Consider the following 112,546-nt stretch of genomic DNA (forward strand, 5'->3'; position numbering starts at 1 on the left):
CCGCCACCCAGCCCCATTTCGAAGCCCCGCGCGGCCCCTCGGTCGAACTCATCAAACTGCTGCGCGAGAAGTCGCCCCAGGACATCGCCGAGCTGATGCACCTGTCGGACAAGCTCTCGGCCCTCAACGTGGCCCGCTACGCCGCCTGGTCGTCCAAGAGCACCGACAAGAACGCCCGCCAGGCCGCCTTCGCCTTCGACGGCGACGTCTACGGCGGCTTCGACGCCCGCAGCCTCACGCCCGCCCAGCTCGCCTGGGCGCAGGACCACGTGGGCATCCTCAGCGGCCTGTACGGCCTGCTGCGCCCGCTCGACCGCCTGCAGCCCTACCGGCTCGAAATGGGCACCGCGTTGGCCAACCGCCACGGCAAGGACCTGTACGCCTTCTGGGGCTCGCGCATCGCCGAGCACCTGAACGAGCGCCTGGCGGCCGATCGCACGCCGGTCGTCGTCAACGTCGCCTCGCAGGAGTACTTCAAGTCGGTCGACCAGAAGGTGCTCAAGGCGCGCGTGGTCGAATGCGTGTTCCAGGAGTGGAAGGGCGACAAGTACAAGATCGTGAGCTTCTTCGCCAAGCGCGCCCGCGGCCTGCTGGCGCGCTGGGCCGTGCTGCACCAGGCGGCCACGCCCAAGGCGCTGGAAAAATTCGATCTCGAGGGTTATGGTTTCGACGCCCAGGTATCGACAGCCGAAAGGCTGGTGTTCAGAAGGAAAGTCTGATGTCCCAAGCGATCAGTCCGGAATTGCGCGAATGGCTGGTGGCCCAGCTCGCGGCCGGCCATTCGGTGCCCGCGTTGCGCATGTCGATGCGGGCGGCCGGCTGGCAGGATGCCGCCACCGACCTCGCACTGGCCCAGCTGGAGGGCGGGTTCCCCGATGTCGAGGCGGCCCTGGCGCCGGCCCGCACCGAGATGCCCGGCCCCGACCTGGACGGCGCGCCGCTGTACATCGAGGCCGGCGACCGCCGCGTGCAGGTGCTGCAGACCGTGCGGCACCCGCGCGTCGTGGTGTTCGGCAACCTGCTGTCGGTCGAGGAATGCGAAGGCCTGATCGCCGCCGCGCGCGTGCGGCTGGCCCGCTCGCTCACCGTCGAGACCCGCACCGGCGGCGAGGTGCTCAACGTCGACCGCACCAGCGACGGCATGTTCTTCGAGCGCGGCGAGAACGAGATCGTCGCGCGCCTCGAACAGCGCCTGGCCATGCTGCTGCGCTGGCCGGTCGAATACGGCGAGGGCCTGCAGATCCTGCGCTATGCGCCCGGCGCGCAGTACCGCCCGCACTACGACTACTTCGACCCGCACGAGCCCGGCACGCCCACCATCCTCAAGCGCGGTGGCCAGCGCGTGGCCACGCTCGTGATGTACCTGCAGGAGCCCGAGCAGGGCGGCGCCACCACCTTCCCCGACATCGGGCTCGAAGTGGCCCCGGTGCGCGGCACCGGCGTGTTCTTCAGCTACGACCGGCCCGACCCCGCCACCCGCACGCTGCACGGCGGCGCGCCGGTGCTGGCGGGCGAGAAATGGGTCGCCACCAAGTGGCTGCGCGAACGCGAATTCAAGTAGCAGAAGAAGCAACAAGGAACCGATGAAAGTCACCGCCAACGGCCTGCAGATCGAAGTCGACGACACCGGCGGCGAAGGGCGCCCCGTCATCCTGTTGATCATGGGGCTGGGCATGCAGCTGGTCGCCTGGCCCGACGGCTTCGTGCAGCAACTGGTCGACGCCGGCTTTCGCGTGGTGCGCCACGACAACCGCGACATCGGCCTGAGCCAGGGCTTCGACCACCTGGGCACCGGCAACCTCGTGTGGGAAACCATCCGCCACCGCATCGGCCTGAAGGTGCGCAGCGCCTACACGCTGCAGGACATGGCGCTCGATTCGCTCGGCGTGCTCGACGCGCTGGGCATTGCCCGCGCCCACATCGTCGGCGCCTCGATGGGCGGCATGATCGCGCAGCGCATCGCCGCCACCGCGCCCGAGCGCGCCGCCAGCCTCGTGAGCATCATGAGCTCCAGCGGCGCGCGCGGTCTGCCGGGCCCGCGCCGCGAGGTCGGGGCCATGCTCATGCGGCGCCCGCGCAGCCACGACGAGGCCGCGCTGGTCGCGCACAGCATCAAGCTGCTGCGGCTCATCCAGAGCCCGGCCTACCCGCAGACCGACGAGCAACTGGCCGCGCGCCTCACCTTCAGCATGCGCCGCGCCTACCACCCGGCCGGCCTGATGCGCCAGATGCTCGCCATCGGCGCCGACGACGACCGCCCGCAGGTGCTGGCCCGCATCCAGCGCCCGACGCTGGTGCTGCACGGCGACGCCGACGCGCTCGTGCCCATCGCCTGCGGCCGCGATTCGGCGCAGCGCATTCCAGGTGCGACCTTCATCTCGGTGCCCGGCATGGGCCACGACCTGCCGCCCGAGGTCTGCACGATCCTCGCCAACCACATCGCTCCGTTCGCACACGCGGCGGATGCCGGAACCGCCCCATGAGCCACGACCCGACCAACCCCAACACGAACCCCAACACCCCCGAGCAGTCGCAGCTCGGCCGCGCCTCGGCCTACGCCGACAAGTACGACCCGTCGCTGCTGTTCCCCATCGCACGCACCACGCAGCGCGAAGCCATGGGCATCCAGGCCGGCGCCTTGCCCTTCTTCGGCGCCGACCTCTGGACTGCCTTCGAGCTGAGCTGGCTGAACCCGCGCGGCAAGCCGCAGGTGGCCATCGCGCACTTCACCATTCCCTGCGAAACGCCCAACATCATCGAGAGCAAGTCGTTCAAGCTGTACCTCAACAGCTTCAACAACAGCACCTTCGCCAGCATCGATGCCGTGCGCGAGCACCTGCGCACCGACCTTTCCGAAGCCGCATGGCGCGGCAGCGACCAGTCGGCCGGCATCGGCGTGAAGCTGCTCACGCCCGACCTCTTCGACCGCGAGCCCGTGCACGAGATCGACGGCCTGGACCTCGACCGCCTCGACATCGAATGCACCCACTACCAGCCCGCGCCCGAGCTGCTGAGCAGCGACACGACGCAGGTGCACGTGAACGAAACCCTCACCAGCCGGCTGCTCAAGAGCAACTGCCTCGTCACCGGCCAGCCCGACTGGGGCAGCGTGCAGATCCGCTACAGCGGCCCGCCCATCGACCAGGCCGGCCTGCTGGCGTACATCGTGAGCTTTCGCAACCACAACGAGTTCCACGAACCCTGCGCCGAGCGCATGTTCACGGACATCTGGCGCCAGTGCCAGCCGACCAAGCTCGCGGTGTACGCGCGCTACACGCGGCGCGGCGGGCTGGACATCAACCCGTTCCGCACGAGCTGGCCGCAGGCGCTGCCGGCGAACATTCGTACGGCGCGGCAGTAGAAGAGAGATCTCAGGTCCCGGGGGGCGCGCGCAGCTTGTGAGCTGTGTCCGCTTCGACATCTCCAGAGGTCATCGGCGTGCCGAGTGCACCCGTGATCTCCTGCGGCCATGACACGGTCTGAGCGGTCCACACTACGAAGCGGTTGACGACAAAGAACACAGCGAACAGCGGCAGCACAAGGTGCTGCCACAGCTGTGTCCAAGGGAGCTCCCTCCAGTCGCGTAAGTAGTCGATGCGTCGCTGTTGGAGGGCTTCGATCATGTCGAAACTCTTTCCTTTGACGGGAGGCGCTTCATCCGCGGAAAGTGGGGGCATGTCTGCCTCCATGTACCCGCGGATGTATTCCCACATGGCGCCGGGAAATTCGATTTGCGCCAACACGAACCAGTCCACGATCGTGGGATCCGTGGCACTTTTCCGCACGAGAAAGAGCAGGTGGTAGGTGCGTCGCACGCTGGTGGTGCTACCGCCAAGTTTGGCGTGCAGTTCGCAGTCCACCAGTGACCAATCGGCTGCGCGTGCCTCGATGACCGAAGGGCCGAAGAGAAGGAAGCGTTTTCGTTTTCCTCGGTGGACGTAGTAGACCTTGCGATGAGCGCGATCAAAGTAGATCGGCTCTTCACTGGGGCTGAACATCTCGAAGTAAAAGCCGACGAGAAACAGACTCCAAATAGTCAACAGGTTCAATACGAAGAAAACGTATGCACCGTCGACCAGATTTCGGTACACACCATGGCCGAAAAAATAAGTGGTTGTGAGTGCCCCGAGCAATCCGATCGTCGTAACGTACCCGCCCGCTGCGACCAGCGATCCGCCATTGAGTTCAATCGCATTTCGATAGACTTCGCTCAACCTTCCCAGGTGCCCTGTTTGTCCACTGCCTGGCAAACGCTTGTCGAAGCGATGAAGCAATCCCGAAACGAGACCTTCTTGTCGCGCGTCGTCGGTACTGATGCCGCTGGTGCTGAATCCGATCACTGCAAGCCTCCGCCCCAGCCATCGCCCATCGGATTGCTTGGTAACGGCTGGTAACGTTCGGGGTCGGGGTGTTGCTGTGCCTTGCGCGTTACATCCTCTTGAGCTTCCGCTTCGTATTCGATGGCTATGAACCAAGCCGTTTCAGCGCTGGCCTTCTCGAAACGTTTCATCGCGTCTCTGCCGAAATAACAACGACCGGCCCAACGCTGGTACGAATCGCGTTCGCTGATAACCGCATGAACATAAGTGCCGATGCCGATCAACAAGAGAACTAGGCCTACGCCAGACACGATACTTGTCATCGTGGCGGCCACACCGGCGACGGCAACTTCGGTCGCCACAACACCGGCCAGACGCAAGACGAGGTGTTTTGCGACGGCGCGAGTCATGGCTCCCTTTGCTGCCGCATCGGCTGCCGTGACCACGCTGGTTGCGGAAAGAAGGGAAAAGGAGAGGCCAGAGTTGGCATAGCTGCGCGAGGCTATGACATCTCCCTCCTTTCCTGCTGCTTCGGCTTTCTTTGCCATGAGGTACGCGTTGATGGCTCCTCCGAAGATGCCCGTGAGCGCCGCCGCTGTTCGCAAGACCGCCAGCCGACCACTGATTTCCACCAGGCGTTCCCCGCCTTCCTTCATGATGAGTGTCGCCTTGTGTGCTGCCGCCAACCGCTCGGCGGCGGCCCCCAGAAATCCACCCAGGCTGTCCGCCACTCCCAGTGCCACTTCATTGAGCTTTTCCTGATCGCGCTGACTTCTGTTGAGCTCCGACAGCAGCTGGGGTAGGCTCTGGTACAGGCCTAGAAACTGCACCAGCATGGCTCCCATGGCCAAGCGCCCGTCGACGCTATTGAGGCCCAGATCCTTCTTGATGGCTTGGCGCCGCATGACCTCCATGACTTCTTCTGGTGTCAGCGGTTGATCGACTGGCAGCCGACTCATGCGCATCTGCATCTCTTCGAGATTGCGTGCCGCCATTCCGCTCGTCGGAGCCACGCTCACGCGCTGCCCCGGCACCTGCCCGGCCTTGATCCGGCCCTCCTGCACCGCCAAGGCGGTTTCCACATCGGTGACCACCTGCAGTTCGACGGTGTTGCCATGTGCGACGACGATGGCTGGCTGCCCCTTGGGTTGGTAGCCGTTGAGCACGGCGAGTGCGGTGGGCACATCCACCCGTGTCTTGAGCAGCAGCGTGACCGACGGCGCTGCCATGATCTTGCCGCTGGAGCGCGTCGCTTCCACTGCCAGTTCAAGCTGTTGCTGGGCGGCCGTCAGCCGGGGCAGCAGTGCCAAGTATTTCTTGAGGCTGCCAGATGGTGGTGCCGGTGATCGACCTGCGCCCGACGCCAGCAGCTGTACCACGCCCGCCGCGCTCGCGGCCAGTCCGCCTGCCGAGAGGCTCACGATGACGGGATGCAGCCAGTTCAATCGCTGTCCCAACTCATGGGTCAGGATGCCCTTGAGCAGGTCGTAGGTCTTGTCTCGACCGTCGCCTTCAGCGCGATCCGCCTTGCCGATCAGGATGGCGTGTACCTTGTCGATGACCGATTTCTGGTTGCCGAACATTGCTCGCAGTGCGATGGCGCGCGGCTCGGTAATGTCGGGCTCGAGAATCAGTCCAGTCCAGCGTTTGGTGTGCTGTGCGGTGAACGGCTGTGGAAAATGAGCCAGATCGCCCTCGGAGGCGTAGATCAGTCCCGAAGACACGCGGGCCGTGAGTTTGCCCGCATCGTGTTCGTTGAAGTGGCGCTTGAAGTAGGCGCGCAGCGCTTCTCCATCGAGTGCAGCGAGCCAGTCGGTTTCATAGGGCGCCAGCGTATCGGCGAGCTGTCCGTCGATGTCGGCCCGCTGTGCGGGCCAGGCCCGGTAGCGCTCCATGTTCAGTTCGTCCGAGATCTTGCGCCAGTGCCGCTCGCCCAGCATTCGGCCCCGGCTTTCGATCCGGTCGCCGATTCGTGCTGCTTCCGGGCCGACCGGCTTCATGTGACCTGCCCGGCTGCCGTCGACGGCATAGGCGCCGTTCGCATCAGGCCTCCATTCGTAAGGCACACCGCGACCCTGGAGGCTCTTCCATTCCTTTTCCGACGCGCGGCTGCCCCACTCACGCGACTGGAGCATGCCTGCGACGATGAGCGATTTGCGCAAGCCTTCCAGGGTGGTGTGACAGGCTTCCGAACGTACCCAGTCGTCATTCCGATTCCACTCTTGCTGGTTGGCCCGGTCCTTTGCAAAGCGAATGCCGTTCAGATCGGCCGTCAGACCCACGGGGTCCGGGAGGGCGAGCACGAAGGCCTTGTTTGCGGTAAGCGGATGCCCGGCGGCTTGTCTTTGCATGACGCCCGCCAGATCCCGCGCCTGACCATAGGTCTTGTCGTCGTCGCGGTTGTAGAAGGGTGTGCCCGGCTCGGTTCCACCCTCCGTGACGTTGATTCCTTTCTTGATGCCGCCGTGGTCGATAGAGCGCAGTGCGAAGTCGGCGACATGTTGTTGGATAAGCATGGCGTCTGCCTTGAAGGCGTTTGGCACGCCGCCCAGCGGTGCCAGCGGATCGATCTTCACCATGCCGGCCGCCGAAGGGTCCGCTTGCACGCGTTGGCGAATGGCATCGTCCCACCAGTTCATGCTGAAGCCGATCCACACGGGCCCCGCGCTCTCAGGGCTGTCTACTGGAAGCTGAATGCACAAGGTACGCACGTCGTGCGGGTGCGACGCTTTCTTGCTGCACGCGAACGAGGATTTCTCATCGGACCAGCTGATCTGGGACTCGGGAACCAGCGCGCCGCTGCCGTGCACGCGGAAGACCTGCCATGCCTTGGCCAGTTGCCGTGGCTTTTGGGTGTACCAGGCGTAGACGAAGCCGCCACGGCGCAACATGCGCAGCGCATGGCGGGTTGCCTGGAGCCGAGGCAGCCCGAGTGCCTTGACGCTCGCTTCGTGTGTCAGCAGCCTGTTCGCCTCGGCGGGGGCGAATGTTGCGTCAGTGGCGATGGCGGTCGGACGGACCAGCAGGATCGACAGGCCGGCCTTGTGGTCACAGGTTCTGCAGGGAAGTTCGCTCATGTGGGACTTTGTTGAAGGTTGGGCCAGTGATCGCGGGATTTGCCCGCCCATGCGGTTCGAAACAGATCCATGCCATCGCTCAGGTCCTGGCGAAAAATCGTCACGACATGGATGAGTCGGTCCAGCTCCGGCCAGTGCTCGAACGCCGGCTGAACCAACGTCTCGGCGGCGTAGGCCCCTTGATCGGTTGGATACCGCAATCCGCGTCGTTCGGCGACCTTCAGCTTGTCGAGAACCAGGGGGAGTGCGTTTTCTGGCAGCGGGAACGTGGTGCGAAGCCAGCGTGTTTGGGCTGCATGGACGGCATGGCTCCAGTCCAGAAGACCGGATTGCGCCACCGCAGGTGGGAGCGGCTGAAGGGCAGGCTCGCCCTGTGCGCCTTTCAGCTGTTGGAGACTCAGGTTGTGATCAAGGTAGCTCCAGAGCCGGATGCCCTTCAGGCTGGCAGCCCAGTCCAGAGGGACGCCCTGGCGAAGGAGGTGCAGCACACGCCGGTCCTGCAATCGCGCTTGCATGAAAGCGCCATCGGGAGCGCTGTACTGCATCAAGGTTGAAAGCTGTCGTGCCAGAACGCCACCATCGCGTGCTGCGTCGACCTGGAGCCAACCGCCGATGCGATATGCACCAGCGCCTACCGCGCACGCCTGGAGGTGCTCTTGAATGGCCCACTTGATGCTCGTTGCCAGCCATGGGTCATCTCCGCCGGTCAATCGGACGAGGTAAGGGAAATCAGCCACCGTGAATCGGCGATGGGTATGCGTGTGGAGCGAATGGATTTCGCGGTTCCAAGCCGCTTTGCGAGCGCGGAGAACTCCATTGGGTGGAATGGCAGAAGGAGCCTCTTCGACTTCGATGCCGGGTGGATCGCCTTGGCCCGGATCGATCAAGAGGTAGAGGGCATCGGCGTCGAGCTGGTCGACCAGTCGGGCGCCAAGCCGAGTCACCAAGGAGGGCGGGGCGCTGTCCCATGGCCAGGCAGAAGCAGTCATATGCGGCATTGATCCGGTGAGAGTGGGGTGAGCGCGTCGAGGACGGGCTGAACGCGTTCCAAAAAGTCTGGAGCACGCGGTGCGGTAGGTTTGCAAACAATGGTCAAACAGCGACGGCCCCAGGAAATCAGTGCCGCCAACCGCGAAAAATTCATGTGACGAAGGCGTTGCGTGCAGGTCGTCAGCGTTCCAGGAGTTCGGCCCGGATCCGAAGCCCCTCTTCGGAAATGAGAAACCGACAAGCGTCTCCCTGTGGCATTCTGAAATTCCCCCGCGAACTCGCGGGCGAACGAACATCCGAAGCAGAGGCAAGACACATGGTTGAAGGCAAAGTGATCGTCGTCACCGGCGCGGGCGGCGGCATCGGGCGCGACATTGCGCTCGCGATGGCGCGGCATGGCGCGAAGGTGGTGGTCAACGACATCGGCGCGGGACTCGACGGCGCGGGCGGCAGTGCCGGGCCGGCGCAGCAGGTGGTCGAGGAGATTCGTGCGGCGGGCGGGCAGGCCGTGCCCAACACCGACAGCGTGGCCGATGCCGCGAGCGCGGGGCGCATCGTGGAATGCGCGGTCGACAGCTTCGGGCGCATCGATGCGGTGGTGAACAACGCGGGCATCCTGCGCGACCGGTTCTTCCACAAGATGTCGGTCGACGAGTGGGACGCGGTGATCAAGGTGCACCTGTACGGCGCCTACTTCGTGAGCCGCGCGGCCGCGACGCACTTCAAGGAACAGAACGCGGGCGCGCTGGTGCACATGACCTCCACCTCGGGCCTGATCGGCAACTTCGGCCAGGCCAACTACGCGGCGGCCAAGCTCGGCATCGCGGCGCTGTCGAAGTCCATCGCGCTGGACATGCTGAAGTTCAACGTGCGCTCCAACTGCATTGCGCCCTTCGCCTGGAGCCGCATGATCGGCGCCATTCCCACCGACACCGACGAGCAGCGCGCGCGCGTCGACAAGATCAAGCAGATGACGCCCGCCAAGGTGGCGCCGCTCGCGGTGTACCTGGCGAGCGACGCGGCGGCGGCCGTGAACGGGCAGATCTTTTCGGTGCGCAACAACGAGATCTCGCTCATCAGCCAGCCGCGCCCGGTGCGCTCCATCCACCGCTCCGAGGGCTGGACGCCCGAGAGCATCGCCGAGCACGCCATGCCCGCGATGCGCGCCAGTTTCTTCCCGCTGGACCGCTCGGCCGACGTGTTCAGCTGGGACCCGGTCTGAGACGGTGTGAACGGACCCGCCATGTCCGGATTCATTCACACCTTCTGAGGACAAACCCGCAAGCGGCTGCAGGTGACGCCGTTCGCCGGACAATGCGCGTTCCTCCCGCTTCCTTCCTGCCCGCCCGGTGAACCTGCACTTCGACCTGTTCGACCTGAAACTGTTCGTCTACGTGGCGGACGCGCGCAGCCTCACGCGCGGCGCCGAGAAGGCCTGCATCTCGCTGGCCGCGGCTTCCACGCGCATCAAGCAGATGGAAGAGGCGGTGGGCGGCAAGCTGCTGCACCGCAGTGCGCAGGGCGTGAGCCTCACGGCGGCGGGGCAGGCGGTGCTGTACCACGCCAAGCGCGTGATGCAGCAGATGGAGCACCTGCGCTGCGACATGCAGGACTTCGGCAAGGGCATCAAGGGCCATGTGCGCGTGTTCGCCAACACCACCTCGATCACCGAGTACCTGCCGCAAAAACTCGCGGGCTTTCTCACGCAGCACCCGGCCGTGCAGGTCGACCTGCGCGAGTACCTGAGCGAAGAGATCGTGCGTGCCGTGGCCGACGGCGAGGCCGACATCGGCATCCTCGCGGGCGATGTGCACACCGGCGAGTTCGATGCGCGCCCGTTCGGGCGCAACCAGCTCGTGCTGGTGGTGCCGCCCACGCACCCGCTGGCGGGCGCGTCGTCGGTGGCCTTTGCCGACACACTCGATGAACAACACGTGGGCCTGCACCACGGCAGCGCGATCCACCGCTTCCTGCAGCGCCGCGCCGAACTCGCGGGGCGTGGCTTCAACCCACGCATCCAGGTGAGCAGCTTCGAGGCCATCTGCCTGATGATCGAAGCCGGCGTGGGCGTCGGCGTGCTGCCCTCGTCGTCGGCGCACCGGCTGTCGATGGCCATGCGCATCTCGACCGTGGCGCTCAGCGACGCCTGGGCCGAGCGCGAGCTCAAGCTCATCGCGCGCAACCGCGAGCAGCTGCCGGCTTCCGCGCGCGAGCTGTTCGACCACCTCACCCTGGCCTGAGGCGCGACGGGCCATGTCCGCCGACCTGAAATCGCTGCGCTTGTTCGTGGCCGTGTCCGACCACGGCAGCATCAGCGAAGGCGCCAAGCGCTGCCACATCGCGCTGGCGGCCGCGAGCAAGCGCATCTCCGACCTCGAAGCCCGCGCCCGGCTGCCGCTGCTGGTGCGCCATGCGCGCGGCGTCACGCTCACCTCGGCCGGCCATGGGCTGCTGCTGCATGCGCGCGCCGTGCTGTCGGCCATGGACCGGCTCGGCGCCGAGCTCGACGATTTCCAGAACGGCGTGGCGGGCGTGGTCAGCATCACGGCCAACGCCTCGACCATCGCGCAGTTTTTGCCGGCGCAGATCGGCTCGTTCCTGCGCCTGCACCCGGTGCTCAAGATCGACCTGCAGGAGCGCGCCAGCACCGAGGTGGTGAAGGCCGTGCAGGCTGGCCTGGCCGACATCGGCGTGATCGAGGGCCAGACGCCCGCCGACGGCCTCGAATGCCTGCCCTACCGCACCGACGAGCTGGCCGTGGTGGTCGCGCGCGACCACCCGTTGGCGCGCCGCAAGCGCATCGATGTGCAGGAGGTGCTGCGCCACGACCATATCGTGGTGCGCGAAGGCACGGCGCTGCACCGCGTGCTGCTGGCCGCCGCGCTCGAGGCCCAGGTGCCGCTCAAGGTGCGCATGCAGGTGGGCAGCTTCGACATGGTCTGCCGCATGGTGGAGCAGGGCGTGGGCATCGGCGTGCTGCCCTATGCGGCCATCCTGCCGCAGCTGCAGATTCTCAAGCTGCGCTGCCTCAAGCTCGACGCGCCCTGGGCGCTGCGCCGCCACCTGCTGTGCGTGCGCCGCCAGCAGGAGCTCACGGCCGCCGCGCGCTCGGTGCTCGAACACCTCGGCCGCCCCGACTGATCCGAGGGCGTGGGGCGGCGAGCCTTCGCGTCGCGCGAAGGCTCGAACTCGCCAAAAACGAATTGTTCTCCTGCGGCCCTCGCGCAAAGATGCGGGCACACCAAAGGAGACACCCTTGAAGATCATCCGCGTCAGCGCCACGCCGCTGAACATCCCCGTGACCATCGACGTGGTCGGCCTGAACAAGCAGACCTCGCTGTCGCTGTGCCTCACCGAGATCGAGACCGACACCGGCCTCGTCGGCCACGGCATGACGGCCATCACCGAAGAAGAAATCATCGCCGCCGCCGTGCGCGAAGTGGCCGGCCCCGCGCTGATCGGCGAAGACCCGATGGCCACCGAGCGGCTGTGGGAGAAGCTCTACTGGCTGCTCTCGCCGCGCGGCCAGACCGGCTACGCGAGCCACACCATCGCCGCGCTCGACATCGCGCTGTGGGACCTGAAGGGCAAGGCATTGGGCCAGCCGCTGTGGCGCCTGTTCGGCGGCGCGCGCGCCAAGGTGCCGGTGTACGCCACCTTCGGCTTCGGCTTCTTCGAGCGCGACCAGCTCGCCGCCGCCGCCAAGCTGTGGGTGTCGCAGGGCTTCCAGCGCCTGAAGATGACCGTGGGCAACCACGCGCTCGCGCGCCGCGACGAGCCGCGTCCGCTCGACGAGGTCATTGCCGAAGACGTGCGCCGCGTGGCCGCCGTGCGCGAGGCGGTGGGCCCCGACGTCAAGCTGTACGTCGACGCCAACTGCGGCCTCGACCTGTTCCACGCCACCGAACTCGCGCACCGCATCGAGCCCTACGGCATCAGCTTCTTCGAGGAGCCGCTCACGCAGAACGACGTGCGCCAGATGGCCCAGCTGCGCGCGCGCACGCGCATTCCGCTGGCCTGCGGGCAGAACGAGGGCCTGGCCTTCCGCTTTCGCGACCTGCTGGTGAACCAGGCGGCCGACGTGCTGCAGCCCAACGTGACCATCTCGGGCGGCTATTCGCAGTGCCTGAAGATCGCGGGCATGGCCGCCGCCTTCAACGTGCCCATCGACAACGGCGGCGCCTGGCCCTTCCACAACATGCACCTGCATGCGGGCGTGTCCAACGGCGGGCTGGTCGAGTACCACTACGTCGCGGTGCAGATGCTCAAGCAGATCTTCGACGGCCTGCCCGTGCCCGACCAGGGCTGGCTCACGCTGCCCGAGGCACCGGGGCTGGGCTTCACGCCCAACGCCGAGCGCGTGCGCGATCTCGCAAAGCTGCCGACCTCGCACGGGAAAGGCAAGGCCTGAGCGCCACCCGACGACACTTCCGACCACGACCAGGCCGCGCAGACGGCCGGCGCATCCCGACCACCACGGAGACAAGATGAACGACAGAAGAACAGACGCCATGCGGCCATCGCGCCGGCATGCCCAGCAGGCCGCCCTGGCCCTGGCCGGCCTGCTGGCCGCCGCACCCGCCGCGTGGGCGCAGAAGTTTCCCGACAAGCCCATCCGCATCGTCGTCGGCTACTCGGCCGGCGGCGGTGTCGACGCGGTGGCGCGCATGCTCAGCGCGCGCCTGCCCGCGGTGCTGGGCCAGCAGGTGCTGGTCGAGAACCGCACCGGCGCCACCGGCCTCATCGCGGCCGACCTCGTCGCCAAGGCGCCGCCCGACGGCTACACGCTGATGATGGGCGACAGCGCCTTGCTCATCGCCAAGCTGCTGCAGCCGAAGATCGCGATCGATCCGCTGACCAGCTTCAAGCCCGTGGCCGGTGCCTTCGTGTCGCCGCTGATGATCGTCGCGGGCAACGACTTTCCCGCGAAGACGCCCGCCGAACTCGTCAAGGAACTCAAGGCGTACCCGGGCCGTTACTCCTACGCGTCGTCGGGTGTCGGCACCGTGCAGCACCTGGGCTTCGAGATGCTCAAGCAATCTACTGGCGCGTTCGTGGTGCATGTGCCCTACCGGGGCGCGGCGCAGATCGTGCCCGACGTGGTCGGCGGCCAGGTGCCGCTGGGCGTGGTGAGTGCCACCGCCGCCATGGCGCAGTCGAAGGCCGGCAAGCTGCGCGCGCTGGCGCTGCTGAACAACGCCAAGCTCGAAGGTGCCGAAGGCGTGGCACCGCTGGCCGAGGCGCTGCCGGGCTTCGACGTGGCGCCGCGTATCTTCCTCCTGGCACCGGCGGGCACGCCCAACGACGTGGTCGACAAGCTCTCGGCCGCCGTGAAGACCGTGCTCGACATGCCCGAGACGGGCACGGCCGCCGCTGCGCAAGGCACGTTGCGCGCCTATGCCACGCCGGCCCAGCTGGGCAAGGACATGGCGGAGGAAACGACGCGATGGAAACGCATCATCACGGACCAGCGCATCGTGGCGGAGGGGAACTGAGGTGACGCAACCCCATCTCGGCCTCATCGTTCCGCCCGCAGCCGGCGCCGTGCCGGTCGACGGCCCGCTGCTCTACGGCGACCGCATCCGCTTCAGCGCCAAGGGCCTGGGCCTCGGCGAAATCTCCACGCGCGGCTACACCGAAGTGATCGATTCGGTCATCGGCAAGGCGCTGGAACTCAAGGCGGAAGGCGCCAGCGCCGTCTCCCTCATGGGCACCTCGCTGAGCTTCTTTCGCGGCGTCGCCTTCACCCGCCAGCTGAAGCGCGAGATGGCGCAGGCCACGGGCCTGCCCTGCACGACGATGAGCGACGCCATCCTTGCGGGCCTGCGTCACCTGAAGGTGCGGCGCGTGGCCGTCGCCACCGCCTACATCGACGAGGTCAACACGCAGCTGCGCACCTACCTCGAACAGAGCGACTTCGAACCGCTGGCGCTCGAAGGCCTGGCCATCTCCGACGTGCAGGCCGTCGGCCAGGTGTCGACCGAGGTGCTGGTCGACCTGTGCCTCAAGGTATTCGAAGACCAGCCCGGTGCCGACGGCCTCCTGATCTCGTGCGGCGGCCTCGTCACGCTCGATGCCGTGCGCGAGGTCGAGGCGCGCCTGCAGGTGCCCGTGGTGTCCAGCTCGCCCGCGGGCTTCTGGGACCTCGTGCGCACCGCCGGGCTCGATGCGCGCTCGCCGGGGCAGGGCCGGCTGTTCGGCTGAACGGCCTCAGCCGAGCCAGCGCCCCACGCGGGCCGTGTCGGCCAGCTGCCAGACGCGCTCGCACAGCGCCTTCGCTTCGTCGGCCGTCGCGCCTTCGCCGTAGTGCGCCAGGCGCTGCATCTTGTCCTCGATCTCGGCGCGGCTCAGGCTGTTGCCGGGGTCGCCCTTGGGCTCGTCGACGCGGCCGGCCAGCGTGCGGCCATCGGCCGTGTGCACGCTGACCTTGCCGATCCAGCGCGCGGGGTAGGCGGTGTCGACCTCGTCGTCCAGCGCCATCGTCACCTTTTCGCGGAAGGCTGAGACCTCGGGCGAGAGAAAGTCGCGGTCGAACTCGCCCAGGCCCGCGCGGCCGTGCACCGCGATGAGGCCCAGCACCGTGCCCATCGAGAACTTGCCCTGGTGCACCGTGGCCGGCACCGTCACGCGGCCCAGCACGTCGATGGCGCCCTGGTGCACGTGGGTCGTGACCTGGGACACGTCGGCCGGTTGGAGCTTGTTCTGTTCCATCACCTGCAGCAGCGCGTCGGCGGCCGGGTGCGTGTGGCGGCAGGAGGCGTGGTACTTGAACGAGGTCTCGGCCAGCGTCCAGCGCGTGCCCAGGCCGTCGGTGAGCTTGGCCGGATCGGCGTCGCTCGACATGCCCACGCCCAGACCCTGCGCACCTTCGAGAATTTTTGCCGCGCCCGTGAAGCCGTCCTGCGCAAGGTAGGCCGACATCAACCCGCTGGCCGCCGCGTGCGCGCAGTGCAGCTGCTTCGAGTCGGCCGCGTCGCGCAGGAACTCCCACACACCGGCCGACTGCGTGCCGGCGGAGCCGAAGGCATGCAGCATCTGCTGCGGCGACAGGTCGAGCAGCCGGCCCACCGCCGCGGCCGCCGCGAGCGTGCCCGCCGTCGCCGTGGTGTGGAAGGTGCGGTAGTGCGACCGGCCCAGGAACTCGCCGACGCGGATGCCCACCTCGTAGCCCGCGACCACGGCCGTCAGCAGCTGCGCGCCGCTGGCACCGAGGCTCTGTGCCACTGCGAGTGCGGGTGCGATGACCACGGCGGCGGGGTGGAACACCGAGCCGTTGTGCACGTCGTCCTGCTCCACGTAGTGCGAGGCCGCCGCGTTGACCATCGCCGCGAACAGCGGGGAGCTGGTGCGCCGCGAGGTGAGGATCTCGCTCGGGCCTTCAGCGGGGCCCATCATCTGCGCGAAGCGCTCGATGCTGCGTATCGGCCTCGCGGTGCGGGCCGCGAGCACCGAGCCGAGCCAGTCGAGGATCAGGTCCTCGGTGCGGCGCAGCACGGGCGCGGGAATGTCGGCGAACTTCAGCTCGGCCGCGAAGGTCGCGAGCACCTTGCTGGGGTGGTCGATGGCGTTCATGTGCAGTCCTTCAGAACGAGCGTGGCAGGCCGAGCATGTGTTCGGCGACATAGCTCAGGATGAGATTCGTCGAGATCGGCGCCACCTGGTACAGCCGCGTCTCGCGGAACTTGCGCTCGATGTCGTATTCGCACGCAAAGCCGAAGCCGCCGTGGAACTGCAGGCAGGCATTGGCCGCCTCCCAGCTGGCCTTGGCCGCGAGGTACTTCGCCATGTTGGCCTGCGCGCCGCAAGGCTGGCGCGCGTCGAACAGGCGGCAGGCCTCGTAGCGCATCAGGTTCGCGGCCTCGGTCTCGATGAAGGCTTCGGCAATCGGAAACTGCACGCCCTGGTTCTGGCCGATGGGGCGGCCGAACACCACGCGGTCCTTCGTGTAGGCCGTCACCTTGTCGATGAACCAGTAGCCGTCGCCGATGCACTCGGCTGCGATCAGCGTGCGCTCGGCGTTCAGGCCGTCGAGGATGTACTTGAAGCCCTGGCCTTCCTCGCCGATGAGGTTCTCGGCCGGGATCTCGAGGTTCTCGAAGAACAGCTCGTTGGTCTCGTGGTTCACCATGTTGAGGATGGGGCGCACCGTCATGCCCTTGCCGATGGCTTCGCGCAGGTCGACGATGAAGATCGACATGCCTTCCGACTTCTTCTTCACATCGGCCAGCGGCGTGGTGCGCGCCAGCAGGATCATCAGGTCCGAATGCTGGATGCGCGAGATCCACACCTTCTGCCCGTTGATGACATAGCGGTCGCCCTTCTTCACGGCGGTGGTCTTGATCTTCGTGGTGTCGGTGCCGGTGGTCGGCTCGGTCACGCCCATCGACTGCAGGCGCAGCTCGCCGCTGGCGATCTTGGGCAGGTACTGGCGCTTTTGCGCCTCGCTGCCGTGGCGCAGCAGCGTGCCCATGTTGTACATCTGGCCGTGGCAGGCGCCCGAGTTGCCGCCGCAGCGGTTGATCTCTTCCATGATCACCGAGGCTTCGGTCAGGCCCAGGCCCGAGCCGCCGTACTCCTGCGGGATCAGCGCGGCCATCCAGCCGGCCTTCGTGAGTGCGTCGACGAACTCGGCGGGGTAGCCGCGCGCCTCGTCGACCTTGCGGAAGTACTCGTTGGGAAACTGCGCGCACAGGTCGCGCACGGCGTCGCGAATGTCGGGGAAACGGTTGTCGGTAGCGATCATCATGTGCTTCAGTCCTGGCGGGGGCCGCCCGCTTCTTTTTCGACGCGTTGCCAGATCTCGATGGCCATCGGGTCGTCGATCTCCTCGAGGATGTGGCCCACGAGGCCGATGGCGCGCGCCATCACGCCGAAGCCGCGGATGATCTTCCACGGAAAGCCGAACTCGGCCGCAATCGCGCCGATGGCGCCGGTGGCATTGATCGGCAGCGATTTGCCCGACACGCGCTCAGCCTCTTCCTGCACCGCCTGCATCAGCGCAACGTAGTGCGAAGAGAGTCCGTTCTCGGCAGCGATCTGGAACAGGCGCGGCGTGCGCGGATCGATCGGCTTGTGCAGCGGATGACCCAGCCCCGGCACGATGATCTTGCGCGCGCGGTGGTCGGCCACGATGTCCTTCGCCATGTCGGCCAGCGGACGCGCGGGCTTCTCGCCGAAGGGGATGGCCTCGTACAGCATCTTCGCGGCGCCTTCCGTGCTGCCCACGAACACAGTGCCCAGCCCGCACAGGCCGGCGGCCACGGCGGCCTGCAGGGCTTCGGGCGCGCCGGCGTAGGTGAGCCGCGCGGCCAGCGCGCTGGGCGTCACGCCGTGCTCCACCAGCGTGACGACGATGGCGTTGAAGGTCACGGACTCCTGCGACGTCGGGATGCGGCCCGTCAGCTCCAGGAAGGCCATGTCGCCCAGGTTCAGGTGGCCGAGGATTTCCGAGGGCAGGTCGCGCCCGCGCACGGTGATCTTGTCGGGCGTGCTGTGGCCGAGGTCGGTGTGCAGGGATTTCTTGATCTTTGTCATGGCTGCAAATCTATCCCCGCGCGCGCGATCGGCCACTCAGTGATTGCCAAACCCTCCCTTCCGCAATCGCGAATGCCCGCCGGCGAGGTCTTCGGGCACGCTGCGACTCGTCATTGCAACGGAAAAGAAAAGGCAGACAGCGCGATGGATTCCGACTCACTCCTGGCCGTGCGCGAAGCGGCGCTCGACTACTTCACCCGCAGCGGCGCCACCGCGCGACGCCGCGCCCGCACCGAGCAGCCGCAGGCCGACGAGGCCAATGGCTGGGGCGAGATCGCCGCGCTCGGCTGGCCCGGCATGCTGGCGCCCGAAGCGGCCGGCGGCCTCGCGATGGGGCTCGACGGCGCCGCGGAAATCCTGCGCGCGGCCGGCGAACACGCGGCGCCTGAGCCGCTGCTGGCGGTGGCGGGCCTGAGCGCGCTGCTGCTGGCGCGGCTCGACACGCCCGCGGCGCGTGCCCTGCTGGCCGAGCTCGTGGCAGGCCGCAGCCTGCCCGCGCTGGCCTGGCAGGAAAGCGCGGGCGACCTCAGCGCCGTGCCGCTGGCCTGCGGCTGCGAGGCGCGGTCCGGTCAGGGGGGCGGCGTGCTGCTGCAAGGCGACAAGCTCATGGTGCTGCCCGGTGCCGCCGCCAGCGGCTGGCTGGTGTCGGCGCGCGGCGAGGACGACGCCGTGCTGCTGTGGGTGCCGCGCGGCACAGCCGGCGTGAGCGAGACGCTCATGCCGCTGGTCGATGGCAGCCAGGCAGCCAACCTTCGCTTCGAAGAGGTCGTGCTGCCGGCCGACGCCGTGCTGGCCATCGGGCCCGCTGCGCAGGAGGCGCTGCGCCAGGCGCTCGCCGCCGGGCAGATCCTGCAGGCGGCCGAGCTGCTGGGCGCAGGGCAGGCGATGCTGGCGCAGACGCTGGCCTACCTGCGCACCCGCTCGCAGTTCGGCAAGGCCATCGGCAGCTTCCAGGCGCTGCAGCACCGCAGCGTCGACATGTTCATCCACCTCGAAGTGGCGCAGGCCACGCTGAACGAAGTGCTGGCGCTGGCAAGCGACGGCACCTTGCCTTCTGACCGGCTCGAAGCCGAGGCCAGCCGCGTCAACGCGCGTTGCACGGCTGCCGCGCTGCAGGCGTCGCGCGCGGCGGTGCAGCTGCACGGGGCCATCGGCTACACGCAGGAGTGCGACCTGAGCCTGTTCTACAAGCGCGTGCTGTGCCTGTCGGCATGGCTGGGCAATGCCACGGCGCACCAGCGCCGCCATGCTGCGCTGACCGGCGAGGCGGAAGCTGCGGCAGTTGGCACCGCGGCTTGGAATGGCGAGTTCCTGGCGCGCACCACCGACTGGTCCACGGTGCCCGAGCCCGAGTTCCGCCGCATGGTGCGCGGCTTTCTGCAGCAGCGGTATCCGGCGCAGTTGCGCTACCTGTCGCACCGTGCGCGCTGGAGCGAGATGCGCGACTGGTACCTCACGCTCTCGGCGCAAGGCTGGATCGCACCGGCCTGGCCGCAGTCGCACGGCGGCATGGGCCTGCCGGCGGACAAGCTCATCGCGTGGATCGAGGAGCTGGAGCAGCACGGCGTGGCGCGCGCGCCCGACCAGGGCATCGTGATGATCGGCCCGCTGCTCATCCAGCACGGCACGCCCGAACAGCAGCAGCGCTTTCTGCCGCGCATCCTGAGCGGCGAGCACGTGTGGTGCCAGGGCTATTCGGAGCCCAATGCCGGCTCCGACCTGGCCGGCCTGCGCACCGAGGCGGTGGCGGGGCACGATGCGCAGGGCGATCACTTCGTCGTCAACGGCCAGAAGATCTGGACCACGCTCGCGCAGGACGCCAACCACATCTTCATGCTCGTGCGCACCGACAAGGGCGCGCGAAAGCAGGAGGGCATCAGCTTCCTGCTGTGCGACCTGCGCACGCCGGGCGTCACGGTGCGGCCGATCCACACGCTGGCGGGCGAGCCCGAGTTCTGCGAGGTGTTCTTCGACAACGTGCGCGTGCCGGCCGACCAGCTCGTGGGCCGGCTGCACGGCGGCTGGACGATTGCGAAGGCGCTGCTGGGCTTCGAGCGCATCTTCCTGGGCAGCCCCAAGCAGTCGCAGTACGCGCTGGGCCAGCTGGCGCGGCTCGGGCAGGCGCGGCGCCTGTTCGCCGACCCGGTGTTCGCACAACGCTTCGCGGCGCTGCGACTCGACGTGCTCGACCTGTCGGCCGCGTACACGGGCTTTGCCGACATCGTGCGTGCGGGCAAGCCGCTGCCCGCGTCGGTGTCGCTGCTGAAGATCTGGGCCAGCGAGACCTACCACCGCATCGGCGCACTGCTGGTCGAGGCCGGCGAAGAGCAGGGCGCGGTCGCGGGCGACCAGGTGCTCGACGGCCAGAGCTTCAACGTGCTCTCGCCGCTCATCGGCTCCACCGCCGCCATGATCTACGGCGGCACGAACGAGATCCAGCGCAACATCCTCGCGCGGCAAGTTTTGGACTTGCCGGCCTGAGCAATGTGAGCCGCCAAAGACATACACAACTGGAGACAACGCTCATGCAATTCCTCGACCTCTTTTCGCGCCGCCAACTCATGGCCGCGCTGGCGGGCGGCGCGGCGCTGGCCGCACTGCCGCACCGCGCCTTCGCGCAGCAGCCGCTGCCGCCGCTCATCAAGCTGGTGGTCGGCTATTCGGCTGGCGGGCCGGTGGACGGCGCTGCGCGCCTGCTCGCGCCCGCGCTGGGCCAGGAGCTGGGCACGCAGGTGATCGTCGACAACCGGCCCGGCGCCGCCGGCTCGCTCGGCGGCAACGCCGTGGCCAAGGCGCCGCCCGATGGCGCGATGCTGTTCTTCGGCGCGAGCCCGACCATCACCATCAACCCGAACGTGCAGCGCAGCATGCCCTTCGACCCGATGAAGGACCTCACGCCGCTGGCGCCACTCGTCGACTACACCAACGTGCTGGTGGTCAACAACGACCTGCCGGTGCGCAACGTGGGCGAGCTGCTGGCCTATGCCAAGGCCAAGCCCGGCAAGCTGTTCTACGGCTCGGCGGGCGTGGGCGCGTCCAACCACCTGAGCGGCGCGCTGCTCGAGAAGATGAGCGGCGTGCAGCTCACGCACGTGCCCTACAAGGGCAGCGCCCCGGCGCTGGCCGACGTGATGGCCGGTACCGTGCCGATGATGTTCGACATCATCGCCACCTCGCGGCCCTTCATCCAGTCGGGCAAGCTGCGCGCGCTGGCCGTCACCTCGCGCCAGCGCAACCGCATGCTGCCCGACGTGCCGACCATGATCGAGTCGGGCGTGCCCGGCTACGACGTGGGCGGCTGGTTCGGCCTGTACGGCCCGGCGCGCATGGACCCGGCGCTGGTGGCGCGCGTGAACGCCGCGGCGCAGAAGATGCTGGCGCGCGAAGACATCGCGCACCGCCTGCGCGAGCAGGGCTACGAGGTCTGGACGGGCGCGCCGGAGGTGCTGGCGACCAAGGGCGTGTCGGACCGCAAGCTGTGGGCCAGCGCCTCCAAGGGCATCGAGGCGGAATAGCCGATGCAGCCCCGCATTCATCACCTGCTCGAAGACTGCGCCGCCCGCACGCCGGACGCGGTGTTCCTCCACGAACCCGATGGCACCACCACCTATGGCGCGCTGCAGGCCATGGTCGAGACCGCCGCGAACGACCTGCTCGCCGCCGGCGTGCGGCCGACCGACCGCGTGCTGCTGGTGGCCGAGAACTGCGCCGCCCACATCGCGCTGCTGCTGGCCTGCAGCCGCGTGGGCGCATGGTCATGCGGCATCAACGCGCGCATGTCGCCGGGCGAGATCGCGGCGATTGCCGAGCGCGCCGACGCGCGGCTGTGCTGCTTCACCACCGAGGCGTCCGACGCGGCGCGCACGCATGCGCAGCGCGCATCGGCCGTGCCGGCCACGCTGCCCGGCGTGATGTTCACCGCCGCGCGCGCCGACGCCCGCCCCGAGCCCGACCCGGCACTGGCCGATGCCGCCGCGATCATCTTCACCTCGGGCACCTCGGGCACGCCCAAGGGCGTGATGGTGTCGCACCGCGGGCTGCTGCACTTCGGCCGCGTGTCGGCGGAGGTGCGTGCGCTCGACACGCGCGACCGCGTCTACGCCTTCCTGCCCATGACCCACATCTTCGGCATCGGCACCGTGCTGATGGCCGCGCTCACGGGCGGGGCCGCGCTGGTGCTGCGCGGCAGCTTCTCGCCGGCCGACATGCTCGAGGCGCTGGCGCACGGGCAGGTGTCGAACCTGCTCGGGCCGCCGACCATGTACGCGCGGTTGCTGGCGCACATCGAGGCGCAGCAGCTGGCGCCGCGCTTTCCGCAACTGCGCTATGTGTACACCGGCTCCGCGCCGCTCGACCCGGCGCTCAAGCAGCGCGTGGAGCGGCTGTTCGGCCAGCCGCTGCACTACGGCTATGGCCTGTCGGAGTACGCGGGCTCGGTGTTCCTCACGCGCACCGAGGCGCCACGCGCCGACATCTCGGCAGGTTATGTGGTCGAGGGCGGCGAGGGGCGCATCGTGACGCCCGAGGGCACCGAAGCCGCCATCGGCGACACCGGCGAGATCTGGCTGCGCGGCCCGGGCCTGATGCTGGGCTACTTCCGCGACGCGGCCGCCACCGCGCAGGTGATGCGCCCGGGCGGCTGGTACGCCACCGGCGACCTCGGCCGCTTCGACGCCGACGGTGCGCTGTTCGTGGTGGGGCGGCTCAAGGAAATGATCATCCGCTCGGGCTTCAACGTGTACCCGGCCGAGGTCGAGGCGGTGATCGGCCGTTTCGCGGGCGTGCACCTGTGCGCCGTGGTCGGCGTGCCCGAGGCCGACGGCAACGAGCAGATCGTCGCCTTCGTCGAGCTGAACCCTGGGGCGGCGCTCGACGAGGCGGCGCTGCGCGCGCACCTGGCCGAGCACCTGTCGCCCTACAAGCGGCCGGCGCGCATCGAGGTGATCGACGCGATGCCGACCACCGCCAACGGCAAGCTGCTCAAGCGGGAACTGCAATCGAGGGCCCGGCTGCCCTGAGATCCTGAGGAAGGTCGCCGATGACGCTGCGGCGGCCCTTCTGCGTGTCCATGTACTCGCGCATGCGGGCGATGCGGCCCTCGCGCAATTCGAGGATGAAGCAGTAGTCGTTGTCATAGGGCCGGCCGCTGGCGAGCGTCGCCTGCAGGCGCATCTCCAGCACCACGGTGTCGCCTTCGCAGAGCAGGTGGGTGAAGTCCACCGACACGTCGGCCACGAACAGCTTCGGAAATTCCTCGACGAGAAAGCGAACGATCGTCTGCGGCCCGATCATGTGGTCGGTGAAGCCCAGGGCCACGCCGGTGGCGTTGTCCTTGGGCGCCAGCCATTCGGCGTCGTCGGTGAAGGCGGCGCGCACGCGCTGCGGGTCGCGGCTGGCGAAGGCCTTCCAGGCGTCGACGACGGCGCGCTTGTTCTGCTCGGGGGTCATGGGGTGCGGCGGATGAAGTGAAGGAGCGGCGACGATAGGTGCGCCGCGTTGCGTCGGCCCGCTGCTTCCGGACATCTGCAACGCGCTCTCGGACTTATCCTGCAAGGAGCCGCGCTGCTGTCCGCCAGCCGATGCGCCGTGCAGGCCGCATCGTGGGGGCCTTCAACAAGGAATCCACGCCATGGCCGATGACCTGAGCAAGCGCGGACCGCAGGATGCGGCCCGCATCAATGTCAACGAACTCCACGAGGTTCGCTACTGGACCCAGACGCTGGGCGTGACCGAGGCGCAGCTGCGCTCGGCCGTCGCGGCCGCCGGGGTCGAGGTGAAGGACGTGCGCACCTACCTCGGCAAACCCTGAGCGCGCGCTGCAGGTGCGGCCCGGCGGGCAGGGCGCGCGTAGGCAGGCTCCTACAGCCGCGGCGCGGAGCGGGGCCGATACTCGTGGCCTTGTTCCCGCCTTCAGGAATCCTGCCTTGACCGTGCTCCCTGCCGCCTCTCGTCCCACGGGCCGCGCGCCCTTGCGGGCCGCTGCGCCGCGATGAAGTCGTCTCCCAGCGCCCGCAGCTGGATTGCGGCCGGCGTGCGCCATGAGCTGCTCACGCGCGCCCTGCCGGCGCTGCGGCACGACATGACGGCGCCCGTCTCGGTGATCCGCATGGCGGTGCTGATGCTCAAGCGCCAGGTGGCGGCCGACCCCGTCGACCCCGCGGCCTGCGAGGAGCGGGTGAACCTCATCGACAGCCAGGTGTCCGAGCTGGTGGCCGCGATCCGCTCGCTGCGCGACTGGGAACTGGCCACCACCGACGACGGCATCACGCGCAGCGCACTGGTGGCGCAGTGCATGACGCTGATGCGCTCGGCCTTCGACCTGCACGGCGTGGCGCTCGAGGTCGACGAGGCGCTCGCCACCCCGCAGGACGACGAGCCGCGCTGGCCCAATGCCGCCGCGCTGCGCTACCTGTTCCTGGGCGCGCTGGGCTACCTGCACGACGGCGTGGACGAGGCCGGCACCATCCGCATCGAGCCCGACGGTACCGACGCGCTGCGCCTGCACGCCCGGGTGCGCGAGGCCGGCGGCGCGAACGCGGTGCTCGACGCCCACCGTGCACCGCGCGCGCTGGCCATCGACACCGTGGCGCTGCAGAACCTGGCCGAAGACCTCGGCTACGCCGTGCTGCTCGACGCCGACACCGTGCGCTTCGCCCTCGCCGCGGGCTGAGGCGTCCGCAGGAAGGCGAGCAATCGCCGCTCCGCTGCGACCAGGCCGCGCGCCGGGCCGGCCGTGGCGGCACGGGCCGCGATCTTCTCCAGCAAGGTGCCCGTCGCCGCCGTGTCGTCCTCGCGCGCCAGCGCCTCGCCCAGCGCCAGCACGGCCGGGTGCACGTAGGCCTTCTTGCAGACCGCCGGCGTGTTGCCGAGCTGCCGCGCCACGGCCGCGAGGATGTCCCTGGCGCCGGGCCGGCGCTCGCCCTCCCAGGCACAGGCCCGCCGCGTGAGTTCCAGCGCCTGCACCGTGCCGTGCCAGGTGCGGAAGTCCTTGGCGGTGAAGCGCTCGCCTTCGCCTTCGCCTGTGTCGGTGGCGTCGGCGATGTAGTCGTTCACGTCGTTGGACGACACGCCGCGCACTTCGCCCGCTTCGTCCGTGTACTGGAACAGCGCCTGCCCCGGCAGCTGCTGGCACTGGCGCACCACGCGGGCCACGCGCGGGTCGTCGATGCGGGCCTCGTGCGTCACGCCGCTCTTGCCGCGAAAGCGCAGCCGCAGCGCCGAGCCCTGCACCGCCGCGTGGCGGTTGCGCAGCGTGGTGAGGCCGAACGAGCCGTTGCTGCTGGCGTAGGCCTCGTTGCCCACGCGCAGCAGCGTGGTGTCGAGCAAGCGCACCAGCGTGGCGATCACCTGTGCGCGACCGGGTGTGCGGGTGCCGGCGCGCAGGTCGCGCGCCACGCGGGCGCGCAAACGGGGCAGGGCGCGCCCGAAGGCCGCGAGGCGCTCGAACTTGGTGCCGTCCTGCAGCGTGCGCCAGTCGGGGTGGTAGCGGTACTGCGTGCGGCCGCGCGCGTCCAGCCCCGTGGCCTGCAGGTGGCCTTGCGGCAGCGGGCAGATCCACACCTCGGTGTAGGCCGGCGGAATGGCCAGGCTGCGGATGCGCGCGAGCGCGTCGGCGTCGCGCAGCCAGCGGCCGTGCGCGTCGCGGTAGCGAAAGCCGTCGCCCCACTTCAGCCGGCGGATGCCCGGCATGCCGGGGTTCACGTAGACCAGCCCGCCGGCCAGCGCTGAGGTGGCAGCCGGTGCGGGCCGGCATGGGGTTTGCATCGAAGGCATGACATCGCGCTTGTGCCAGCATCGACAATCGTGCGGTGTAGGACGCCGCACGCTGTTGCCGAGGCGCGCTTTCCTTTCCTTCCTTCTCTTCGGATTCCACCCATGTCCTTCCTGAACTCCCGTCGCTTCTCCCTGGGCAGCCGCGGCCTGGCGCTGTGCGGCGCCGTGCTGCTCGCCACGGCCTGTGCCTCCACCTCGCCCACGGCCGACACGCGCGCTGCTGCCGCCGCCCCCACCGGCGCCCCCGTCAAGGTGAAGGTGTTCGTGGCCGCCATGTTCGAGATCGGCCAGAACACCGGCGACCGCGCCGGCGAGTTCCAGCACTGGTACGAGCGCTACTGGAAGGGCGCGACGCCCGTGGCCGTGCCCGGCGCGCTGCAGCCCGTGTACTGCAACGCCGACGGCGTGTGCGGCGCGGTGCTGGGCATGGGCAAGGTCAACTCGTCGTCGTCGATGCAGGCCATCCTGCTGAACCCGAAGTTCGACTTCTCGCAGGCCTACTACGTGATCTCCGGCGTGGCCGGCACGCCGCCCCAGCGCGGCACCATCGGCGAGGTGAGCTGGGCCACCTGGCTGGTCGACTACGACCTCGGCCACCGCTGGGCGCCCGAAGAGAACAAGCCCGGCGAACCCACCTTCATGCCGCGCAAGGGCTACGAGGAGTACCGCCGCTTCAAGCTCAACCCCGACCTTGTCGGCTGGGCCATGAAGCTGTCGGCCGACACGCCGCTCAAGGACGCGGAATCGGCGCGCAAGTACCGCCTGCGCTACCCCGACGCCGCCGCGCGCCGCGCCCCCTTCGTGGGCACCGGCACGCACATGACGGGCGACACCTTCTTCCACGGCCCCGGCATGTCGAAGCAGGCGCAGTACATCGCCAAGCTCTACGGCGCCGACGACTACGTGATCACCGAAATGGAAGCCGCCGCCATCACCCTTGTGATCAAGCGCACCCACGGCACCGACCGCGTGATGAGCCTGCGCGGCGCGGTCAACTTCGACCAGGGCCACCCGAAGGAAAGCACGCTGCAGCACCTGGACCCGGCACCGGGCGAGACGGCGGGCGGCTTTGCCGAGACGGTGGAGAACATCGCGCTGGTGGGCACGCGCGTGGTCGACCACATCGTGAAGAACTGGCCTGCGTGGTCGGCGGGCGTGCCCAAGCCCTGAAGATCGTCAGGGCTGCAGCACGGGCTGCAGGTGCCACGTCACGTTGAAGTCGAAGGGCGTCCAGCGGCTCACCGTGACGCCGGCCTGGCGCAGGCCGCGGCCGGTCCAGGTGTTGCAGGTCTCGAACAGGTGGTAGCTGCCCTGGGCTTCGTAGAAGGCATCGTCGCTCGCGTAGTGCGCGCCCGCGATCGGCGTCGCACGGCCTGAAGGCAGCGTGGCGCGCACATGGGCCACGAGCTGCGCGTACTGCGGCTGCGAGAGCGGCAGCTTGTAGGCCCCGCGCCGCAACTGCGCGCGCTGCAGGTAGGTCACGTGCAGCAGCGAGCGATTGCCACCCGACAGCGCCCCGAAGGCGCGCGCGGCCGTCAGGTCGCCCCAGGTCGGCGTGTGCAGGTAGAACTCGCGGTCGCCCCAGCCGATGGCGACGAACTCGGCATCGGGCGGCGGTGCCTTGAAGTCGGACAGTGGAAAGAGCTGCAACCAGTCGATGGTGGCCGAGCGGACCGGAAACACCAGGTCGGTGTGCACGCCGTTGCTCAGCACCCAGGCCTCGACGGTCGCAGGCGCGGCCGGCGGTTTCGCGTTGGCCGGCAGGAAGACCAGCGCGCAGGCCACGGCCACGTACAACGTTATCGCGAGCAGCAGCCCCAGCAGTGTGAATGCAATGCGCAGCAGCCAGCGTCGGATCATCGGGCGGTCGGTCAGAAGAGCGAGGCCGTGGTCGCCACCGGCGCCGCGCTGCGGGCGTTGCCAGCAGGCGCCAGCGCCTCGGGGCTGCCGGCCTTGGCCAGCGCGCCCACGCGCACGCCCAAGAGGCGCAGCGGCCGCTCCAGCGGCACGCGCTTGAGGCACTGGCCGCCGACCTGGCGGATGGTCTTGCCATCGTCGGTGAAGCGGTCGATGGTCTGGTCGCGCGTGGCGATCTTGAAGTCGTCGTAGCGCAGCTTGATGCCGATGGTCTTGCCCACGTAGCCCTTGCGCTGCAGGTCTTCGGCCAGCTTCTCGCACAGGTGCGTGAAGATCGCGCCCAGCTCGGCGCGGTCGCGCACGGCGTGCAGGTCGCGCTCGAAGGTGGTCTCGCGGCTCATCGACACGGGCTCGCTCTCGGTCACCACGGGGCGGTTGTCGCGGCCCCAGGCCACCTCGTGCATCCACGCGCCGGTGGCCTTGCCGAAGGTGTCGATGAGCCAGCCGCGCTCGCGCGCCGCCAGCTGGCCCACGGTCTCGATGCCGAAGCGCTTGAGCTTCTCGTCGGCCTTCGGCCCGATGCCGTTCACCTTGCGGCAGGGCAGGGGCCAGATGCGGCTTTCGAGGTCGTGCTCGTAGACCACCGAGATGCCGTTGGGCTTCTCGAACTCGCTGGCCATCTTGGCGATGAGCTTGTTGGGCGCCACGCCGATCGAGCACGTGAGGCCCGTGGCGTCGAAGATCGATTTCTGGATCAGCCGCGCCAGCGAGCGCCCGCCGTCGCGCTGGCCGCCGGGCACGTCGGTGAAGTCGATGTACACCTCGTCCACGCCGCGGTCTTCCATGAGCGGTGCAATGTCCAGGATCACCTGCTTGAAGGTGCGCGAGAAGCGCCGGTACTCGTCGAAATCGACCGGCAGAATCAGCGCCTGCGGGCACAGCTTGGCGGCCTTCATGAGCCCCATGGCCGAGCCGATGCCGAACTGCCGCGCGGGGTAGGTGGCGGTGGTGATCACGCCGCGCCCCGTGTAGTCCTTCAGGCGCGGAAAGGCCTCGATCGGAATGTCGGCCAGCGTGGCGCCCTCGGGCAGTTCGCGGATCGCCTCGTCGACGCGGCGCCGGCCGCCGCCGATGACCACCGGCAGTCCCTTGAGCTGCGGGTAGCGCAGCAACTCGACGGACGCGTAGAACGCGTCCATGTCGAGGTGGGCAATGCGGCGGATCGGAGGGGCCGGGGGCGGCGCGGGCTGGAAACTCACGGTGACAATTGTCTCGCTCTCCGGGCATGTTCGCCCGCCCCGGTGTCGCGTGCAAGAATGCGGCGGAATTTCAATCCCCACGCAGGTGGCGAACGGAAAGGAATGCACGATGGGTGACGACGAGGTGGAAGGCGGCCTGTCGGTCGCGCTGACGCCGGTGCAGATGGCGGCGGTGCTCGGCGGCGAAGACGTGCCCGAGTCGGCCAGCCTCAGCAACCGGCTCTGGGGCACGGCGGCGCTGATCGGCGGCGTGATCGAACTGGTCGGCGCCGGCGTGCTGTGCGTCGCGCCCGAGCCCACCATGGCCAGCAAGGTCGGCTGTGTGGTGTTGGGCGCGCACGGCAGCGACGTCACCGCCACGGCCGCGCGCCAGATCTGGACCGGCCAGACGCAGCGCACTGCCACCGCACTCACGGCCGATGCCACCGCGCAGGCGCTGGGCGCCTCGCCCGAAACCGGCACGCAGGTGGGGCTCGCTGTCGACGTGGCGGTGCCGCTCTTCGTGGCCGGCGGGCTGGCCGCATCGCGCGTCATCGCGGTGCGCGCGAGCCGCTTCAAGCTCGAGCCCGTGCGGCTCATCGAGCACGAGGGCATTGCGGGTTCGAAGGCCGGCGGCCACACCATCCGCGAGCACGTGGGCAAGTCGGCGCAAGAGCTGCTCGACCGCTTCGCGAAGAAGCCCAGCCTGCAGCGCTCGTCGTCGTTCTTCGACCTGGCCACCGCCGAGTCGGCCATCAGCCAGACCGTGCGCGCCAATGCACGGGCCATTCGCGCGTGGTCGCGCTCCGCGGCGGTGGGCTCCAAGCCCGTGGCCTTCGAGCACGACATCGGCACCGTGGTCGGCATCGGCGTGCAGCGCGGCAGCACCGCCGTGAGCCAGCTCACCAAGGTGCGCGTGACGCTGAACATGCGCACGTACAACGGCAAGCCGTTCTACATCCTCACCGCCCATCCGTTCTGATTTTTCCTCACGACCCCACGATGCGATTCGAACTGATCGACCACCTCACCAAGGTCTATTTCGGCCAGGACGCCGACATCCTCTTCGGCGAAACCGGCGCCGAGATCATGGCCTCGTACCGCGAGTCGAGCACCGAGGCCGAACTGGCCGCGCTGCGCGCCGAGATCGCCGACTACCTCGGTTCGCACGACGACCTCGAAGCGGCGTTTGCACGCGACTTCTCGCGCGACTACATCCCTGAAGATTTCGGCACGCCGGCGAAACAGTTTCTCGACAGCGTGCTGGCGGCGGTGCAGTAGCGGGTCGTCAGCGCGATTCGACCGTCACCAGCAGCGGCGAGTCGAACATCGCCACGGGCGAAATCACCGGCTCGTCCATGGGCACGGCGTCGCCGTAGCGCTCGCGCATCTTGGCGCGCACGGCCGGGTCGGCGAGGTTGAAGCTGCGGATCTTCTGCAGCTCGCCGATGCGCACGCCCAGTGCGCGGTCGTAGAGCTTCCACACCAGTTCCGAGCAGTAGATGCGCGAATCCGACCATTCGAAGGTCAGGTCGTACGGGCGGCCCGCGAAGTCCGAGCTGCGCGCATGCAGGCGCGCCACGGCGCCGGGCGTGAGCCGCGTGTCGGCATCGCGCAGCCGCTTCACCACGTAGCGCCCGCCGTTGCCGCGCGCCGTCCACTGCGCCAGCGGCGTGTAGCGCACCGTCGAGACCGCCTCGAACACGTAGGGTTTGCCCTCCCGCAGCAGCACGATGCCCATGTGGCTGTAGCGCGAACCCGTGGCGCGCTGCACGGCCAGGCTTTGCGCCGAGCGCGAGGTGTGGAAGATGATGTCGCCGTCCTTCAGTGCGGTGGCCGCATGGCCTGCGCCGGCTGTCAGGAGGGTGAAAAGGGCAGACAACGACGCGGAAAGGGCTTTCGACATGCAGGGCATTTTGCGGGATGCCGCTTGCGCCCCGCGGCATGCCGGTGCCATGATCCGCGCCATATGCAAACCGTCGCCTCCATCCTCTGGCGCAGGCTCGATGCACCGGGCCACGATGCCTGCCGCCTCGAACGCAACGCCTCGGCCTGGCAGCTCGACGGCGCGGCGGTGTTCCGCACCGAGGGCGGACGCATCGCCCAGCTGCACTACCGCGTGCGCTGCGACCTGCTCTGGCACACGCAATGGGGCACCGTGCGCGGCTGGCTCGGCGAGTCGGCCATCGACCTGTCGATCACGCGCGACGCGCGCGGCCACTGGAAGCTCAACGACGAAGCCGTGTCCGACATGTCGCACTGCGTCGACCTCGACCTGGGCTTCACCCCCGCCACCAACCTGCTGCAACTGCGCCGCCTGAACCTCGCCCCCGGCGAAAGCGCCGACGCGCCGGCGGCCTGGGTCGACATCGAAGACGGCGGGCTCAGCGAGCTGATGCAGCGCTATGAGCGGCGCAGCGACAGCACGTATGCGTACGAGGCCAAGCGCTTCGATTACGCGGAGGTGCTGGGCGTCACGGCGGATGGGTTCGTGAGCGACTATCCGCGGCTGTGGGCCGCACAAGGCTGACCGTCAGTCGAACTGCGCCCGCGCCCCCGCCACCAGCGCGCGGTTGCGCCGCCGATCCGCCGCAATCTCCTGCGCGAAGTCCTCGATGCTCCCGCCGGCCGGCAGGTTGTAGGCCTCGCGCAGGCGCGCGCGCAGCGGGTCGCCTTGCAGCAGCCGGTTGATCTCGCCATTGAGGCGCTGCACCACCGCCGCCGGCGTGCGCGCCGGCGCGAAGATGCCGAAGAGCGAATCGCGGTTCGCCTTCTCGTAGCCCAGTTCCGCGAGCGTGGGCACCGCCGGCAAGGCTTCGATGCGTGCGGGCGCGCCGACCGCCAGCGCCTGCAGCCGGCCGCCCTCGATGTACTGCAGCTGCTGCGCCGCGACGTTGGTCGACAGCACCTCGAACTGGCCGCCGAGCGCATCGTTGAGCTGCGGGCCGCCGCCCTGGTAGGGGATGTGGGTGATGTCGGTGCGGCTTTGCAGGCGCACCTGCGCGAGCACCATGTGGCCGATGGTGGCCACGCCCGAGGTGGCCCAGCGCACCGCGCCGGGCTGGCGGCGCGCCAGCGCGATCAACTCTGCAAAGCCGCGGCCCGCAAAGGCCGGCGTGCCCACGACCAGCACCGGCGTGCGCATCACGCTCGCCACGGGCGCGAAGGCGCGCAGCGGGTCGTAGGGCGCGCGCGCGAGCAATGGGTGCAGGGTGAGCGGGCTGATGGCCGAAAAGGCCAGCGTGTGGCCGTCGGGCGTGGCGCGTGCGAGCGCGTCCATGCCCAGGCTGCCGCCGGCGCCGGCGCGGTGTTCGATGAGCACCGGCACGCCCAGCGACTGCGCCAGCGGCTCGGCCAGCGCGCGCGCCATGCCGTCGCTCACGCCGCCCGGCGGATAGACCACGATCAGGCGCACGGGGCGGCTGGGCCAGGGCGACGAGGCGGCGTGCGACAGATGCGGCAATGCGCACGCAGCCGCGAAGCCGATGCGTTGCAGGAAATGGCGGCGCGGCAGCGGCAGGGTCATGCGGCGGGGTTCCCCTCGGCCAGCCCGCGCAGCAGCGCCGCGAAGTGCCGCGCCGGCAGGTTGTCTTCGTCGGCGCGCGACACCAGCGTGAGCGGCGCGTCGAGCTGGCCGCCATCGGCCAGCCGCGTGTAGGCGATGGCGTGCGCGTGCACGCCGGTCATCGAGGTCGGCACCACCGACAGGCCGACGCCCGCGGCCACGAGGTTCAGGTTGGTCATCATGCGATCGACTTCGGCCACCACGCGCGGGCGCAAGCCCTGCGCGTGGCACAGCGCGAGCAGCTCGGCATAGAGCCCGGGCGCGCCCGGACGGCGCACGAGGATGATGCCTTCTTCGCAGAGTTTCGACAGCGGCAGCGGTTTCGCGGGCTTCTTGCCATTTGCGACAGGCGCGAAGCGGTGATCGCTCGGCATCGCGACCCACACGGGCTCGCGCAGCAGCGTTTCGAACACCAGCCCCTCGGGCCGCGCCACCGGCACGCGCAGCAGGCCGCAGTGCAGCCGGCCCGCGGCCAGCGCCTCGGTGAGTTCGGCGGCGTTGTCTTCGCGCAGCTGCAGCTCCACGCCGGGGTGCGCGCGGCGAAAGGCGCGCAGCGCCTCGGGCATGAAGCGGTGCGCGGCGGCCGAGCTGGTGAAGCCGACCGCCAGCGTGCCGGTCTGGCCCTGGGCCACGCGCGCCATGCGCTGTTTCATGGCCTCCATGTCCTGCAGCATGCGCAGCGCCTCGGCCTGGAACAGCCGGCCGGCGTCGGTGAGCGCCACGCCGCGCGGATGGCGCTTGAACAGCAGCACGCCCAGCTCGCGCTCCAGCGCCTTGATCTGCAGGCTCAGCGGCGGCTGCTGGATGCCCAGCTGCTCGGCGGCGCGCGTCATGTGGCCGGTGCCGGCCACGGCCACGAAGTACCTCAGGGCGCGTATGTCCATATGTTTTTTGTATTGAATAGGCCTTGTTATTTTATTTGACCCTAGGTCACACGGAATCTATCGTCCGGCCGCCCCTTCACAAAGCAGCCCGCCGAGGCTGTATGCCGGAGACAAATCCATGCGCACACCGCGCCCTGCCTCGAAGTTTCGTGTCGTCGTTGCGCTGATCGGCGCGTCGTTGGTCCTGGCCGCCTGTGGTGGCGGCAGCGGGGGAGGAGGAAGCCCTGGCTTCTTCCTGCCGACCGTGCCGCCCGCCAGCGGCGGCACCCCGCCGGCCGAGGAGCCGCCCGGCACAGTACCCCCGCCCGTGCTGCCCGTCGTGGCCTGCGCCGACCTGGCCGGCAAGAGCCTGCCCGCCGCGCTGATCAGCCTGCCCACGCAGGGCGCCACCGTCACCAGCGCCACGCCCGTGGCCGCGGGCGACGCGGGCAACACCCTGGGCGATTACTGCCGCGTGCGCGGCACCATCGCGCCGGTGGACCCGGCCTCGCAGCTCATCCACTTCGCGGTCAACCTGCCCGAAGAGTGGAACCAGAAGACCATCCACTTCGGCGGCGGCGGCTTCGACGGCGTGCTCATCGACGGCACCGAGGTCATCCGTTTCGGCCCCGCCGGCAAGCCCGCGCCGCTGGCGCTGGGCTACGCCACCTACGGCGACGACTCGGGCCACCAGTCGAGCAGCATCACCGACGGCAAGTTCGCGGCCAACGACGAGCAGCTGGCCAACTACGGCGGCCAGTCGCTCAAGAAGACGCGCGACGTGGCGCAGGCGCTGGTGTTCGCGCGCTACGCAGTGAAGCCCAGGCACGCCTACTTCCTCGGCACCTCGACCGGCGGGCGCGACGCGCTGAGCTACATCCAGCGCTGGCCGCAGGACTACGACGGCGTGATCGCCAACGAGCCCGCGCTCAACTACACCGGCACGCGGCTGTCGAACGTGGCGGTGGGCCGCGCGCTGTACAACGACGGCGGCAAGGGCTGGCTCAACCTCACGGAGACGCTGCTGGTGCAGAAGGCCGCGATGCAGGCCTGCGACAAGCTCGACGGCGCGATCGACAACATCGTGAGCAATGTGGAGAGTTGCCGCCAGCTCAACACGCAGATCCTCGCGTCGCTGCGCTGCCCCAACGGCGCCGACACGGCGGACACCTGCCTGTCGGACGCGCAGATCGACACGGTGCACGCCATCGAATCGCCGCTCGAGTTCACGAGTTATTCGCTCGCCAACGGCGTGAAGCGCGCGGGCGGCTACAACCTGCTCGAAGGCGCGCTCGTGGCCGGCCCGTACACCACGCGCGACCTCGGCACGCGCAAGGCGCCGGGAAACCCCGCCACCTCGGCCGACGCCAACATGTACGTCACGGGCGACCAGTGGGTGAAGTTCTTCGTCACGCGCGATGCCGGTTTCAACACGCTCACCTTCGATCCGCAGAACCCCGGCACGTATGCGGCGCGCGTGGCCGAAGTGTCGAAGCTCACCGACGCGACCGACCCGAACCTTGCGCCCTTCTTCGCGCGCGGCGGCAAGCTGATCATGTTGCACGGCCTGGCCGACGAGGTGATCAGCCCCAACTCGACCATCGACTACTACCAGCAGCTCGTCGCCACGCTGGGCCAGGCCGCGGTCACGCAGAACGTGCGCTTCTACACCGTGCCCGGCATGGGCCACGGCACCGGCAGCTTCATTCCCAACTGGGACTCGCTCGCGGCGCTCGAAGGCTGGGTCGAGGCCGGCCTCGCGCCCGCCACGCCCGTGGCGGTGGACGCCGTGGCCGGCAGCTACGGCCGCACGCGCCCGCTGTGCCAGTTTCCGTCGTGGCCCAGGTACCGCGGCAGCGGCAGCCTCGATGCGGCCGTCAACTTCAGCTGCGTGACCGAGGTCGGCGACCCGCTCGCCTGCCCGAACCTGCCGGCGAGCGCGACGCGCTACAAAGGCGGCAACAGCTTCGGCGAGGAACTGCAGGTGCAGATCGACCCGGCCAGCATGGCCTACACCGTGACCATCGACGCGAGCCACGAACCCACGCGGGTCGGCACGCAGCGCACCGGCTCGCTCGTGTCGCAGGGCAGCTGCAGCTACACGAGCGGCGAGAGCGGGGCGGTGTTCAGCTTCGGTGCCGGCGGCGTGCTGCTGGGCGGCGTGAACCCGCCGAGCGGCAGTGGCTTCTCGCCGCTGGTGGCGTTCCAGAACACCTTCCAGAACGTGTCGCCGTCGACGGACTTCCGCTCGGTCTCGCTGATCTTCAATGCGGCCGGCGTGGAACAGCTCGGCGCGGGCACCACAGCGGCGTTCTCGTCGGCAGGGCGGCTGCGCAATGCGGGCACCTTCCAGTTCTGCCGCAGCCCGGCGTCGAACAGCTTCATGACCTACGACCAGACCTGCAAGAACACCGAGAAGGGCTACCTCAGCTACAGCACGGCGCGCGGGGCCTTCGACATGTACACGACCTCGACCTCGTCGAGCGGCACCGCCGAGACCGAGGGCGGCACGCTCACCGGCTCGGTGGTGATCGGGCTGGTCAACGGCGTATCGACACCGCTGTACCTGCGGCGCGTGGCCACCGCCGTGCCGGCGGGCGACACGAGCAGCGGCGCGGCCACCGTCATCCAGCCGGGCCTGCGCCTGCTCGCGGTGCAGCAGACCCTCATGCCCGGCGCGGCCGACGGCAGCTATGCCATGGCCAGCGTGAAGGGCGAGGGCCGCGAGGCCACCGTGGTCGGCACGGCCTTCAACCTCGGCGGCGCGGCCACCACGCTGGGCTACGACACGCCGGTGCTCGGCGTGGTGCAGGCCGGTGCCGGCCGTCCGGGCCATCTCATCTTCAACAGCGGCGTCGTGGCCTTCGTCACCACCGACGGAGCGAACGCGACGCTGGACCTCGGAGTACGCCATTGAAAAAATACCTCTCGCAACTTGCCGCCTTCGCTTGGCTGGGTGCCGCGCCGCTGCTGTCCGCGCACGCGGCACCCGCCACCGCGCCGAAGCCCACGGCCTGCCCGTCGCCCGTGCCGGACACCGCACGCTGCTACACCGGTGAAGACGGCGCGGGGTCGTTCTACTGGATCGCCATTCCGAAAGACTGGCAGCGCGGCGTGCTCGTGATGCACGCGCACGGCGGCCCCGAGACCGGCGCGCCCAAGCTCGCGCGCAGCGAAGAAGACTTGAAGCGCTGGGCCATCACCGTGAAGGCCGGCTATGCCTGGGCCGGCTCCACCTACCGGCGCGGCGGCTACGGCGTGACGATGGCGGCGCAAGACACCGAGCGGCTGCGCCAGATCGTCGTGCGCCACTTCGGCACACCCCAGCGCACGCTGCTGCACGGGCAGAGCTACGGCGCGGGCGTGGCGGCGAAGGCGGCAGAGCTCTATGCGCCCGTGGGCGATGCGAAGTCGCCCTACGACGGCCTGCTGCTCACCAGCGGCGTGCTCGGCGGCGGCAACAGTGCGTACGACTTCCGGCTCGACCTGCGCGTGGTGTACCAGTACGTCTGCCGCAACCATCCGAAGCCCGACGAGCCCCAGTACCCGCTGTGGATGGGTCTGCCGATGGACGCGAAGCTCACGCGCGCGGACCTCGCGGCGCGCGTCAAGGACTGCACCGGCGTCGGCACACCGGCCGCGCAGCGCACGCCCGAGCAGGCGGCGCGGCTGAAGACCATCCTCTCGGTCGTGAAGATCCCCGAACGCTCGCTCGTCGGCCACCTCAACTGGGCGACGTGGCTGTTCCAGGACCTCGTGCAGCAGCGTCTGCAGGGCCGCAATCCCTTCGGCAACATCGGCGTGGTCTACAGCGGCTCGACCGACGACGCGGCGCTCAACGCCGGCGTGCTGCGCTATGCGGCCGACCCGCAGGCCCAGGGCGCGCTCGCGGCCGACAGCCAGCCCACCGGCCGCACCTCGCTGCCCACCGTCGGCCTGCACGCCATCGACGACCCCACGGCCTTCGTCGAACTCGAGAACGCCTACCGGCGCATCCGTGACGCGGCCGGCACCGGCGGGCACCTGGTGCAGAGCTTCAGCGCCGAGCGCGAGCACAGCTACCTCAGCGACTCGGAATACCCCGCGCTCTTCGGCGCGCTGCTCGACTGGATCGACAAGGGCGAGAAGCCCACGCCGCAGAGCCTGGCGCAGCGCTGCGTGACGCTCATGCCGCGCTACGACACCGACGGCAAGAACGGCTGCCACATCCAGCCCGAGTGGCAACCCCCGACGCTCGAAAGCCGCGTGCCTTCGCGCGCGCCCTGATCTTCTTTTTGACCTTGACGGAGACCTCCATGAAAAAACTGTTCGCCCTTGCGGCGGTGGCCCTTGCCGTGTGCGCCCACGCGCAGGACTTTCCCGCGGGCAAGCCCGTGACCATCGTCGTGCCCTTCGCAGCCGGCGGCCCGACCGACCGCGTCGCGCGCGATCTCGCCGAGGCACTGCGCAAGCCGCTGGGCGGCGCCAGCGTCATCATCGACAACGTGCCAGGCGCAGGCAGCTCCATCGGCGCGGCCAAGGTCGCGCGCGCCAACCCCGACGGCTACACGCTGCTGCTCAACCACATCGCAATGGCGACCGTGCCGACGCTGGTGCGCAACGTGCCGTTCAAGGTCGAGACCGACTTCGAGTACCTGGGCATCGTCAACGATGTGCCCATGACGCTCATCGCCAAGCCCAGCCTGCCGGCCACCAACTACAAGGAGCTGACCGCCTGGATCGCCGCCAACAAGGGCAAGATCAACCTGGGCAACGCGGGCATCGGCTCGGCCTCGCACCTGTGCGGCCTGCTCTACCAGAGCGCCACCAAGACCGAGATGACGCCCGTGCCCTACAAGGGCACGGCACCCGCCATCACCGACCTGATCGGCGGCCAGATCGATCTGCTGTGCGACCAGAGCACCAACACCTCGCCGCAGATCGAAGCGAAGAAGGTCAAGGCCTACGCCGTGACCACGCCCAAGCGCCTGACCACGCCGCTCTTGAAAGACCTGCCCACGCTCGACGAGGCCGGCCTGAAGAACTTCCAGGTGACGATCTGGCACGGCCTGTACGCGCCCAAGGGCACGCCCGCGCCGGTACTCAAGAAGATCAGCGATGCGCTGAAGGCGGCATTGAAGGACGCCGACTTCATCAAGCGCGAGGAAGCGCTGGGCGCCGTGGTCGCCACCGACGGCCGCATCGAGCCCGAGGGGCACAAGAAGTTCGTGGCGGCGGAGATTGCGAAGTGGAGTCCGATCATCAAGGCGGCGGGGGTGTACGCGGATTGAGGTTGTTGGCCGCGCGCATCGCGCTCAGAGCCCGTGGATGGCAACGGTGGCCCAGAAGGCGGCCCATACGCCGATCAGCCCCAGCAGCGCCATGACGGTGACGTAGGCAATGAAGTACGTCACGCGTCTTGCGATGCTGGGGGTGGCTGGAACCTGCCACCAGTAGATCAAGCCAGCCCACAAGAGCAGGGCGCAGGTGACGAGGGCTACACCGGTTCCTGTCAATGTCAGGACCTGGCGTCGCGCCAGGCCGGTGAGCAGGACATTGAGGACCGGGATCGAAACGACCCACGTCAGCACGCTCAGCACCAGCCGCAGGCCGGCATTCATCGAATCGCGTCGCGCGGTGCTGCGTGAGTTCTGTGCTGTCATTTTTCTCTCCCTGTTGGACCGTTGTGGCCTCCTCAAAATCTTAGGGAGAGCTGTCTCATGCACATGCAGCAGGTCGCGCTGGAATCAGCAATGACCGTGACGCAAGTGGGTTGCTTGCCGTGGCAATCGCAAACCGATCGTGAACGAGTTAGCCCTACCGCATCGAATGCACCAGGGCGCAGCTCAGAGCCATTACCCTCGTCGATCCTGTTCATCAGAAATCGGCTCCATGAGCTTCAGCATCTACTACGACGCAAGACGAGACAGTCCCCTGACCCGCGAGGAAGCGCAGCGCCTGGACGCGATCGTGGCTGCCTTCGACAAAGTCGACGAAGCCGACCGCCATGCGCATTCAGGTAAGGGCCTCAACTGGGAGACCTTCACGCTCTACGAGGCGTCCGGACTCACCGGGGGAAAGGTACTGGAAGGCGCCACGAAACTCCCCGACAACAAGGCGTTCGCCATGCACAAGGGGGCCAGCCACTGGGTGGCCTGCCTCAACCGGATTCGCCGCGAAGTGCTGCCGGATGCCAGGTGGAGCGTGAGCATCGATGACAGGATGCTGCTCTGGAACGACAAGAGCGGCTGGCACGACGAGGCATCGGACGGGCTGGCGACGCTCTGGCTGGGCTGCCTGTTGAGCGCGCCGTTCCGACGGTTCACGAAGTGAGCGGGTAACCGTCGGGCGTGGCCCTGCCAGACCGCGTCAGAACGTGCCCGGCAACAGGATGTCCGACTTCACATCGTCGATCTGCGTGCGACCGCAGAAGGCCATCGTGATGTCCAGTTCCTTGTGGATGATCTGCAGCGCGCGCGTCACGCCTTCCTGGCCGTAGGCACCCAGGCCGTACAGGAAGCTGCGCCCGATCAGCGTGCCGCGTGCGCCGAGCGCGCGGGCCTTGAGCACGTCCTGGCCGCTGCGCACGCCGCCGTCCATCCACACCTCGATCTGGCTGCCCACGGCGTCGGCGATGGCCGGCAGCGCGGCGATGGAGGAGGGCGCACCATCGAGCTGGCGGCCGCCGTGGTTCGACACGATGAGCGCGTCGGCGCCGCTGGCCACGGCCAGGCGCGCGTCTTCCTCGTCCATGATGCCCTTGAGAATCAGCTTGCCGCCCCAGCGCTTCTTGATCCATTCGACGTCCGCCCAGCTCAGGGCCGGGTCGAACTGCTCGGCGGTCCACGACGACAGCGACGACAGGTCTTTCACGCCCTTGGCGTGGCCGGCGATGTTGCCGAAGGTGCGGCGCTTCGTGCCCAGCATGCCCATGCACCAGCGCGGCTTGGTCGCCAGGTTGATGAGGTTCTTGATCGTGGGCTTGGGCGGCGTCGACAGGCCGTTCTTGATGTCCTTGTGGCGCTGGCCGAGGATCTGCAGGTCGAGCGTGAGCTGCAGCGCCGACACGTTGGCGGCCTTGGCGCGGTCGATCAGGCGTTCGATGAAGTCGCGGTCCTTCATCACGTACAGCTGGAACCAGAAGGGGTGGCGGTCGGTGTTCTCGGCAATGTCTTCCAGCGAGCAGATGCTCATGGTCGAGAGCGTGAACGGAATGCCGAAGGCCTTGGCGGCGCGCGCACCCAGGATTTCGCCGTCGGCGTGCTGCATGCCGGTCAGGCCCGTGGGCGCGATGGCCACGGGCATGGCGACCTCCTGGCCGATCATGGTGGTGCGGGTGGAGCGGCCTTCCATGTTCACGGCCACGCGCTGGCGCAGCTTGATCTTTTGAAAATCGCTCTCGTTGGCGCGGTAGGTGCCCTCGGTCCAGGCACCGGAGTCGGCGTAGTCGTAGAACATCTTCGGCACGCGCCGCTGGGCGATCGCCCGCAGGTCTTCGATGCAGGTGATCTTGGAAAGGTCGGGCACGGGGGAGTCTCCTGGCTGGTGTTATGGGGGGCGCGGCGGGCTGCGGCCTGTGTGGGCCACGGCAGCGCCGGGGGTCGAGTCTGCAGGGGAAACGTGCCGGCGACCTGAAAAAAGCCCACACCCCGGCTGAAAATTATTCAGCCCGGCTCGCGCAGCGCCTGGCGCAGCCATTCGACGAAGGTGGCGCATTCCCAGCGCTCCATGGTGCCGGGACGCCAGCACAGGAAGTAGGCGTTGGGCGAGGGGGCGCTGTGCGGCGACAGGCGCACCAGCCGGCCGTTGTCCAGCCAGGCGCGGCCCAGCCGCAGGTGCATGAGCACCACCCCGAAGTCTTCGGCGGCCGCATCGAGCGCGAGCCCCAGGTCGTTGAACTGATGGCCCACGGCCGGCTCGGGAAGGCCGATGCCGCAGGCCTTGAACCAGATGCGCCACGACTCCAGCGGCGTGCGCAGCATCTGCACGCGCGCCACCTCGGCGTCGGTCGAGAAGTGCTGCTCGAAGGGCCCGTGGCGTTCCAGGTAGGCCGGGCTGCACACCGGCGAGACGTCGTCGGCCAGCAGCTGGCAGAACTCGCGGTCGTGGAACGGGCCGGTGCCGAAGCGCAGCTCGATGTCGGCGTCTTCGGCTGTGAAGTTGCGCACCGGCATGGTCACCTGCAGCATCAGCTCGATGGTCGGGTAGGCGTCGCGGAACTCGGCCAGGCGGGGCAGCAGCATCTGGCGCGAGAAGGTGGGCGTGACGGCCACGCGCAGCCGCCGCACCTGCGACGCGGGCTCGCGCCCCGGCACCTGCTGCAGCGCCGCAATGGCCTCGCGCACGCGCGCCAGGTAGGCCACGCCGTCGGCGCTCAGGCCGAAGTCGTTGCCCGTGAAGAGCTTGAGCTCGAGCTGCGTCTCGAGCTGGCGGATGCGGTGGCTCACCGCGCTGGGCGTCACGCTGAGCTCTTCGGCCGCCAGGTTCACGCTGCGCAGCCGCGCGACGGCCTCGAAGGCCTGCAGGCCCTGGGTCGAGGGGAGTCGCGTCGATGCCATGTGTTTTTTGGGACGGAGTGAGCGATGCGATGTTATCGAAGGGCGACCAGCGCATCGAGCAGCCGCCGCAGGTCGTCGACCGCTTCGTGCGCCAGCGCCGCATCGCCCATCTGCGCCTTGACGATGGCGCCGTCGACGCCGAGCGCGGCTGCTTGTGCAACAGCCATGCGCTGCGGGCCGTCGGGCAGCAGGCCGGCGATCACCTCGACCATCTCGCGCTTGTGCTCGCGCGCGATGTCGGCGGCGCCGGCCACGCTGGCGCCGACTTCCACCACCGAGTTGATGAAGGCACAGCCCCGAAACAGCGGGTCGGCGAACCACTCGGCCATCACGTCGGCCAGCACCGGCAGCGCCTGCCCCTGCGCGATGCGCTGCTGCGCGTCGCGCCGGCCCAGCGCATCGACGAACCAGGCCATCCACACGCCATGCCGATGGTCGAGAAAGGCGCGCACCAGGTCGTCCTTCGAGGGGAAGTGCCGGTAGAAGGTGACCTTGGTGACGCCCGACGCGGCGATCACGCGGTCGATGCCGGTGGCGCGGATGCCGTCGGCATAGAAGAGCTCGTGCGCCGTGAGCAGGATGCGCTCGCGCGCGGGCAGTGCAGAGATGTCCATGCGGCGATTGTAGGCATGTAGACAGGTCTGTCTACTCATGGCACATTGCGGGCCTTCATCACTTCATTTCTTGACTGAAAGACCGCCATGGAATCCCACCCGCCGCTGCCGCCCTTCACCCTCGAATCCGCCCTCCAGAAAGTCCAGGCCGCCGAAGACGCCTGGAACTCGCGCGACCCCGTGCGCGTGAGCCTGGCCTACACGCCCGACACCGAATGGCGCAACCGCGCCGACTTCGTCAACGGCCGCGCGCAGGTGGTGGAGTTCCTGTCGCGCAAGTGGGAGCGCGAGCACGACTACCGCCTGAAGAAGCAGCTGTGGGCCTTCATGGACAACCGCATCGCGGTGCGCTTCGAGTACGAATGGCACGACGCCGCGGGCCAGTGGTTCCGCAGCCATGGCAACGAGAACTGGGAGTTTGCGCAGAACGGCTTGATGCAAAGGCGCTACGCGAGCATCAACGACCAGCCCATTGCGGAGTCGGAGCGCAAGTTCCGCTGGGAGCGCTGAGGCGCAGGGGCCGACAACGGGCATGCCTGTTGCTTGCCCTGTCGCATCCCTTCATACCCAGGAGCCAAGCCGCATGAACCGCAACGACGTCACCGAGAAGATCATCACCGTGAAGGTGTCCAAGGGCATCCAGTGGGCCGACGTGGCCAAGAAGGTCGGCCTGTCGAAAGAGTGGACCACCGCCGCCTGCCTCGGCCAGATGACGCTCGACGACAAGCAGGCCAAGGTCGTCGGCAAGATCTTCGGCCTCACGCCCGAGGAGCAGAAGTGGCTCCAGGTCGTGCCCTACAAGGGCTCGCTGCCCACGCCCGTGCCCACCGACCCGCTGATCTACCGCTGGTACGAGGTGGTGAGCGTGTACGGCACCACCATCAAGGAACTGATCCATGAAGAGTTCGGCGACGGCATCATGAGTGCCATCGACTTCAGCATGGACATCCAGCGCCAGCCCGACCCGAAGGGCGACCGCGTCAACGTGGTGCTGTCGGGCAAGTTCCTGCCGTACAAGAGCTACTGACGTTCGGCGCTCAGTCAGTACACCGGTGCCGCGGGCTTCGGCCGCGGCGTCGGAGCCGGGCGCCAGCCGGGGCCGGCCATGCCGTAGCGCGCGCCCTCGATCGCCCCGGCAATGGCGCGCGCCACGCCCTCGACCGGCGTCGTCAGTCGCCGCCGCGTGCGCATGCGCTCGAAGGCGTAGCTGTCGGCGATGCGCTCGGCCAGCGGGTCGGCGGCCTCGGCCACGTCGGGGCTCACCAGCGAGACTTGCACGCGCCCCGCGTGTTCCCGCCGCAGCCCTTCCGAAATGGCCTGCACCGCGTACTGCGTGCCGTGGTAGACGGCCGAGTCGGGCGTGGCGCCGCCCATGGCCACTGGCGCGACGTTGACGATGTGGCCCCAGCCCTGCTCCTGCATCGTGGGCAGCACAGCCGCCACGCCCAGCAGCATGCCGCGCAGGTTGACGTCGATCATCAGCTCCCACTCCTCGATCTTGCGCTGCCACAGCGGCGACAGCGGCATCACGCCGGCGGCGTTCACCAGCACGTCGATGCGGTCGTGCGTGTCGAGGGCGAACTCGGCAAAGGCCTCCATGTCGGGCCGGTGCGTCACGTCGAGCCGCCGGAAGCTCGCCGAGCCGCCTGTGGCATTGATCTCGGCCGCGAGCGCCGCGAGCCGTTCGGTGCGGCGCGCGCCGAGCACCACATGGGCGCCGCGCCGCGCGAGCCGCCGCGCCGTCGCCTCGCCGATGCCGCTGCTGGCGCCGGTGACGAGAACCACTGTGTCCTGGATTGCACTCATACAAAACTCCTCATGCGGGTCGATGCGCCACGGCGCGAAGGGTGCGCCGGGCATGCAGAGGAGTCTCGGGGCGAAGGGGCCGGAGGCGGTATCCGGATCGAACGAGGTTTTTGCCTGATCCTGCGAAATGCAGAAACAGGCGGGTCGTGCGCGGGGCCGCGTCAGGCGCGCCGGCCCAGCCGGTTCCCCAACGCCAGCAACCCCCATCCCGCCAGCCCGAAGGTCAGCGCGATGCCTGCCGCATAGACGGCCACGCCGCCGTAGCCGCCGACGTGGGCAGGGTTGAGGAAGGGGTAGGGGTACCAGCCCGTGCGGCTGCCGCGCACCAGCGTGTAGACCAGGTAGGCCATCGGGAAGACCAGCGTCCACAGCAGCTGCCGGCCGCCGAGGCGCCTGCGCGGCGGCTGCAGGAGCCAGTCGAGCAGCACGACGCAGGGCATGACGTGGTGCAGCAGCGTGTTGATCCACGGCCGCAGCGCGCCGAGGTCGACGTCGCGCAGTAGCAGCGAGAAGACGATGCCGACCACCACCATGTTCACGGCCGACAGGGCGCGCAGCCTTTCGTCGGGCCCCGTGGACGCCGGCCGCCAGAGGCGGCGCGCCCCCAGCACCAGCACGATGGCCGCGAGCAGGTTCGAGAGGTTGGTGAAGAAGCTGAAGAAGTTGACGACGTTGAAACCCATGCGGACATGGATCGCCAGCTGCCAGCCGATCGCCACCAGGGTCAGCAGGCCGAAGAAGAGGCGCAGGGCGGACCAGGCCATGGGATGCCGGTCCTCAGGGCCTGCAGCTGCCGCCCATGGACACCGAGCCGTCCTTGCATTCGGTGAGGATGGGCTCGCCGCGCGATGCGGGCGCCGAGGTGGCGCTCGGGGGCGGCGAGGCCGCGCCGCCTTCGCGCTGGTAGACGATCTTCCTGGTGCCCAGGTCGCAGCTGCCCACCACCTGTCCGCTCGCCGTGGCGGCGGCATCGACGGTGACGACGCTGAAGTTCGTCACGCCCGAGGCGGCGATCTTGGCCTCGATCTGGGCGCGCAGCGTTTCGCAGTTGGTCGGGCTCGGGTTCTGGGCATGGGCGCTGCCGGCGGCCATGAGCAGGGGCCAGGCGGCGGCAACAGCAAGCCAATGGCGTTTCATGAGGGGCCTGCCTTTCTTTCTTGCGTGCAGTGGGGGCGGGAGAAATCGGAGTCTAGTCGCGCACAAAGACCAACGGCCCGCCGCGTGAGCGACAGGCCGTTGGTGTGGGCACTTCCGGGCCTGGTCAGGCCCGGGAGGCGCAACGCAGCGGAATCAGACCGCCGGTGCCAGCACCGCGTTCAGCGTGGCGCTCGGGCGCATCACGGCTTCGTACTTCTTCGGGTCGGCCAGGTAGTAGCCGCCGATGTCCACGGCCTTGCCCTGCACGGCCGCGAGTTCGTCGACGATCTTCTTCTCGTTGGCGGTGAGCGCTTCGGCCAGCTTCTTGAACTTGGCCTGCAGCTCCTTGTCCTCGGTCTGTGCGGCGAGTTCCTGGGCCCAGTACATGGCCAGGTAGAACTGGCTGCCGCGGTTGTCCAGCTGACCGGTCTTGGGCGACGGGTTCTTGTTGTTGTCCAGCAACTGGCCCGTGGCGGCGTCGAGCGTCTTGGCCAGGATCTTGGCCTGCGCGTTGCCGGTCTTCAGGCCCAGGTCTTCCAGGCTCACGGCCAGCGCGAGGAACTCGCCCAGCGAGTCCCAGCGCAGGTGGTTTTCTTCCACCAGCTGCTGCACGTGCTTGGGGGCCGAGCCGCCCGCGCCGGTCTCGTACATGCCGCCGCCGGCCATGAGCGGCACGATCGACAGCATCTTGGCCGAGGTGCCCAGTTCCATGATGGGGAACAGGTCGGTGAGGTAGTCGCGCAGGATGTTGCCGGTGGCGCTGATGGTGTCCAGGCCGCGCACGACGCGCTCCAGCGTGTAGCGCATGGCGCGCACCTGGCTCATGATCTGGATGTCCAGGCCCGTGGTGTCGTGCTCGTGCAGGTACATCTTGACCTTGGTGATCAGCTGCGCCTCGTGCGGACGGTAGGCGTCGAGCCAGAACACGACCGGCATGCCGGAGTTGCGCGCGCGGTTCACGGCCAGCTTCACCCAGTCGCGGATCGCGGCGTCCTTGACCTGGCACATGCGCCAGATGTCGCCCTTTTCCACGTCTTCGCTCATCAGCACTTCGCCGGTGTCCAGGTCGGTGATGTTGGCCACGCCGTCTTCGGGGATCTCGAAGGTCTTGTCGTGCGAGCCGTACTCTTCGGCCTTCTGGGCCATGAGGCCGACGTTGGGCACGGTGCCCATGGTCTTGGGGTCGAAGGCGCCGTGCCACTTGCAGAAGTTGATGATCTCCTGGTAGATGCGGGCGAAGGTCGATTCGGGCATCACGGCCTTCACGTCCTTCAGGCGGCCATCGGCGCCCCACATCTTGCCGCCGTTGCGGATCATGGCGGGCATCGAGGCGTCCACGATCACGTCGTTGGGCGAGTGGAAGTTGGTGATGCCCTTGGCCGAGTCGACCATGGCCAGCTCGGGGCGGCCTTCGTGGCAGGCGTGCAGGTCGCGCTTGATCTCGTCCTGCGTGCTCTGGGGCAGCGTGGCGATCTTGTTGTACAGGTCGACCATGCCGTTGTTGACGTTGATGCCCAGCTCGTCGAACAGCTTGCCGTGTTTCTCGAAGGCTTCCTTGTAGAAGATCTTCACGCAGTGGCCGAACACGATGGGGTGCGAGACCTTCATCATGGTGGCCTTCACGTGCAGCGAGAACATCACGCCGGTCTTGTGCGCGTCTTCGATTTCCTTTTCATAGAAGGCCAGCAGGGCCTTCTTGCTCATGAACATGGAGTCGATGATTTCGCGGTCGAGCAGGGCGACCTTGGGCTTGAGCACGATGGTCTTGCCGCTCTTGGTGAGCAGTTCCATCTTGACGTTGCGCGCGCGGTCCAGCGTCATGGACTTTTCGCCGTGATAGAAGTCGCCGCCGTGCATGTGCGAGACGTGCGAGCGCGAGGCCTGGCTCCACTCGGCCATGCTGTGCGGGTTCTTGCGGGCGTATTCCTTCACGGCGCGGGGCGCGCGGCGGTCGGAGTTGCCTTCGCGCAGCACGGGGTTCACGGCGCTGCCGGTGCACTTGTTGTAGCGCGTGCGGATGTCCTTGTCCTCGTCCGAGGTCGGGTTCTCCGGGTAGTCGGGGATCTTGTAGCCCTTGCCCTGCAGTTCCTTGATGGCCGACTTGAGCTGCGACACCGAGGCGCTGATGTTGGGCAGCTTGATGATGTTGGCTTCGGGCTTGAGCGTGAGCTTGCCCAGTTCGGCCAGGTTGTCGGGCACCTTCTGGTCGTCGCTCAGGAACTCGGGGAACTCGCCCAGGATGCGAGCGGCCACCGAGATGTCGCTCGTCGTCACGTTGATGCCGGCCGGAGCCGTGAAGGCGCGCACGATGGGCAGGAAGGCGTAGGTCGCCAGCAGGGGCGCCTCGTCGGTGAGGGTGTAGACGATGGTGGGTTGCTTCGTGCTCATGCGCTTGCTTCCGTAGGTTCTGGGTTGTCGAGAGGGCTGAAATTTCATTGGGCGAAATGGACTTTCGCCGGAGCCCCCCATTGTCGCCCGGTCGGGCCGGGGCGCGGCCGGAGAAACCCCGATGACCCCTCTGCCAGGGCTTCCCGCGATGGCTACCATTGCGCCCCATGAAAAAGCTGCCTCTTGCCGGGATCGTCGGTCTTCTCGCGTCGCTGCTGGCCGGCCCGGTGCTCGCTGCGCCCGCAGCGCAGGTCTTCGTGGCCGTCAAGACGCCCGAGGCCGTCGACGCCATGTGGCGCGCCCACCTGTGCGCCTTGCTGCCCCAGCCCTGCGATGCGCAGGCGCTGAAGCTGCACCGCCCGCGTGACGGCGGCGCGCCCGACGACTACCTGCTCACCTCGGAAAAGCCCCTGGCCATGGCGCGCCTGAAGCGCGACGCCGGCGCCGGTGGCTGGCAGCTCGCGCAGCTGCACGATTTCTCGACCTACGTGGCCTCGCAGCAGCGCGACCGCCCCAGCACCGACCCCGAGCTGCACCTGGCCCTCGCGCCGGTGCTCTACCCGCTGGCCGAAGGCCGCTGGGCCGTGGCCGTGACCCAGCACGAATCGGAAAGCTATTCGGGCGGCGGCGCGTCCTATGTGACGGCCGACTTCGTGCCGCTGGACACGCCGCCCGGGCAGCGCGCCAAGGCCGCGCGCGAGGGCGTTCCGTACTGGTGCTCGCGGTCGATCCGCGCCTGCTTCAGCGAGAAGGAATACAAGACCTCGAAGCACTGCCACGACGAAAGCCGCGGCAGCCTGCGCATCGCCTACGACGCGCCGGCGAAGGCCGGCGGTCCCTATGTGTGGCGCTACACCTGGCTGCAGAGCGAATGGCCGGCGCACACGGGGCCGGCCGGCAACAAGCGCACCAGCGTCGACTTCACCGACGACAGCGCCCGGAAACCAACCGCCTGCGACGGCGGGCTGCAGTAGGCAGGCAGCAGACTGCGGATCAGTGCCGCGGCACCGTCACCGCGCCCACGTGCAGCGTGCGTCCCGCGCCCAGCCCCGCCATGACCAGCACCACGCCCAGGCCGACGAACAGCCACGCCGAGGCGCGGAAGCTGCCGGTCCAGCCGTGCAGCAGCCCGGCCAGCAGCGGGCCGAAGGCCGCCACCATGTAGCCCACGCCCTGCGCCATGCCCGACAGGTGCGCGGCAATGTGCGAATCGGGCGAGCGCAGCACGATCATGGTGAGCGCCAGCGCGAAGGTGCCGCCCTGCGAAATGCCCAGCACCACGGCCCAGGTCCACATGCCGCCGGGGGCGTCCAGCGGCGCGAACAGCATGGCCAGCATGGCCGCCACCGTCATCGCCGACAGCACCACCGCCAGCGCGCGCTGGTTGCGCAGCTTCACGGCCAGCGCCGGCACCACGAGGCAGGTCACGACCTGCGTCATGACCGACAGCGACACCACGTAGCCGGCCATTTCGCCGCTGAGCCCGCGCTCGCGCAGGATCGGCGCCAGCCAGCCCATCACGATGTACGCCAGGGCCGACTGCAGCCCCATGAAGAAGGTCACCTGCCAGGCCAGCCGGTCGCGCCACAGGCCGCGCACGGTGAAGCCCGACTCGCTGGCCACCGGCTTGAGCGGCAGCGCCTGCGGTGCCCAGATGAACGTGACCAGCGCGGCCGGCACGGCCCACATGGCGAGCGCCAGCGTCCAGCCGCCGCCCAGCGCGTGCTCCAGCGGCACCGTCAGGCCCGCGGCGCTGGCGGCACCGCCGCACACGGCCATGGTGTACAGGCCCATCATCAGCGCGGCCTGCTTGGCGAAGTCGCGCTTCACCAGGCCCGAGAGCAGCACGTTCGACACCGCGATGCCGCTGCCCGCGATGGCCGAGGCCAGGAACAGCAGCGGGATGTTGCCGGTGCCGCGCAGCACCGTGCCCACGCCGATCAGCACCATGCAGCCCAGCAGCGTGCGCTCGGTGCCGAAGCGGCGCCCGAGCCAGGGCGCCATCGGCGCGAACACGCCCAGGCAGACGATCGGCAGCGTGGTCAGCAGGCTGGCCGCGGTGGCCGACAGGCCGGTGGCGCGGATGATTTCCGGCAGCACCACCGACAGGCTGGCGAACACCGGCCGCAGGTTGAAGGCGATGAGCACCACCGTCAGGCCCAGCAGCAGCCGGCGGCCCCGGCTGGGCGTCGGCGTGGGGCGCGGCGCGGGCAGGCTGTCGACTTCGGCGTCGATCAGCAGTTCTTCGGCGCCCGATGGCGCCGCCTGGGTGCGCGCAGCAACACCCGTGGGCAAGGTCATGGAGTTCATGCGGTGCCCAGTGCGAGCGCGTTGAGCGTCGGCGCCATCAGCTCGCGCACGGCGGCGGCGGCGCGCTCGGGGTCGCGGCTCGCAATGCCTTCGACGATGGCGCGGTGCGCCGCCTCGTCGGGCTCGGGCAGGCTGGCGCTCAGCGTGCTGGCGATGGTTTCCTTGATGTAGCCGGTGATGAAGCGGCAGGTCTCGACCAGCGCCAGGTTGCCCGACACATCGACGATGGCCAGGTGGAAGGCCAGGTCGCGCTCGATGAAGGCCGCGCCGCCGTCGGCCAGGTCGGGCTGGCCGCGCTTGTCGAGCAGGGCGTTCAGCCGGCGCAGGTCTTTCGCGGTGTGGCGCACGGCGGCGAGCCGGGCGGCCTCGACCTCGAGCGCGCGGCGCACCTCGAACTGGTCGCGCAGGCTGGCCAGGCGCAGCTTCTGCAGGCTGGCCGAGGGGTCGAAGCCCGAGCGCACGTACGTGCCCGAACCCTGCCGCACCTCGAGCAGGCCGCGCGAGACCAGCGTCTTCACCGCCTCGCGCACCGTGCCGCGGCTCACGCCCAGCAGCTGCGCCAGCTGGGGCTCGATCGGAATGCGCGAGCCGATGGGCCAGCGGCCCGCCGCAATTTCGGTGCGGATGCTGTTCGCGGCGGCGTCGGCCAGGGAGGTGCGGGGCGGTTGGACGAGCATGGGATCAGGGCGGCTTATTCATTGAATGATTGGATGAATTTAACCACTGTTAAAAAGACGCGGTCGGCGGGAGGGGCATGAGGCGGTGCGGCGGGGTGCCTGGCCGCCCGCTTTCGCCCGCTTTACCAGCTGCCCGAGGCGTCGCCGCCGCTGCTCGAACCGCCGCTGTCCGAGGAGGACGAAGACGACGAGGAAGAGGAGGACGACGACGAACTGCTGCTGCTCCAGCCGCTGTCCCCGTCGTCGTCGCTCGATTCCATGACGCCGGGCGGCAGGAAGCCGATCAGCATCGAGAAGAACGCCGCCAGCGCGATCGGAATCCACGAGGTGTCCGGCACCGGGCCGGGCGAGGTGATGTGGAACACGTAGCCGCAGATGCCCGCCACGATGGCCAGGCGCACGAGGAAGCTGACCACGCTGCGCTGGAAGGTGTTGACCATGCAGCGCACGATGATCACCGCGAACAGCGTCACGCCGCCGATGCACAGCGCCCACAGGAAGCCCCACCAGAAGCGGTCGGCGCCGACCGTCCACGCGACGGCGACCAGCGACGCGATCACGAGCACGAAGCCGCCCATGAAGATGGCGGCCGTGCGCGACATGCCGCAGAGAAAGCCCAGGCTGTAGCCGAAGATCGCCGGCATCGCCAGCACCAGCGCGATGGCCGGATTCAGCAGCGCCGCGCCGGCCGCCAGCGGGCCGGCCCCGAGCAGGCCGAGCACCAGGCGCAGGTCGCGCGGGGCAGGGCGCGCACGCGCCGGTTCGGGCTCGATCGCCGCCAGGGCGTCGGCCCAGGGTTCGGGGCGCGCGCTGCCCTTGCGCTTGCCCTTGCGTTTTTTCTCTTCGGCGCGCCGCGAGGCCGAGGTGCCGCGCGGCGGGTCGCGCTCGATGCCGCGGCCGTGGTAGATGCCCAGGCCCAGGCCCCACAGCACCACGCCCAGCAGGCCCCAACCTTCGGGCGTGACGTGGCCGCCGCGCGTCAGGCTGGTGACCTTCTCGTCGGGTGCGGCGGCGTGGTCCACGACGATCTGCTGCGACTCGGGCGCGACGACGCCCACCTCGCCGTCGAGCAGCCGCGCGAGCGCGCCCACGGCCGCCTGCACGCCGCCGGCGAAGTCGCCCTCGCGAAAGCGCGGCGCCATCTCGCGGTCGATGATGCGGGCCGCCTGGATGTCGGTCACCGTGCCTTCGAGCCCGGTGCCGACCTCGATGCGCATGCGGCGGTCTTTCTGCGCCACGAGCAGCAGGATGCCGTCGTCGGCGTCGCTGCGGCCCAGCCGCCACTTCGCAAACACGCGCGTGGCGTAGCTCTCGATGGTGTCCTCGCCCGTGGTCGGCACGATGAGCACCGCGAGCTGGGCCTGAGTGCGGCCCTGGATGTCGGCGATCTGCGCGCGCAGCGCCTCGGCCTCGCCGGGCGGCAGCGTCTGCGCGAGGTCGACCACGCGCGAGCTCATCGGCGGCACCGGCACGGGCTTGGCCTGCGCGGCGCGCGGGCCGGCCAGGCACAGCACGAGCAGCAGGCCCAGGCACAGCGACAGCCAGCGGGGCATCGACAGCAGCGCGCGCATCGGCGCGTTCATCGGCGCGCGCCCTTCGCCGCCACCACGCCCGCGCCGCGCACCTCCACCCGGCGCTGGTCGACCACCTTGCCGCTGGCGTCCACCAGCTCGATCAGGTGCCGCCCGGGCCACGGCAACCACTGCGCGCTGTTGCCGCGCGCGTGGAACTTGCCGTCGATGCGCCACTGCACGCCGCGCCCTTCGGATTCGAAGCGCACGCGCTGGCGCTGCGGCGGAATGTCGGGGTCGAGCGCGAGGATCGTGCCGTCGGCCGGCGCCGTGATGCGCGCCGAGGCGGCGTCGCTCGCCATGCCGGTGTCGAGCGCGAACAGCGGTTGCTCGGTGCCCTGCAAAAACCATTCGCTGCGTGCCGCTTCGAGCGGGCTGCCGTCGGCGCCCGGGCCGAAGCTCACGCGCGCCTCGACCAGTCCGGCGGGCGGCGCGGGCGCGCGGCTGGGTTCGCGCGCGTGCAGGAAGCGCATCACCTCGGCCCACACGGGCGCGGCGCCGCTGGTGCCGCTCACGTCCCACATCGAGGCGCCGCTGGCGTTGCCGACCCACACGCCGACCGTGTAGCGCTGCGACCAGCCCACGGCCCAGTTGTCGCGCATGTCCTTGCTGGTGCCGGTCTTCACGGCGGTCCAGAAGCGGGTCGAGAGGATGCTGTCCAGGCCGAAGGTACGCGTGCGCGCGTTCGGGTCGGAGAGGATGTCGCTGACGATGAAGGCGGCGCGCGGATCGAGCAGCGGCGCGGCTTCTGCAGGCTTCTGCTTGCCGGCCGGGGCGGGTGGGCGCGGCGTGAGCGTGGTCGCCCCGAAGCGTCCGCCGTTGGCCATCATGCGGTAGGCATTGGCCAGCGACAGCAGCGACACCTCGGCGCTGCCGAGTGCCAGGCTGTAGCCGTAGTAATCGCCGCTCTCGCGCAGCGGCAGGCCGGCGGCGCGCAGCTCGCGCGCGAAGGCCTCGGGCGACACCATCACCAGCGTGCGCACGGCCGGCACGTTGAGCGAGGCGGCCAGCGCGGTGCGCGCCGACACCGGGCCCTTGAAGCGGCGGTCGTAGTTCTGCGGAATGTAGAGGCCGCTCGCGGTGCTGATCTGCGCCGACGAGTCCTCGATCAGAGAGGCCGCCGTGATGCGCTTCTCGGCCAGGGCCTGCGCGTACAGCAGCGGCTTGAGCGTGGAGCCGGGCTGGCGCAGCGCGGTCACGCCGTCGACCTCGGCGGCCTGGCTCAGCGGGCCCGAGGAGCCGACCCAGGCCAGCACCTCGCCGCTCGCGTTGTCGAGCACCACGAGCGCGCCGTCTTCCACGTGGCGGTCGCGCAGCTCGCGCAGGTGGCGCTGTAGGCTGTCGAGCGCGTAGCGCTGCAGCGGCGCGCGCAGCGTGGTGCGCACGCTGGTGGGCGCGGTGGCTTTTGCATCCCCGGCATCACGCAGCTCGCGCAGCACCCGCCGCGCGGCATGCGGCGCGATGCCTTCGTTGGGCTCGAACGCACGCCGCTGCACCACCGCGCTGGTGAACATGTCGAGTGCCTCGCAGTCGGTCTTGGCGCCGGGCTCCATCACGCGCAGCACCTCGCAGGCGCGCTGCGCCACCAGCGCGGGGCGGGCGTTGGGCGCGCGCACCAGCGCGGCGGCCACGGCGGCCTCGCGCGCGTCGAGCCCGCTCGGGGCCTTGCTGAAGAGCGTGCGCGAGAGCGCGTCGATGCCGACGATCTCGCCGCGAAAGGGCACCGTGTTCAGGTAGGCCTCGAGGATCTGGTCCTTGCGCCAGCGGCGCTCCAGCTGCGTGGCGGCCACGGTCTGGCCGATCTTCTGCGTGAAGCTGCGCCCGCCCGCCGCGCGGCGCAGGTCGTCGTCGAGCAGGCCCGCCAGCTGCATGGTGATGGTCGAGGCGCCGCGCGTGCGCGTGTTCCACAGGTTGCCCCAGGCGGCGGCCGAGGCGGCGCGCCAGTCGACGCCGCTGTGTTCGTAGAAGCGCTTGTCCTCGCTCAGCAGCATGGCCGCGCGCAGCGCGGGCGACACGTCGGCCAGCGCGGTCCACTGGCCGCGCCGCACCGTGGGGTCGGTGCGCACGCGCTGCAGCAGCTCGCCCTGGCGGTCGAGCACGGCGGTCTCGGAGGAACGGAAGTCGCGCTTCACCTCCTCGAAGCTGGCCAGCGCCCAGGCCGAGGGGGCGGCGGCTGCCGTCAGCAGGACCACGGCCAGGGTGTGCCGGGCGGTGGAAGAAAACGAGAACGCAAGAGGCATCGCAGCAGACGGGGCCGCGGGGCGGCAGGCAAAGCGGAGACGGCCCATTCTCCGCCATGCCTTGCGGGGCTCGCCCACGGGCGCGTCAGGTGCCGACGTACGCCGCGAGATGCTGTCCTGTGAGCGTGGCGCGCTTGGCGACCAGCTCGGCCGGCGTGCCCTCGAAGACCACGCGCCCGCCGTCGTGGCCGGCGCCGGGGCCCAGGTCGATGATCCAGTCGGCGTGCGCCATCACCGCCTGGTGGTGCTCGATGACGATGACCGACTTGCCCGCATCCACCAGCCGGTCGAGCAGGGCCAGCAGCTGCGCCACGTCGGCCAGGTGCAGGCCGGTGGTCGGCTCGTCGAGCACGTACACGCCGCCTTTCTCGGCCATGTGCGTGGCCAGCTTGAGCCGCTGGCGCTCGCCGCCCGACAGCGTGGTGAGTGGCTGGCCCAGGCTCAGGTAGCCCAGGCCCACGTCGGCCAGCCGTTGCAGGATGGCGTGCGCGGCCGGCGTGCGCGCCGGGCCCTCGCCGAAGAAGGCCGTGGCCTCGGTCACCGGCATCGCGAGCACCTCGCTGATGTCGCGCCCGCCGAAATGGTGTTCGAGCACGGAGGCGTGGAAGCGCTTGCCCTCGCACTCCTCGCAAATGGTGGCCACGCCGGCCATCATCGCCAGGTCGGTGTAGATCACGCCCGCCCCGTTGCAGGTGGGGCAGGCGCCCTCGGAGTTGGCGCTGAACAGCGCCGGCTTCACGCCGTTGGCCTTGGCGAAGGCGTTGCGGATCGGGTCGAGCAGGCCGGTGTAGGTGGCCGGGTTGCTGCGCCGCGAGCCGCGGATGGCCCCCTGGTCGACCGCCACCACGCCCGCGCCGGCGGGAATCGATCCGTGCACCAGCGAGCTCTTGCCCGAGCCCGCCACGCCGGTCACCACCACCAGCACGCCCAGCGGAATGTCGACGTCGACATTGCGCAGGTTGTGCGCTTTGGCGCCGCGGATCGGCAGCGCGCCGGTGGGCTGGCGCAGCTTTTTCTTGAGCGCGGCCCGGTCGTCCAGGTGCCGGCCCGTGAGCGTGCCGCTGGTGCGCAGCGCTGCCACGCTGCCCTCGAAGCAGACCGTGCCGCCCGCTGAGCCCGCGCCGGGGCCGAGGTCGACGACGTGGTCGGCGATGGCGATCGCCTCGGGCTTGTGCTCCACGACCAGCACCGTGTTGCCCTTGTCGCGCAGGCGCAGCAGCAGCTCGTTCATGCGCTGGATGTCGTGCGGGTGCAGGCCGATGGTCGGCTCGTCGAAGACGTAGGTCACGTCGGTGAGCGAGGAGCCCAGGTGGCGGATCATCTTCACGCGCTGCGCCTCGCCGCCCGAGAGCGTGCCGGAGGGGCGGTCAAGACTCAGATACCCGAGGCCGATTTCGACGAACGAATCGAGCGTGTGCGCCAGCTTGGCCAGCAGCGGCGCCACCGAAGGCTCGTTCAGGCCGCCGACCCACGCGGCGAGGTCGCTGATCTGCATCGCGCAGGCCTCGGCGATGTTGAGCTTCTTGATGCGCGACGAACGCGCCGCCTCGCTCAGCCGCGTGCCTTCGCACTCGGGGCAGGTGGTGAAGGTCACGGCGCGTTCCACGAAGGCGCGGATGTGCGGCTGCATCGCCTCGACGTCCTTGGCCAGGAACGACTTCTGCACCTGCGGAATGAGGCCCTGGTAGGTGAGGTTGATGCCGTCGATCTTGATCTTGGTCGGCTCCTTGTGGAGCAGGGCGTCGAGTTCCTTCTTGGTGAACTTGCGGATCGGCTTGTCGGGGTCGAAGAAGCCGCAGCCGTTGAAGATGCGCCCGTACCAGCCTTCCATGCTGAAGCCCGGGATGGTGAGCGCGCCTTCGTTGAGCGACTTGCTGTCGTCGTAGAACGCGCTCAGGTCGAAGTCGGTGACCGCGCCCCGGCCCTCGCAGCGCGGGCACATGCCGCCGGTGCGGCTGAAGGTCTGCTTCACCGTCTTGCTGGCGCCGCGCTCCACGGTGATGGCGCCGGTGGCCTTCACCGAGGGCACGTTGAACGCGAAGGCGCTGGGCGAGCCGATGTGCGGCTTGCCCAGGCGGCTGAAGAGAATGCGCAGCATCGCGTTGGCGTCGGTCGCGGTGCCGACGGTGGAGCGCGGGTCGCCGCCCATGCGCTCCTGGTCCACGATGATCGCGGTGGTGAGGCCGTCGAGCACGTCGACCTCGGGCCGCGCCAGCGTCGGCATGAAGCCCTGCACGAAGGCGCTGTAGGTCTCGTTGATGAGCCGCTGCGACTCGGCCGCGATGGTGCCGAACACCAGCGAACTCTTGCCCGAGCCCGAGACGCCCGTGAACACCGTGAGCCGGCGCTTGGGCAGCTCGACACTGATGTCCTTCAGGTTGTTCACGCGCGCGCCCTGCACGCGGATGAGGTCGTGGTGGTCGGCGGCGTGCCCGCCGTTCGCGTCCTTCGTGCGCGTTGCTTCCTTCTTCGGGGCCTTGCTGCTCATCGGGTCTTTCTCTGGAAGGGACACGGGGCCGCCACGGCGGCGGCGCCCGTGCAGGAGGTCAGGGGGTTGCGGCGCCGGAGGCCGGCATCAGCGCGTCTGCTGGATGCGGATCAGGTTGCCCGCCGGGTCGCGCACCGCGCAGTCGCGCACGCCGTAGGGCTGGTCGGTGGGTTCCTGCACGATCTCGGTGTTGCGGGCCTGCAGGCGCTCGAAGGTGCCTTCCAGGTCGGGCGTGGCCAGCAGCAGCGAGGCGAAGGTGCCCTTGGCCATCATCTCGGCGATGGTGCGGCGCTCGTCGTCGGTGAGCCCGGGCGTGGCGGCCGGCGGGTACAGCACGATGGAGGTGGCAGGCTGGCCGGCGGGGCCGACCGTGATCCAGTGCATGCCGCCATAGGCTACGTCGTTGCGCACCTCGAAGCCGAGGGTGTCGCGGTAGAAGGCGAGCGAGGCCTGCGCGTCGGTGTGCGGGAGAAAGCTCGAATGGATGCTGAGGTTCATGTCGATGGTCCGAAGTGTGTACGGGCCGTCATGCTAGGTGCGACTCGGGGTTTCGCGCTTCTCGATTCCTGATCGGGCGCGTCACTTGTTTGGCGATGCACGCCGGCATGCCCGCCGTCGCCTGCGCCGCCTCGCGCCGGTAGACGCCGGGCGACACGCCCACCAGCTCGGTGAAGCGCGTGGTGAAGGTGCCCAGCGAGGCGCAGCCGACTTCGAAGCAGACCTCGGTCACGCTGAGGTCGCCGCGGCGCAGCAGTGCCATCGCGCGTTCGATGCGCCGCGTCATCAGGTAGGCGTAGGGCGACTCGCCATAGGCCAGGCGGAACTGACGGCTGAGGTGGCCGGCCGACATGTTCGCGTCGCGCGCGAGCGCTTCCACGTCCAGCGGCTGCGCGTGCTCGCGGTCGATGCGGTCGCGCACGCGGCGCAGCCGTGCGAGGTCGGGCAGAGAGGGCTGGGGCTGCGTGGCGGTCATCGGCGGGATCGTGCCACGTCGCTACGGCGTGCTCAAGCGCAGGCAAAGGTTCCACATCCGGTAACGAACTTCACACAAGCGCCTGCATCTGGACACCCGACGCGCACGCAGCGGGGCTTCAATACGGTACGGGCTCGCAGCAGGCGCGCCCGACCGTCCAGCTCACCCAAGGAGAACTCCGCATGACAAAAACACTCGCGCTTCTGCTGGCCGCCTCGGCCATCCTTGCTGGTTGCGTGGTCGCACCCTACGACCGGGGCCCGCCCCCGCGCGGCCATGGCTACGACCGCGACCGCGACGGCGTGCCGAACCGCTACGACCGTGACCGCGACAACGACGGCGTGCCCAATCGCTACGACCGCCGGCCGAACAACCCCTACCGCTACTGACACCGGTACCGAAGCCCCCCAAAGAAAAAGACCGCGAGGCACGCAGCCCCGCGGTCTTTTTTCTTGTGCGTGTGTGGATGTGCTCAGGTGGCGCGGCGCGCCATCAGCGCCCACAGGCCGGCCGCGCTCAGCAGCGAGCCACCAGCGAGGTGGAAGCGCCGCTGCGCGCGCGGCGAGGCGAGCAGCCGGCCGGCCGAGCTGGCGAACACCGCATAGAGCGTGGCGTTGAGCGTGGCCAGCGCCACGAAGGTCAGGGCCAGCACCCACATCTGATGCGACACGTCGGCGCCCGGGCGGATGAACTGCGGCAGGAAGGCCACGAAGAACACGATGCCCTTGGGGTTCAACGCCGTCACCAGGTAGGTGTTGGCGAACAGGCGCCAGCGCGAGGCCGGTGCGGCCGGCGCGGCGGTTTCGGTGGACGAGATGCCGGCGCGCAGCAGCTTGATGCCCAGGTACAGCAGGTACAGGCCGCCGACCCACTTCACCACCGTGAACCAGAACGCAGACGCGGCCAGCAGCGCGCCCAGGCCCAGCAGCGACACCACCAGCGCGGTCGAGTCGCCCAGCGCCACGGCGGCCACCAGCGGCACGTTGGCGCGCCGGCCGTGCGACATCGAATAGCTGATCACCGTGAGGATGGTCGGCCCCGGAATGATCAACAGCAGCGCCGAAGCGGCGACGAAGGCGAGCCAGAGTTCGATGGGCATGGGGATGGATGCTCCTGGTGGTGTGGGAAGGGCGGTGCGCCGTTCAGCGCGGGAACGAAGTCTTTTTCATGCGTCCGAGGTCGAAGCAGGTGCGCCGAAACGCAGCGCAGACCGCGCCTTGGCACGCTCGGCCTCGATGGCCCGGTCACGCGGCTCGGCCGTGGTCACCAGCGACTCGATCAGCCGCGCGGCCGTGGCGGCCACCTCGTCCACGGCGCGCTCGAAGGCCTGCTCGTTGGCGCGCGAGGGCACGCTGAAGCCGCTGAGCTTGCGCACGAACTGCAGGGCGGCGGCGCGGATCTCCTGCTCGGTGGCAGGGGGCTCGAAGTTGTAGAGGGTCTTGATGCTGCGGCACATGGCGAATGCTCCGGTCGGGCGCGGCGCAGGGGCCGCGCGGCCAGTCTAGCGAAATCGCGTTTTCTTGCGCAGCATCCGCCGGGCAAAGGCTACTTCAGGCTCAGGACACCCAGCCCCAACCCGATCACCCCCAGCACGAAGCTCACGAGGCTGATCTGCAGCGGGATGCGGTAGGCGGGATCGGGGTGGTCCCAGTGCGCGCGCAGCACCTCCAGCGCGGTGGCCCGGCGGATTTCCATCGCGCAGCCGTGAAAGCCCTGCATGTTGATGCTGCTCCTGGGAATCTGCAGCGCGAGCCGGGTTTCGTAGTCGATCTCGATGCCGTCTTCGGGGAAGCCCGGGTCGCGGCCGATGCCCCGGATCATGCGGCAGCAGCGCTTGCCGGCGTTCGTCTTCAGCACCACCCAGGCGTTGCGCCCGCCCAGCGGCGCGAGCCGCTGGTTGTGCACGCGGATCAGCGAGAAAGCCTCGTAGTCCGCCGGGTTGGTGAACGAGCGTTGTTGCGTGACGTGGAGTCCTGTGACCATGATTTCCTCCCTCTGTGAATGAACGCCGGTGCGCCTGCCGGACAGCCCGTGCAGGCGTCGGTTTCGACGTTAGTTCAGAAGGCGGGAGGTGCCCATTGGCGTTGCCATGGAGAGAACGATTCAATCGTCAACAATGGTGAAGCAGGCGGGCGATCCGGCCGCGGCGCGCGCCTGCCCGGGCTCAGTCGCCGTCGTAGAAGAACTCTTCGCGCACGATCTTGCCGTCCTTGACGGTGTACAGCGCCATCTCTTCCATCGTGAAGCGCTGGCCCGTGGGCTTCATGGTCACGTCGAAGCGAAAGCCGACGATGAAGCGGTCGTCGTGCGGCCAGGGGCCGGCCACCTGGAACGAATGCACCTCGTGGTTGGCGACCCACCATTCGCCCTTGGCGCGGATGGCCGACAGGCCCACCGACTCGCGCGACATGCCGGGCGGCGCGCTGGCCTCGACGCTGACGGCCTCGGGCGCGTAGAGCGCCTGGGCTTCATCGAATGTCCCTGCTTTGCACAGCGCCACGAGCTTGGCGGCGATTTCCTGGGTGTTCATGCGTTTCTCCAGTGAGTTGGGGGGATGACGGGAGGCGCAGTGTAGGCCCGCGCACCCTGCGTCGTCGACCGATGTTCAACGCGCTGGTTCGTTGAGCGCGCGCAGGCTGTCGACGCCCTCCGGCGAGAGCCACAGCAGCGTGTTCAGGTAGGTCTCGATGCGGTCGACCAGCGCGCTGCGCGGGCCCTCGCGCCATTCGGTGGAACCGTAGAACGCCGCCTGCTCGGCCTCCAGCGCCTCGCGGCTCGCGTAGGCGCGCACGAGGTGGTAGCTCTCTTCCTCGTGGTCCGACTTGCCGTAGCTCACCACGTCCATGCCCTTGCCGCGCAGCATGGGCACCGCGCGTTCATGCATCGCGCGGTGGAAGTCGTCGAGGGTGCCGGGCTTGAGGCGGTAGGTGCGGATTTCGAGGAGGCGGGTCATGAGGCGTCTTTCGCTGCAGCGTGAGCTACGCGTAGAGAAACGTAACCACCGTGAAATACAGAACCAGGAGACATGCCAGGATGCCCTTGGCGTTCTTCGTGACGAAATCAATGTAGCGTGACATGGCCTCGTCGGTGAGCCGAGCCTGCAGCGCATGTTCTGCAGGCAGAACAGCACGCAGCAGATAGCCGCCGAAGAAGATGATGGCCACGAGCACGACCATGAGGAGCAGTGGCAGAAGGAGGACCATGAGGGCTTGAGCGTATTCCGCTGGTTTCCACAGCCGGTCGTCAGAGGTCGACGAAGTCATCGGGCATTGCGGCGTGCGTAGCGACACAGTACCGCACGATGCTCTCGCGCGGAATGTCCCGGGAGAACAGGACTTCTGATTCCAGCTCGAATGTCGGGACCGTCTTCCCCCAGGACACCATGTCAATTCCGCCTCGAGACTTGATCTTGTAGAAAAAACCCGTCCGTTCAATGCATGGTCAAGTGCAATTTCAAAACGTATGGATGTGCTCACGTAGATGCTCGCACCCGTCTCTCGCATTGGAATTCGTCGCGGATATCGACCACTATCCCTCGCGGTGCTTGCTCAAGCAGGCCTTGATACTCGTCTCTTCGCGATTGAACTTCACGACGCCACTGTAGTCCGATGTGTCGAGTTGGAAGCGACCGTCGTCGCGGACATAGGCGACCAGAAACTGCGAAGCGGCGACGACAAGGTCCACGCGGTAGCCGTCGGCGCGTTTCGTCTGCCGAACGTGTGGCAGCAGGATGTTTTCCGAGGGGGAGGCCATCGCATCGTTGACGCAATCCACCATTGCTGCCTGCTCCGACTTTCGATAGCGGCCATCCACGATGGTCCGAAACTTTGACGGAGTCGCGACGGTGTTTACGCTCGTGGTGAACTCCCCGGTCGACACGGTGGTACAGCCAGACAAAAGGGCCACGATGGTGAGGGAGGCGGCAAGTTTCACAGGTTCCTTCGCTTGATTGCTGGACGTTGGTACTTCATGCCAGGAAAAGGGCGTCGAGTACGCATTTCTGACGTTGCTCAGTCTACCCACGTGCCGACGGCGGCAACGAGCACTTTGAGCTTCCGGCGAATTGGATCGTGCGTGGGGCAGGGGCGTGAATCACTGTTGCTCTTGTCGAGACCTCAAGAGCCATTCATTGCGGTAGTCCAGCTGACAATGCTGCCGCGGCTGTTGAGCGGTGCGCGTGTCTGTGGAGCAGCAGATCAGGCTTCCTTCATCGGAACTGCGCTCGGCATCGCTAGGACGGTTGCGTACGGAGTACGCAAGAGCTGATGTTGGGGCGCTTCGGACAGGCATGTCTGTCGGCTTGAGACCGTGAACCCGCTCAGCACGGTGGTGCGCACGCTGTCGTCGCACATGGGGCGCCACATCACGACGATCATTGCGGCCGCGGACCCCGACACCGAGCTGTCGAAGGCCTTTCGCAACCACTTCATCCTGTCGCGCCGCGACGAAGGGCGGGTGCTGTTGCAGCAAGCGGCCGAGGCGGGCGAGATCCGGCCGGATGTCGAAGGCTGATCGGCAGCCTGCTCGTCGGGCTTGGCACGAGCCCCGCGAGCGGCAAGCGCAAGCCCGCAACGCGTGCGTCACGGAACAAGGCGGCCTGAAGCGGTGGGGGTGTCGGTGGGCTGAAGCAGGTCCCACTTGTTGCCGCAAAGATCGAGGAAGACGGCAACCGTACCGTGCGGCTCGTGGCGTGGCGCTTCGAGAAAGCGCACGCCGTGGGATGTCATGTGTTCGTGATCGGACGCGAAGTCCGTGGTGTGCAGGAACAGGAACACGCGTCCGCCGGCCTGCTTGCCGACGCTGGCGCTCTGCTCGTCGGTCACGGCCTTGGCCAGCAGCAGCGCGGTGCCGGCATTGCCGGTGTTGCGTGCTGGCGCAACCACCACCCAGCGCTTGCCCGGACCGCGCGGCGTGTCTTCGACCAACTCGAAGCGCAGCGCCTCAGTGAAGAAGCGGATGGCTTCGTCGTAGTCGTGGACGAGGAGGGTGACGGTGGCGAGTTGGCGGGTCATGGGAGGCGTTTGCGTTGCGCTGTCGTGTGTGCTGGCGCTGTCGTCCGCGATCGCGACGCAGCGCTCCATCAGGGCGGCCTCGCGCACCTCTTCGGTGGTGTTCACCTGGAACACGTTCTTGCCGCAGTCGCTGCAATACCGGACGCCGGGCGTGGCGGTGGCCTCGAGTGCGTCCCAGGGCTTGGGGCACGAGAGCGATCCGTCGTGTTCGCTTCCCGACGGCGCCTGTGGATCGACTGGCGCGCGGCCGATGCGGATCGACTTCTTCATGGGGGCGGCGGGCGGCGGGTGCCGAGGATGTACTGCGCGACCCATTCCGCCTGCTCCGGTGTGTCGGGCATGTCGACGCCCCGGGAGCGGCTCAGCAGGTGGAAGATGTTCTGGCGCGGAACGCCGAGCCCGTGCAGCAGGCTGCCCGCGATGAGGCCCGTGCGGCCGATGCCTGCGCGGCAGTGGATGGCGATCGCCTTTCCGCTCGCCAGTTCGGCGCCCAGTTCGGCAATGAAGGCCGCCGCGTCCTGCTGCGATGCCGGCAGGCCTCGGTCCGGAATCGGGAAATGCCGGAACACGATGCCATGTTCGGCGCACAGCGCAGGCTCTTCCCGGAGTTCAAGTGCCCTGATTTCCTGCGCCTCGAGCAGGGAGACCACGATGTCTAGCGAGGCACGCTGCCAGGACGCCACCTCGGCGCGCAGCTGGTCGCCGCCGCGCGGGCGTGCCATCAGGCCCAGCCGATGCGGCGGTATGTCGCGGACCCAGTGGATGGTGGTCTCGAACATGGTCTGCGGACCTTACAGCCGATCGATCAGCCGCATGGCCCTCAGGTGAAAACGATCGCCGTCTTGTGCGCGATGCTCAGCCGCGCCGATTCGTACAGCAGCAGCCACGACTCGGTCTCCCGGTAGAGGCCTTCATCCTCGCCCATGCTGTCGGCGATCCGGGCCGCTTCCTCGTCCGACAGCTCGCCGTCCGAAAGCGTGATGCCGAGCGCGGGCGCCACCAGCACCAATTCTTCGAGCAGGCGGTACGACGAGCCGAGCATGCCGCCGGGCAGGTCGGTCTCGTCTTCCCCGGCAAAGATCACTTCGTCGAAGTCGACCGGCAGGTAGAAACCTTCCGCGTCGGAGTGGCACAGCAAGTGGCTTTCGAACATGCCGGCCACGTCTTCGAGCGTCTCGTCTTCCGTGGGGTCGGCGTCCTCCGGCAGGGGCGTGGCGATCCAGCCGGGGGTCGTCACGCGGTGCGCGTAGGCGCGGCGCAGGTAGTGGATGAACGAATAGGGCAGGCCGTCCAGCGGCGCGCGGGATTCGAGCGGCGGCAGGCTGCGCGGCTCGACGTGCGGCGGCAGGCCGGCTTCGGCGAGCTTGCGGTTCGCGGCAGCGAAATCTGCCTCGAAGTGTTCGGCGCTCTCGGGATCGTTCTCGATCAGGTCGGCGAGGATGCCGACGCAAATGGCCAGGCCCATGGGGTTCTCCAGGTTGTGGGTTCGTCGCGATGGTGACGAGGCGCGGTGAAGGCGGGATGACGGCCCGCCTTCACCGTGGGGTGCCCCGTTACTTCGCCGCCTCCACCTTCACCCGCGCATTCGGCGTCTCGCCGAACATCTCGGGCGCGTACATCGCTTCCACGCGGCTGGGTGGCAGCGCGAAGTCGCCGACGTTGTTCAGGCGCACGGTGTATTCCATCTTCACCACGCCCTTGGGCAGGTACTCGTAGTAGCTGCGGAAGGCCTCGAAGCTGCGTTCCTCGAACGCCGGCCAGCCGCTGCCCGACTTCTTCTCGCCCTGCGTGGCGATCTGCGAGTCGCGGCCCAGGCCGCTGCCCAGGATGGTGGCGCCGCCCGGGACCGGGTCGGTGATCACGACCCAGGTCATGTCGGTGCTGGCGTTGACCTCGATGCTCACGCGCAGCACGTCGCCGCGCGTGTACTTGCCGGCCACGGCCTGCTCGACCGGCGTGACGGTCTTCTTCAGCGCGTAGCCCGCCGCAAACGGTGCCTTCAGCTGCACGGCGGCCAGCGACTGCAGCGTGAGCCACGGCTTGCCGGTGCCCTGCTGCGTCACCAGCAGCGTGTCGCGCACGGGCGCACCCGTGGGCGATGCGGACCAGGGCAGGAACATCGTGTTGTTGCGCAGGTTGCCCGGCGAGGCGGGCGCGCCGAACATCGTGGTCTGGTTCGGGGCGCCGGTTGCGTCGCTGGCCTTCACGCGCTCCACCTTGCTCCAGTCGACCTGCGCCTTCACCGCGCCCAGCGTGGCGGCGGTGACGCCGGCCACCGGCGTGCTCTCGAACACCTTGCTGAACTTCTCCAGCGCCAGCCCGCCCCACAGGTTGGCGGTGGTGGTGTGCCAGGCGCCGTTCTGCTGGCGGCCGATGAAGCCGTTGGCGAGCTTGCCGATGTCGTCCTTCCAGGCCGGGTCGTCCATCACCGTGAGCAGCAGGCGCGCGGTGTTGACGTCGCCGTTGGTCATGAGCCACCACCAGTAGTCGTCCTGCTCGGTGCTGAAGATGAGCTTGGTGCCCTGGTAGGACAGGCGCGCCTTCAGCACGTTGTTGGCCTCGTCCAGGCGCTGCTGGCGCTGCGGCACGTCGTTCACGCGCTTCAGGATGTTGACCCAGTCGATCACCGCGCTGGTGGGCCACTGGTTCGGCGCGATGGTGATGCTGCCGAGCATGCTGCCCTTGGCCTTGCCGTAGCGCGACAAGGCTTCGAGCGCGGCGAGCTTGCGCACGTCCAGGTCCTTGCGCGGGCTCCAGAACTCGCGCGTGACGCGGCCTTCGACGAACGCGATCAGGCCCGACTCCATCGGTGCGCGCGCGTCGTCGGCGAGCGCGAAGGCCGGGTTGAGCTGCGCCGCTTCGTGCGTGGCCGCGAGCAGGTACGACGTGAGGATGTCGCTGCCGCGGTTGGCTTCGCCGTCGCGCGGCGGGAAGTAGCTGGCCAGGCCGTCGCTGTCCAGGTAGGTGGGCAGCGTGGCCAGCACGCCCTGCCACATCTTCGCGTCGCGCAGGCCGACCGCCTTGCTGGTCTTCTGCTCGAGGCAGCTGAAGGGGTAGTTGGCGAACCAGTCGCGCACGCCCGGCAGGCCTTCGGCCAGCTTGGGTTGCAGCGACATCTTCAGGCCGCCGCGGCCGGGCAGGGCGTCGGCGGGCGGTGCCACGTCGAGCGTGAACGGCCCGTCGACCTGCACCAGCGTGGCCTGCTGCACCGTGAGCGGCACGGCGGGCACGATGCGCTGGCGCACCTTGAGCGCGTCGCGCGCGCCACCGACGGTGTCTTTCGCCTCGATCTCCCACAGGATGGCTTCGGCGCGCGTCTGCGCGAGCTGCGCGGGCGCGGTCACGTTCCAGGCCACCTCGCGCGATTCGCCGGCCGGGATGTCGACGGTCTGCGTCTCGAGCGTGAGCAGCGTGGCGCGCGGCGTGGCTTCCACCTTCATCGGCTTCTGCGTGGTGTTGCGCAAGGTGATCTGCGCGCGGAACTGGTCGTCCTCGCGCACCAGCGGCGGCAGGCCGCTGATGATCTGCAGGTCTTGCGTGGCCTGGATGCTGGCCTGGCCGGTGCCGAACAGGCTGGTGCCCGCATCGGCCACGGCCACGATCTTGAAGGTGGTGAGCGCGTCGTTCAGCGGCACCGTCACCACGGCCTGGCCGTTGGCGTCGAGCACGATCTTCGGGTTCCACACGAGCAGGGTGTCGAGCAGTTCGCGCGTCTGGCCCTTGCCGCCGCCGCCGCCCGCGGGCACGGCCTTGCGCCCGTAGTGGCGCCGACCGACGATTTCCATCTGCGCGGTGGAGGTGCTCACGCCCCAGCTGCGCCGCTGCAGCATCGCGTTGAGCAGGTTCCAGCTGTCGTTGGGCATGAGCTCCAGCAGCGCCTGGTCGACCGCGGCCAGCGCCACTTCGGCGCCGGCGGCCGGCTTGCCGTCGGGCAGCTTGGCGGTGATGGTGACCTGCGCCTTGCTGCGGATCGGGTAGCTGGGCTTGTCGCTGGTGACGGTCACGTCGATCTGGTGCGCGCGCGTGCCGACGCGGATCTCGGCCATGCCCAGGCGGTAGGCGGGCTTGCTCAGGTCGACCATGGCCGTGGGCGCGACGTATTCCTTGCCCTCGTACCAGAAGGCGGTCCACCACTCGCGCGGTGCCTTGAAGCCCCAGGTGAAGAAGCTGTACCACGGCACTTCGCGCAGGCGCCCGCGCAGCGCGAGCACGCTCACGTAGGCGTTCGGGCCCCACTCGGGCTTGACCTGCAGGCTGACCGTCGGGTCCTTGCCGTCCAGCTGCACCACGTGCGTCTCGATGATGCCTTCGCGTTCCACGGCCACCAGCGCGGTGGCAAAGCGGAACGGGCTGCGCACCTGGAACTTGGCGACCTCGCCGGGCTGGTAGCTCTTCTTTTCGGGCAGCACGTCGATGCGGTCGTTGTCCTCGCCGCCGAACCACAGTTCGCCCTGCTTGGTCACGTAGACCGAGCTCACGGCGCTGGCGCTGCGGCCGTCGCTGTCGGTGGCGCTGGCCACCAGCTCGACCTCGCCGGCTTCCTTCAGCTCCGACTCGCACAGCAGCAGGCCGCGCGAATCGCTCTTGCCGGAGCAGACGGTGCCGATGTCCTTCGTTTCGGTCTTGTTGTCGTAGGTGTAGAAGCCGCCCACCATGCGCTTGCGGCTGGTGGTGGTGATGCGGGCCACGGCGCGCACGTTGAGCGTCACGCCGGCCTGGGGCTTGCCCGTGAGGTCGAGCGCGAGCGCCTGGAACTTGAGCTTCTGGCTGGTCGAGACCCAGCCCTCGGTCTTGATGCCGGCGATGACCGACGCGGGCCACAGCGTCTGCGTGCTGCGAATGGTCTGCACCTCGCCGTTCGGGTCGGCATACGTGGCTTCGAGCAGCAGCTCGCGCGCCGCCTTCACCTTGGGCACCTTGTCGATCGTGACCTTGCCGGCGCCGTCCTTGTTCAGCGTGAGCGGCAGCTTGTCGGCGATCACGCGGGTGTCGTTCACGCTGTTGAGGTCTTCCTCGCCGGCGCTCGTGTCGGCGGCGGTGGCGGCTTCGCTGCCGTCGCCGGCGGCGCGCGGCGGGTTGAAGCTGAAGGCGTCGTAGTCGGAAAAGCTCAGGCCCTTGCCGCGCACCATGGCCGACACGCGCACCGGCAGGTTGGCGGCGCCGCCGCCGGCCACGTAGTTGATCTGCACGTCGGTGGGCACGCTCGTGGCGGCCACCAGCGGCTTCTTCTCGGTGGGCGCGATGCGGCCTTCGAGCACCGGCAGGCGGAACTCCTCGACGCGGAAGATGCCGGTCGAGTAGGTGCGGTTGTTGCCTTCGTCGCTGGTGCCGTCGCCGCTGCGCAGCTCGACCTGGTACACGCCGAGCTTGGCGGCCGGCGGAATGGCAAAGCTGTTCTCGGCGCTCAGGCCGCCGGTGGCGGTCTTGCGCCAGGCCAGCGGCTGGGTGAAGCGCTGGCCGCTGCCCATGTGGGTCACGACCAGCGTGTCGGGCCGGTCTGCCGGCAGGCCGAAGCCCTTGCTGGTCTGCGTGCGCAGCAGGCTCTTCATCGACACCGTCTCGCCGGCGCGCAGCAGCGTGCGGTCGAAGATGGTGTGGGCGATGCCGTCGGGGCGCACGTCCAGGCTGGTGGGCACGTTGAAGCGCCAGGGCTCGATGCCGCGCTGCCAGTCGCTCCAGGTGAAGGCGAGGTCTTCCACGCCCTTGTCGTCCTTGGCGCGCGCGCTCACGAACCAGGCGCTGGTCTCGTATTCGTTCGGGCCGTTGCAGCTCGGTGCATCGGGCGACACGCCGTTGAGCATCACGATGCCGCTGGCGTCGGTGGTGCCGGTGGCCACGGCCTTGCCGTCGCAGCTGGACACGCGCACCTCGGCGCCCGCCACCACCTTGCCCTTGTCGAGCGTGGTGACCCAGGCCATGGAGTTCTCGCGGCCCAGCTTGAAGTGCACGGCCAGGTTGGTGACCAGCGCGGTGGTGCGCACGTACATCGTGCGCCCGGCGTTGTAGCGCTCGTCGAGCAGGGCTTCGCCGAGTTTCTGCGAGGCGATCTCCAGCACGTGGAAGCCCGGCGTGAGCGGGATGCCGACCACTTCGAAGGGGCGCGGGTCGCCGCTCTCGGCCTTGGGCATGTCCAGGGCCTTCACGCCCGGCTGGCCGCCGAGCAGCGACACCATGCGCGTCTGCACGTGCGAGCGTTCGTTCTTGTCGATCACCGGGGGCAGGGCGCCCTTCACGTCGCGGCGTGCGGTGTCGCGGCTGACCGTGTAGCTGTCGTAGCGGCGCACCTTGCGGTACCACGCGATGATCTCGGCGTCGGTCTTGGGGTTGAGGTCGCTCACCTTGCCGGGCGTGAGCGCCTGCACCATCAGCTGCGGCTCCACGCGGCGCACCGTGACCGGCATCATGGCCGGGGTGCCGGGCTCGGCCAGGCGCTCGATCACGCCGAAGGGCGAGGCCGCGAACTTGGCCAGCGGCGGCATCGCGCCGGTCGCCACCTTCAGCGGAAAGCTGCCGGGCGTGCCCAGCGGGCGGCCCGAGGCGTCCTGGAAGCCGGAAGGCAGCTCGATGCTGAACTGCGTGCTCTCGGCCAGCGGCGGGCCGAAGCTCGCGCTGTTGACCACGTCGTCGTCGTTCTGCGAGCCGCCGCCGCTCTCGAGCGTGGCCTTGATCGATTTGCCGTCGCCCTTGAGCACGATCTGCGAGGCCACCTTGCGCGTCACCGGCGCATTGAACTGCAGCTGCATCGGGCGCAGCGGCAGGCAGGCGGCCTGCGCGTTCTCGCGCTCGCAGCTGAAGGACACGGCGAAGGGCTCGCGCACCTGGTAGTCGAAACGGCGTTCCACGTTGTTGGCGACGCCCGACGGCGTGGCCACGCCCTTGCCGTAGACGACCTGCACCTTGGCGCCGGGCGTGAGCGTGCGGTTGCACTGCATCGTGATGAAGCGCAGCGGGTCTTTCGCGGCTTCCTTCTCGCGGTGGAAGGCCTTGAGCAGCTCGGTACGCGCCTCGCCCTCGAGCAGCTTGGCCGGAATGCGTTCGCCGACACCGTCGGCCGCGCACCAGACGTTCTGGCGCACGCTGTCGATGGTGGCCGCGCCGTTGAGCTCGAGCACGAACATCTGCTGCTCGTCGATGCGGGCGTAGGTGCCCGGCATGTAGTTGCGCACGAACGGGCCGCCGCTATTGAATTGATAGCGTTCGGGGCCGGTCAGCTCGCCGCCGCCGGCCGGCTTGAAGGTGGGAATGCGGGTGACCGAGCAGCGCACGCCGGGCGGCAGGTCGTTCTCGAAGTCGTAGACCCAGGCCTTGGCGTCGGTCCAGCGGCCGGTGCCCTTGCCGGCCTGCGCGTCCGAGCAGCTCACGGTGAGCGGCGCGGGCGCCTTGGGGTCGCCGAAGTTGACCGCCGCCTGATCGAATTTGGCGACGACCTGGCGCACGCGCGCCACTTCGCCCTGCGGGGTCAGGCTGGTGATCTGAAGTGCAAAGCCCGGGCCCGCCGCGAGCGCGCCGGCGGCCAGTAGCAATGTCGGAATGAAACGGTTCACGGAGTTCTCCACCTTGAGGCAGCGCGCAGCGTAGCCGATTTGCATGGCGCTCCGGGAGTGCCAAGCGTCATAGGCCGTGCGTGTTTGAAGCGCGCGTTCGGTCGACGTACGCCGGTCTTCTTACAATCGCTGACGTCGTGCGTGCGCTGCGCAGACCGCCACCAAGACCTCGCCGCCGACCGAATGAAACGCTACTGGGAAATAGACGCCTTGCGCGGGCTGATGCTCGTGCTGATGACCGTCACCCACCTGCCCACGCGGCTGACCGATCCGCTGGGTCAGCCTTTCGGCTTCGTGTCGGCCGCCGAGGGCTTCGTGTTGCTGTCGGCCTTCGTGGCGGGGCTGGTCTACAGCCGCATCGGCCACGTGCGCGGCGTCGACTCGATGCGCCAGGCTTTCTGGCGGCGCGTGCTCAAGGTCTACCTGTGCCAGGCGGCGATCCTGCTGTTTTTGTTCACCGTGATCGCCGCGCTCGGCGTGCACATCGACCAGCCGGCGGTCAAGAACCTCGTGTCGTACTACCTGGCCGAGCCGCGCGACGGCTTCCTGTTCGGGCTGCTGCTGATCTACGAGCCGCCGCTGCTGGACATCCTGCCGATGTACATCTTCTTCATGCTCATGAGCCCCTGGGTGCTGGCCTTTGCCATGCGCCACGGCTGGACGCTCGTGATGGTGGCCAGCGCCACGGTCTGGGCGATGGCGCAGTTCGGGCTCAGCGAATGGGTCTACGGGCTGGCGGTGCGCTACCTCGGCGTGCCGGTGCCGTTCCACGAGATGGGCGCCTTCAACACCTACGCCTGGCAGTTCCTGTGGTTCGCGGGCCTGTGCCTGGGCGCCAGCCGCAACGCGCCCGAGGCCCGGCCGCTGCGCTTTCCGGCCTGGCTGCTCGTGCTGGCGGCGGGCATCGCGCTGTACGGCTTCTACTGGCGCCACACCGGCATCAACGGCCAGGCGCCGTTCGGCGGCGATGTGGAAATGAACCTGCTGTTCGACAAGTGGCAGCTCGGCCCGCTGCGGATCGTGAACCTGGTGGCGCTGGGCATCCTGGCGGTGCGCTTCGGGCCCTGGCTCATGCGCAAGATCCCGCGCCTGCACTGGCTCGAGGCCATGGGCTCGGCCTCGCTGCCGGTGTTCTGCGCGCACCTCGTGGCGGTGCTGCTGGTGCTGGCCTTCTACGGCGACAACCAGATGGCGCGGCCCTGGTGGGGCGACGGCCTGCTGCTGGCGGCGGTGTTCGCGGGGATGTACTTCGTGGCACGCTTCACGCGCGGCGCGGACGTGCCGCCGCCGGCGGACGATGTGCCTTCGGAGCCTGCGCCGGCGTAGGTGTCTGCAGGGAGCACCGCTCGTTTTTTTGAGAAGAGGGGGAGGGCGATGATCGATTCCGTGCTTTGGAGACGTGCACTGGCGGCCTGCGTGCTGGCGTGGGGTGCGGCGGCGCATTCGGCCTTGCCGCAAGCAGCGCAACAGGACGTGCAACGGCGGCTGGATTGCTACGGTGCCGCCAACCCATCGGCCTGCGAAATCACGCTGGCCGACAGCGGCACCCCGTTCGGACGCGTGCATCGCGGCTCGGCGCTCATGATGGGCGTGGAGGTCGATGCCGCAACCCGCGCCCGCGCGATGGAAGACCTTCGCTCGGCGGCGGCGGAAGGCTATACGCCGGCTTATGAATCTCTCGCGGTCTTTCTCAGGCGCGGTGCCGGTCGAAGCGAGAGCCTGCAATGGCGCTGGCTGGCCGCTGAGCGCGGCCACGCCGCTGCGGCGAAACATCTGGGCGGAAGCATCGACTTCGACGGGACAGACCGCCAATCGGCGGCCGACCGGATGTTCCTGTCATGGGTCCACTGCCACCCGGCCTCCTTCGACAGCGACGGCCCCGTGATGAGCGAATTGAACACGGCACGCAAGGCCTCGCCGGGCGCCGACCTGGCGCAAGTGATTGCCCAGGTCCACGCGAAGCGGCTCAACGAAGCCAAGGCCAAGGCCGAGAACTTCCTGCACGGCTGCGTGCCGGGCGCCTACTACCTGGCCAGCCTGCCGCCCGACGACCAGGCCTGGGTGCGCAAGACGGTGCGCGCGCGCATGGCGCAGACGCTGAAGAACATCAAGGAGGCGGTGCGCAAGTTCCCCGACCTGGAGCTGCTCACGCTCCCCGAATACCAGGACCTGCTGCCGCCGCCCTGATCAGGGCGCGTTGGTCGGCGCAACTGGCGCCGCAGGCGGCATCGGCAGATGCGGCGCCACCACCGACTGCCACAGCCGGTAGCCCTCGTCCGTCAGGTGCAGCCGGTCGCCGCGGAACAGCTCGGGGCGCGGGCGGCCGTCCGCGCCGAGCATCGGCGTGTGGATGTCGATGTACTCGCTGTTGGGCAGCAGGTTCAGGTAGGCCGAGATCACGTGGTTGGTCTCGCGGATCTGTGGCATCAGCTGCTCGCGCGACGGGCTGGGCTTGACCGAGATGAAGCTGATGCGCGCGTCGGGCAGCTCGGCGCGCACCGTGTTGGCAAAGCGCGCGAAGCTGTCCAGCACCTGCAGCGGCGTGCGGCCCTCGGCCAGGTCGTTGTCGCCCGCATAGAGCACCACCTGCCGGGGCTTGTAGCGCACCACGAGGTCGCGCGCGAACAGGGCGCAGTCGGCCAGCGTCGAGCCGCCGAAGCCGCGGTTGACGATGCCGCCCGGCACGCGGGAAAAATCCTGCGACAGGCGCGTCCACATGCGCACGGTGGAGCTGCCCACGAACACCACGCCGCCCGGCGCCGGAAAGCGCTCCTGGTCGGCGCGCGCGAAGGCGGCCAGTTCGTTGTGCCAGCGGGCCTTGGCGGCGAGGTAGGCGGAGGCGGTGTCGGCGGCCGTGGCGCCGTCGGCTTCGTAGGGGAAGGCGGCGGCCGCGGTCTGGGCCTGGGCGGTGAAGGCGGCGGTTGCCAGCAGCAGGGCGGCGGTGGCCGCCAGCGCGGATTTCATCGAAGGCATCGGAAAGAGAACGGAAGCGGAGAAATTCAGGACAGGGTCAGAGCGTTTTTTCGATCAGCGGCCCATGGAACAGCACCGGCCCGGTCGGGCCGCCCGCGCTCGGCACGCCGCCCTTGGGCTCCAGGCTGATCGCCAGCGCCGGCACGCGCACATCGGATTCCGAGGCGGCCAGCCGCAGCGCCGGTGCATTGTCCAGCACGCCGAGCGAGCGCGGCGCGCCGCCGGGCGGCAGGGCCCACAGCTGCAGCGACTTGTCGGCGCCTTCGCGGAAGCTGCCCACGCGCTGCAGCACGAGCTGCTTCTTCTTCGGGTCGAAGGTCACGAGCATGGAGGCCGCGGCCTTGTCGTCGGACAGCACGGCCACGTACTGCACGGCGGGCGCGTTGACCAGCTGCTCGCGCAGGTTCAGGCCCACGCCCACGGCCAGCACGGCCACGAGCGCGCCGGCCGCGGCGGCGCCGCGCCACAGCGCGAGGCTGCGCAGCCAGCCGCCCGTCGATGCAGAGGCAATGGGCGCGGCGTTGTCGCGCTGCCGCTCGAGGGCCTGCTGCGCCTGCTCGGCGTCGATCAGGTTGCGGATGCGGGTCCAGACGGCCGGGTCGGGCGCGACGGGCTGCTGCAGCTCGGTCATGCCGGCCAGCCGGCCCTGCCAGACCAGCGCGGCGGCGCGCACGGGCGCCTGCTCGCGCGCCAGGGTTTCGAAGCGGCGGCGGGCGCCGCCGCGCAGCGTGCCCAGCGCATGGCTGGCGGCCAGCAGTTCGAGCAGTTCGGGGTGGGCAAGGAGGTTCATGGGGCGGGTCTCGTGGTCAGGCGAAGCGGCCCATGCAGGTGCGCAGCTTCTCGAGCCCGCGACGGATCCAGGTCTTCACGGTGCCCAGCGGCAGCTTGAGCTGTTCGGCCAGCTCGCCGTGGCTCATCTCGCGCAGGTAGGCCAGGCTGACCACCTCGCGCTGGCGGCCCTCGAGCTGGCTCAGGCACTGGTGCAGCGCCCAGGCCTGCTCGCTCGCATCGGCCATGTCGGCCGGGTTGGGCGTGTCGGATTCGAAGGTGTCGGCCATCAGCTCGTCGAACTCCTGCGTGAGCTGGGCGCGGTCGGCGGTGCGGCGGCGCAGCAGGTCGAGCGAGCGGCTGCGCACGATGAGCCCCAGCCAGGCCAGCGGCGGGCTCAGCGAGGCGCGGTAGTCGCCGGCCACGCGCCAGACGGTGAGAAAGGACTCCTGCAGCACGTCTTCGGCCCACTCGCGCTGGCGCACCACCCGCATCGCCAGGCCCATGAGGCGGGGCGAGGTGCGGTCGTACAGCTGCCGCAGGGCGGCTTCGTCGCGATGGCCGATCCGGTCGATCAGCGCCATCAGTTCGGCGTCGGGGCTGGGTGCGGTCATCGGCGGATTGTGGGGCATCGGTGCGCATGTCCGAGGTACGGCCCGGCGGGGGCGGCGGATTCAGCGCGGCCCGCCTGAATCCACCGGCCATCGGGCTGCGTACACGGGACAGGGGGCGTCGAGATGCAGAACTCCAGACGGCGGCTCTTTCTCTTTCACCACCGATCAAACAGACACCGAGGAAACGACCATGCACATCCGCACCCTGACCGTCCTGGCTTCCACCACCGCAGCGGCGCTTGGCCTGGCCGCCTGTTCCGGCATGGGCGCCAAGCCCGCGCCGATGTTCTCGCAGGCCAGCCTGCCCGACGCCGTGAAGGTGCCCGCCGGCCACCGCGTGGCCATGGAAACCGTGGGCGCGGGCGACATCACCTACGAATGCCGCGCCAAGGCCAACACGCCGGGCGCGCACGAGTGGGTCTTCGTCGGCCCCGACGCCAAGCTGATGGACCGCGCCGGCAAGCAGGTCGGCAAGTACTACGGCCCGCCCGCCACCTGGGAGAACGCGGACGGCTCGAAGGTCACGGCCACACAGGTGGCGGTGGCGCCGAACGGTACCGGCAACATTCCCCACCAATTGGTGAAGGCCAACCCCGCCACCGGCATGGGCGCCATGCAGGGCGTGAGCTACATCCAGCGCGTCGCCACGCAGGGCGGCGTGGCGCCCGCCGCCACCTGTGGCGCGACGAATCTGGGCCAGAAACAGGTCGTGAAGTACCAGGCCGACTACATCTTCTATCGCGCCGGCTGAAGCGCCGGGAACCCCCGCCGCGCCGCCGTTTGGAAACATTCGGCAACGTATACTGCGCCGCAAAACGGAGCGGGACCGCGTGCGCGCGGGGGCGGGAATGAAGCAAATTGCGATCGTGATCGCGCTCTGCGTGGGCGCGTGGTTCTTCTTTGTCGGCGGCCGCAAGCTCGACGAGGCGATGGTGCGCGACTACTACCGGAAGGACGCCCACGCCGTGTACTCGCGCGACGCCGAGGCGATCTGCAAGCAACTCAGCCGCAAGGCGGTGATCGAGAGCAAGGTCACGGCCATGGGCCGCACCCTCGAGACCACCCAGAACCGCGACGAAGCCTGCGACACGGTGAAGGAGAACATCGAGCTGTTTCGCACCGTCGGCGACCGCATGGGCGGCATCCTCACCATCGAGTACGACTACCACATCGACAGCATCGAGGTGGCCACCGACCGCAAGAGCGCCACCGTCACGGGCACCAGCGTGCTGAAGATGGGCGAGTCGGTGCTGCAGTACAAGAGCAGTTTCACCCAACGCCTGGAGCGCGAACTCGGCCAGATGCGCCTCGTGCATTCCAACGGCGTCACCGTGGTGCGCCTGGGCGGCGCGGGCGCCATGAGCCAGAGCGACTTCTTCCGCAAGTAGCCGCAGCACCACAGGCCCCGCCATGATCGACCGCGACTCCCTGCCGCCGCCCCCGCCGTTCTGGCACCGCCTCAACAGCTTCTTCGCCTTTCCGCTGCAGCTGCGGCCGCTGGCCTACGGCCTGGTGCTGTCGTTCTGCAGCCTGCTGTTCGAGGCCGTGTTCTTCCTGCCCGATGCGCTGGCCTTCGTCGTCATCGAGGTCGGCATCATCCTGGCGGCCAGCCGCTACGGCTTCAAGGTCATCGCGCTGGGCGCGCGCGGCATCCGCGACTCGGCCGACTTCGGCCGTGAATCGAGCGACGAGTGGACCTACCTGCCGTGGAAGCTCTTCGCCATCTCGCTGGTGCAGACGATGCTCATCGGCTGGCTCGCCTGGTACGAGCCGGTGCTGGGCACGGTGGGTCTCTTCATCATGTCCTTCACCTTCCCGGCGGCGGTGATCGTGCTGGTGCAGTCGGGCAGCTTCTTCCAGGCCATGAACCCGGGCTACGTGATGGACGCGATGCGCACCATCGGCTGGCCCTACGCGCTGCTGTGCTTCTTCCTGTTCCTGCTGAGCACGGGTGCGCAGGTGGCGATCTCGATGGTGCTGCCGGTGTTCGACGGACGCATCGTGCTGCCGATCGTCAACTTCGCGTTCATCTACTTCGGCTGGGTGATGGCCAGCCTCCTGGGCTACGTGATGTACCAGCACCACGACGCCTTCGGCATCGACCTCGTGCCCGGCGCGGGCGCTGACATCGGCGCGCCGGTCGACCGCCGCACGCCTGCGCAGATCGCCGCGCAGCGCACCGACGCAGAGGTGGCGCAGTGCATCACCGACGGCGACCTGGCCGCCGCGCTGGGCATTGCCTACGAGGCGCAGCGCACCGCCGACGCCGACGACCTGGCCGCGCAGCGCCGCTACCACCGCGTGCTGGCGCTCATGCCCGAGAAGAAGGACACGCTGTTCGACCACGCGCGCCGCTTCATTCCGCTGCTGATGCGGCGCGACCTCGCATCGGACGCGCTGAAAGTCTTCAAGGCCTGCCGCGCCATCGACAAGACCTTCGTGCTCGACGACCCGGCGATGGTCATCGCGATGGCCCGCGCCGAGTGGCGTGGCGGCGACGCCCACGGCACACTCGCGCTGCTGTCGGGCTTCGACAAGCGCTTCCGCGGCCACGCGGCGATCCCGCAGGCCTACGAGCTGGCAGCCCGCGCGCTGGTGCAGGGGCTGGGCCGCACGGACATGGCGCAGCCGATCCTCACGACGCTCGAGGCCCGCTACCCCGAGAGCGAGCAGACGCAGGAAGTGCGCTGGCTGCTGCGGCCGGCGGCCTGAGAGGGGACCGGCCCGCGGATCAGGGCAAAATTCCGCACGCCGCGCCGGCCGGACCTGCCTCCTATGCCGCCCCTTTCGCCCGAACCGTCCCTTCCTGCTCCCTCATCTTCTGCATCGCCGGCGCGTTCCCGCCGCCGCGCGCTGGCGGCCTGGGCGGGCGCCGTGGCGCTGGCGCTGCTGCTGATTGCCGTGGCCGGCCAGTGGGCCGCGCGGCGCGAGGCGAACTTCCAGGCCGACTCGATCCGCCGCGCCATGGAAGTGCACGTGCTCGGCCTGCGCGACGCCGCCGGCAAGTACGGCTACCTGCCGTTCACCGCCGGCATGCACCCCGACGTGCTGGCCGTGCTGGCCCACCCGCAGGACCCCGCCGCGCGGCAGCGCGCCAACCACCACATCGAGGAGGTGAACCGCCTCGCGGGCTCCGACGCGCTGTACCTCACCGACCCGCAGGGCCTCACGCTGGCCGCGAGCAACTGGGCCACGCCGCAGAGCTTCGTGGGCGAGTCGTACGCCAACCGGCCGTACTTTCTCGACGCGCGGGCCGGGCGGCGCGGCCTGTTCTACGGCGTGGGCCAGACCACGGGCGAGCCGGGGCTGTTCATGTCGGCACCGGTGCGCGCCGAGGGCGGCGGCGAGGTGCTGGGCGTGGTCACCGTCAAGGTCAGCCTGCGCCAGCTGCACGACGCCTGGGCCTTCGTGCGCGACCCGATCCTGCTGACCGACGCGCGCGGCATCGTGTTCCTGAGTTCGGTGCCGGGCTGGATGTACCAGGCCACGCGGGCGCTGAGCCCCGCCGACCTGGCCGGCATCGAGCACGATCAGCAGTACGGCACGCGCACCCGCTTCGCGCCGCTGCCCTGGCGCGTCGAGCACATCGAAGGCGCGCCGGGCTACCTGGTGCGCACCACGGTCGGCGGCAAGGCGCGCCGTTTTCTCGCCGTGGACGAGCCCTTGCCCGACCTGGGCTGGACCCTGACGGTGATGGCCGACCACGCCGAAGTCACCCGCGCGCGCGAGCGCACCTGGATGCTCGGCCTGCTGGGCGCCGGCGTGCTGCTGCTGGGCGCGCTGTACTGGCGGCTGCGCGAGCGCCGCTTCGCCGAGCAGCGCGACGCGCGGCGCGACCTCGAGCTGCGCGTGCGCGAGCGCACCCACGAGCTGGACCAGGCCCACGCCTTCCGCAAGGCGATGGAAGACTCGCTGCTGGTCGGCATGCGCGCGCGCGACCTGCAGGGCCGCATCATCTACGTCAACCCGGCCTTCTGCGAGATGACCGGCTACGGCGCCGACGAGCTGCTGGGGCGGCTGCCGCCGTACCCCTACTGGCACCCCGACGACGTGACGCAGCACTGGTTCCACTACGAGGCCATGATGAGCGGGCAGCCCGCGCGCTCGGGCTTCGAGTCGCGCCTGCGGCACCGCGACGGGCACGAGGTCATCACCATGGTCTACACCGCGCGGCTCATCGACGCCGACGGCCGCCACAGCGGCTGGATGAGCTCGGTGGTCGACATCACCGAGCAGAAGCGCGCCGAGCTGCGCCAGCGCCAGAACGACGAGCAGCTGCAGCACGCGCAGCGCCTGGCCAGCCTGGGCGAGATGGCCTCCACGCTGGCGCACGAACTCAACCAGCCGCTGATGGCGCTGAGCAACTTCGCCAGCGCCGCCAAGGCCTTCGCCGCGCAGGGCAACCAGCCGCTGCTGGCCAGCAGCCTCGACGAGACCGTGGCGCAGGCCAAACGCAGCGCCGAGATCGTGCGGCGCATCCGCGGCTTCGTGCGCCAGCGCACCGCCGGCACCGAAGACTGCGCCGTGGCCGCGCTCGTGGCCAATGCGCTGGCGCTGTTGCAGGGCGAGATGCGCCAGCGGCAGGTGCGCGCCGAGGTGCGCATTCCGCCCGCGCTGCCGCCGGTGCGCGGCGACCGCGTGCTGCTCGAGCAGGTGCTGCTGAACCTGCTGTCCAACAGCCTGCAGGCGATGCAGCAGGGCACGCCGCCCGAGCGGCGCGTGGTCGAGGTCGAGGCCGGGTTGCATGAAGGCCGCGTGCACATCCGCATCGCCGACCACGGCCCCGGCATCGACGCCGCGCTGGCCGAGCAGGTCTTCGCGCCGTTCTTCACCACCAAGGCCGGCGGGCTCGGGCTGGGCCTGAACATCTGCCGCACCATCGTGGAGGCCCACCGCGGCCGCTTGTCGTTTGCCGACCGGCCCGGCGGCGGCACGGTCTTCACCCTCGAACTGGAGGCTTCCCCGTGAACGCACCCCTGCTTGCCAACCACCTGTGCGTCGTCGACGACGACGAGGCCGTGCGCCGCTCCCTGGGCCTGCTGCTGCTGTCGCGCGGCCACGCGGTGCAGGCCTTTGCCTCGGGCGAAGCCTTCCTGGCCGGCGCCGACCTGCAGCGCCCCGGCTGCGCCATCCTCGACCTGCGCATGGAGGGCATGAGCGGGCTGCAGGTGTTCGACGCGCTGCGCGCGCAGGACAGCCCGCTGGTCGTGATCTTCCTGTCCGGGCACGGCGACATCCCGATGGCGGTCGAGGCGGTGCAGAACGGCGCCTTGGGCTGGCTGGAAAAGCCCTGCAACGACGAGCGCCTGCTCGACAGCATCGCCAAGGCGTTGCAGAAAGCCGAGGAGATCGCCGTGCGCCGCCAGGCCCGGCAGGCCGCGCAGGCGCTGTGGGCCAAGCTCACGCCGCGCGAGATGCAGGTCGCCCGGCTCGTGGCCGAAGGCCTGCCCAACAAGCGCATCGCGCAGGAACTGGCACCGCTGGAACTGCGCACGGTGGAGACGCACCGGGCCCACATGTTCGCGAAGCTGGGCTTTTCGAGCAGCCTGGAGCTGGATCGCTTCCTGCGCGAGCACGGGTTGTAGTTCTGTTCGGGGCGCGTGCCCAGGCCACCGGGTGCTTCCCTCCGCGAATGTCCCCCGGGGCTTCGCCCCTCCTCCTTGATTTCGCTGCGGGAAGCACCCAGTGTCCTGGGCACGGGAAGCGGCGGCGGTGTGCGGCCGATCAACGCCTGCACTGAACACGCTCACGCCGATGGGGCGCCTTGCGCAGCGAAATCAAGGAGGAGGGCGAAGCCCGGGGGACATTCGCGGAGCAAGGTTCCCCGTCGGCGGGAGCGTCGCCCTGAAGGCGCCCCAACCTCTGGCTAGAACTTAGGGTTTACCCCTGCGTACCGGTACGCAGTCCCGCGGCGGGGGCCCTACGGACGACAGCGTGCCCCCGGCGGACCAGACTCCCCGGCACGGCTTTCCGCGGGCTTCGCGGGGGCTGCAGCCAGAGACAAGGACCCCCCGCATGACCGCCATTGCCAGCAGCAGCACGAGCGCCGGCGCTTCCAGCCCGGACGCGACCCGCGACACCACCCCCTACACCTTCGAGGAAAAGCGCAAGCGCATCTTCGCCATCTTTGCCGCTTCGTCCGGCAACCTGGTGGAGTGGTTCGACTTCTACGTCTACGCCTTCTGCGCGATCTACTTCGCGCCCTCGTTCTTCCCCAAGTCGGACCCGACGGTCCAGCTGCTGAACACCGCCGGCGTGTTCGCCGCCGGCTTCCTGATGCGCCCGATCGGCGGCTGGCTGTTCGGCCGGCTGGCCGACCGCAAGGGCCGCAAGACCTCGATGGTGACCTCGGTCGTCATGATGTGCGTGGGCTCGCTGGTCATTGCCTGCCTGCCCACCTACGCGCAGATCGGCGCCTGGGCGCCCGCGCTGCTGCTGGCCGCGCGCCTGCTGCAGGGCCTGTCGGTCGGTGGCGAATACGGCACCACCGCCACCTACATGAGCGAAGTGGCCATGCGCGGCCAGCGCGGCTTCTTCTCGTCGTTCCAGTACGTCACGCTGATCGGCGGCCAGCTGCTGGCCGTGGTGGCCGTGGTGGTGCTGCAGCAGCTGCTCACCGAGGCCGAGCTCAAGGCCTGGGGCTGGCGCATTCCCTTCGTGCTGGGTGCCCTGGCCGCCGTCGTGGCGCTGATGCTGCGCCGCACGCTGACCGAAACGGCCAGCACCAAGACCCGCGCCGCCAAGGGCGCCGGCAGCGTCGCCGAGCTGTTCAAGCACCACAAGCGCGCCTTCCTCGTGGTGCTGGGCTACACGGCCGGCGGCTCGCTGATCTTCTACACCTTCACCACCTACATGCAGAAGTACCTGGTGAACTCGGCCGGCATGTCGATCAAGACCGCCAGCAACGTGATGACGGCGTGCCTCTTCCTGTACATGTGCATGCAGCCGCTGTTCGGCGCGCTGTCGGACCGCATCGGCCGGCGCAGCAACATGCTGCTGTTCGGCGCCCTGGGCGCGCTGATGACGGTGCCCGTGCTGAGCAACCTGCAAAACGTGAGCAGCCCGCTGATGGCCGGCGTGCTGATCACGCTGGCGCTGGCGGTGGTGAGCTTCTACACCTCGATCAGCGGCATCGTGAAGGCCGAGATGTTCCCGCCCGAAGTGCGCGCGCTGGGCGTGGGCCTGTCGTACGCGGTGGGCAACGCCATCTTCGGCGGCAGCGCCGAGTACGTGGCGCTGGGCCTGAAGTCGATCGGCCACGAGTCGTACTTCTACTGGTACGTGACGGCGATGATGGGCGTGGCCTTCCTGGTCAGCCTGCTGCTGCCGAAGCAGGCGACGTACCTGCACAACGACAAGTAAGCGCAGCGGCGCTTCGTCAACGAACCCGGCCGCGCGCCGGGTTTTTTACGTGCGCTGCAAGGCGCGCGTGACCATGTCGTTGGGCGCCAGCCGCAGCAGGTGCGGCAGCAGGCCCAGGGCGCGATCGCGTTCGCCCGCGTGCAGCAGCCCGTTGGCGCACACCGAGAGCGTGTCGGCCAGCTCGGGGTGGTCGGGCGCGGTCTTCAGCAGGATGCGGCAGAGCTTGTCGGCGTCGCCGAACTGGCGGATGCGCGCGAAGCGGCGCGCCAGCCGGGCCATGTCGTCGGGCTTCAGGCGCACGCCCGGTTTGGCCTGGTCGAGGTAGGTCGTGAAGCTGGCGTGCTGCAGCGCGAGCGTGTCGGCATCGGTGGCGGGCAGGCGGAAGATGCGGCGCGCGGCCTGGTGGAAGTCGTCGCTCGCGGGCTGCAGGCGCGCGGTGTGGAACCAGGCGCGCAGCGTGTCGGTGTCGCCGGGGCGCAGGGCGGCGGCGGCGCGCCATTCAACGCACGCGGGCTCGAACTTCATGGCCGCCGACAGCTTGCGCGCGGCGGCCACGTGCTGGTCGAAGCGGTGGTCGTCGGTCACCATTTCCGACTTCACGGTCTCGGGCGTCTTCACGCGGCCCAGCCACATCGCGCCGGCCATCAGCGCCGCGCCCGTCAGCAGGCCGCCCAGGTGGGCCATGTAGGCGATGCCCTGGCCGCCGATCCAGTGCTGCACCAGCTCGTTGACGATCCAGGCCGGCAGCAAGAGCAGGGCGGGCGCCGTGACGTAGTTGAAATAGAAGAACAGCTGGTAGAAAAAGCGGATGCGCCGCAGCCGGTACATCACGGCGTACATGCCCATCAGCGCCGAGATCGCGCCCGAGGCCCCCAGCCCGTAGCCGCCCTTGCCCGCATAGGCCCAGCCGGCCAGCAGCGCGGAGCCCACGCCGCCCAGCAGGTAGAAGCTCAGGTAGGTGCCGCGCCCCAGCGCCAGCTCGACCGAGAAGCCGAACAGAAAGAGGAACAGCATGTTGCCCAGCAGGTGGCCCGTGCTGCCATGCAGGAAGGTGGCGGTCAGCCAGGTCCAGGGCTTGAACTCGGCGTCCTTGCCGTAGTCCTGCGACCAGCGCGCGGTGAACGGCGCGGGCAGCATCGCCTCGTACTGGCGGCGGTCGCGCTGCCATTCGTCGAAGCGCGGGTTCGCGGGCGTCACGACCTGGTCGGCGCGCAGCTTCTTCAGGAAGGGCTGGTCGTTCTGCAGGCCTTCGAGCAGCTGCGGGTAGGCCTCTTCATGCGCCAGCATGCGGCGCGCCAGCTTGCCGCGCTTGGGGTCGGTTTTTTCGAGCCACTCGACGAAGGGCGGCAGCTCCAGCTCGGGCAGCACGCTCTGCACGTAGAACTGCGCGGCGCGCTCGCGGCCGTTTTCTTCGATGCGCTGCGGCCCCCAGAACACGAGCATGTTCAGGAGGATCAGCAGCACCGTCATCCACGGCGGATTGCGCCAGCTCGGCTTGTTTTCGAGCGGGATGGCGTAGAACATGAAGCGCGGCCCTCGGTGGCGTGGCCGCGGGCTTCAGCCCAGGCGAGCGCGGTGGCGGGCGACCTGTGCCTTGACCTGCACGGGCGCGGTGCCGCCCAGCACGTTGCGGGCGTTGAGCGAGCCGCGCAGGCTCAGCACGTCGTACACGTCTTTTTCGATGTTCGGGTTGAACTGCTGCAGCACGGCCAGCGGCAGCTCCGACAGGTCGACCTGGTGCGAGGTAGCGGCCTTCACGGCGTGGGCCACGGTTTCGTGCGCGTCGCGGAAGGGCAGGCCCTTCTTCACGAGGTAGTCGGCCAGGTCGGTGGCGGTGGCGTAGCCGCGCAGCGCGGCGGCCTCCATGGCCTGCGGCTTCACGGTGATGCCGCCGATCATCTCGGCAAAGATGCGCAGGGTGTCCTTGAGCGTGTCGACGGTGTCGAACAGCGGCTCCTTGTCTTCCTGGTTGTCCTTGTTGTAGGCCAGCGGCTGGCCCTTCATGAGCGTGATGAGCGCCATCAGGTGGCCGACCACGCGGCCGGTCTTGCCGCGCGCCAGCTCGGGCACGTCGGGGTTCTTCTTCTGCGGCATGATCGACGAGCCGGTGGTGAAGCGGTCGGCGATGTTGATGAAGCCGAAGTTCTGGCTCATCCAGATGATGAGTTCTTCGCTCAGGCGGCTCACGTGCACCATGCACAGGCTGGCGGCGGCGGTGAATTCGATCGCGAAGTCGCGGTCGCTCACGGCGTCCAGGCTGTTCTGGCAGACGCTGTCCATCTTCAGGGTGCGCGCCACGAGCTCGCGGTTCAGCGGGTAGCTGGTGCCGGCCAGGGCGGCGGCGCCCAGCGGCAGGCGGTTGACGCGCTTGCGCACCTCGCCCATGCGCTCGGCGTCGCGGCTGAACATTTCCACGTAGGCCAGCATGTGGTGGCCGAAGCTCACGGGCTGGGCCACCTGCAGGTGGGTGAAGCCGGGCAGGATCACCTCGACGTTCTTCTCGGCGATGTCGACCAGCGCCTTCTGCAGCTCGACCAGCAGGTCGCCGATGAGGTCGATCTCGCCGCGCAGCCACAGGCGCACGTCGGTGGCGACCTGGTCGTTGCGGCTGCGGCCGGTGTGCAGGCGCTTGCCGGCGTCGCCCACGAGCTGGGTCAGGCGGGCCTCGATGTTCAGGTGCACGTCCTCGAGGTCGAGCTTCCACTCGAAGCTGCCGGCCTCGATTTCGCTGCGGATCTGCGTCATGCCGCGCTCGATGGCGGCGTGGTCCGTCACGCTGATGATGCCCTGGGCGGCGAGCATGCCGGCGTGCGCCAGCGAGCCCTCGATGTCGGCCTGCCACAGGCGCTTGTCGAAGAAGACGCTGGAGGTGTAGCGCTTCACCAGGTCGCTCATCGGTTCGGAGAACAGGGCCGACCAGGCTTCGGATTTCTTGTCGAGTTGGTTTTGGGTCATGGGAGCCGTCCAGGAAGGCAATAATGGGTTGGTCACCCGATGGATCTGATGTCTGCGATGCGCAACCCGGCGATTTTATCGGCCAGCTCCCCCTCCACGTCCGCCGCGTCGCCGGAACGCGCCCGCGCGCCCGTGCGCGGCGGTCCGGCGCTGTTCGACGCCTGCCAGATCGGCGTGGTGCTGCGCACCGTGGTGTTCGTCGAAGCGGTGGTGGCGGTGGCCACGCTGTTCGTGGTCGGCTCCTTCGGCGAATGGCTGGTGCAGGCGGCCACGGTCACCGGCGGCGCGCTGCCCGCCACGCTGTTGTGGCTGGTGGCGGCCTGCGGGCTCAAGAAGCAGCTGCGGCGCCTGCCGCCCCCCGGGCAATACGCCGCGGGCGCCGTGCTGGGCGCCGTGGCCTCGCTGTACGGCTGCGGCCTGCTGCGCCTGACCGGCGTGATCGCCAGCGCGCCCTGGCTGGCCAGCGCGCTGGCCGGCGCGCTGTTCGCGGGGCTGGTGATGGCGGCGATGGTGCTGCGCGCGCGCGGCCAGACGCCGGCCGCGACCACGGCCCGGCTCGAAGAGCTGCAGTCGCGCATCCGCCCGCACTTTTTGTTCAACACGCTCAACAGCGCCATCGCGCTGGTGCGCGAGGAGCCCGCCAAGGCCGAGACCATGCTCGAAGACCTGGCCGAGCTGTTCCGCCAGGCGCTCACCGTGCCCGGCGAATCGGGCACGCTGGCCGACGAGATCGCGCTGGCCGAGCGCTACCTGGCCATCGAGCAGGTGCGCTTCGGCGAGCGCCTGCGCATCCGCTGGGACCTCGATGCCGCCGCCAGCGACGCGCGCCTGCCGCCCCTGCTGCTGCAGCCGCTGGTCGAGAACGCCATCAAGCACGGCGTGGAGCCCAGCCCCGAGGGCGGCAAGCTGCGCATCCGCACCGAGCGGCGCGGCGGCATGGTCGTGATCGAGGTGGTCAACAGCCTGCCGCCGCTGCGCTGGGCCGACGAGCCGCTGCCGCGCGGCCACGGCATCGCCCTGGACAACGTGCGCGAGCGGCTGCGCCTGCTGCACGACATGCAGATGCAGTTCAGCGCCGGCATGGACCAGAAGAACTACCGCGTACGCATTGCCATCCCCGCCGAATCATGAGCCTCAAGACCCTGATCGTTGACGACGAAGCCCTGGCCCGCTCGCGCCTGCGCACGCTGCTGCGCGACTGCACCTCGCCCGCCGCCGAGGTGACGGCCGAGGCCGCGCAGGGCGAAGAGGCGCTGGCCCACCTGGCCGCGATGGACCTCGACCTCGTGCTGCTCGACGTGCACATGCCCGGCGTCGACGGCATCGAGGTGGCGCGCGCGCTGCGCAGCCGGCCCGACGCGCCGGCCGTGGTGTTCGTGACGGCGCACGCCAGCCACGCGGTCACGGCCTTCGAGCTGGAGGCGGTCGACTACCTCACCAAGCCCGTGCGCGCCGAGCGGCTGCAGCAGGCGCTGCAGAAGGTCGAACGCTTCCTGAAGGAGCGCCGCGCCGCCCAGCCGGCGGCTGAGGCCACGCCCGAGTGCGTGCTGATCCAGGACCGGGGCCGCGCCGAGCGCGTGCCGCTGTCCGAAGTGCTGTACCTCAAGTCCGAATACAAGTACCTCACGGTGCGCACCGCCACGCGCAGCCACATCCTCGATGGCTCGCTGAACGATTTCGAGGAGCGCTACCCGAACCGCTTCCTGCGCGTGCACCGCAATGCGCTGGTGGCGCGCTCGGCCATCCGCGCGCTCGAGCGCTACGACGACGGCGAGGACGCCGATGGCTGGGCGCTGCGGCTGGACTCGGTGCCCGAGCCCGTGGCGGTGTCGCGCCGCCAGCTGGCCGCGGTGCGCGAGATGCTGAAGGAATCGCGATGACCGACGACACCCCGGCCGGCCCGAAACCGGCGCCTGAACGGCCGGTGGCTGCGGATGAGCCGCCGCCTGCGCCTGCGCCTGCACCTGCTCCGGCGCCGCCGCCGCCGGTCGAACCCGTCGAGCCCGCGGCGCCCGTCGAGCCGAGCGAAGATTCCACCTCCGCCCTGCGCAGGCGCTTCGTGCTGCACATGCCGGTCGACGTGCGCAGCGCCTCGCTCGTGGTGCTGGCCGTGCTCGCCAGCGTCTTCGCGCTGCGCTGGGGCCAGGCCGTGTTCGTGCCGCTCATGCTGAGCCTGTTGCTGAACTACGCGCTGTCGCCGCTGGTCGAGCGCCTGCACCGCTGGTACGTGCCGCGCTGGATCGGCGCGGCGGCGATCCTGCTGGGCCTGTTCGGCGGGCTCGGGTGGACCGGCTACTCGCTCTCGGGCAGCGCCTCGCAACTGCTCGACTCGCTGCCGGTCGCCGCACAAAAACTCGGCCAGGCCATGCGCCGCGACAAGAACGCCAGCGCCACCCCGCTGGACAGCGTGCAGCAGGCCGCCGCGCAGCTCGAGAAAGCGGCCGAGGAAAACTCCGCGCGCGTCGCTTCGCGCAAGGGCGTGGCGCGCGTCGTGATCGAGCGGCCGGGCTTCAACGTGCGCGACTACCTGCTCAGCGGCACGGTCGGCCTGCTCAACGCCTTGGGGCAGCTCACGCTGGTGGCCTTCCTCACCTACTTCGCGCTGTGCTCGGGCGACACCTTCCGGCGCAAGCTCATCAAGATCACCGGGCCCAGCCTGCAGAAGAAGAAGGTCACGGTGCACGTGCTGGACGACATCACGCGCAACATCGAACGCTACCTGCTGGTGCAGATTCTGGTGAGCGGGCTGGTGGGGCTGACCACCGGCCTGGCGTTCTGGCTGCTCGGCGTGGAGAACGCGGCCGTGTGGGGAATCATCGCGGCGGTGACCAACCTCATTCCCTACATCGGCTCGGTGATCGTGCTGGTGGCGGCGGGGCTCATGGCCTTCCTGCAGTTCAGCAGCATCGAGATGGCGCTGCTGGTGGGCGGCGTCTCGCTGGCCATCCACACGGTGGTGGGCAACCTGCTGATGCCCTGGCTCACCAGCCGCACCAGCCGCATGAACCCGGTGGCGGTGTTCGTGGGCGTGATCTTCTGGGGCTGGCTGTGGGGCATCTGGGGGCTGCTGCTGGGCATCCCGATCACCATGGTCATCAAGTCGATCTGCGACCGGGTGGAAGACCTGCAGCCGATCGGCGAACTGCTCGGCGAATAAACCGGCCCTTCAAACCCTTCAGGAGGGTGCATCGTCCGATGCTGTAAATTATTGCGAATCAATTCGCAATAATTAAATGCCCGACGTTCCATCCGCTTCCTTGCCACCCGGGGCCGGCGCCCCGGCCCGGCTGCTCTCCATCGACGCGCTGCGCGGCCTCGTGATCCTGTTCATGCTGCTGGACCACGTGCGCGAGACCTTCTACCTGCACCACCAGGTGCCCGACCCGATGCTCGTGGCGCAGACGCCGCCGGCGCTGTTCTTCGGTCGCCTGCTGGCGCACCTGTGCGCGCCGGTGTTCGTGTTCCTGACCGGGCTGTCGGCCTTTCTCTACGGTGCGAAGCAGGCGGACGGCCGCGCGGCGGCGTCCTCGTTCCTGTGGAAGCGGGGCCTGTTCCTCGTGCTGCTGGAGGTCACGGTCGTCAACTTTGCGTGGACCTTCCAGTTCCCGCCGGCGACGGTGTTCCTGCAGGTGATCTGGGTGATCGGGCTGTCGATGCTGGCGTTGTCGGCGTTGGTGTGGCTGCCGCGCCGGGCGCTGGTCGTGTTGGGTGTGGTGCTGGTGGCGGGGCACAACCTGCTCGACGGCGTGCACTTTCCCGTCGGCCATGTGCTGCACGTGCCCTGGGCCGTGCTGCACGACCGGGGCTGGATTGAGCTGTCCGAGGCCCTGAGGCTGCGCACGTCGTACCCGCTGCTGCCGTGGATCGGCGTGATCGCGCTGGGCTACGTCACCGGGCCGTGGTTCCTGCCCGGCGCCGATGCGCCGCAGCGCCAGCGGCGGCTGCTCGTGTGGGCCGTGGGCCTGCTCGTTGGCTTCGTGGCGCTGCGCGCACTCAATGCCTACGGCGACAAGCCCTGGGCAGCAGGCGACAGCGCGCTGACGACCGTGATGGCCTTCCTCAACGTCACGAAGTACCCACCGTCCTTGCTGTTCATCGCGCTGACGCTCGGCGTGGGGCTGTGGCTGCTGCGCCTGTTCGAGCGCCGGCAGGGCGCGGCCTGGCTCGCACCGCTGGCCGTGTTCGGCGCGGCGCCCATGTTCTTCTACGTGCTGCACCTGTACGTGCTCAAGTTCTTCTACCTGGGGGCCGAGGCGGTCTGGGGTCCGAACCAGGGCCGGCTCTTCGGGTTCGACAGTGTTTGGATGGTGTGGCTCACCACCGGCGTGCTGGCCTTCGCGCTGTACCCCGCCGTGCGCGCCTTTGCCGCTCTGAAGGCGCGCCGCCGCGACATCGCGTGGCTCAAGTACCTGTGAAGGGCCGGCGATGAAGCGGGTCTGCAGTGCGGCCTTCGCGATGCTGGGCACGTCCGCCCTCGCGGCCGAAGGCGGTGGCTTCGTCGAGGACACGCGCTGGCGGGTGCTCCAGCGCAGCGTGTACGAGCACCGGAGCTACCTGCACGGCGATCGCAGCAACGGCGGGCGCAACGCCACGCTGCCGAAGGCGCGGCGCAGCGACTACGCGCAGGAGTGGGGCTACGGCGTCATGGGCACCGTCGCGTCCGGCTTCACGCCGGGCTGGATCGGCTTCGGCGTGGACGCGCATGCCTCGCTCGCGCGCAGCCTCGACGGCGACGATCTGCGCGTCGGCAAGATCCGCATGCTGCCGGTGGACGGCGCGGGCTACGCGCAGGACGGCATCGCGCGCGGCGGCGTGGCGCTGAAGGCGCGCATCTCCGCCACCGTGCTGACGGTGGGTGAGCAACGCGTGAAGACGCCGGTCTTCAGCGCGTCCGATTCCCGCCTGCTGCCCGAGACCATGCGCGGCTGGCTGCTGACGAGCCGCGAGTTCGACACGCTCACGCTGCAGGCCGGCCGCTTCACCGGATCGACCGACCGCCATGCGCGCGGCACGAACCACCCGTTGATCGTCAATTACCTCGACCCGAAATCACCGCGCGGCGACGTGTTCGACTTTGCCGGCGGCACCTGGAAGGGCAGCGCTTCGCTGTCGCTCACGGCCTATGTCGCACGCCTGAAGGACACTTGGCGCACCGGCTACCTGGGGGCCCAGTACACGGTGCCGCTCCCGGAGAAGCGTGCGCTGTCCTTCGACCTGCAGGTGTACCGCAGCAAGGACACGGGCCGCGCGCTGGCCGGCCCGGTGGACAACACCACCGCGAGCCTCATGACCAGCTACGCCCACGGCCCCCACCGCGTGGGCCTGGGCTGGCAGAAGGTCGCGGGCGACACGCCGTTCGACTACGTGACGCGCGGCGCCGTCTGGCTCGGCAATGCGGCGCAGCTGTCCGACTTCAATGCGCCGCATGAGCGGTCGTGGCAGCTGCGGTACGAAGTGGATGCCGCGCGTTGGGGAGCGCCCGGGTTGAGCCTGGGCGCGGCCTACATCCGCGGCAGTGGCATCGACGGCAGCCGGGTGCCGCCGCGCGGAGGCTACGCATGGCTGGGCTACGGGCAGGGCGGCCGGCACTGGGAGCGCGACCTCTGGCTGCGCTACACGGTCCAGCAAGGCAGTGCCAAGGGCCTGGCCTTTCTGCTGCGCTACGGCGAGCACCGCAACAACAAGGCGCAGGCCGAACTCAACACGCGCCAGATCCGCGTCGCGTTGGAGTACCCGATCGGCAACGACTGAGCGGGCGGCGCTGTCAGGGGGCCGTGACGGGCAGCTTCTTCACGAAGGTCGCGGCGGGGTCGAGCGGCTGGCCGTCGCGCGTGCGCAGGTCGATCGGCGCTACCGGCTCACCGTTCTCGCGCTCCAGCAGCACCGAATGCGGCTCGCCGGGCGCGAACAGGTTCGCCTCGCCCCAGTGCCGCAGGCCGACCACCACGGGAAACAGGCCGCGGCCCTTGGCCGTCAGCGCGTACTCCTGGTAGAGCGAGCCGTCCGAGGCCGGCACGAGGTCGAACACGCCTTCCTGCACCAGCCACTTCAGCCGGTCGGCCAGGATGTTCTTGGCCACGCCCAGGCTCTGCTGGAACTCGCCGAAGCGCCGCATGCCGTCGAAGGCGTCGCGCACGATCAGCAGCGACCACTGGTCGCCGACGATCTCGAGCGCGCGCGCCATCGGGCAGGCGTCGAACCTCAGACTTTTTCTCCTGGCCATCGTGTGCTTCCTGTGCGTCCCTGGGATGGCGGGATTAGACCGTAGCGCTGGATTGGTTGCAAATTAAAACCGATGCGACTAGCATCCGCATGGTTTTAATTTGAAACCTGAAATGGCCATGACCCTCCCGACCCCCGCTCCCCATGACATTCCCTCCGGCGGCGACGCCGTACCCGGCCTGCGCGCCAGCCCCGTGCGCGTGGCCGTCGTGCAGTTCGACCCGCAGGTCGGCGTCGAGAACCTCGCGCGCAACGCCGCTGCCGTGCGCCAACAGCTCGAGGCTGCGGTGGCCGGCGGCGCGCAGCTCATCGTGCTGCCCGAACTGGCGACCACCGGCTACTGCTTCAACGGCCGCGCCGAAGCCTTCGCCCATGCCGAGCCCGTGCCGCACGGCCCGACGGTGCAGGGCTGGGTCGCGTTCGCGGCAAAACACGGCGTGTACCTCGTCGGCTGCCTGGCCGAACAAGACGGCATGCAGCTGTTCGACACGGCCGTGCTCGTCGGCCCCGAGGGCTACATCGGCCGCTACCGCAAGACCCATCTGTGGAACAACGAGAAGCTGTGGTTCACGCCCGGCAACGAGGGCTATCCGGTGTTCGAGACGAAGATCGGCCGCATCGGCCTGCTCGTGTGCTGGGACATCTGGTTCCCCGAGGCGCCGCGCATCGTGGCGCAGCAGGGCGCCGACATCATTTGCGTGCCCACGGGCTGGGTCTGGACGCCGCCGCCGCTGTACGACGCCAGCGGCGTGTGCATGGCGGCCTACCTGACGATGACGGCCGCGCACGCCAACAACGTCTTCATCGCCACCGCCGACCGCGTGGGGCAGGAGCGCGGCACGGGCTTCATGGGCAACTCGCTGATCGCGGGCACCAACGGCTGGCCGATGGGGCGCATCGCCGGGCCCGAGGAAGAAACCATCCTCTATGCCGACGTCGACCTGGGCGCCGCGCGTTCGGCTCCGATCTGGACGCCGCTCAACGACCTGCACCGCGACCGGCGAACCGATCTGTACGACGCGATGCTGGGCTATCGCGGGGCGCAGGCACTGCCGCGCTAAGGCGGGCAAAACGGACGATCATCCACGGCCCGAGCAGCGCCCCGAGCCCGACCGAGCTCCACGCCGCGACCCACGCGTACGTGCTGCCGAAGCCGAACCGCGCCTGCCCCCAGTCGAGCGCCAGCCCGAACACCCACGGGCTGAGCGCGCCCGCGCCGAAGCCCATCACCGAGCGCACCGAGAACGCCACGCCGAGCCGGTGCGGCGCCACCACGTCGGCCAACGCGGTCGAGTAGACCGACGAATCGGCGATGGCGAGCAGGTTGTACAGCGCCGCCATCGCGGCCAGCGCCCACAGCGGCCAGGTCCACATCCAGCCGAAGCTGAACGACAGGGCCAGGCTCGCGAGGGTGGCGATCATCATCACGCGCGCGCGGCCCAGCCGGTCGGAGGCCGCGCCGCCCATCACGCTGCCGAACACGCTCACGAGGTGCGCGAACGCCGCCAGCGCGATGCCCGCGGCCGGCCATGCGCTCGCGCCACCGCGCGACGAGGCCATGAGGTAGGCGGGCAGCCAGGCCCACAGCGCCATCAGCTCCCAGCAGTGGAAGGCATAGGCCCAGTTGCCGGCCATCGCGGGCCGGTCGCGCACGGTCGCGTTCAGCGCCTGCAGCACGCCTTCGCGCGGCGCACCGGCGACCCGTGGCGCAGGTGGTGCCATGCGCCGCAGCGCGAGCTGGGCCAGCAGCACGCCCGCCACCGTGCAGCCTGCGGCCACGAGCAGCCCGGTGCGCCAGTGCGCCACCACGCTGAACCCTGCCACGACCGCGAGCGACAGCGCATAGCCCATCGACGCGGCCCCGAGGAACAGCCCCATCGCGCGCCCGCGCACCGCCGGCCCGGCGTTGAGCGACAGCAGTTGCAGCCCCGGCGTGTACGAGGCGCCCGCGCACAGCCCCGCCAGGCCGTACAGCAGCAGGGCCGAGCGATGGTCGTGGGCGAAGAGGGCGAAGGCCAGCGAGGCGGCCGCGCCGATCGCGCCACCGACCGCGAAGATGCGGTGCGGGCCGAAGCGGTCGGCCAGCAGGCCCACGGCGAACAGTGAGCTCATGTAGCCCACGTGCCAGGCGCTCTGGATGGAACCGGCCTGCGCGGCCGTCATCTGCCAGTCGTCGCGCATGAACGGCAGCACGCCCGAGTAGGCCGTGACGATCATCCCCTGCAGCAGCCGGCTCGCGCACAGCAGTGCGAGCCATCCACGCTGCGGCGCTGGGGTGTGTTCAGCGCAGTGCACGCTGCATCAGCACGGTGTCGACCCACCGGCCGAACTTGAAGCCGACGTGGCGCAGCACGCCGACCGTCTCGAAGCCCAGGCGCGCATGCAGCCGCTGCGAGCCCGCGTTGCCGCTGTGGCCGATGCACGCGACCATCTGCGTGAAGCCGGCCTCGGTGCAGCGGTGGATCACCGCCTGCAGCAGTGCCGTGCCGATGCCGTGGCCGTGCATCTCGGGCGCGACGTAGATCGAGTCTTCCACCGTGTGCCGGTAGGCCGAGCGCGCGCGGTAGGGGCCGGCGTAGGCGTAGCCGGCCACCTCGCCATCCTTCAGCGCCACGAGGTAGGGCAGGCCGCGTTCCTGCACGTCGATGCGGCGCGCCTGCATCTGCGCGACGGGGGGCACTTCTTCTTCGAACGAGCACAGGTCGTGCTGCACGTAGTGGCTGTAGATGGCCTGCACGCGGGCCATGTGGTGGGGCTCGGCATCGGCGATGTCGAGCGTGGCGAGAGCGAGGGTGGGAGAGGGCATGGGTCGATCTTGACGAGCCAGGATCGATAAGTGAAGCTTGGTCAACCTATGCAGCGCATAAGGAATATTTTGGAAAAGAACCTCAACCTCGACCAGCTCGCCACCTTCGCCCTGGTGATCGACACCGGCAGCTTCTCTGCCGCGGCCGACCGGCTCGGCCTGTCGCAGCCGGCCGTGAGCCTGCAGGTGCGCCAGCTCGAACGCCGGCTCGCCGTGCGGCTCATCGAGCGTGTCGGCAAGCGCGCGCGGGCCACGCCGGCCGGTGCGGAGCTGCTGCGCCATGTGCCGCAGATCGAGGCGGCGGTCGAGAACGCCATCGACGCGGTGGCCGACCACGCGCGCGGCGTCACGGGCCGCGTGCGGCTGGGCACGGGCGCCACGGCCTGCCTGTACTTCCTGCCCTCTGTGCTGCGCCACCTGCGCGAGGCCTTCCCGGCGCTCAGCGTGGTGGTGAGCACCGGCAACACCGACGAGCACGTGCGCAAGGTGGAAGACAACAGCATCGACCTCGCGCTGGTCACGCTGCCCGCGGCCGGGCGTTCGCTGAGCGTGATCCCGGTGTGCGACGACGAGTTCGTCGCCATCGGCCGCGCCGACCTCGCGCCGCTCAAGGCCCGCGTCACGCCGGCCGACCTGGCGACGCTGCCGCTGGTGCTGTTCGAGCCCGCGGCCAACACGCGCAAGCTGGTCGATCGTTGGTTTGCCGCCGAGGGCCTGCAGCCGCAGCCTGTGATGGAGCTGGGCAGCGTCGAGGCGATGAAGGAGATGGTGGCCGCGGGGCTGGGCTACGGCCTGGTGCCCGGCATGTCGATGGCGGGGCGCGGCGCCCATCCGGCGCTGAAGGCCAGCCGCCTGGCCCCGCGCATGCACCGCACGCTGGCGGTGGTGATCCGTCGCGACAAGCCGCTCAACAAGGCGCTGCGCACGGTGCTCGAGGCGATCGTGGCGGCCGGCAGGAAGCCCGGCCGCCGTTGAAGGTACTTACTCCGGAATCGCCGCCAGCGGCGCCGCACCGCCGCGTGCGCGGCCCAGCGTGCCGACGATGAGCGCGGCGATCAGCACCAGCACGCCGCTGAGCACCATCGTGGGCGAGATGCCGCGGCTGTCGACCATGAGGCCGCCGATCAGCGCGCCCGAGGCGATCGCCACCTGGAAGCCCGTCACCAGCAGGGCCTGGCCGGCTTCCTGCGCGTCGGGCACGGCTTCCATCATCCAGCCGGTGAGTGCCACCGGGATCAGGCCGAAGGCCACGCCCCAGATCACCACCACCACCGCGCCGGCCACCATGCCGGTGCCGATCAGCGTCGACAGCAGCAGCGCCGTGGCGAGCATCAGCGCCGCCAGCAAGGTGGTGCCGCGCACGCTGCGCGCCACCAGACTGCCGCCGAGGAAGGTGCCGATGAAGCCCACCGCACCGTAGACCAGCAGCAGCGTCGAGACCGCGTTGGCCTGCAGGCCGAACACCTGCTGCAGCAGCGGCTTCAGGTAGGTGTAGGCCGCGAAGTGGCCGGCAATGAAGAACAGCACGGCGAGCAGGCCGACCTGCGCCATGCGGCGCGTGAGCGGCGTGAGCAGGTCGCGCGCGCCGATGGCGCGTTGCGGCGGAATCGCGGGCAGCAGCCACAGCTGCACCAGCAGCACCGCCGCGGCCAGTGCGCCGGTCACGGCGAACGAGGCGCGCCAGCCGAACATCGTGCCCAGCCACGAACCCGCGGGCACGCCGAGCACCGTGGCGGCCGACACGCCGGCCAGCACCAGCGACATGGCGCGCGCCTTCGAGGCGTCGGGCACCAGCTGCGTGGCAGCGGCGGGCGCGAAGGTCCAGAAGCCGCCCACGGCCAGGCCGAGCATGAGGCGCGCAACCAGCATCGTCGTGAAGTTGGGCGCGAACGCGGCCAGCAGGTTCGAGGCGATCAGCAGCAGCGTGAGCGCGATCAGCACCGTGCGCCGGTCGAGCCGGCCCGAGGCGACGATCAGCGCCGGCCCGGCAAAGGCGGCGAGCACGCCGGGCATGGTGATCATCAGGCCGGCCGTGCCGTCCGACACATTCAGGCCGCGCGCGATGTCGGTGAGCAGGCCGATGGGCATGAACTCGGTCGACACCATCGCGAAGGTGCCGACGGCGATGGAGCCGACCGCGAGCCACGCGGAGCGGGTGGGGGCGGCCACGGCGTCGCGCGCGGGCGCCGCCAGGTCGTCGATGCAGGGATTGCTGCCGGAAGAATTCATCATGGAGATGCAGTCCTTGAACGCATCGGCGATGAAGGCGCCAATGCCGGTGAGGGGGCATTGGAGTGTGCGAGCCGGTGGCCTTGCAACCAAGGGGCGGTGGAGCAGTAGACAGTTTCCCTGCGGCGAACAATCGACCCCTTTGGTGCCTGAAGCCGTCCGGGGATGCGGCGATGGCGCCTTTCGCCATCACCGTTCATTGGAGTTGCCGGGATTAAGTGTGGGCAGGGCGCAACTGCAGCGCCTGTCCGTCGGCCACGAACGATTCGTCGACCAGCACGCGAAAGGCCGTGCCCTGCACGAACTTCGGCTGCGCGACGGCCGGCGAGAGGAACTCGATGTCGAGCGCGACCGGCGTGCCGCGCGCGAGCGAGGTGCCCAGCGGCACGCGCCAGCGCGCCGAGAAGCCTTCGGTGTCGAGCACCAGCGCGCCGCGGTATTCGCCGGGGCCCAGCGGCACGTCCTGCGCCGGCACCGAGGGGCGGCGGAAGGTGAGTTCCACGGCCAGGTGCGGCGTGAAATCGGGCAGCGCGTCGAAGCCTGCGGGCGGCGCCTGCTTCGGCGTGCGGCGCGGCAGCTTGCCGATGAGCCACCCGATCACGTTGCCGATGATCGGCACCCACAGCACCATCAGCAGCGTGGCGATGTCGCGCGTGGTGGTGCCGGGCGCCGCGTAGTGCCGCACGACGCCGCCGCCCACGGCCACGCACAGGAGGATCAGGACGATGACGCGTCGGCGGAACTGGATTTTGGTCATGAATGCGCGGGGTGAAAGCGGGTCCGGACCATAACCTACGCCGTCATCTGCCCCTTGCCTGCCGCTTGAGCGACCCGCAGCACCGCATCCGCCGGCAGCGCCTGCCAGTCGATCCATTCGCCCACCGCCACATGGTGCGTGGGCGCGGTGGCGCCTTCGACGGTGCCCCATTGCAGCGTGAGCCGGTGCGTGCCGAGCCGCAGCGCGAGCTCGAAGCTTGGCCAGTGCGCGGGCACATGTGGCGTCATCGACAGCTGCCTGCCCTTCACGGTCAGGCCCAGCAAGGTCTCGATGGCCGCGCGATGCAGCCACGCGGCCGAGCCGGTGTACCAGCTCCAGCCGCCCCGGCCCACATAGGGCGCGGCGCCGTAGACATCGCCCGCCATCACATAGGGCTCCAGCTCGTAGACCGGGCCGCGCGCGGGGTGCTGCGAACGGTGGGCCGGGCTCAGGCCTTCGAAGCTTTGCCACGCCGCTTCATGGTCGCCCTGCAGCGCCTGCGCCATCAGCGCCCACACGGCGCCGTGCGAGTACTGGCCGCCGTTCTCGCGCACGCCCGGCGGGTAGGCCTGGATGTAGCCCGGGTTGTGGGTCGACTGGGCAAACGGCGGCGCCAGCAGCCGCAGCAGGCCGGCCGGTTCGTCGTGCAGGTGCTTGCCGATGGCGGCCATGGCCGGGCCGGTGTGGGCCGCGTCCGAGGCGCCCGAGAGCACCGACCAGGCCTGTGCGATCAGGTCGATGCGGCACTCGCTGTTGATGGAGGAGCCCAGCGGCGCGCCGTTGTCGAAGAAGGCGCGACGGAACCAGGCGCCGTCCCAACCGGCGTCGTGCAGCGCGGCGATCCAGCCCGTGCGGGCCGTGGTCCAGCGCGCGGCGCGCTCGTGTTCGCCGCGCGCTTGCGCGAGGGGCGCGAAGCGCTCGACCACGCTGCACAGGAACCACGCGAGCCACACCGATTCGCCGCGGCCCTCGTGGCCGACGCGGTTCATGCCGTCGTTCCAGTCGCCGGTGCCCATCAGTGGCAGGCCGTGCACGCCGGTCTTCAGGCTGCGGTCGATGGCGCGCGCGCCATGGTCGAACACGGTGGCCATGCGGCCGCTGTTCTGCGGCGCGTAGTAGGCGTCTTCGGCGCCCTCGGGAATGCCGGGGCCTTCGATGAAGCCGACCATCTCGTCGAGCAGCGAGGCATCGCCCGTCACCTCGACGTAGTGCGCCGACGCATACGGCAGCCACAGCAGGTCGTCCGAGAAATGCGTGCGCACGCCGGCGCCGCCGGGCATGTGCCACCAGTGCTGCACGTCGCCTTCGGGGAACTGGCGCGCTGCATTCACGAGGATCTGTGCGCGCAGGCGCGGCGGGTCGGTGAGCGCGAAGGCCATCGCGTCCTGCAGCTGGTCGCGAAAACCGAAGGCACCGCCGGCCTGGTAGAAGCCGGCCTTCGACCAGAGCCGGCAGGCCAGCGTCTGGTACACGAGCCAGCGGTTGACCAGCGCATCGAACAGCGGGTCGGGCGTGCGCACCTGCAGACGGCCGAGCAACTCGTCCCAGAAGCCGCGCACCTGTGCCAGTGCCTCGGGCACGTCGCGCTGCCGCCAGCGGCGCGCAAGCTCGAGCGCCGCGTCGGCATTGCCCGCGTGGCCCAGCACGAAGCTGAAGCTTGCGGTTTCGCCCGCCGCCACGACGAATTCGCCGCCGAGGGCCGCGCAGGCGTCGAGCCCGCTGCCGGCGCGCCGCGCCAGCGTGTCGGGCACCTCGACGATGCCGCGGCCGGCGAAGAACTCGCTGCGGTCGCAGGTCCATTGCGTGGCCCCGGTCGTCGCGCCTTGCAGGCCGGCGAGCAGCAGGAAAGCCGCGCTGCCGCCGAAGCCGGCGCTCGATTCGCGCTGCTGGCCGAACACGGCCGGCTGGTCTTCGGGCTTCCAGCAATGCACGGTGCGGCGCTCGCCGCGTGCGGCGCCCAGTTGCCATTCGACCATCGCGAGCGCGCGCAAGCGGCGTTGGCCGGCGCCTTCGTTGCGCACGCGCACATGCACCAGCTTGACGGCCTCGTCGCGGTCCGCGAAGAAGGTGGTGTCGAGCACGAGGTCGCCGTGGCGGCACTCGAAGACGGTGTAGCCCTGGCCGTGCCGCACGCGGTGGCGGGTGGCGCCGTCGCCACCGCCGGCAGGTGTCAGCGGCAGCATCTCGCGCGTCGCCACGTCCTGCAGCAGGTAGTGCTCGAAGGCCGGGTCCTGCACCGGGTCGTTCGACCACGGCGTGACCTGGTGCATGCGGCTGTTGCCGGCCCAGGTGTAGCCGGTGCCCCACTCGGACACCTGAAAGCCGAAGGTGGCGTTGGCGATCACGTTGATCCACGGGCGCGGCGTGCGGCGGTCGGGGCCGACCTCGAAGCGGAACTCGCCGCTCTCGGCATCGAAGTCGCCGGTGGGTGCGGTGACATTCGACGAGGTGGCCTGCCGCGTCAACAGCGGCGTGCGGTGCTGCACCGGCGCGCTGCTGTCGTCCGCAATCGTCGGGCTGCGTGCCTCATGCAACGCCGCCACCTGCACTTCGAGCGCGCGGCCGTCGGCCGTGAACACCACGCGCGCCAGGCTGGAGAGCGCGGCCTTTTCCGAAGGCACCACGTCCTGGTCGCGCAGCAGGTAGAAGCCGGCGGTGTCGTTGCGCGGAAAGCTGTTCTGCGTCTGCTGTGCGACGCGCGTGCGCAGCATTTCGATCTCGCGCTGCAGCGGCATGAGGTACGAGTTGGGTTCGCTGTTGAGCACCACCAGGTCGCAGGCCACGCCGCCAAAGCCCCACCACGGCTGCGCGCGCAGCAGCGTGTTGATGAGGCCCATGCCGTTCATCGAGTGGATGTACACCAGCACGATGGGCTTGTCGCCCGAGATGCCGAAGCGCCAGATCTGGCGCAGGTCGATCAGCCCGCGGTCGCTCATCACGCGCGGCGTGGTGTAGGTGAGGATGGTCGTCAGGTCCTGCAGCGCCAGGTTCTGCGCGGGCGCGATGCTCAGGTCGCGCAGCCGCACCTGCGCCAGCGTGGCGGCCATGCGGGTGGCGCGCTCCACGTGCATGGGCTGCAGGTAGCGGTCGATGCACGGCATCAGCGCCTCGATGCTCTCGTCGGCGGCGGTGGCGAAGCTCAGGCGCGCGGTGGTGCCCGGCGCGATCGACAGGCGCACGCGCAGGCAGGCGATGGGGTCCAGGCCGTTCACCTGCTTGCCCTGGGCCGTGAGCGGTTGCGGGTCGAGCGCAGGGTCGGCCAGCGTGCGGTTGCGGCCGATGAAGGCGCGCCGGTCGGTCATGCAGTCGATCGACAGCACGTTGGCATCGACCGAGGCCACGAAGTGCACCGCGGCCACCACCGCATCGCCATGCAGGCGCGGCTTGCGCGACAGCAGCAGCGCGCGCCATGCCGGTTCCCAGCGCGATTCGACGAACAGGTTGGCAAAGGCCGGATGCGCCTCGTCGGCCTTGGGGTTCGACAGCACCGGCTCGAAGTACGAGATGAGTTCGAGCGTGCGCGTTTCGTCGCCCGAGTTGTGCAGCGTGATGTTGCGCAGCTCGGTGTCGTCCTCGGGGCTGATGAGCACCGTGGTGCGCACCTGCAGCCCGGGGCCGGTCGCATCGAACTGCACCTGGTCGGCCAGGAAGCGGGTGCGGTAGTGCCAGTCGGCGCCGGGCGCGGGCAGGGCGGTGAGCGAGGTGAGCTCGGCTTGCCCTCCGTCTCTTTCGATATCGCGCACGTAGAAGAAAGTGCCGTAGCTGTCGCGCAGCGGATCGTCGCGCCAGCGCGTCACGTTGAACGCGCGCCAGCGGCTCACGCCCGCGCCGTTGGCCCGCAGCGCCACCGTGTAGCGGCCGTTCGACAGCAGGTGCGTGGGCTGGAAGCCCGGCACCGTCGGATCGACCACGCGCGGCTGGAACAGCGGCGCCAGCTCGGCCTGGCTGGGCTCGGGCGGCGTGCGCGGATCGGCGCTGCCGATGATCTGGCGCGGCGTGCGCTCGTGCAGCAGCGACTCGTGCGCCTGCACCAGCGCGGCGCTGCCGAACCAGCGGCGCGGCGCGTCGTCGCGCAGCACGTTGCACAGCGCCACCAGCGACATGCCCTGGTGGTGCGCCATGAAGTTGCGCACCACGGTGAAGTCCTGGCCCTCGGCCTGGCGCGAGGTGGTGAAGTCGATCGCGTCGTGAAAACCGAACTCGCCGCGCGCGCCGAGCGATTCGAGCAGCGCGAGGTTGCGCACCGCCGCTTCGGGCGCGAACGGCGCGGCCATGAGGCTGGCGTAGGGCGCCACCACGCGGTCGGTCGGCGGCGTGCGCCGCAGCGCCAGGCGCGGCACGCCGAAGGGCGAGTACTGGTACGCCAGCGAATGGTCTTGCGCGAAGTAGGCCGACTCGGACACGCCCCACGGCATGTTCTGCGCACGGCCGAAAGCCTGCTGCTCGGCGATGGCCGCGGCATTGGCCACCTGCAGCAGGCCGTCGGTGGGCTCGGTCATCACGAGCGCGGGCATGAGGTACTCGAACATCGAGCCCGACCACGACTTCAGGCTGGGCTGGAAGCCCACCAGAAGGAACGGGCGGCCCAGCGCCATCCAGTGGCGGCGCGGCACGTCGCCCTTGGCAATTGCCAGGAAGCTCAACAGGCGCGACTCGGAGGCCAGCAGGTCGTAGTAGCTGGCGTCGAGCACGTTCTCTTCGACGCGCAGGCCGATGTGGAACAGGTGGCGCTTGGCGTCGTAGAGGCCGCTGAAGTCCATGCCGTCGTGCAGCGCGTCGCAGCGTCGGGCCAGTGCTTCCAGTGCGGGGGCTTCGTGGGGCTGGCAGCTTGTGTCCGCTGCGAAGGCGCGGCAGGCCTGCGCCACGGCCACGAGGTGGCCCGCGAAGTTGCCGCTGTCCACGCTGGACACATAGTCCGGCGGCAGCGGCTTGAGCGTCTGCGTGTCGTACCAGTTGAACAGGTGGCCGTTGTGCTTGTGCATGCGGTCGACGGTGTCGAGCGTAGCCGTGAGGCGCGCCAGCAGCGCTTCTGTGTCGATCCACCCGAACTCGCGCGCACAGCAGGTGGCCAGCAGGTACATGCCGATGTTGGTCGGCGAGGTGCGGTGCGCGAGGGTCGGCTGCGGCTCGAGCTGCAGGTTGTCGGGCGGCAGGTGGTGGTCGTCCGGGCCGACCACGTGCTCGAAGAAGCGCCAGGTGTCGTGCGCCAGCGTCTCGAGGTAGCTGCGTTGCGCGGGCACGAGCGGGTCTTCGGCGTGTGCGTCGACGCGGCTGCCCCACCAGGCCGCAATGGGCGCCAGCGACCACAGCACGAAGAGCAGGGGCCCGATCACGGGGTAGGCGCTCCAGTTCGCGAGGAGGGCGAGCACCAGGCACACCGCGCTGCTGAGGGCCGCGCTGCGCACGAAGGGCTTCAGGCGCTGGCTCGATTGCGCCTGCGCCTGGTCGGCCGTCGTCCACTGCAGCAGGTGCCTGTGGCTCACGACCAGCCGCCAGGTGGCGAGGAAAGCCGCGTCGAGCAGCAGGCGCGTCTGCGCCGCCAGCTGCACGAACTGCCAGGCCGCGCCGGCCAGGGCGCGCAGCAGCTCGACCGCGCCCACGTCGAAGAAATGGCGCAGCTCGATGGCGCGCCGTGTCGGCACCAGGCCGGCCAGTGCGCCCAGCAGCGGGCCCAGCGTGAGCGCCGCGCCGACGGCCGCCAGCGCCCAGCCGAGCGGCATGGCCTGCGTGAAGATCACCAGCACCAGCAGCGCGAACGACGCCGGCGCGACCAGCGAGCGGCGCAGGTTGTCGCACATTTTCCAGAGGCCCAGCGCGTCGATGCCGAAGCGGCGCGCGCGCCACATCAGCGGCAGCAGCTGCCAGTCGCCGCGCACCCAGCGGTGCACGCGCGAGGCGGCCACGCCGGCATGGTGCGGATGGTCTTCGACCAGCACCACGTCGCTGACCATCGCACAGCGCGCGACGCTGCCTTCGAGCAGGTCATGGCTCAGCACGGCGCTGTCGGGCAGGCGGTCGTTCAGCGTGGCGTGCACCGCGCGCACGTTGAGCAAGCCCTTGCCGGTGAAGGAGCCGCTGCCGAACACGTCCTGGTAGATGTCGGAGGCGCCGCTGCCGTAGGGGTCGAGCCCGCACTGCCCGGCGAACACCCAGTGGAAGAAGGAGCGCTCGCTGCGCATCGGGAACGGCGTGACGATGCGCGGCTGCAGAATGCCGAAGCCCGCGACCACGCGCCGGCTCGGCATGTCGATCTCGGGCGCGTTCAGCGGATGCGCGGCAATGGACACGAGGTCGCGCAGCGCGCCGGGCGGCAGGCCCGTGTCGCTGTCGAGCGTCAGCACATAGGGCGTGCGGCCGGGCGCGAGCTGCTGGCCCGGTGCGAGCGGGAGAAAGCCGCTGGCGTCGCCGCTGGCCAGCAGGCGCATCAGCATTTCGAGCTTGCCGCGCTTGCGCTCCCAGCCCATCCAGCGCTGCTCGGTCTCGCTCCAGCTGCGCGGGCGGTGCAGCAGCAGGAAGCGCGGCGCACTGCCTTCGGCCGGCGGGTACTTGGCGTTGAGCGCGGCGATGCGTTGCTGGGCGTCGTCGAGCAAGGGCGCGTCGTCGGGCATCGCCGCTTGCGACGCGTCGGCCCAGTCGGTCAGCAGCGCGAACTGCGCGTGCGCCTCGCGGTTGGCGAGCCAGTGCAGTTCGAGCCGGTGCGCGAGCTTGGCGTTGTTCGCGGTCGAACCCAGCATCGTGGGCATGACGACGAGCGCGCGGTGCCGTTCGGGAATGCCGTTCGCGAAATCGAGGCGTGGCAGGGCCTGCACCCGCACCGACTCCGCCATGATGCGTTGCGCCAGCGCAATCAGCGCTTCGGACAGCGGCCACGCGAGCAGCAGCAACGCCGCGACGGCGGTCCAGTCGCCGCGATGCGGCAGGCCGTGCACCACGGCCGCCAGCAGCAGCGCGGTGCCGAGGGCGACGGAGCCCACGTAGACGGGCAGGCGCCAACCGCGATGGCTGCGCGCGGGGCGTGTGTGTGCGGTGCGTGCGGCTTGGCCCGGCGCTGCGTTCGCCTGCAGCGACGCAATCAGCGCGGGCCGGCCCTGGCCGAAGAGGTAATAGCCCGCAGTGCCGTCGGCGCGGTCGGTCTCGGCACCGGCTTCGTCGGCCGGTGCACTGGACGCCAGCGTGACCACGGCCTGCGCCACTTCGCGCTCGGGCCGTTCGGTGCTGCGCGCCACCTGCTCCATCGCATGCGTGATCTGCTGGCGCGTGAGTTCGCTCTCGTTCGCAAAGCTCGGCAGTTCGCGCAGCACGCGCAGCGAGCGGCTCACCGGCTCGATGAGGTCGCTCCATTCGACCTGGCCGATCATGCGCAAGGTCGTGATGATGTTGCCGACCGTGAGGTTGGCCGCGGCCTGCGCGTTCTGCGCGTCGCCGATCAGCGCCGGGCCGTTGGGGCAGTGCTGCTCGGTCCAGCGCACCAGCGCGGGCATGTCGTCGCCGTGCTCGACGGGCAGGCGCTGCCACAGCTGCGTGAGGTAGCTGTCCTGCAGGCCGTGGCTTTGCAGCGCGCGGTAGAGCACGTCGAGGTCCTGCACCGAGAGATGCGGTGCCGCGTCCCAGGCCGCATGCGCGATCTCGCGCGCGACCTTGTTCTCGGCGATGCGCTCGGCCACGCGGCGCAGGTTTTCGAGCAGCACCACGCGCAGGGTGGTGGGCAGCGCCCACAGCTCGCCGAGCATCAGCTCGTCGATGTCCTGGTAGGCGTTGAGGAAGGCCGTGAACAGCGTCTTGTTGAGCACGCTGTCGGTGTGCGCCACATAGGCCCACGCAATGCCGTACACGCGCGGCAGTCCCGCCAGCGGCGGCGTGACGAGCTTGGGCAGGCGCGCGTAGTAGCTGCGCGGCACGCCGTCATGGATCTGCTGGAGCTGCGCCTCGACGAGGTGGAAGTTGTCGAGCAGCCATTCGGCCGCCGGCGACACATAGCGCCCGCTCAGCGAGATCAGCGCGATGTAGTCGAAGGCGGCGCGCAGCGACTCGAGGTTCTCGTCGACACGCGGAAAGAAGGGCGCGCCTTCGCGCGCGCGGTGGTGTTCGTCTTCCACCACCTGGGCACGGGCCAGGCTGTGGCCGTGCTGTTCGAAACGTTGGGCACCGAAGAGTTCGGCGCGGATCGGGAGGGCTACCGGGTCGTGCGGACCGAGCAGGAGGGTCCGGGCGTAGTGACTGAGCCCTTGGAGGCGGTCGACGACGGCAGCGGCGCTCAAGTGACCGCGAACAGGCCGATGCCCAACACCACGGCCACGCAGGCCATCGTGACAATGCGGCCCGCAGCGAGCGCGCGCACACGTTGCATGTGGCTTCGCAGCGAGAACCATCGCCCATGGGCACGTGCACAGTGGTGCATGTGGGAAGCCAGGGCCTCGAAATCGCTGCCGACGAAATCGATCTGAGAATGGGAAAGGGACTGCGGGACGGACATTGCAACGGGCTCCTGTGAAACGACTTCGAGCTGCCGCGCGATTGCGAGAACTGTGAACGTGTCCCGACCGTACCCTTTTAAATGACCTTACAGGTACCTCATTGCCGACAGCGCACGTAGGAAAGGGCGCACAAGGCGCCCTTTGTCCATGGAGGCGGTGTGCAGGTCAGCCCGTGTTGCGCAGCCCCGCCGCCACCCCGTTGATCGAGATGTGGATGCCACGCTGCAGCCGCTCGCCGCCGTCGCCCGCGCGATAACGCCGCATCAGCTCGACCTGCAGGTGGTGCAGCGGGTCGATGTACGGGAAGCGGTGGCGCACCGAGCGCTGCATCTCGGCATTGCCCTCGAGCCGCTGCTTGGCGCCCGTGATGAGCGTGAGCGCATCCGAGGTGCGTTGCCACTCGGCCTCGATCATCGAGAACACCTTCTGGCGCAGCTTGCGGTCGGTGACCAGCTCGGCATAGCGCGAGGCCAGCGCGAGGTCGCTCTTGGCCAGCACCATGTCCATGTTCGACAGCAGCGTGCGAAAGAACGGCCACTGCACGTACATGCGCTGCAGTAGCGCCTGGCGCTCCTTCTTGCCCGCGGCGGTGCCGGCGGCGGCCAGGAACTGCTCCACGCCCGAGCCGAAGCCGAACCAGCCCGGCAGCGTGAGGCGGCACTGGCCCCAGCTGAAGCTCCACGGCACGGCGCGCAGGTCGTCGATCTTGTGGCTCGGGTTGCGCGAGGCGGGGCGCGAGCCGATGTTGAGCTCGGCGATCTCGCGGATCGGCGTCGAGCCGAAGAAGTAGTCGCCGAAGCCCGGGGTCTCGTACACCAGCTTGCGGTACGCGGCCATGCTCGCGGTCGACAGTTCGCCCGCGGCCGAGAGGAAGTTCGCGGGTGCCGACTTGCCCTGCGGCAGCAGCGTGGCTTCGAGCGTGGCGGCCACCAGCGTCTCGAGGTTGCGCCGGCCGATCTCGCGGTTGGCGTACTTCGAACCGATGACTTCGCCCTGCTCGGTGAGTCGGATCTGGCCGCGCACCGTGCCGGGCGGCTGCGCGAGGATGGCCTGGTAGCTCGGGCCGCCGCCGCGTCCCACCGTGCCGCCGCGGCCGTGGAACATGCGCAGGCGGATGGGGTTCTTTTTCTTCTTGTTCAGCTCGTCGAACAGCGACACCAGCGCGATGCCCGCGCGGTACAGCTCCCAGTTGCTGGTGAAGATGCCGCCGTCCTTGTTGCTGTCGGAGTAGCCCAGCATCACGTCCTGCTCGGCGCCCGAGCGTTCGATGAGCGCCTGGATGTTCGGCAGCGCGTAGAAGGCACGCACGATGGGCGCGGCATTGCGCAGGTCTTCGATGGTTTCGAACAGCGGCACCACGATCAGGTCGCAGGTCGCGTTGCTGTCCATCGCACCGCGCAGCAGGCCCACTTCCTTCTGCAGCAGCAGCGCCTCGAGCAGGTCGCTCACCGTTTCGGTGTGGCTGATGATGTAGTGGCGGATGGCGGCCGCGCCGTAGCGCGCACGCGCCGTGCGGGCGGCTGCGAAGATGGCCAGCTCGCTTCGGGCGAGCGGCGAGTAGTCGGCGTCGGGCACGCGCAGTGGGCGCGCGTCGTCGAGCAGCTTGAGCAGCAGGGTCTGCTTGGCCTCTTCGGCCAGCGATGCATACGAAGGCTCGATGCGCGCGGTGGCCAGCAGCTCGGCGATCACGGCCTCGTGCTTGTCGGAACTCTGGCGCAGGTCGACCGTGGCCAGGTGGAAGCCGAACACTTCCACCGCGCGGATCAGCGGACGCAGGCGCGGCGCCGCGAGCACGGTGCCGTGCTTCTCGACCAGCGACTCTTCGATGGTGCGCAGCTCCGCCAGGAATTCTTCGGCGTTCGCATACGGGTTCTGCGGCGCGACCGCATGGCGCGCGGCCTCGCCGCCGCTGAGTTCGCGCAGCGTGGCCGCCAGGCGCGCGTACACGCCGGTGAGGGCGCGGCGGTAGGGCTCGTCCTTGCGGTGCTCATTGGTGTCGGGCGAGCGCTCGGCCAGTGCCTGCATCTCGACCGACACGTCGACCAGCGTGGCCGACAGCGACAGCTCGCCGCCCAGGTAGTGCACCTCGGTGAGGTAGTGGCGCAGCGCGAGTTCCGACTGGCGGCTCAGCGCGTACTCGAGCGTTTCGGCCGTGACGTTGGGGTTGCCGTCGCGGTCGCCGCCGATCCACTGGCCCATGCGCAGGAAGGGCGCGACCGAGGGCGTCTGCCCGCCTTGCACCAGCGCCTTCTCGAGGTCGGCGTACACGCGCGGGATTTCGCGCAGGAAGGTGGCTTCGTAGTAGCTCAGCGCGTTCTCGATCTCGTCGGCCACCGTGAGCTTGGAGAAGCGCAGGATGCGCGTCTGCCAGATCTGCGTGACGCGGATGCGCACCTGGGTTTCGTTGTCGGCCAGCTCGATGGGCGAGAGCGCGTCTTTTCCGCTCGCGTAGGCGTTCTGGCGCAGCTTGATCTCGTCGCGCGTGGTCAGCAGCAGGGCGATGGCGCGCTCGGCGTCGAGGATGCTCTTGCGCTGCACTTCGGTCGGGTGCGCCGTGAGCACGGGCGACACGTAGCTGTGGGCCAGCGAGGCGACGATCTCGTCGGGCTTGATGCCGGCCTTGCGGATGCGGGCCAGGGCGGTCTGCAGGTCGCCGTCGGCCTGCACGCCTTCGCGCTCGGCCTCGGTGCGGCGGCGGATCTGGTGGCGGTCTTCGGCCAGGTTGGCCAGATGGCTGAAGTAGGTGAAGGCGCGGATCACGCGCACCGTTTCGGCGGCGCTCAGGCCCTTGAGCAGATTTTTCAGCGCGCGGTCGGCGGCGTGGTCGGCGTCGCGCCGGAACGACACCGACAGGGTGCGGATCTTCTCGACCAGCGCGTAGGTTTCGTCACCCTCCTGCTCCCGGATCACGTCGCCGAGGATTCGGCCCAACAGCCGGATGTCGTCGATCAATGGCTGGTCTTCGGTCTGGCGGCGCTTGGCGGGAGATGCAGGAGTCTTGCTGGCTTTCATTCGATGTTGTTCCTGGGGACTTGAATGGACGCGCCGCCTCCGTTGCTGCGGCGCAACATGCTAGCATTCCAGAGGTCAGAAACCATGTACTTTTTTGGGAGCGATCTTGAGCAACATCGTGATCGCCACGCGCGAAAGCCGGCTGGCCCTGTGGCAGGCCGAACACGTGCAAACGCTTTTGCAAGAACGAGGCCACAGCGTCAGCCTGCTGGGCATGACGACCCGTGGTGACCAGATCCTGGACCGCACGCTGAGCAAGGTCGGCGGCAAGGGCCTCTTCGTCAAGGAACTCGAAGCCGCGCTCGAAGACGGGCGCGCCGACATCGCCGTGCATTCGCTCAAGGATGTGCCGATGGAGCTGCCCGAGGGCTTCACGCTGGCCTGCGTGCTGGAGCGCGAAGACCCGCGCGACGCGCTGGTGTCGCCGCGCTACGCCTCGCTCGACGAGTTGCCGCAGGGCGCGGTGGTCGGCACCTCCAGCCTGCGTCGCGTGGTGCTGCTGCGCGCGCAGCGGCCCGACCTGCGCATCGAACCGCTGCGCGGCAACCTCGACACCCGCCTGCGCAAGCTCGACGAAGGCCACTACGACGCCATCGTGCTGGCGGCGGCCGGGCTCAAGCGGCTGGGCCTCGAAGACCGCATCCGCGTCGCCTTCGACCCCGACACCATGCTGCCCGCTGCCGGGCAGGGCGCCCTCGGCATCGAGGTGCGCGCCGACCGCCAGGACCTCATCGACCTGCTGGCGGCGCTGGCCCACAAGGGCGACTGGCTCAGTACCACCGCCGAGCGCGCCGTGAGCCGCGCGATGGGCGGCAGCTGTTCCATGCCGCTCGCGGCCCATGCGCGTCGGCAGGCCGACGGCACGCTGCGCATCGACGCCGCCTGGGGCGACCCGGAAGGCGATGCGCCGCTGGTGCGCGTGCATGCGCAGGCCGAGGCCGGCGACTTCGCGGGGGCCGATGCCCTCGGCCAGCACGCCGCCGGGCTGCTGCGCGACGCCGGTGCCCACTGATCACGGTGGGCGCCGAGCGATGCGCGCGGGGCCTGTCATCGTCACGCGGCCCGCGCACGAAGCGGCGGCGTGGGTTCGTGATTTCCAGTCGGCCGGGCTCGAGGCCGTGGCGCTGCCGCTGATCGCCATCGCGCCGGCCCTCGATGTGGAACCGCTGCGCGCCGCGTGGGCACGGTTCGCGGACTACGCGGCGCTGATGTTCGTGAGCGCCACCGCCGTCGATCACTTCTTCCAGCACCGGGGCACCTCGACCCTCGCCGGTTGCCGCTTCTGGGCCACCGGCCCCGGCACCGAGCGCGCATTGCTGCGCGCCGGCGTGCCGCCCGCCGCCATCGACGCACCGCCACCCGGTGCCACGCGCTTCGACTCCGAGGCGCTGTGGGCGCTGGCCCACGGACAGGTGTCGCCGGGCGTGCGCGTGCTCATCGTGCGCGGTGGCGACGAGGCCGGCCAGCCGGCCGGCCGCCAATGGCTGGCCCGCGAGATCGATGCCGCCGGCGGCGTGCGCGACACCGTCGTGGCCTACCGGCGCCTGGCGCCCGCGCTCGACGAGGCACAGCGCCGCATCGCGACCGAAGCCGCCGCGGGACACGGCATCTGGCTCTTCAGCAGCTCGGAAGCCATCGGCAACCTGCAGCGCGCCATGCCGGGCACCTCGTGGCAGGCCGCGCGCGCCATCGCCACCCATGCACGCATCGGCGAAGCCGCGCAGGCCGCGGGTTTCGGGGCGTTGCGTGTCTGCACACCCCTGCGGGAAGCGCTGATCGCGTCGATAGAATCCTTCGCATGAGCGCCGCGTCCCCGTCCGACGACCTTTCTCCCCCTTCCGCCGCCCCGGTGCAGGTGCCCGCCACGGTGGCGCCGCACCAGACGCCCGCCGCCCAGGCGGCCGCGGCCACCCTGCTGGCGCGCATCGGCATGGGCCTCGTGGCCCTCGTGGCGCTGATCGCGCTGCTGTCGACGATCGCGCTGTGGCAGAAGGTCGGCGGCATGAAGGAACAGCTCGCGCGCCAGAGCGCCGAGGCCACCGCCCAGTCGATGGAAGCGCGCACGCTGGCGCGCCAGGCCAGCGACACGGTGCGCGACGCCGCCGCCCGCGTGGCCCTCATCGAGACCCGCGTGGCCGAAGTCGCGCTGCAGCGCTCGCAGCTGGAAGAACTCATTCAAAGCCTCTCGCGTTCGCGCGACGAGAACCTCGTGATCGACATCGAATCCGCCGTGCGCCTCGCGCTGCAGCAGGCGCAGGTCACGGGCAGCCTGGAGCCGCTGCTCGCCGCGCTCAAGGCCGGCGACCTGCGCATCGCGCGCGCCGCGCAGCCGCGGCTCGCGCCCGTGCAGCGCGCCATGCAGCGCGACGCCGACCGCCTGCGCAGCAGCGCCAGCACCGACAGCGCCGAAGCCCTGCAGAAGCTCGACGAGCTGGTGCGCAGCGTGGACGACCTGCCCACGCTGAACGCGGTGGCCGTGCGCGGCAACGGCGTCAACGCCTGGCGGCCCGAACCCATTCCGGCCGATGCGCCCTGGTGGCAGCGTGTGCTGCTGACGATCCGCGGCGAGGCCCGCTCGCTGGTGCGCGTGGGTCGCATCGAGAGCCCCGAAGCCGTGCTGCTGGCGCCCGAGCAGTCGTACTTCCTGCGCGAGAACCTCAAGCTGAAGCTGCTCAACGCGCGGCTGTCGCTGTTGTCGCGCCAGATGGATGCCGCGCGTGGCGAACTGGGCCAGGTCACCGCGTCGCTCAACCGCTATTTCGATCCGGCCTCGCGCCGCACGCAGGCCGCGGCCACGCAGCTGCAGCAACTGCAGCAGCTCGTGCGCAGCACGGAGCCGGTGCGCATCGACGACACGCTGGCCGCGCTGACCACCGCGGCCGCAGGGCGCTGATCCGTTCATGCGCGCTGCAATCTGGCTCCTCGCGCTGTTCGCCGTTGCTGCGGCGGTGGCGCTCTTTGCCGGCAACAACCAGGGCACGATCACCGTGTTCTGGCCGCCGTGGCGGGTCGACCTTTCGCTGAACCTCGTGCTCGTGATCCTGCTGCTGACCTTCGTGCTGCTGCACGTCGCGTTGCGCGCGCTCGCGGCGCTGTTCTCGCTGCCCACGCAGGCGCGCCACTGGCGGCTGCAGCAGAAGGAACGCATGCTGCACTCCGCCTTGCTCGATGCGATGGTGCAGCTGATCGCCGGCCGCTTCTCGCGCGCCCGCAAGGCCGCGCAGGCCGCACTCACGCAGGAAAAGACACTGGCCGCGCTCGGCGCCGAGCTGCCGCAGGCGCAGCAGGTGCGCGTGCTGTCGCACCTGCTGGCCGCCGAAAGCGCGCAGGCCCTGCAGGACAAAGCCGCGCGCGACGCCCACCTGCAGCAGGCCCTCAACGAAAGCGCCGACCGCACCGTGCTCGCGAGCCCCGAAACCCGCGAAGGCGTGCAACTGCGCGCCGCACGCTGGGCGCTCGACGACCGCGACCCGACGGCCGCGCTCGCACGGCTCGAAGAACTGCCGCAAGGCGCGCAACGCCGCACGCTGGCGCTGCGGCTGCGGCTCAAGGCCGCGCGCCAGGACCGCCGCACGGTCGAGGCGCTCGACACCGCGCGCCTGCTGGCCAAGCACCGCGCTTTCTCCGACGCGGCGGCGCAAAGCATCGTGCGCGGCCTCGCGACCGAACTGCTGACCGGCGCGCACGATCCGGCGCAGCTGCTGCGCGCATGGTCCGAACTCGATTCGGCCGAACGGCAGATGCCCGAGGTGGCCATCCACGCGGCCCAGCGCATGGTCGCGCTGCGCGGTGACCTGGCGCTGGCACGCGGCTGGCTGCTGCCGGCCTGGGAGCGCATGGTGGCGAACCCGCGCGGCCTTG

Annotated in this window: 99 protein-coding genes (1 of these 99 cut by a window edge); 47 read left to right on the forward strand and 52 right to left on the reverse strand. The window is 69.4% G+C overall.

What is annotated here, in order from left to right:
* The 4 genes from yaaA to queF all read left to right on the forward strand — a co-directional run.
* The coding region (gene yaaA, locus AC07YS_RS03950) for a peroxide stress protein YaaA (protein WP_495275704.1) at positions 1-719 on the forward strand (719 nt) is incomplete at its 5' end.
* Complete coding sequence (locus AC07YS_RS03955) at positions 719-1,561, forward strand: 2OG-Fe(II) oxygenase (RefSeq protein WP_495268176.1); 843 nt, start codon at positions 719-721, stop codon at positions 1,559-1,561. The genes yaaA and AC07YS_RS03955, both read left to right, overlap by 1 nt.
* 22 nt (positions 1,562-1,583) lie before the next feature.
* A complete protein-coding gene (locus AC07YS_RS03960; protein WP_495268177.1) occupies positions 1,584-2,483 on the forward strand; it encodes an alpha/beta fold hydrolase in 900 nt (299 codons plus the stop codon).
* Positions 2,480-3,361, forward strand: a complete 882-nt coding sequence (gene queF, locus AC07YS_RS03965; RefSeq protein WP_495268178.1) for an NADPH-dependent 7-cyano-7-deazaguanine reductase QueF — start codon at positions 2,480-2,482, stop codon at positions 3,359-3,361. The genes AC07YS_RS03960 and queF overlap by 4 nt, the downstream gene beginning before the upstream one ends.
* A gap of 10 nt (positions 3,362-3,371) precedes the next feature.
* Here queF and AC07YS_RS03970 read toward each other — a convergent pair whose 3' ends face one another.
* From AC07YS_RS03970 to AC07YS_RS03980, 3 genes are read right to left on the reverse strand one after another with little or no spacing between them, the layout of a single operon-like run.
* Complete coding sequence (locus tag AC07YS_RS03970; RefSeq protein WP_369629880.1) at positions 3,372-4,340, reverse strand: DUF6708 domain-containing protein; 969 nt, start codon at positions 4,338-4,340, stop codon at positions 3,372-3,374.
* Positions 4,337-7,396, reverse strand: a complete 3,060-nt coding sequence (locus AC07YS_RS03975) for a T6SS effector BTH_I2691 family protein (RefSeq protein ID WP_495268179.1) — start codon at positions 7,394-7,396, stop codon at positions 4,337-4,339. The genes AC07YS_RS03970 and AC07YS_RS03975 overlap by 4 nt, the downstream gene beginning before the upstream one ends.
* Positions 7,393-8,385, reverse strand: a complete 993-nt coding sequence (locus tag AC07YS_RS03980; protein ID WP_495268180.1) for a DUF4123 domain-containing protein — start codon at positions 8,383-8,385, stop codon at positions 7,393-7,395. Before AC07YS_RS03980 ends, AC07YS_RS03975 begins: the two co-directional genes overlap by 4 nt.
* A 317-nt stretch (positions 8,386-8,702) precedes the next feature.
* On the opposite strand from AC07YS_RS03980, the gene AC07YS_RS03985 reads away from it, so the two are divergent.
* The 6 genes from AC07YS_RS03985 (at position 8,703) to AC07YS_RS04010 (ending at position 14,590) form a co-directional block, all read left to right on the forward strand.
* Positions 8,703-9,608 (forward strand): SDR family NAD(P)-dependent oxidoreductase, encoded by a 906-nt coding sequence (locus AC07YS_RS03985; protein WP_495261098.1) that lies wholly within the window; start codon positions 8,703-8,705, stop codon positions 9,606-9,608.
* Between the two features lie 127 nt (positions 9,609-9,735).
* Positions 9,736-10,626 carry a LysR family transcriptional regulator gene (locus AC07YS_RS03990; protein WP_095746534.1) on the forward strand — a complete coding sequence of 297 codons (891 nt, stop codon included), beginning with the start codon at positions 9,736-9,738 and terminating at the stop codon, positions 10,624-10,626.
* Positions 10,627-10,639: 13 nt separating this feature from the next.
* Complete coding sequence (locus tag AC07YS_RS03995; RefSeq protein ID WP_056572254.1) at positions 10,640-11,527, forward strand: LysR family transcriptional regulator; 888 nt, start codon at positions 10,640-10,642, stop codon at positions 11,525-11,527.
* A 115-nt stretch (positions 11,528-11,642) separates the two neighbouring features.
* Positions 11,643-12,797, forward strand: a complete 1,155-nt coding sequence (locus tag AC07YS_RS04000; protein WP_495268181.1) for a mandelate racemase/muconate lactonizing enzyme family protein — start codon at positions 11,643-11,645, stop codon at positions 12,795-12,797.
* 100 nt (positions 12,798-12,897) lie between these two features.
* On the forward strand, positions 12,898-13,881 hold the full coding sequence (locus tag AC07YS_RS04005; RefSeq protein ID WP_495268182.1) for a Bug family tripartite tricarboxylate transporter substrate binding protein: 984 nt from the start codon (positions 12,898-12,900) through the stop codon (positions 13,879-13,881).
* Between the two features lies 1 nt (position 13,882).
* A complete protein-coding gene (locus AC07YS_RS04010) occupies positions 13,883-14,590 on the forward strand; it encodes an arylmalonate decarboxylase (RefSeq protein ID WP_495268183.1) in 708 nt (235 codons plus the stop codon).
* A gap of 6 nt (positions 14,591-14,596) precedes the next feature.
* Here AC07YS_RS04010 and AC07YS_RS04015 read toward each other — a convergent pair whose 3' ends face one another.
* From AC07YS_RS04015 to AC07YS_RS04025, 3 genes are read right to left on the reverse strand one after another with little or no spacing between them, the layout of a single operon-like run.
* Positions 14,597-15,958 (reverse strand): MmgE/PrpD family protein, encoded by a 1,362-nt coding sequence (locus AC07YS_RS04015; RefSeq protein ID WP_495268184.1) that lies wholly within the window; start codon positions 15,956-15,958, stop codon positions 14,597-14,599.
* Between the two features lie 10 nt (positions 15,959-15,968).
* Positions 15,969-17,132, reverse strand: a complete 1,164-nt coding sequence (locus AC07YS_RS04020) for an acyl-CoA dehydrogenase family protein (RefSeq protein WP_492681648.1) — start codon at positions 17,130-17,132, stop codon at positions 15,969-15,971.
* Positions 17,133-17,137: 5 nt separating this feature from the next.
* A complete protein-coding gene (locus AC07YS_RS04025; RefSeq protein WP_495268185.1) occupies positions 17,138-17,920 on the reverse strand; it encodes a citryl-CoA lyase in 783 nt (260 codons plus the stop codon).
* 144 nt (positions 17,921-18,064) lie between these two features.
* On the opposite strand from AC07YS_RS04025, the gene AC07YS_RS04030 reads away from it, so the two are divergent.
* Genes AC07YS_RS04030 through AC07YS_RS04040 form a run of 3 tightly spaced genes read left to right on the forward strand, consistent with a single transcriptional unit; the run spans position 18,065 to position 22,938 of the window.
* Positions 18,065-20,401, forward strand: a complete 2,337-nt coding sequence (locus tag AC07YS_RS04030) for an acyl-CoA dehydrogenase family protein (RefSeq protein ID WP_495268186.1) — start codon at positions 18,065-18,067, stop codon at positions 20,399-20,401.
* 44 nt (positions 20,402-20,445) lie between these two features.
* The gene (locus AC07YS_RS04035) at positions 20,446-21,435 is read left to right on the forward strand and encodes a Bug family tripartite tricarboxylate transporter substrate binding protein (RefSeq protein WP_495268187.1); all 990 of its coding nucleotides are present in this window, start codon (positions 20,446-20,448) and stop codon (positions 21,433-21,435) included.
* 3 nt (positions 21,436-21,438) lie between these two features.
* Complete coding sequence (locus AC07YS_RS04040; protein ID WP_495268188.1) at positions 21,439-22,938, forward strand: class I adenylate-forming enzyme family protein; 1,500 nt, start codon at positions 21,439-21,441, stop codon at positions 22,936-22,938.
* On the opposite strand, the gene AC07YS_RS04045 is transcribed toward AC07YS_RS04040, so the two are convergent.
* Positions 22,901-23,368, reverse strand: coding sequence for a nuclear transport factor 2 family protein (locus tag AC07YS_RS04045; protein ID WP_495268189.1), 468 nt, complete (start codon positions 23,366-23,368; stop codon positions 22,901-22,903). The genes AC07YS_RS04040 and AC07YS_RS04045 overlap by 38 nt on opposite strands.
* A gap of 181 nt (positions 23,369-23,549) precedes the next feature.
* Here AC07YS_RS04045 and AC07YS_RS04050 point away from each other — a divergent pair, with 181 nt between their 5' ends.
* Positions 23,550-23,729, forward strand: coding sequence for a DUF3606 domain-containing protein (locus AC07YS_RS04050; protein ID WP_062477985.1), 180 nt, complete (start codon positions 23,550-23,552; stop codon positions 23,727-23,729).
* Positions 23,730-23,909: 180 nt separating this feature from the next.
* The gene (locus AC07YS_RS04055; protein ID WP_159273136.1) at positions 23,910-24,590 is read left to right on the forward strand and encodes a hypothetical protein; all 681 of its coding nucleotides are present in this window, start codon (positions 23,910-23,912) and stop codon (positions 24,588-24,590) included.
* Here the strand turns inward: AC07YS_RS04055 and AC07YS_RS04060 are convergent.
* Positions 24,536-25,693 (reverse strand): DNA topoisomerase IB, encoded by a 1,158-nt coding sequence (locus AC07YS_RS04060; protein WP_495268190.1) that lies wholly within the window; start codon positions 25,691-25,693, stop codon positions 24,536-24,538. The genes AC07YS_RS04055 and AC07YS_RS04060 overlap by 55 nt on opposite strands.
* 102 nt (positions 25,694-25,795) lie before the next feature.
* Here AC07YS_RS04060 and AC07YS_RS04065 point away from each other — a divergent pair, with 102 nt between their 5' ends.
* On the forward strand, positions 25,796-26,863 hold the full coding sequence (locus AC07YS_RS04065; RefSeq protein ID WP_495268191.1) for a purine-nucleoside phosphorylase: 1,068 nt from the start codon (positions 25,796-25,798) through the stop codon (positions 26,861-26,863).
* A 6-nt stretch (positions 26,864-26,869) separates the two neighbouring features.
* Here the strand turns inward: AC07YS_RS04065 and AC07YS_RS04070 are convergent, their stop codons facing one another.
* Both AC07YS_RS04070 and dinB read right to left on the reverse strand, forming a co-directional pair.
* On the reverse strand, positions 26,870-27,553 hold the full coding sequence (locus AC07YS_RS04070) for a TIGR02117 family protein (protein WP_495268192.1): 684 nt from the start codon (positions 27,551-27,553) through the stop codon (positions 26,870-26,872).
* Between the two features lie 11 nt (positions 27,554-27,564).
* Positions 27,565-28,749, reverse strand: a complete 1,185-nt coding sequence (gene dinB, locus AC07YS_RS04075) for a DNA polymerase IV (RefSeq protein ID WP_159273409.1) — start codon at positions 28,747-28,749, stop codon at positions 27,565-27,567.
* Positions 28,750-28,918: 169 nt separating this feature from the next.
* Here dinB and AC07YS_RS04080 point away from each other — a divergent pair, with 169 nt between their 5' ends.
* A complete protein-coding gene (locus AC07YS_RS04080; protein ID WP_495268193.1) occupies positions 28,919-29,770 on the forward strand; it encodes an RNase A-like domain-containing protein in 852 nt (283 codons plus the stop codon).
* Between the two features lie 20 nt (positions 29,771-29,790).
* Positions 29,791-30,069: a contact-dependent growth inhibition system immunity protein gene (locus AC07YS_RS04085; protein ID WP_159275572.1), complete on the forward strand. Its 279-nt coding sequence runs from the start codon at positions 29,791-29,793 to the stop codon at positions 30,067-30,069.
* 7 nt (positions 30,070-30,076) lie between these two features.
* Here AC07YS_RS04085 and AC07YS_RS04090 read toward each other — a convergent pair whose 3' ends face one another.
* Positions 30,077-30,670 (reverse strand): YiiX family permuted papain-like enzyme, encoded by a 594-nt coding sequence (locus tag AC07YS_RS04090; RefSeq protein ID WP_495273680.1) that lies wholly within the window; start codon positions 30,668-30,670, stop codon positions 30,077-30,079.
* Positions 30,671-30,757: 87 nt separating this feature from the next.
* Between AC07YS_RS04090 and AC07YS_RS04095 the strand changes: the two genes are divergently transcribed.
* Positions 30,758-31,318, forward strand: coding sequence for a putative glycolipid-binding domain-containing protein (locus AC07YS_RS04095; protein ID WP_492738858.1), 561 nt, complete (start codon positions 30,758-30,760; stop codon positions 31,316-31,318).
* 3 nt (positions 31,319-31,321) lie between these two features.
* Here AC07YS_RS04095 and AC07YS_RS04100 read toward each other — a convergent pair whose 3' ends face one another.
* Positions 31,322-32,314, reverse strand: a complete 993-nt coding sequence (locus AC07YS_RS04100; RefSeq protein WP_495268195.1) for a Bug family tripartite tricarboxylate transporter substrate binding protein — start codon at positions 32,312-32,314, stop codon at positions 31,322-31,324.
* Positions 32,311-33,237, reverse strand: coding sequence for a LysR family transcriptional regulator (locus AC07YS_RS04105; protein ID WP_495268196.1), 927 nt, complete (start codon positions 33,235-33,237; stop codon positions 32,311-32,313). Before AC07YS_RS04105 ends, AC07YS_RS04100 begins: the two co-directional genes overlap by 4 nt.
* A 118-nt stretch (positions 33,238-33,355) precedes the next feature.
* Here AC07YS_RS04105 and AC07YS_RS04110 point away from each other — a divergent pair, with 118 nt between their 5' ends.
* Genes AC07YS_RS04110 through AC07YS_RS04120 form a run of 3 tightly spaced genes read left to right on the forward strand, consistent with a single transcriptional unit; the run spans position 33,356 to position 38,486 of the window.
* On the forward strand, positions 33,356-36,133 hold the full coding sequence (locus tag AC07YS_RS04110; protein WP_495268197.1) for a tannase/feruloyl esterase family alpha/beta hydrolase: 2,778 nt from the start codon (positions 33,356-33,358) through the stop codon (positions 36,131-36,133).
* Positions 36,130-37,482, forward strand: coding sequence for an alpha/beta hydrolase family protein (locus AC07YS_RS04115; protein ID WP_495268198.1), 1,353 nt, complete (start codon positions 36,130-36,132; stop codon positions 37,480-37,482). Before AC07YS_RS04110 ends, AC07YS_RS04115 begins: the two co-directional genes overlap by 4 nt.
* Before the next feature lie 29 nt (positions 37,483-37,511).
* On the forward strand, positions 37,512-38,486 hold the full coding sequence (locus AC07YS_RS04120) for a tripartite tricarboxylate transporter substrate-binding protein (protein WP_139702377.1): 975 nt from the start codon (positions 37,512-37,514) through the stop codon (positions 38,484-38,486).
* Positions 38,487-38,510: 24 nt separating this feature from the next.
* Here AC07YS_RS04120 and AC07YS_RS04125 read toward each other — a convergent pair whose 3' ends face one another.
* A complete protein-coding gene (locus AC07YS_RS04125) occupies positions 38,511-38,858 on the reverse strand; it encodes a hypothetical protein (protein WP_495268199.1) in 348 nt (115 codons plus the stop codon).
* 229 nt (positions 38,859-39,087) lie between these two features.
* Between AC07YS_RS04125 and AC07YS_RS04130 the strand changes: the two genes are divergently transcribed.
* On the forward strand, positions 39,088-39,528 hold the full coding sequence (locus AC07YS_RS04130; protein ID WP_070062185.1) for a hypothetical protein: 441 nt from the start codon (positions 39,088-39,090) through the stop codon (positions 39,526-39,528).
* A 36-nt stretch (positions 39,529-39,564) separates the two neighbouring features.
* Here the strand turns inward: AC07YS_RS04130 and AC07YS_RS04135 are convergent, their stop codons facing one another.
* The 3 genes from AC07YS_RS04135 to AC07YS_RS04145 all read right to left on the reverse strand — a co-directional run bounded on the left by AC07YS_RS04135 (position 39,565) and on the right by AC07YS_RS04145 (position 42,367).
* Entirely contained in the window at positions 39,565-40,722 is a 1,158-nt protein-coding gene (locus tag AC07YS_RS04135) for an alpha-hydroxy acid oxidase (RefSeq protein WP_062478017.1), read from the reverse strand.
* Between the two features lie 137 nt (positions 40,723-40,859).
* Positions 40,860-41,753: a LysR substrate-binding domain-containing protein gene (locus AC07YS_RS04140; RefSeq protein WP_070062186.1), complete on the reverse strand. Its 894-nt coding sequence runs from the start codon at positions 41,751-41,753 to the stop codon at positions 40,860-40,862.
* A 32-nt stretch (positions 41,754-41,785) separates the two neighbouring features.
* Positions 41,786-42,367 (reverse strand): TetR/AcrR family transcriptional regulator, encoded by a 582-nt coding sequence (locus AC07YS_RS04145; protein WP_495268200.1) that lies wholly within the window; start codon positions 42,365-42,367, stop codon positions 41,786-41,788.
* A gap of 87 nt (positions 42,368-42,454) precedes the next feature.
* Between AC07YS_RS04145 and AC07YS_RS04150 the strand changes: the two genes are divergently transcribed.
* Both AC07YS_RS04150 and cynS read left to right on the forward strand, forming a co-directional pair.
* Positions 42,455-42,877 (forward strand): nuclear transport factor 2 family protein, encoded by a 423-nt coding sequence (locus tag AC07YS_RS04150; protein WP_495268201.1) that lies wholly within the window; start codon positions 42,455-42,457, stop codon positions 42,875-42,877.
* A gap of 73 nt (positions 42,878-42,950) precedes the next feature.
* Complete coding sequence (gene cynS, locus AC07YS_RS04155) at positions 42,951-43,394, forward strand: cyanase (protein ID WP_095746510.1); 444 nt, start codon at positions 42,951-42,953, stop codon at positions 43,392-43,394.
* A gap of 14 nt (positions 43,395-43,408) precedes the next feature.
* Here cynS and AC07YS_RS04160 read toward each other — a convergent pair whose 3' ends face one another.
* The 4 genes from AC07YS_RS04160 to AC07YS_RS04175 form a co-directional block, all read right to left on the reverse strand.
* Positions 43,409-44,173: an SDR family oxidoreductase gene (locus AC07YS_RS04160; protein WP_495268202.1), complete on the reverse strand. Its 765-nt coding sequence runs from the start codon at positions 44,171-44,173 to the stop codon at positions 43,409-43,411.
* 161 nt (positions 44,174-44,334) lie between these two features.
* A complete protein-coding gene (locus AC07YS_RS04165) occupies positions 44,335-44,937 on the reverse strand; it encodes a Pr6Pr family membrane protein (protein WP_495268203.1) in 603 nt (200 codons plus the stop codon).
* Between the two features lie 13 nt (positions 44,938-44,950).
* On the reverse strand, positions 44,951-45,310 hold the full coding sequence (locus AC07YS_RS04170; protein WP_495268204.1) for a DUF1161 domain-containing protein: 360 nt from the start codon (positions 45,308-45,310) through the stop codon (positions 44,951-44,953).
* 153 nt (positions 45,311-45,463) lie between these two features.
* Positions 45,464-47,698 carry an NADP-dependent isocitrate dehydrogenase gene (locus tag AC07YS_RS04175; protein WP_095949616.1) on the reverse strand — a complete coding sequence of 745 codons (2,235 nt, stop codon included), beginning with the start codon at positions 47,696-47,698 and terminating at the stop codon, positions 45,464-45,466.
* 167 nt (positions 47,699-47,865) lie between these two features.
* Between AC07YS_RS04175 and AC07YS_RS04180 the strand changes: the two genes are divergently transcribed.
* Positions 47,866-48,672 (forward strand): hypothetical protein, encoded by an 807-nt coding sequence (locus AC07YS_RS04180; RefSeq protein WP_495268205.1) that lies wholly within the window; start codon positions 47,866-47,868, stop codon positions 48,670-48,672.
* A 19-nt stretch (positions 48,673-48,691) separates the two neighbouring features.
* Here the strand turns inward: AC07YS_RS04180 and AC07YS_RS04185 are convergent, their stop codons facing one another.
* The 7 genes from AC07YS_RS04185 to AC07YS_RS04215 form a co-directional block, all read right to left on the reverse strand.
* A complete protein-coding gene (locus AC07YS_RS04185) occupies positions 48,692-50,008 on the reverse strand; it encodes a CynX/NimT family MFS transporter (RefSeq protein WP_095746504.1) in 1,317 nt (438 codons plus the stop codon).
* Positions 50,005-50,685: a FadR/GntR family transcriptional regulator gene (locus AC07YS_RS04190; protein WP_095949614.1), complete on the reverse strand. Its 681-nt coding sequence runs from the start codon at positions 50,683-50,685 to the stop codon at positions 50,005-50,007. Before AC07YS_RS04190 ends, AC07YS_RS04185 begins: the two co-directional genes overlap by 4 nt.
* Positions 50,686-50,807: 122 nt before the next feature.
* Entirely contained in the window at positions 50,808-52,268 is a 1,461-nt protein-coding gene (locus tag AC07YS_RS04195) for a TPM domain-containing protein (RefSeq protein WP_495268206.1), read from the reverse strand.
* The gene (gene pbpC / locus AC07YS_RS04200; RefSeq protein WP_495268207.1) at positions 52,265-54,496 is read right to left on the reverse strand and encodes a penicillin-binding protein 1C; all 2,232 of its coding nucleotides are present in this window, start codon (positions 54,494-54,496) and stop codon (positions 52,265-52,267) included. Before pbpC ends, AC07YS_RS04195 begins: the two co-directional genes overlap by 4 nt.
* An 85-nt stretch (positions 54,497-54,581) precedes the next feature.
* On the reverse strand, positions 54,582-56,984 hold the full coding sequence (locus tag AC07YS_RS04205; protein ID WP_495268208.1) for an ATP-binding cassette domain-containing protein: 2,403 nt from the start codon (positions 56,982-56,984) through the stop codon (positions 54,582-54,584).
* An 87-nt stretch (positions 56,985-57,071) separates the two neighbouring features.
* On the reverse strand, positions 57,072-57,482 hold the full coding sequence (locus AC07YS_RS04210) for a VOC family protein (RefSeq protein ID WP_495268209.1): 411 nt from the start codon (positions 57,480-57,482) through the stop codon (positions 57,072-57,074).
* Between the two features lie 28 nt (positions 57,483-57,510).
* Entirely contained in the window at positions 57,511-57,957 is a 447-nt protein-coding gene (locus AC07YS_RS04215) for a helix-turn-helix transcriptional regulator (RefSeq protein WP_070062200.1), read from the reverse strand.
* Between the two features lie 182 nt (positions 57,958-58,139).
* Between AC07YS_RS04215 and AC07YS_RS04220 the strand changes: the two genes are divergently transcribed.
* Positions 58,140-58,346: a hypothetical protein gene (locus tag AC07YS_RS04220; protein ID WP_062474353.1), complete on the forward strand. Its 207-nt coding sequence runs from the start codon at positions 58,140-58,142 to the stop codon at positions 58,344-58,346.
* 83 nt (positions 58,347-58,429) lie between these two features.
* On the opposite strand, the gene AC07YS_RS04225 is transcribed toward AC07YS_RS04220, so the two are convergent.
* The 7 genes from AC07YS_RS04225 to AC07YS_RS04255 all read right to left on the reverse strand — a co-directional run bounded on the left by AC07YS_RS04225 (position 58,430) and on the right by AC07YS_RS04255 (position 61,890).
* Positions 58,430-59,056 (reverse strand): LysE family translocator, encoded by a 627-nt coding sequence (locus tag AC07YS_RS04225; protein WP_307637472.1) that lies wholly within the window; start codon positions 59,054-59,056, stop codon positions 58,430-58,432.
* Positions 59,057-59,122: 66 nt separating this feature from the next.
* Complete coding sequence (locus AC07YS_RS04230) at positions 59,123-59,413, reverse strand: DUF2277 domain-containing protein (RefSeq protein ID WP_070062202.1); 291 nt, start codon at positions 59,411-59,413, stop codon at positions 59,123-59,125.
* 89 nt (positions 59,414-59,502) lie between these two features.
* Positions 59,503-59,940, reverse strand: a complete 438-nt coding sequence (locus AC07YS_RS04235; RefSeq protein WP_495268210.1) for a hypothetical protein — start codon at positions 59,938-59,940, stop codon at positions 59,503-59,505.
* Between the two features lie 181 nt (positions 59,941-60,121).
* Positions 60,122-60,487, reverse strand: a complete 366-nt coding sequence (locus AC07YS_RS04240; protein ID WP_062474347.1) for a nuclear transport factor 2 family protein — start codon at positions 60,485-60,487, stop codon at positions 60,122-60,124.
* A 75-nt stretch (positions 60,488-60,562) separates the two neighbouring features.
* On the reverse strand, positions 60,563-60,910 hold the full coding sequence (locus AC07YS_RS04245; protein ID WP_495268211.1) for an NIPSNAP family protein: 348 nt from the start codon (positions 60,908-60,910) through the stop codon (positions 60,563-60,565).
* A gap of 25 nt (positions 60,911-60,935) precedes the next feature.
* On the reverse strand, positions 60,936-61,220 hold the full coding sequence (locus AC07YS_RS04250) for a hypothetical protein (protein ID WP_495268212.1): 285 nt from the start codon (positions 61,218-61,220) through the stop codon (positions 60,936-60,938).
* A 265-nt stretch (positions 61,221-61,485) separates the two neighbouring features.
* On the reverse strand, positions 61,486-61,890 hold the full coding sequence (locus tag AC07YS_RS04255) for a hypothetical protein (RefSeq protein WP_390341839.1): 405 nt from the start codon (positions 61,888-61,890) through the stop codon (positions 61,486-61,488).
* Between the two features lie 375 nt (positions 61,891-62,265).
* On the opposite strand from AC07YS_RS04255, the gene AC07YS_RS04260 reads away from it, so the two are divergent.
* Entirely contained in the window at positions 62,266-62,469 is a 204-nt protein-coding gene (locus tag AC07YS_RS04260) for a TetR-like C-terminal domain-containing protein (RefSeq protein ID WP_495268213.1), read from the forward strand.
* Between the two features lie 68 nt (positions 62,470-62,537).
* Here AC07YS_RS04260 and AC07YS_RS04265 read toward each other — a convergent pair whose 3' ends face one another.
* The 4 genes from AC07YS_RS04265 to AC07YS_RS04280 form a co-directional block, all read right to left on the reverse strand.
* The gene (locus AC07YS_RS04265; protein ID WP_495268214.1) at positions 62,538-63,239 is read right to left on the reverse strand and encodes a VOC family protein; all 702 of its coding nucleotides are present in this window, start codon (positions 63,237-63,239) and stop codon (positions 62,538-62,540) included.
* Positions 63,236-63,748, reverse strand: a complete 513-nt coding sequence (locus tag AC07YS_RS04270) for a phosphatase domain-containing putative toxin (RefSeq protein WP_495268215.1) — start codon at positions 63,746-63,748, stop codon at positions 63,236-63,238. Before AC07YS_RS04270 ends, AC07YS_RS04265 begins: the two co-directional genes overlap by 4 nt.
* 41 nt (positions 63,749-63,789) lie before the next feature.
* Positions 63,790-64,434, reverse strand: a complete 645-nt coding sequence (locus AC07YS_RS04275; RefSeq protein WP_495268216.1) for a putative DNA-mimic protein — start codon at positions 64,432-64,434, stop codon at positions 63,790-63,792.
* Between the two features lie 88 nt (positions 64,435-64,522).
* The gene (locus AC07YS_RS04280; protein ID WP_495268236.1) at positions 64,523-70,513 is read right to left on the reverse strand and encodes an alpha-2-macroglobulin family protein; all 5,991 of its coding nucleotides are present in this window, start codon (positions 70,511-70,513) and stop codon (positions 64,523-64,525) included.
* A 183-nt stretch (positions 70,514-70,696) separates the two neighbouring features.
* On the opposite strand from AC07YS_RS04280, the gene opgC reads away from it, so the two are divergent.
* Complete coding sequence (gene opgC, locus AC07YS_RS04285; RefSeq protein WP_062474337.1) at positions 70,697-71,839, forward strand: OpgC domain-containing protein; 1,143 nt, start codon at positions 70,697-70,699, stop codon at positions 71,837-71,839.
* Positions 71,840-71,899: 60 nt separating this feature from the next.
* Entirely contained in the window at positions 71,900-72,700 is an 801-nt protein-coding gene (locus AC07YS_RS04290) for a hypothetical protein (protein ID WP_495268217.1), read from the forward strand.
* On the opposite strand, the gene AC07YS_RS04295 is transcribed toward AC07YS_RS04290, so the two are convergent.
* Genes AC07YS_RS04295 through AC07YS_RS04305 form a run of 3 tightly spaced genes read right to left on the reverse strand, consistent with a single transcriptional unit; the run spans position 72,701 to position 74,868 of the window.
* Positions 72,701-73,477, reverse strand: coding sequence for an SGNH/GDSL hydrolase family protein (locus tag AC07YS_RS04295; RefSeq protein WP_495268218.1), 777 nt, complete (start codon positions 73,475-73,477; stop codon positions 72,701-72,703).
* A 46-nt stretch (positions 73,478-73,523) separates the two neighbouring features.
* Positions 73,524-74,276: an anti-sigma factor gene (locus AC07YS_RS04300; RefSeq protein ID WP_139702398.1), complete on the reverse strand. Its 753-nt coding sequence runs from the start codon at positions 74,274-74,276 to the stop codon at positions 73,524-73,526.
* 16 nt (positions 74,277-74,292) lie between these two features.
* Positions 74,293-74,868, reverse strand: a complete 576-nt coding sequence (locus tag AC07YS_RS04305; RefSeq protein WP_487849019.1) for an RNA polymerase sigma factor — start codon at positions 74,866-74,868, stop codon at positions 74,293-74,295.
* 190 nt (positions 74,869-75,058) lie between these two features.
* Here AC07YS_RS04305 and AC07YS_RS04310 point away from each other — a divergent pair, with 190 nt between their 5' ends.
* The 6 genes from AC07YS_RS04310 to AC07YS_RS04335 all read left to right on the forward strand — a co-directional run bounded on the left by AC07YS_RS04310 (position 75,059) and on the right by AC07YS_RS04335 (position 82,230).
* Positions 75,059-75,619 carry a DUF3455 domain-containing protein gene (locus AC07YS_RS04310; protein WP_495268219.1) on the forward strand — a complete coding sequence of 187 codons (561 nt, stop codon included), beginning with the start codon at positions 75,059-75,061 and terminating at the stop codon, positions 75,617-75,619.
* A gap of 97 nt (positions 75,620-75,716) precedes the next feature.
* Positions 75,717-76,256, forward strand: a complete 540-nt coding sequence (locus AC07YS_RS04315) for a hypothetical protein (RefSeq protein ID WP_070062213.1) — start codon at positions 75,717-75,719, stop codon at positions 76,254-76,256.
* A 22-nt stretch (positions 76,257-76,278) separates the two neighbouring features.
* The gene (locus AC07YS_RS04320) at positions 76,279-77,580 is read left to right on the forward strand and encodes a hypothetical protein (RefSeq protein WP_495268220.1); all 1,302 of its coding nucleotides are present in this window, start codon (positions 76,279-76,281) and stop codon (positions 77,578-77,580) included.
* A 63-nt stretch (positions 77,581-77,643) separates the two neighbouring features.
* Complete coding sequence (locus AC07YS_RS04325; RefSeq protein WP_495268221.1) at positions 77,644-79,836, forward strand: ATP-binding protein; 2,193 nt, start codon at positions 77,644-77,646, stop codon at positions 79,834-79,836.
* Complete coding sequence (locus AC07YS_RS04330) at positions 79,833-80,453, forward strand: response regulator transcription factor (protein WP_495268222.1); 621 nt, start codon at positions 79,833-79,835, stop codon at positions 80,451-80,453. Before AC07YS_RS04325 ends, AC07YS_RS04330 begins: the two co-directional genes overlap by 4 nt.
* A 430-nt stretch (positions 80,454-80,883) precedes the next feature.
* The gene (locus AC07YS_RS04335; RefSeq protein WP_095949595.1) at positions 80,884-82,230 is read left to right on the forward strand and encodes an MFS family transporter; all 1,347 of its coding nucleotides are present in this window, start codon (positions 80,884-80,886) and stop codon (positions 82,228-82,230) included.
* Positions 82,231-82,275: 45 nt separating this feature from the next.
* On the opposite strand, the gene AC07YS_RS04340 is transcribed toward AC07YS_RS04335, so the two are convergent.
* Positions 82,276-83,754 (reverse strand): rhomboid family intramembrane serine protease, encoded by a 1,479-nt coding sequence (locus tag AC07YS_RS04340; protein ID WP_495268223.1) that lies wholly within the window; start codon positions 83,752-83,754, stop codon positions 82,276-82,278.
* A 33-nt stretch (positions 83,755-83,787) separates the two neighbouring features.
* Positions 83,788-85,185, reverse strand: a complete 1,398-nt coding sequence (gene argH, locus AC07YS_RS04345; RefSeq protein WP_495268224.1) for an argininosuccinate lyase — start codon at positions 85,183-85,185, stop codon at positions 83,788-83,790.
* Positions 85,186-85,242: 57 nt separating this feature from the next.
* Between argH and AC07YS_RS04350 the strand changes: the two genes are divergently transcribed.
* From AC07YS_RS04350 to AC07YS_RS04370, 5 genes are all read left to right on the forward strand, one after another.
* Positions 85,243-86,316 (forward strand): sensor histidine kinase, encoded by a 1,074-nt coding sequence (locus tag AC07YS_RS04350; protein WP_495268237.1) that lies wholly within the window; start codon positions 85,243-85,245, stop codon positions 86,314-86,316.
* Positions 86,313-87,065: a LytR/AlgR family response regulator transcription factor gene (locus AC07YS_RS04355; protein WP_070062219.1), complete on the forward strand. Its 753-nt coding sequence runs from the start codon at positions 86,313-86,315 to the stop codon at positions 87,063-87,065. Before AC07YS_RS04350 ends, AC07YS_RS04355 begins: the two co-directional genes overlap by 4 nt.
* Positions 87,062-88,342 (forward strand): AI-2E family transporter, encoded by a 1,281-nt coding sequence (locus AC07YS_RS04360; protein ID WP_495268225.1) that lies wholly within the window; start codon positions 87,062-87,064, stop codon positions 88,340-88,342. The genes AC07YS_RS04355 and AC07YS_RS04360 overlap by 4 nt, the downstream gene beginning before the upstream one ends.
* A 76-nt stretch (positions 88,343-88,418) precedes the next feature.
* The gene (locus tag AC07YS_RS04365; RefSeq protein WP_495268226.1) at positions 88,419-89,600 is read left to right on the forward strand and encodes an acetyltransferase domain-containing protein; all 1,182 of its coding nucleotides are present in this window, start codon (positions 88,419-88,421) and stop codon (positions 89,598-89,600) included.
* A 10-nt stretch (positions 89,601-89,610) separates the two neighbouring features.
* Positions 89,611-90,936, forward strand: coding sequence for an OprD family outer membrane porin (locus AC07YS_RS04370; RefSeq protein WP_495268227.1), 1,326 nt, complete (start codon positions 89,611-89,613; stop codon positions 90,934-90,936).
* Between the two features lie 13 nt (positions 90,937-90,949).
* Here the strand turns inward: AC07YS_RS04370 and AC07YS_RS04375 are convergent, their stop codons facing one another.
* The gene (locus tag AC07YS_RS04375) at positions 90,950-91,408 is read right to left on the reverse strand and encodes a winged helix-turn-helix transcriptional regulator (protein ID WP_095746483.1); all 459 of its coding nucleotides are present in this window, start codon (positions 91,406-91,408) and stop codon (positions 90,950-90,952) included.
* A 118-nt stretch (positions 91,409-91,526) separates the two neighbouring features.
* Between AC07YS_RS04375 and AC07YS_RS04380 the strand changes: the two genes are divergently transcribed.
* Positions 91,527-92,468, forward strand: coding sequence for a nitrilase family protein (locus AC07YS_RS04380; RefSeq protein ID WP_495268228.1), 942 nt, complete (start codon positions 91,527-91,529; stop codon positions 92,466-92,468).
* Here the strand turns inward: AC07YS_RS04380 and AC07YS_RS04385 are convergent.
* Both AC07YS_RS04385 and AC07YS_RS04390 read right to left on the reverse strand, forming a co-directional pair.
* Complete coding sequence (locus AC07YS_RS04385) at positions 92,386-93,702, reverse strand: MFS transporter (RefSeq protein ID WP_495268229.1); 1,317 nt, start codon at positions 93,700-93,702, stop codon at positions 92,386-92,388. The genes AC07YS_RS04380 and AC07YS_RS04385 overlap by 83 nt on opposite strands.
* On the reverse strand, positions 93,689-94,213 hold the full coding sequence (locus AC07YS_RS04390; protein ID WP_495268230.1) for a GNAT family N-acetyltransferase: 525 nt from the start codon (positions 94,211-94,213) through the stop codon (positions 93,689-93,691). Before AC07YS_RS04390 ends, AC07YS_RS04385 begins: the two co-directional genes overlap by 14 nt.
* Positions 94,214-94,261: 48 nt before the next feature.
* On the opposite strand from AC07YS_RS04390, the gene AC07YS_RS04395 reads away from it, so the two are divergent.
* Positions 94,262-95,188 carry a LysR family transcriptional regulator gene (locus tag AC07YS_RS04395; protein WP_495268231.1) on the forward strand — a complete coding sequence of 309 codons (927 nt, stop codon included), beginning with the start codon at positions 94,262-94,264 and terminating at the stop codon, positions 95,186-95,188.
* A gap of 6 nt (positions 95,189-95,194) precedes the next feature.
* Here the strand turns inward: AC07YS_RS04395 and AC07YS_RS04400 are convergent, their stop codons facing one another.
* From AC07YS_RS04400 to ppc, 5 genes are all read right to left on the reverse strand, one after another.
* Positions 95,195-96,445 carry an MFS transporter gene (locus AC07YS_RS04400; protein WP_062474304.1) on the reverse strand — a complete coding sequence of 417 codons (1,251 nt, stop codon included), beginning with the start codon at positions 96,443-96,445 and terminating at the stop codon, positions 95,195-95,197.
* A gap of 211 nt (positions 96,446-96,656) precedes the next feature.
* Positions 96,657-97,199 (reverse strand): hypothetical protein, encoded by a 543-nt coding sequence (locus tag AC07YS_RS04405; protein ID WP_495268232.1) that lies wholly within the window; start codon positions 97,197-97,199, stop codon positions 96,657-96,659.
* 35 nt (positions 97,200-97,234) lie between these two features.
* A complete protein-coding gene (locus AC07YS_RS04410) occupies positions 97,235-105,457 on the reverse strand; it encodes a glycoside hydrolase family 94 protein (protein WP_495268233.1) in 8,223 nt (2,740 codons plus the stop codon).
* Positions 105,454-105,672: a hypothetical protein gene (locus tag AC07YS_RS04415; RefSeq protein ID WP_062474298.1), complete on the reverse strand. Its 219-nt coding sequence runs from the start codon at positions 105,670-105,672 to the stop codon at positions 105,454-105,456. The genes AC07YS_RS04410 and AC07YS_RS04415 overlap by 4 nt, the downstream gene beginning before the upstream one ends.
* Positions 105,673-105,838: 166 nt before the next feature.
* The gene (ppc, locus tag AC07YS_RS04420) at positions 105,839-108,685 is read right to left on the reverse strand and encodes a phosphoenolpyruvate carboxylase (protein WP_495261039.1); all 2,847 of its coding nucleotides are present in this window, start codon (positions 108,683-108,685) and stop codon (positions 105,839-105,841) included.
* Between the two features lie 106 nt (positions 108,686-108,791).
* Between ppc and hemC the strand changes: the two genes are divergently transcribed.
* The 4 genes in view from hemC to AC07YS_RS04440 are tightly spaced (at most 19 nt apart) and all read left to right on the forward strand, a layout consistent with a single transcriptional unit that may run on beyond the window.
* The gene (gene hemC, locus AC07YS_RS04425) at positions 108,792-109,697 is read left to right on the forward strand and encodes a hydroxymethylbilane synthase (protein WP_495268234.1); all 906 of its coding nucleotides are present in this window, start codon (positions 108,792-108,794) and stop codon (positions 109,695-109,697) included.
* Positions 109,698-109,716: 19 nt separating this feature from the next.
* Positions 109,717-110,487 carry a uroporphyrinogen-III synthase gene (locus AC07YS_RS04430; RefSeq protein WP_307694831.1) on the forward strand — a complete coding sequence of 257 codons (771 nt, stop codon included), beginning with the start codon at positions 109,717-109,719 and terminating at the stop codon, positions 110,485-110,487.
* Positions 110,484-111,578, forward strand: coding sequence for a uroporphyrinogen-III C-methyltransferase (locus AC07YS_RS04435; protein WP_095949583.1), 1,095 nt, complete (start codon positions 110,484-110,486; stop codon positions 111,576-111,578). The genes AC07YS_RS04430 and AC07YS_RS04435 overlap by 4 nt, the downstream gene beginning before the upstream one ends.
* A gap of 7 nt (positions 111,579-111,585) precedes the next feature.
* Positions 111,586-112,546, forward strand: partial view of a heme biosynthesis protein HemY gene (locus AC07YS_RS04440; protein ID WP_062482750.1) — the 5' portion only. Its footprint extends 326 nt past the window's final position; 961 of the gene's 1,287 nt are visible here — the first part of the coding sequence; its start codon is at positions 111,586-111,588; the stop codon falls past the right edge of the window.

This window comes from Variovorax sp. GW458-11-26-14-LB1, from assembly GCF_059423965.1.

Bases quoted from the DNA above. Each gene is read 5' to 3' on its own strand.
- AC07YS_RS04025 (WP_495268185.1), bottom strand. From the start codon at position 17,920: ATGACAAAGATCAAGAAATCCCTGCACACCGACCTCGGCCACAGCACG.
- AC07YS_RS04110 (WP_495268197.1), top strand. From the start codon at position 33,356: ATGCGCACACCGCGCCCTGCCTCGAAGTTTCGTGTCGTCGTTGCGCTG.
- AC07YS_RS04235 (WP_495268210.1), bottom strand. From the start codon at position 59,940: ATGGTCACAGGACTCCACGTCACGCAACAACGCTCGTTCACCAACCCG.
- AC07YS_RS04080 (WP_495268193.1), top strand. From the start codon at position 28,919: ATGGGTGACGACGAGGTGGAAGGCGGCCTGTCGGTCGCGCTGACGCCG.
- AC07YS_RS03960 (WP_495268177.1), top strand. From the start codon at position 1,584: ATGAAAGTCACCGCCAACGGCCTGCAGATCGAAGTCGACGACACCGGC.
- AC07YS_RS04190 (WP_095949614.1), bottom strand. From the start codon at position 50,685: ATGCTCGTCCAACCGCCCCGCACCTCCCTGGCCGACGCCGCCGCGAAC.
- AC07YS_RS04240 (WP_062474347.1), bottom strand. From the start codon at position 60,487: ATGAACACCCAGGAAATCGCCGCCAAGCTCGTGGCGCTGTGCAAAGCA.
- AC07YS_RS04085 (WP_159275572.1), top strand. From the start codon at position 29,791: ATGCGATTCGAACTGATCGACCACCTCACCAAGGTCTATTTCGGCCAG.
- AC07YS_RS04175 (WP_095949616.1), bottom strand. From the start codon at position 47,698: ATGAGCACGAAGCAACCCACCATCGTCTACACCCTCACCGACGAGGCG.
- AC07YS_RS04215 (WP_070062200.1), bottom strand. From the start codon at position 57,957: ATGACCGCCACGCAGCCCCAGCCCTCTCTGCCCGACCTCGCACGGCTG.
- AC07YS_RS04020 (WP_492681648.1), bottom strand. From the start codon at position 17,132: ATGATGATCGCTACCGACAACCGTTTCCCCGACATTCGCGACGCCGTG.
- AC07YS_RS04315 (WP_070062213.1), top strand. From the start codon at position 75,717: ATGAAGCAAATTGCGATCGTGATCGCGCTCTGCGTGGGCGCGTGGTTC.
- AC07YS_RS04335 (WP_095949595.1), top strand. From the start codon at position 80,884: ATGACCGCCATTGCCAGCAGCAGCACGAGCGCCGGCGCTTCCAGCCCG.
- AC07YS_RS03955 (WP_495268176.1), top strand. From the start codon at position 719: ATGTCCCAAGCGATCAGTCCGGAATTGCGCGAATGGCTGGTGGCCCAG.
- AC07YS_RS04360 (WP_495268225.1), top strand. From the start codon at position 87,062: ATGACCGACGACACCCCGGCCGGCCCGAAACCGGCGCCTGAACGGCCG.
- AC07YS_RS04030 (WP_495268186.1), top strand. From the start codon at position 18,065: ATGGATTCCGACTCACTCCTGGCCGTGCGCGAAGCGGCGCTCGACTAC.
- AC07YS_RS04325 (WP_495268221.1), top strand. From the start codon at position 77,644: ATGCCGCCCCTTTCGCCCGAACCGTCCCTTCCTGCTCCCTCATCTTCT.
- AC07YS_RS04105 (WP_495268196.1), bottom strand. From the start codon at position 33,237: ATGGACATACGCGCCCTGAGGTACTTCGTGGCCGTGGCCGGCACCGGC.
- AC07YS_RS04220 (WP_062474353.1), top strand. From the start codon at position 58,140: ATGACAAAAACACTCGCGCTTCTGCTGGCCGCCTCGGCCATCCTTGCT.
- AC07YS_RS04435 (WP_095949583.1), top strand. From the start codon at position 110,484: ATGAGCGCCGCGTCCCCGTCCGACGACCTTTCTCCCCCTTCCGCCGCC.
- AC07YS_RS04300 (WP_139702398.1), bottom strand. From the start codon at position 74,276: ATGAACCTCCTTGCCCACCCCGAACTGCTCGAACTGCTGGCCGCCAGC.
- AC07YS_RS04250 (WP_495268212.1), bottom strand. From the start codon at position 61,220: ATGACTTCGTCGACCTCTGACGACCGGCTGTGGAAACCAGCGGAATAC.
- AC07YS_RS04245 (WP_495268211.1), bottom strand. From the start codon at position 60,910: ATGACCCGCCTCCTCGAAATCCGCACCTACCGCCTCAAGCCCGGCACC.
- AC07YS_RS04305 (WP_487849019.1), bottom strand. From the start codon at position 74,868: ATGACCGCACCCAGCCCCGACGCCGAACTGATGGCGCTGATCGACCGG.
- AC07YS_RS04400 (WP_062474304.1), bottom strand. From the start codon at position 96,445: ATGATGAATTCTTCCGGCAGCAATCCCTGCATCGACGACCTGGCGGCG.
- AC07YS_RS04015 (WP_495268184.1), bottom strand. From the start codon at position 15,958: ATGAACGCCATCGACCACCCCAGCAAGGTGCTCGCGACCTTCGCGGCC.
- pbpC (WP_495268207.1), bottom strand. From the start codon at position 54,496: ATGCCTCTTGCGTTCTCGTTTTCTTCCACCGCCCGGCACACCCTGGCC.
- AC07YS_RS04005 (WP_495268182.1), top strand. From the start codon at position 12,898: ATGCGGCCATCGCGCCGGCATGCCCAGCAGGCCGCCCTGGCCCTGGCC.
- AC07YS_RS04160 (WP_495268202.1), bottom strand. From the start codon at position 44,173: ATGAGTGCAATCCAGGACACAGTGGTTCTCGTCACCGGCGCCAGCAGC.
- AC07YS_RS04145 (WP_495268200.1), bottom strand. From the start codon at position 42,367: ATGGACATCTCTGCACTGCCCGCGCGCGAGCGCATCCTGCTCACGGCG.
- AC07YS_RS04225 (WP_307637472.1), bottom strand. From the start codon at position 59,056: ATGCCCATCGAACTCTGGCTCGCCTTCGTCGCCGCTTCGGCGCTGCTG.
- AC07YS_RS04050 (WP_062477985.1), top strand. From the start codon at position 23,550: ATGGCCGATGACCTGAGCAAGCGCGGACCGCAGGATGCGGCCCGCATC.
- AC07YS_RS04040 (WP_495268188.1), top strand. From the start codon at position 21,439: ATGCAGCCCCGCATTCATCACCTGCTCGAAGACTGCGCCGCCCGCACG.
- AC07YS_RS04055 (WP_159273136.1), top strand. From the start codon at position 23,910: ATGAAGTCGTCTCCCAGCGCCCGCAGCTGGATTGCGGCCGGCGTGCGC.
- AC07YS_RS04340 (WP_495268223.1), bottom strand. From the start codon at position 83,754: ATGTTCTACGCCATCCCGCTCGAAAACAAGCCGAGCTGGCGCAATCCG.
- AC07YS_RS04035 (WP_495268187.1), top strand. From the start codon at position 20,446: ATGCAATTCCTCGACCTCTTTTCGCGCCGCCAACTCATGGCCGCGCTG.
- AC07YS_RS04125 (WP_495268199.1), bottom strand. From the start codon at position 38,858: ATGACAGCACAGAACTCACGCAGCACCGCGCGACGCGATTCGATGAAT.
- AC07YS_RS04065 (WP_495268191.1), top strand. From the start codon at position 25,796: ATGTCCTTCCTGAACTCCCGTCGCTTCTCCCTGGGCAGCCGCGGCCTG.
- AC07YS_RS04230 (WP_070062202.1), bottom strand. From the start codon at position 59,413: ATGTGCCGCAGCATCAAGACCCTCTACAACTTCGAGCCCCCTGCCACC.
- AC07YS_RS04210 (WP_495268209.1), bottom strand. From the start codon at position 57,482: ATGAACCTCAGCATCCATTCGAGCTTTCTCCCGCACACCGACGCGCAG.
- ppc (WP_495261039.1), bottom strand. From the start codon at position 108,685: ATGAAAGCCAGCAAGACTCCTGCATCTCCCGCCAAGCGCCGCCAGACC.
- AC07YS_RS04405 (WP_495268232.1), bottom strand. From the start codon at position 97,199: ATGACCAAAATCCAGTTCCGCCGACGCGTCATCGTCCTGATCCTCCTG.
- AC07YS_RS04355 (WP_070062219.1), top strand. From the start codon at position 86,313: ATGAGCCTCAAGACCCTGATCGTTGACGACGAAGCCCTGGCCCGCTCG.
- AC07YS_RS04430 (WP_307694831.1), top strand. From the start codon at position 109,717: ATGCGCGCGGGGCCTGTCATCGTCACGCGGCCCGCGCACGAAGCGGCG.
- AC07YS_RS04205 (WP_495268208.1), bottom strand. From the start codon at position 56,984: ATGAGCAGCAAGGCCCCGAAGAAGGAAGCAACGCGCACGAAGGACGCG.
- AC07YS_RS03985 (WP_495261098.1), top strand. From the start codon at position 8,703: ATGGTTGAAGGCAAAGTGATCGTCGTCACCGGCGCGGGCGGCGGCATC.
- AC07YS_RS04140 (WP_070062186.1), bottom strand. From the start codon at position 41,753: ATGGCATCGACGCGACTCCCCTCGACCCAGGGCCTGCAGGCCTTCGAG.
- AC07YS_RS04070 (WP_495268192.1), bottom strand. From the start codon at position 27,553: ATGATCCGACGCTGGCTGCTGCGCATTGCATTCACACTGCTGGGGCTG.
- AC07YS_RS03975 (WP_495268179.1), bottom strand. From the start codon at position 7,396: ATGAGCGAACTTCCCTGCAGAACCTGTGACCACAAGGCCGGCCTGTCG.
- cynS (WP_095746510.1), top strand. From the start codon at position 42,951: ATGAACCGCAACGACGTCACCGAGAAGATCATCACCGTGAAGGTGTCC.
- AC07YS_RS04270 (WP_495268215.1), bottom strand. From the start codon at position 63,748: ATGTTCGAGACCACCATCCACTGGGTCCGCGACATACCGCCGCATCGG.
- opgC (WP_062474337.1), top strand. From the start codon at position 70,697: ATGAAACGCTACTGGGAAATAGACGCCTTGCGCGGGCTGATGCTCGTG.
- AC07YS_RS04265 (WP_495268214.1), bottom strand. From the start codon at position 63,239: ATGAAGAAGTCGATCCGCATCGGCCGCGCGCCAGTCGATCCACAGGCG.
- AC07YS_RS04395 (WP_495268231.1), top strand. From the start codon at position 94,262: ATGCAGCGCATAAGGAATATTTTGGAAAAGAACCTCAACCTCGACCAG.
- AC07YS_RS04060 (WP_495268190.1), bottom strand. From the start codon at position 25,693: ATGCCTTCGATGCAAACCCCATGCCGGCCCGCACCGGCTGCCACCTCA.
- AC07YS_RS04180 (WP_495268205.1), top strand. From the start codon at position 47,866: ATGAAAAAGCTGCCTCTTGCCGGGATCGTCGGTCTTCTCGCGTCGCTG.
- AC07YS_RS04310 (WP_495268219.1), top strand. From the start codon at position 75,059: ATGCACATCCGCACCCTGACCGTCCTGGCTTCCACCACCGCAGCGGCG.
- argH (WP_495268224.1), bottom strand. From the start codon at position 85,185: ATGACCCAAAACCAACTCGACAAGAAATCCGAAGCCTGGTCGGCCCTG.
- AC07YS_RS04165 (WP_495268203.1), bottom strand. From the start codon at position 44,937: ATGGCCTGGTCCGCCCTGCGCCTCTTCTTCGGCCTGCTGACCCTGGTG.
- AC07YS_RS04045 (WP_495268189.1), bottom strand. From the start codon at position 23,368: ATGACCCCCGAGCAGAACAAGCGCGCCGTCGTCGACGCCTGGAAGGCC.
- AC07YS_RS03995 (WP_056572254.1), top strand. From the start codon at position 10,640: ATGTCCGCCGACCTGAAATCGCTGCGCTTGTTCGTGGCCGTGTCCGAC.
- AC07YS_RS04380 (WP_495268228.1), top strand. From the start codon at position 91,527: ATGACCCTCCCGACCCCCGCTCCCCATGACATTCCCTCCGGCGGCGAC.
- AC07YS_RS04390 (WP_495268230.1), bottom strand. From the start codon at position 94,213: ATGCCCTCTCCCACCCTCGCTCTCGCCACGCTCGACATCGCCGATGCC.
- AC07YS_RS04195 (WP_495268206.1), bottom strand. From the start codon at position 52,268: ATGAACGCGCCGATGCGCGCGCTGCTGTCGATGCCCCGCTGGCTGTCG.
- AC07YS_RS04170 (WP_495268204.1), bottom strand. From the start codon at position 45,310: ATGAAACGCCATTGGCTTGCTGTTGCCGCCGCCTGGCCCCTGCTCATG.
- AC07YS_RS04185 (WP_095746504.1), bottom strand. From the start codon at position 50,008: ATGAACTCCATGACCTTGCCCACGGGTGTTGCTGCGCGCACCCAGGCG.
- AC07YS_RS04120 (WP_139702377.1), top strand. From the start codon at position 37,512: ATGAAAAAACTGTTCGCCCTTGCGGCGGTGGCCCTTGCCGTGTGCGCC.
- AC07YS_RS04415 (WP_062474298.1), bottom strand. From the start codon at position 105,672: ATGTCCGTCCCGCAGTCCCTTTCCCATTCTCAGATCGATTTCGTCGGC.
- AC07YS_RS04375 (WP_095746483.1), bottom strand. From the start codon at position 91,408: ATGGCCAGGAGAAAAAGTCTGAGGTTCGACGCCTGCCCGATGGCGCGC.
- AC07YS_RS04095 (WP_492738858.1), top strand. From the start codon at position 30,758: ATGCAAACCGTCGCCTCCATCCTCTGGCGCAGGCTCGATGCACCGGGC.
- AC07YS_RS04130 (WP_070062185.1), top strand. From the start codon at position 39,088: ATGAGCTTCAGCATCTACTACGACGCAAGACGAGACAGTCCCCTGACC.
- AC07YS_RS04150 (WP_495268201.1), top strand. From the start codon at position 42,455: ATGGAATCCCACCCGCCGCTGCCGCCCTTCACCCTCGAATCCGCCCTC.
- AC07YS_RS04350 (WP_495268237.1), top strand. From the start codon at position 85,243: ATGCGCAACCCGGCGATTTTATCGGCCAGCTCCCCCTCCACGTCCGCC.
- AC07YS_RS04275 (WP_495268216.1), bottom strand. From the start codon at position 64,434: ATGGGCCTGGCCATTTGCGTCGGCATCCTCGCCGACCTGATCGAGAAC.
- AC07YS_RS04365 (WP_495268226.1), top strand. From the start codon at position 88,419: ATGCCCGACGTTCCATCCGCTTCCTTGCCACCCGGGGCCGGCGCCCCG.
- dinB (WP_159273409.1), bottom strand. From the start codon at position 28,749: ATGGACGCGTTCTACGCGTCCGTCGAGTTGCTGCGCTACCCGCAGCTC.
- queF (WP_495268178.1), top strand. From the start codon at position 2,480: ATGAGCCACGACCCGACCAACCCCAACACGAACCCCAACACCCCCGAG.
- AC07YS_RS04370 (WP_495268227.1), top strand. From the start codon at position 89,611: ATGAAGCGGGTCTGCAGTGCGGCCTTCGCGATGCTGGGCACGTCCGCC.
- AC07YS_RS04320 (WP_495268220.1), top strand. From the start codon at position 76,279: ATGATCGACCGCGACTCCCTGCCGCCGCCCCCGCCGTTCTGGCACCGC.
- AC07YS_RS04100 (WP_495268195.1), bottom strand. From the start codon at position 32,314: ATGACCCTGCCGCTGCCGCGCCGCCATTTCCTGCAACGCATCGGCTTC.
- AC07YS_RS03980 (WP_495268180.1), bottom strand. From the start codon at position 8,385: ATGACTGCTTCTGCCTGGCCATGGGACAGCGCCCCGCCCTCCTTGGTG.
- AC07YS_RS04295 (WP_495268218.1), bottom strand. From the start codon at position 73,477: ATGAAATCCGCGCTGGCGGCCACCGCCGCCCTGCTGCTGGCAACCGCC.